This is a genomic window from Exiguobacterium sp. 9-2 (assembly GCF_036287235.1).
Lineage (GTDB): Bacteria > Bacillota > Bacilli > Exiguobacteriales > Exiguobacteriaceae > Exiguobacterium_A.
On record NZ_CP142850.1, the window covers coordinates 839,407 to 954,749 of the forward strand.

Below are 115,343 nucleotides of genomic sequence, written 5' to 3' on the forward strand. Positions count from 1 at the left end.
GAGACGAATCAAACACCTTCTTTCGAGCGAATCATGATGTGGGTGACGACTGTCAGTTTTATTCTCGTCTTACTGACGATCGGACTCGGAACGCTTGTCCGGGAAGACCGTGTCCGGTCCCAGCTGGAAAATCGTACACTTGCCCAGTCCGTTGAGCCCACCGTCGAGGGAATCGCGACAGGCAAGGATATGCTCAAAATGGAGACCTATTTCACGGATCAATTACTGTTGCGAGGAACGTTCGTTGAGATACAGGCGCTTTTATCAAAAGATGTCTTTCGACAGCCGTTTCGTAATGGCATTTATACGGCAAAAAACGATTATATGATTGAACCGAGTGCATCAGGAAACGTAAAAATTCCGCAAGCATTCAAACAATTCGTTGGAGAAGTCGATCGTCCGGTCTATATGGCGTTAGCACCGTCTAAAACCGTCATCGCAGAACGGGACAAACTAATTCCGTCTTATGTCGCTTCCAATGCAAACGAGCGCTATGAAAAAATGGTACGAGACTTTCAAGCGGCGGGGATGACCAATCTTTCTTTGCAAGGATTGAAGTTAAGTGACTACTTCAAGACAGATCATCACTGGAACATTGACGGTGCAACAGAAGCTTACCAAGTCATCACGAAAAGAATGGGACTGTCAACGACGTTACCTGAGACGAAGTGGCGGAAGGAAGATCAACACGCCTACTATGGATCATTAGCACGAAAAACGACGCTCTCCTATGCGGCGTCCGGTGACCGTCTAGATTATTATGCTCCTGCGTTCTTCAACGGTATCGATGTTTGTTATGAAGGGAAATGTGGACGTCCTGTCATTGATGAATCATTCGTCAAACAAGAAGGTGATTATGTCGATCGATATGAAGTATTTCTTCGCGGAAACCACGACATCATGTCAATGAAGTCAGCGGCGAATCGAAATCGCCCGACGATTTTGGTTTTAAAGGATTCGTTTGCAAATCCTGTGTTACCATTGCTTGCGAAAAGTGCCAACTTAGAAGTCGTGGATATTCGATACGTTCCAAAATCATTTGATGTTTCCCGATTTGCCAAACAAAAGCAGATCGATTCGGTGCTGTTTCTGCACAACTCGAACATTGCCGGTTTGATGAAGACGTACGAGGACAAATTGTGAAGGAGAACAGAGCATGAAATCACCCATCGATAAACGAAGACCTCCGATCCTCTGGCGCGTCATCAGTGCGCTTCTGCTCGTGATCGTCTTGATTGCTAGCGCTTCGACGGGACTGGCATTTTTAAAAATCCAACAGACGGCGCATTCCTTTTTACAGCCGTTGGGTGGGGAAAAAGCAAAGCCACTCGCATCGATGAAGCCAGTCAATGTCCTCTTGATTGGCGTCGACGAGCGAAAGAATGATAAGGGACGGGCAGATGCCATCATGTTGCTATCGTTTAATCCGAAAACGAAGCAAGCGACTTCGTTGTCCATTCCACGCGACATGCAAGTTACGATACCGACAGGTGAGAAGACGAAAATCAATCATACGTATGCCTATGGTGGTGTGAAGGAGACGGTCGAGACGGTGGAACAAACGTTTGATGTCGATATCCCATATTACGCTAAGATCAATATGGATGGGTTGATTGAATTGATTGATGCTGTTGGCGGTGTCACAGTGGATAATCCATCCGCCTTCAGCTGGAACGACCGTCGTTTACAAAAGGAGTATAAAAAAGGAAAGATTCATTTAACTGGTCTAGAAGCAAGTGGTTACGCACGTATGCGAAAACAAGATCCACTCGGCGATATGGGCAGACAGATTCGGCAACGTCAAGTTTTAGAAGCCGTCGGTGCTAAACTGGCTGGACCTCGTTTACTGACCAAGATGGAAGAAATCACGAATGTCATGAAGCATAATTTCGCGACGAACATCGGTTTTGACGTGGCGGCACAACTTGCTCAAGAAAATCAGCCGGGATTCAAACAGCTGAAACCATTAAAGCTAGATGGAGAAGGCTATATCGCAAACGATGGGGTATGGTACTTCTTTGCATCGGATGAATCCATGAGACAAACGAAAGCTAAGATTCATGCCATCCTCGCGTCTTCTTAAACCCGGTAAAAAGGACTGTCTACCACACGGACGGTTCTTTTTTTGTCGTTTTCCATCCAACCGAATCACTTTGGTTCAAAAGTCTTATTTTCTGTTCGAATCATCAAATAGGCTTTGACAGGACTTGTAAACGGATGCAAAATGAAAACGATTACATAACAAAGGAGATGGCTATCGTATGAAACGCATAAGATCCGTTTGTATCGTTGCGCTAACGTTTGCACTAATATTTAGTGGACTGTCTTTATCTGGTCAAGCACTGGAAAAAGGAAAGTCTACATTGGTCATCATTCACTACAAGGAAGACCCGAATGCCACGAAGGATTGGAACCTGTGGTTATGGACAAATGGTCCGGATTATTTTCCGAATAAAGCACATGCCTTTAATGGTGAAGATGCTTACGGAAAAATCGCAGCCTATGAATTTCCAGTCGATCAGCCGGAAAAAGTCGGCTTCATCGTGCGAGATGATAACTGGAACAAGGATGGGGGATCTGAGAACGATCGTTTCATCACGAAAGATATGATTAAAAACGGAGTTGCTGAAATCTGGATCGAGTCGGGAAGCAAGGATATCTCGACGGTCAATCCGACTAATGGAGCAGACGTCGAAAAAATCGACACGAATATCCACTATTATCGGTATGACAATGATTATGATAAATACGGCGTCTGGTCTTGGCCGGAAGCGCAAGATGGCAAACGATTCGAATTCGATCAGCAGGATGAGTTCGGTGCCATTGCCAAAGTAACGCTTGATAACCCAACGAAAGCACGTCTTGCAGGCGTCATTCCTCATCTTGAGGGCTGGTCGGAAAAAGACGGAGCCGATCGTTTCTTTTATGCAGGTGCGAAGGACATCTGGTTGATCGAAGGGGACCAGACAGTGTACTACAGCAAACCGGAAATTGATCGGACGCCAAAAATCACGAGCTTTTTGGCTGATGACTTCCGGACGATGACGCTTAAAACGAATACACCGATGACGGCAGAAGACTTAAAGGCATTTACGTTCGAAGGTGTGACGAATCCAGTCGTATCAGCGATCGATGCCAAGACGGCGAAAGTCGAAGTCGCTTCTGATATCGATTTAGCAAAAGTCGTCCGCGTGACGCATCCTGTTTTTGGAGAAGCAGTTCTTGAAGCAGGGAAGGTACTGCGTTCGAAAGCATTCGATCAAAAGTATGCCTATGGTGGTAAGCTCGGCGTCGACTATCAGAAATCGAAGACGACATTCAAGGTCTGGGCGCCGACAGCGCAAGCCGTTGAACTCGAGTTATATCGTTTACCGAAACAACAAGCAGCTACGACAAAAGATATCACGCGTGAAATCCAGATGAAACGGACGGATCGTGGTGTCTATCAAGTGACGGTCAAGGGTGATCTTGACGGTGTCGGTTACACATATGAAGTCAAACACGCAAAAGAATCGACGCGTGCCGTTGATCCGTATGCGACAGCGGTCGCTGTTAACGGAGACCAAGGTGTCGTCGTTGATTTACGCGAGACGGATCCAAAACGCTGGACGAATGGGAAAATGCCACTTCGTCACGCAACAGACGCGATCATTTATGAATCACATGTCCGTGATCTATCGATGTTTGATGTGACGAATTCAGGTTACGATTCAGGTATCAAACAAAAAGGAAAATATCTTGGTGTCATCGAGCCAGGTACACGTTTAACGAAGGATGGAAAAAAAACGAAGACAAAGACGGGACTCGATCACTTAAAGGAACTTGGTATCACGCATGTCCAGTTCATTCCTGTTTATGATTTCAATACAGCGTCCGTCGATGAGACGAATCCGCTTAAATCATACAACTGGGGTTATGATCCGAAGAACTACAATGCACCAGAAGGATCGTATGCGACAAATCCATATGATCCAAAAGTCCGGATCACGGAAATGAAACAGATGATCCAAGGACTCCATGACAATGGTCTACGTGCCATCATGGACGTCGTCTATAACCACATGTTCGACGCCAAAGCATCAAATCTTGATAAGATCGTCCCTGGTTACTACTACCGCTATACAGAAGGCGGCGATTTAGCGAACGGTACAGGTGTCGGGAACGATACAGCGTCTGAACGTCAAATGATGCATAAACTAATCGTTGATTCTGTCTCGTACTGGGCAAAGGAATACCACTGGGATGGCTTCCGCTTCGACTTGATGGGCATTCACGACGTCAAGACGATGAACGCTGTCAAACAGGCGACGAAGCGAATTGATCCGTCGATTCTAGTGTTCGGAGAAGGGTGGAGCCTCGGAACTCCTCTTCCAGATTCAGAGAAAGCAAACCAAACGAACACAAAACAAATGCCGGGAATCGGACATTTCAATGACAACCTGCGTGATGCGCTCAAAGGTAGTGTCTTCGAAGACACGGATGCTGGATTCATCAACGGGAAAGCGGGTCTTGAGACACGTATCAAACGTGGTATCGTCGGCGAGATTGCTTATGATAAAGACATTCAAGGATTTACGCAAGAACCAGATCAAGCGATCACGTACGTTGAAGCACATGATAACCATACCCTCTGGGATAAGTTGAACCTGACGAATCCACAAGACAATGACGCAACGAAGACGAAGATGCACCGTCTAGCTTCAAGTATTTTGCTGACGTCACAAGGAACGACGTTCATCCATGCAGGTCAGGACTTCATGCGGACAAAAGGTGGCGATCATAACTCATATAAATCACCGGACTCTGTCAACCAGCTCGATTGGAAACGGAAGATGGATCGTCAACAAGACGTCGATTATATGACAGGATTAATCGAATTACGCAAGAAGAACCCTGCACTTCACTTAGCAACAGCGAAAGATATCCGTCGTTACTTGACGTTTGAAGCAGCACCGGCACAAGTCATTGCGTATCGACTAGATGACGACGCTCCACAACAGAAGAACGATTTATATGTCATTCACAATGCAAATCGAACAGTAGTTGACATGAAGCTACCGAAAGGGAAATGGAAGCTTCTCGTAGATGGTAAACAAGCAGGAACAAAAACGATCCGCACTGTTTCAGGTACGGTTCGTGTTGAGGGACTCAGCTCGTTCGTCTTAGCAAAATAATCAAACAAACGACAAAAGACGTTCCGCAGTTTGCGGAACGTCCTTTCTTGGAGTAAGAGACATACGATTACGCATAGCGTTCATCGGTTTCTTCGCCTTCTTTGAGGTTACCTTCTTCTGATTTCGAGACGATGACGGCACATGCTGCGTCACCCGTGATATTGACGGCTGTACGCATCATATCCAGAAGACGATCGACACCGATGATCAAAGCGATCCCTTCGACGGGTAAATTGACCGACTGAAGAACCATCGTTAGCATGACGAGACCGACACCCGGAACACCAGCTGTTCCGACCGATGCGAGAACAGCTGTCAGAACGACCGTCGCAAGTTGCCCAGGTGTTAAATCAACCGCATAGACTTGCGCAATGAAAACAGTCGCAACTCCTTGCATGATTGCCGTCCCATCCATGTTGATCGTCGCACCGAGTGGCTGAACGAAACTAGAGACGGAGCGTGGAACCTTCAGCTCTTTTTGAGCCGTTTGCATAGCGACAGGAAGTGTTGCGTTCGACGAAGACGTCGAGAAAGCAAACAACATGACAGGTGCGAATTTTCTAAAGAAGAAGAACGGATTCATTTTCCCAAGAAGTGAGACAGTCGAGCCATATGTCAATACAGAATGAACGATCAAAGATAAAATGACGACACCCATATAAAGTCCCATCGCTTTTAAGGAATCAAAGCCTTGTGAACCGACTGCCGATGCAATCAAGGCGAACGCTCCGAGCGGCGCCATCTTCATGACGAGTGTGATCAAATATGTCATTAAATCGTTACCCTGTTCAATGAAAGTCCGTAACGTCGAGACCTTTTTACCGAGAAATGTGATCCCGAAACCGATAAAGACACTGAAGACGATGATCTGTAACATGTTGCCTTCCGCCATCGACGTGATCGGGTTCGTCGGGAACATACCGACGATCGTATTGATCAAACTCGTATCTGGTAGATTGCCGTTATCATATTCAAGATCTTGCGTTTCGAAGTTACCGAATGTACCCGGTTTAATCAATAATGATAAACCGAGAGCGATGACGATCGCGACAGCTGTCGTCGTCATGAAGTAAGTAATCGCTTTTCCACCGACACGACCCAGTTCTTTTGGATTACCGAGTCCCATGACACCAAGGGCGATTGAGAAGAAGACAATCGGTACGACGAGCATCTTAATCAAGTTCAGGAAGATTGTTCCGATTGGTTGTAGAGCATATTTATTCAATCCTTCATAAATCGACTTATCCGGTAAGCTGGCCAGAATGATTCCGAGAACTACGCCGAGAATCAAACCCCAGATGATGCGTTTTGCTTCTTTCATACGTGATGTCACACTCCTTTGTTTGATAATTGCCTATATTTTGACACATCATCACCCTTTTTGACAAAACATTTTAAAAAATGATGATAACGCTTACAAAAAAGTTTCTGAATTTTGATGCAGGAATGATCAGATTTTGTTGTCAAACGGATGCAAGCATGAGAGGATAGAAAAGAACAAAAAGGAACAGCGTAGGGTACAGAAAAGTCGCTTGAATCAACTGTTGACCAAATTGTATATTCCTACTATAATGTTGTATGACGTGTCTGACACGTTTCCTTTAGTCGGTAATATCGGAGGGAGGGAAAACTAGTGGAAACTCGTGTACGTAAAAATGAATCACTTGAAGACGCACTTCGTCGCTTCAAACGTGGTGTTTCAAAAGATGGTACGCTTGCAGAAGTTCGTAAACGTAAACACTACGAAAAGCCAAGTGTAAAACGTAAGCTTAAATCGGAGGCTGCGCGTAAGCGTAAGAAGTTCTAACGTTAGAGAGGGTGTATCCTCATGAGTCTTCAGGAGCGTTTGACAGCGGATATGAAAGATGCCATGCGTCTTCGTGAAAAAGATCGTCTTACGACGATTCGCATGGTGAAATCATCGCTGCAAAATGAAACGATCAAACTCGGTAAGCAAGAATTGACAGACGAGGAAGAATTAACGATTCTTTCACGTGAAATGAAGCAGCGCAACGACTCCCTCCGAGAATTCGAAAGCGCTGGTCGTCACGATCTCGTCGAGAAAATTCAAGCAGAGATTGTCGTGCTCGAAGCTTATATGCCAAAACAGCTTTCCGAGGAAGAAGTACAGGAAATCGTCGACGCAGCTATTGCGCAGACGGGTGCCTCTGCTCCTTCGGATATGGGGAAAGTAATGGGTGTCGTCATGCCGCAGCTTAAGGGCAAGGCAGACGGTGCCTTAATTAATCGACTCGTCAAACAACGTCTCGCTTAATACATGGAAAGGTGTCCCGAGGGACACCTTTTTTTGTCGTTCCTGTCACGTTTTTAAAGTTTCTTGATGAATTCAGAATAGTCATGAAACCTTTTTGTTTTGAAAGCGTATATAATTGTAGTAACGAATCAAAGTGCAAAAGAAGTAGCTTCTGACACGAATGAAAAGGGGTGAACGTACGCATGACGTTTAGCTTAGGGATGATTTTGACGGTCTTCATGATCGGGGTACTCATGTTACTGGTTGAAATATTCGTCACAGGGTTTGGAATCTTTGGCGTCCTTGGGATCGGTGCTGTCCTTGCTAGCTTGATTATGGCAGGTGCGACCGTCGGACAAGTCGGTTTAGCCGTTGGGCTTGCAGTTTTTCTGTCACTTGCGGCCGGGTTCTGGGCGTATCGCAGAATAAAATCAAATCAGTCATTGCTTTGGAGAGGTTTGATTTTGACGGATTCTACATCGTCTGAAAAGGGCTACCTTTCTCATCAAGACAAAGTACAACTGTTAGGACAAGAAGGAGTCAGTCTGACACCATTACGTCCGTCAGGAACGATTGAAATCGATGGGAACCGAATCGATGCCGTTACAGAAGGAACCTTCATTCAAGCGGGGGAAACGATCGTTGTAAAAGAAGTGACGCACGGACGCGTCATTGTTAGAGTCCAACATACGAAGGAGGAGTCCCACACATGACACCTGAATTATTGACCGTATTACTCATATCTGGAGGAATCTTAATTTTCCTCGCTATTTTCTTCACGCTCGTCCCGATTCCACTCTGGATTAGCTCGCTCGCAGCAGGCGTACGCGTATCAATCTTTACATTAGTCGGGATGCGTCTTCGTCGAGTAACACCATCAAAAATCGTCAATCCGTTGATCAAGGCAGTTAAAGCGGGATTGAACTTGAATACGAACCAACTGGAAAGTCATTTCCTTGCAGGGGGTAACGTTGACCGTGTCGTCAATGCCTTGATTGCAGCACACCGGGCGAATATCGAGCTGAGCTTCGAACGCGCAGCGGCGATTGATCTTGCTGGTCGTAATGTTTTAGAAGCTGTTCAAATGTCGGTTAACCCAAAAGTCATCGAAACACCGTTCATCGCCGGTGTCGCGATGAATGGGATTGAAGTGAAAGCGAAAGCCCGGATCACGGTACGTGCGAATATTGATCGTCTCGTCGGTGGTGCTGGGGAAGAAACAGTCATCGCGCGTGTTGGTGAGGGCGTCATCTCAACCATCGGATCATGTAATGACCAAAAAGAAGTACTTGAGAATCCAGAAATGATCTCACGGACAGTACTTGCAAAAGGACTCGATTCAGGAACGGCGTTTGAAATTCTCTCGATCGATATCGCAGACATTGATATTGGTAAGAACATCGGTGCGGTCCTTCAAACGGATCAAGCGGAAGCAGATAAGAACATTGCGCAAGCGAAGGCGGAAGAGCGTCGCGCAATGGCGATCGCAAGCGAACAAGAGATGAAATCACGTGTTGAAGAGATGCGAGCGAAGGTTGTCGCTGCTGAAGCGGAAGTACCACTTGCTATCGCAGAAGCGATGCGTGACGGAAATTTTGGCGTCATGGATTATGCGAACTACTTGAACGTGACAGCCGATACGAAAATGCGTCAAGCAATCGGTGGACAATCATCACCACATGACTCACAGTAAAGGGTGAGACGGTATGGATATCATATGGGTCGGATTGATGATCGCATTCGGTGTCATCTCCGTCATCTCAAAAGCAGCAGATAAAAAACCGAAGCAGACGAACCGGACACCTTCAAAAGAGTTCGGGGAGTATGTGAAGCAAATGGTCGAACAGGTGGATACGGTTCGACAAGAGACGACACCTCCACCTGTCGTTCGTAAAAAAGCACCTGCGAAGAAACAACCTGGGGTAACCCAAACGAAAGCACGACCAGTTCATGAACGAACGGAATTGCAACAACGTTTGGACCAACGTCAGAAACAACATTCGAAAAAAGGGGTGCCTTCTTCGAGTATTGGTGAAATCAAAGACAGCGTCGCAGACGGTGCTATTGGAACATCGAGTCGTTCGGCATCAGCAACGACGCTTTCGCAAGACGAAATGCGACGTGCGATCGTCTGGAGTGAGGTTCTCGGAGCGCCTGTCTCTAAACGAAAACGATGATGGTTGGACAGGAAGTCGATCCTACGAAACGTGTAGGATCGACTCTTTTTGTTTTCCAAAAGGTGGAAACGGGTTTTTCTTTCCATCTTTTCGGTGGAAGTGCTAAAGTGGAAGAGATTAGATATGAAGCGATGACAACTTGTTATCCATGACTAGGAGGCCATTCACAACGTGATATTCAACGAAAGAATCCCATTTGCATTTTCGAATTCAGAACAGATTCAAGCATTCGTCGGTCCGAATGACGCAGTCTTACGTACGATGGAAGCGGAACTTGAAGTCCAGCTTACACATCGAGGAGATGAGCTGTTGGCACAATCCGAACAGGAACAGTCTGTGATCTTGGCAGGACAAGTCGTTGGTGTCCTGAAGCAACTCGTCAATCGTGGAGCTGTTTTGACGGAGCGTGACGCAACGAGCGCCATTCAACTCGCACGTCAAGATCGGGTGGATGAACTACTGGAACTTTACGATACGGTCATCCATACGAATCATAAAGGAAAACCACTTCGTGCGAAAACGCTCGGTCAAGCACGTTACGTCCGCGGAATTGATCGCTGTGATTTGACATTTGGTATTGGACCAGCGGGGACCGGAAAAACATATCTCGCAGTCGTGATGGCTGCAAAAGCACTGAAGGAAGGAAATGTCAAACGACTCGTCCTGACGCGTCCAGCAGTAGAAGCAGGAGAGAATCTTGGATTTCTTCCTGGTGATCTTAAAGAAAAAGTTGATCCATATCTACGTCCTCTATACGATGCGTTACACGACGTCCTTGGTGTCGAACATACGGCTCGACTACTTGAGCGTGGTGTCATCGAAATTGCGCCACTCGCTTATATGCGTGGGCGGACACTTGAACATGCCTTTGTCATTCTAGATGAAGCGCAAAACACGACACGTGAACAAATGAAGATGTTCCTGACACGTCTTGGTTTTCATTCGAAGATGATCGTCACAGGCGATTTGACACAAGTTGATCTTCCGCGCGGAAAAACGTCTGGTCTACAAGAAGCATTGCATCTGCTCGGAAATGTCAAAGGCATTCATTTCGAACACTTCGGCTCAGCTGATGTCGTGCGTCACCCACTTGTCCGGAAAATCGTTGATGCTTACAGTCAGGAATTGACATAAGCCGTTACGGGAATAATGGAAAAAGGGGGAGATGATATGCGCAAGGTTAGGGTCTGGGTTGGACTTTTGACAGTAGTGTTCTATCTCGTCGTATCGACGATGATGTATGTCAGTGTCCGACCAGAAGCCTTGTCCGCAGAACCATTCTCGATTGCAGAAGAAGACATCCGGTCGCCATTGACGATGGAGGATCGGGTCGCGACGAATCAAATCAAGGAAAATGCGATTGCTGCAATCGAGAGTCAGTATACGATTAAACAAGAGTATGCAGCACAGCAAATTGATAAAGTCGAACAACTTTTTGCTAGTTTATCCGGCATTAAAAAAGCAGACGAGATCAGTAAAATCAAACAGCGTTTGCGTGGGACAGAAGCGGCAACTCTTTTAAAGGACGACGAACTACGTTTACTTGTAGCTTCAACGACAGCGCTTCGAGACACGACACGGGATGTCGTCATTACAGCAATCGAAGAAGCGATGCGTCAGCGCATCTCGTCTGATGGCGGCGAAGTGGCTGAAGCACGTGAAAATGCCCGAACTGATATCGAACGTTCACCGCTTTCTTTCTCGCTAAAGGCGATTGCCAAAGCGTTGACCGATCAACTGATCGTGACGAACTACGTCTATGATCCGGAAAAGACGGAACAGCTTCGTAAACAAACAAGTGATAAAGTGGAACCGGTCATCATCTCGGAAGGGGAAGTGATCGTGAAGCGAGGCGAAGTGATTTCGCAAGATGCTTACCGCCAGCTACAACTCGTCGGCTTGATTTCTGACCGTCAGTCGTTGAAACCGTTACTTGGAGCGATGCTTGTCAGTGCATTGATGACTGCTTTCCTATTCGGCTTCATTCATCGCTCGAAACTACGGTATGCACAGATGGGGCGGATCCGGTTGTTTGGGCTTGTCTACCTCGTCGTCAGCTTACAATTGCTTGTCATGTATGGCATGGCGTTTTTAGCAAACGATATCAATCCTGCACTTTACTTACTCACACCGACCGCTTTTGTTGCGCTTGTTCTGCGCAATTTATTAAACGAACGGATTGCATTGTCAAGTTCACTCTTCACGGCACTTGCCGGAACATTCTTCTATAGTACGAATCAAAACTTCAGCTTCAATATCGCGATCTATTTGTTAGTCGGTGGTTTAGTCGCAACGTTTTTCCTACAGTCTAGTTTGTCACGTCGTCGTATTTTCATGAGCAGTATTTCGATTGCCGGAGCAAACATCGCGATTTTCTTTGCATTCGTTCTATTACGTAGTGGCACATTCGAATTACGTGAAACATTGACTTTAGTCGGTTTTGCGATTGCTAGTGGGATCTTGAGTGCCATTCTTGCGATTGGGTTATTGCCGTTCCTCGAAATGACATTTGGTATCTTAGCACCGACGCGTCTGCTCGAACTGTTGAACCCGACGCATCCCTTGTTGAAGAAACTCTTGGTCGAAGCGCCAGGAACGTATCATCATAGCATGATGGTCGCGAACCTAGCAGAAACAGCCTGTGAAGCAATCGGTGCAGATGGGTTGCTTGCGCGAGTCGGTGCCTACTATCATGATTTAGGAAAAACACGACGACCACTTTATTTCATTGAAAACCAGCATGGACGCAATCCGCATGATCGATTGACGCCGGAAGAGTCGGCACGTGTCATCTTGGCACATACAGAGGATGGTGTTGAATTGCTCGAAAAAGCAAAACTCCCGGCAGCGATCATCGATATTTGTCGCCAGCATCATGGAACATCGTTGCTCCGATATTTTTATGTCAAGGCAGCAGAACAAGGTGAAGTCGATGAGGATACGTTCCGTTATACAGGACCTAAACCACAAACGCGTGAAGCGGCGGTCATCATGATCGTCGACTCGATTGAAGCGGCTGTTCGTTCAATGAAAGCTCCTTCGGAAGAAGGAATTCGGGACCTAGTCGAGAAAATCATTCGTGAAAAGATGATGGACGACCAATTTGCGGAATGTGACATCACGACACGCGAGATTTATCGCGTTGGTGAAAGTGCATGTCATACCTTATCCGGTTTGTTCCATGAACGAATCGAGTATCCAGAATTAAAGAAAGAGGCAACGAAATGAACATTTATATGACAGACGAAAATAATCGTCTAACGGAAGAGCAACGACAGCTTGTCGAATCGATTTTGATTTACACGGCGGAACAAGAAGAAGTCGATCCGAACAGTGAGTTGTCCGTGACTTTCGTCTCAAACGATGAAATTCAAGAGATTAATCGTGAATGGCGTGGGAAAGATCAGGCGACAGACGTCATTTCCTTCGCGATGGAAGAACTCGGAGAAGATGAAATTGATTTTGGATTATTGGAAGATGAACCAGTCGTCCTCGGTGATTTGATCATTTCCGTGGAACGATGTCGCGAACAGGCGGCTGAATATGGCAATCATTTCGAGCGTGAACTCGGTTTTCTCGCCGTCCATGGTTTCCTCCACTTACTCGGATATGATCACATTGAAAAGGCAGATGAGGAAATCATGACGAAGCGACAGGAGGAAATCCTGCATCACTTCGAGTTATTCCGGGGCACATTGTGAAAAGCTGGTGGCAACCATTTCGACATGCGATGCATGGGTTGCGCCAATCGATTCGAGAAGAACGGCATATGAAAGTTCATGTCATCATTGGCGGCATCGTATTACTTGTCGCCTTTTTATTACCGTTGACATCTGTCGAGCGAGCGATTCTTTTTCTGACGGTCGGGATCGTCATAAGTGCCGAGATGTTCAATACAGCGTTTGAGCGCGTCGTGGATCTCGTGACGCAGGAGTGGCATCCACTGGCAAAAGCAGTCAAAGATATCGCGAGTGGTGCTGTTTTAGTGTTGGCGCTTACATCTGTTGCGATTGCGCTATGCATCTTCATCCCATATTTGGTACAATAAGAATCCGGCCTTTTTGGCCAATACCGTTCCTAAAAAGGGGATACTCACATGAAAACAGAACAATTACTCGAACAAGCTAAATGTGCACGCGAAAAAGCGTATGTTCCATATTCAAAATTCCAAGTCGGTGCTGCTCTCTTAACGAAAGACGGACAAGTCTTCCATGGCTGCAATATTGAAAACGCAGCGTATGGTCTTTGTAACTGTGCAGAACGGACAGCTATCTTCTCTGCGTGGGCACAAGATGCGCGCGAGTATGCAGCGATGGCTGTCGTTGCGGACACAGAAGGACCGGTCGCACCATGCGGACAATGCCGCCAAGTGTTATCAGAGATGTGTGATGCGGATATGCCAATCTATTTGACGAACCTTAAAGGGGATGTCACAGAAACAACAGTGGGCGCCCTCTTACCGGGAGCATTCACGAAAGGAGATTTACATGTTTAAAGAAGGATTCAAATCGGGCTTTGTCTCGATCATCGGACGCCCGAACGTCGGAAAATCGACATTCCTCAACCGTGTCATCGGACAAAAAATTGCCATCATGTCTGATAAACCACAAACGACGCGTAATAAGATTCAAGGTGTCTACACGACAGAAGATGTTCAGACGATCTTCATCGATACACCTGGGATCCATAAACCAAAACATAAACTCGGCGATTTCATGATGAAGGTCGCGACGAACGCATTGCGTGAAGTCGATGCGATCTTGTTCATGGTCAACGTGACGGAACCAAAAGGAAAAGGTGACGACTTCATTATTGAAAAATTGAAGGAACTCGATACACCAATCATTCTCGTCATGAATAAAGTCGATTTGATTCATCCGAATGATATTCCACCGATCATCGAGTCGTACAAAAATGAACTCGAGTTCGCGGCAGTCGTTCCGATTTCGGCGCTACAAGGGAATAACGTCGGACCGTTACTTGAAGAAATCGCAAAAATTCTACCAGAAGGACCGATGTATTACCCAGCGGATCAAGTCACTGACCACCCAGAGCGCTTCATCATCTCAGAGATGATTCGTGAAAAAGTCTTGCAAAAGACACGCGATGAAGTACCACACTCGATTGCCGTCGCGATTGATCAAATCAAGACGCGTGAGAATGGAAATATGGTGGATGTCCATGCGACGATCTTGATCGAGCGCGATTCCCAAAAAGGAATCATCATCGGTAAACGCGGAGCACTTCTAAAAGAAATCGGCTCTGAAGCACGAACGGACATCGAGATGTTACTCGGGACGAAAGTTTACTTGAACTTGTGGGTCAAAGTCCAAAAGGATTGGCGCAACAAGGCCGGTCAATTGCGTGAACTCGGCTTCCGCGATGATGAGTATTAAGCGATGATCGATAAGGCGGAAGGGCTTGTATTACGAACGGTCGTATATGGTGAATCGAATAAGATCGTTACGCTACTGACACGTGAATACGGCAAGCTCGCCGTCATGGCGCGAGGAGCGAAGAAGCCGGGTAGCCGTTTTAACGCGGCTAGTCAGCCTTTCGTCCGAGCTGTCTATATCTATCCACGTTCACGGGGTCTCGGTCAGTTAAAATCAGCAGACGTCATTACAAGTCATGCGCATATTCGGCAAGATGTCGTGTTGATGGCCTATGCGATGTATCTATTGGAGCTTGCGGATAAAGCGCTTGATGAACGGGTGCCGCAACCGGCGCTGTACGATTTATTCGTCGAAGGACTAGAGGCGATGGATGAAGGACTAGATCCTGACGTCGTCTCTTTCATCATCGAATTGCGTCTGTTGCGTCATCTAGGCATTGCTCCACATTTGAATGGTTGTACGATTTGCGGAAGTGCTGAAGCGCCATTCGCTTTTTCGTTACACCACGGCGGTCTACTCTGTCGCCGGCATCGCCATGAGGATGAACATGCTGTCTATATGTCAGAGGCAGTTGCGAAGATGCTCTATGTGTTTTCCGTCTATGATTTCTCACGGATTGGTACCGTGACGGTAAAGCCAGAAACGAAGCGTCTATTGCGTCAAATCATGGATGCTTATATGGAACGCTACAGCGGGTTACGTCTGCGTTCAAAACGTGTCCTCGACCAGTTGATTGATTTCGGCAACGATTGACAGCAACAAGCGGGTTCGGTAGAATGAATGCGGAAGAAGTAACTAAATGAACACGATGACGAAAAGGAGTACCGTCTTTTTTCTCAATCAAGCGATTCCAGGGTGGTGCGAGCTGGGAGTGAGAGGGGCGCGAACGGCGTTTCGGAGTGTTTTTTGTCAAAAAGAGTGGCATGCGATGCATGCAAGTAGGGTGGAACCGCGGGCTCGTCTCGTCCCTATGTGCAACGATTGTTGTACATAGGGGCGTTTTTTGCGTTCCTTAATCATTTCGGAGGTGAAAGTCGTGAAGATGACAGTACAAGACATGATCTTGACATTACAAAAATTTTGGGCAGAACAAGGCTGCTTGACGATGCAAGCATACGACGTAGAAAAAGGAGCCGGTACGATGAATCCGATGACGTTTTTACGGAGTCTCGGACCGGAACCGTGGAACGTTTGTTATACAGAACCATCACGCCGTCCGGCTGATGGTCGTTATGGAGAAAACCCGAACCGTCTGTATCAACACCATCAATTCCAAGTCATCATGAAACCATCACCTGACAACATTCAGGAATTGTACTTACAAAGTCTCGAGTTGCTCGGGATCAATCCACTCGAACATGACATCCGTTTCGTAGAGGATAACTGGGAGAACCCAACGTTCGGTGCTGCTGGTCTCGGCTGGGAGGTATGGCTAAATGGAATGGAAATTACACAATTCACGTACTTCCAACAAGTCGGTGGAATCGAGTGTAATCCAATCGCAGTAGAGATCACTTACGGAATCGAGCGTCTCGCTTCTTACATCCAAGATGTCGAGAGCGTCTTTGATCTCGTTTGGACAGATGGGTTCAAATACGGTGATATTTTCTATCAACCGGAATTCGAACATTCGAAGTATACATTTGAAACATCAGATGTCGCTTTACTCTTTACATTATTCGATCAATATGAAAAAGAAGCGAATCGTGCCTTGGATGAGAATCTCGTTTTCCCAGCATATGATTACATCTTGAAATGTTCGCATACCTTTAACCTTCTCGACGCGAAGGGGGCGATTTCCGTCACGGAACGCACAGGATTCATCCATCGTGTACGGAACATGTCGCGCCGTTGTGCGCAAAGTTTCATCGAAGAACGGGAACGTCTTGGCTTCCCATTGATCAAGTCGAAAGCAGGTGAGTCACATGCATGAATTATTACTTGAAATCGGTTTAGAAGAAATGCCGGCTCGATTCGTCCTTCAATCCGAAACACAACTCAAGGAACGCGTGACGCGTTTCCTTGAAGAAGCACGGATTGAGTTCACAAGCGTCGAATCCTTCTCGACACCACGCCGTCTTGCAGTATATGTCAAGGGTCTCGCAGCACGTCAAAGCGACCTCGAAGAGACATTGAAAGGACCCGCAAAACGGATCGCGATGGACGAAGCAGGGAACTGGACGAAAGCTGCAGAAGGATTCGCGCGTGGTAAAGGACTCACGACGGACGATCTCTTCCTTGGGGAAGAAAAGGGAGTCGAATACCTCTATGCGACGCGTAAGGAAACTGGACAAGCGACAGCCGATCTACTTCCCGGATTAAAACAAGTCGTTGAAGCGATGACGTTCCCGAAAAACATGCGTTGGAGCACACAATCGTTACGCTACATGCGTCCGATTCGCTGGTTAATTGCTCTTCTTGACGATCAAGTCATCCCGTTTGAAGTCGCATCCGTCGAAACAGGTCGGACGTCTCGTGGGCATCGCTTCCTTGGGCAAGACATCACGATTCTTCGTCCGAATGCCTATGTCGAAGCGCTCGCAGGAGAGCACGTCATCGTCAGTTATGAAGCTCGTCGTCAATTAATCGAAGAACAAATCGCGGCGCTTGCGGCGCGTGAACAATTCGAAGTACCGATCGATGCGTCTTTACTTGAAGAAGTCACGAATCTCGTCGAATATCCGACAGCCTTGTTCGGTGCATTCGATGAAGCGTATCTTGAGTTGCCGGAAGAAGTCTTGATCACGACGATGAAAGAACATCAACGGTACTTCCCAGTCAAACGTGACGGTGCGTTGCTCCACTATTTCGTGACAGTACGAAACGGGAACGCAACCCATCTTGAAAACGTTGCTCGCGGAAACGAAAAAGTCATTCGTGCCCGTTTAGCAGATGCTCAGTTCTTCTATGAAGAAGATAAAAAAGCAGACATTGATGAACAGGCGAAACGTCTTGATAAAATCGTCTTCCATGAAAAATTAGGAACGACAGGTGAAAAAGTCCGTCGTGTACGTCAAATGGCACTCGCACTTGCTGACCGTGTCGGCGCAGACAAAACACGTGTCGAACGCGCGGGTCAGATTTATAAATTCGACCTCGTCAGTCAGATGGTCTATGAATTCACGGAATTACAAGGTCTGATGGGTGAACGTTATGCGAACATGAAAAACGAGGATCCGGAAGTCGCTGCTGCGATTCGCGAACATTACATGCCACGCTTCGCGGGTGATGCAAGTCCGGAGACACCGACAGGGACACTCTACGCGATCCTTGATAAGATGGACAGCGTCGCTGGATTCTTCGGTGTCGGCATGATTCCAAGTGGATCAGCGGATCCGTATGCATTGCGTCGTCAAGCACAAGGAATTGTGCAAATCTTATCGGATCGTAAGTTGAACTTGACATTGACTGAACTGATTGCCTTCGTCGTGTCTGAACAGGTAGCAGCAGGTCTTTATACGAAGGATGCCGAAGAAGTACAAGCCGCATTACAAGATTTCTTTGCGCAACGTTTGAAGTACCGTCTATCGGAAATGGACTTCCGTCATGATGTCGTCGAAGCCGCTCTTGACCATATGTTGACAGTCGAAGCGAATGAACAGCGTGCTGCCATGCTCGAAGAGGCGACGAAAAAAGAATCGTTCAAGAAAACGGTCGAACAATTAAGCCGTGTCTTGAACATCTCGAAAAAAGCAGAAAGTGTCACAACTGTTAATCCAGCGCTCTTTGAAAATGATGCGGAACGCGAATTGCATGAGGCGATTGAGAAAGCCTTACCAGAGGTCGATCAAGCTATCGCGTCACTTGACTATGCACGTGCACTTGAGGCACTTGAGGCAACCGTTCCATCGATCACAGCCTACTTTGACGGTACGATGATCATGACGGATGACGAAACGGTCCGTACGAACCGTCTTAGCGAAATGAAACGATTTGCAGAAGCAATCGAATCAGTCGCTCGGTTCAATGCACTCACTTTAGCGTAAAGAAAAAGGACGGATGAGCCGATGAAGTTAAATGAACGGCAAAAAAAGATACTCCAAATCGTCAAAGAGAATGGTCCGATCACGGGAGAGCAGATTGCTGCAGCGCTCTCCCTGACACGAGCGACGTTACGACCTGATTTGTCGATTTTAACGATGACCGGCATGTTAGAAGCGCGCCCACGTGTCGGCTATATGTATGTCGGAAAGAAAAATGCTTCCATGCTTCATGAGAAACTGGACACCTTGACCGTCGGCGAATTCATGTCATCAGCAAAGGTCATTCATGAAGGGATGACTGTGTATGATGCAATCGTCCACTTATTCCTAGAAGATGTCGGTTCGCTGTTTGTCGTCAGCAAGGACCATGCGTTGGTCGGTGTGCTATCACGTAAGGATTTTCTACGTGCGGCAATCGGTAATCAAGAATTAGACTCGTTACCGGTCAATATCATCATGACACGAATGCCAAATTTGACAGTCTGTGAAAAATCGGAAACGTTAATTGGTGCCGGCATGAAACTGATCGAAAAACAGATTGATTCGATGCCAGTCGTCGAAGAAGAGAACGGGGTCTTGAAAGTCGTCGGTCGAATGACGAAAACGAACATGACGAAAGTGTTGGTCGCTTTAGCACGTGATGAAGAAATTTAAGGGGGGCTCCTGATGCGTCAACGGATTTATGTCGTGAGTGATTCTGTCGGAGAGACGTGTGAACTCGTCGTCCGCGCAGCTGCTATTCAGTTCCCGGAACAAGCCATCGAAACGGTCCGCATTCCGTTCGTCGATGATGATCAAGTCATTTATGACTTGGTTCTTCATGCAAAAGAAGAACAAGCAACGATCGCTTTTACGATCGTTCATGCGACGCATCGTCGTTTGCTTGCAGACACAGCGCGTGCCCACGGTGTAAAGGCGATTGATCTACTTGGTCCATTGCTTGACACGATGGAAGACCGTTTGCAGATGCAACCGAAGGAAGAACCTGGATTAATCTATCGCTTAGATGAGGAATATTTCCGGAAAATCGAAGCGGTCGAATTCGCTGTTAAGTATGACGATGGACGTGATCCAAAAGGAATTAAACGCGCCGATATCGTTTTGATCGGTGTGTCGCGTACATCTAAAACGCCGCTCTCGCAGTATTTAGCCTTAAAGCGATATAAAGTAGCAAATGTACCACTCGTACCCGAATCGATTCCACCGGCAGAGCTATTCGATATTCCAAAAGAAAAATGTTTTGGACTACTCATCTCACCGGAAAAGTTGATCGATATCCGAATGGAACGATTGCGTTCATTAGGACTCAAACCTGAAGCAGCCTATGCGCAGATGGACCGAATCAACCGGGAACTTGAATACGCACGGAATTTATATGAACGAATCGGATGCCAAATTATTGATGTGACGAATAAAGCAGTCGAAGAGACGGCGAATTTGATTTTGACCGGAATTTCCGGGAAAGCGCATGACTAGTCAAGCAGTCAGGAACATAGTATACTTGTTTAGCTGATAAATGAGATAATGCCCTTTTTCTAATGAAACGGAACGAGTCATCGTTCCGTTTCATTGCGGGTATGGTCATGTAAGGATAAGTTCTCAAGGAAAGGGGAGAGGACGGAATGAAGCGAATTCCTGATGAAATCGTCGATCAGGTCCGCCAAGCAACGGACATCGTCGAATTGATTTCAGAACGTGTAGAATTAAAAAAACAAGGGAATCGATATTCAGGGCTTTGCCCGTTTCATTCTGAGAAATCACCTTCCTTTTCTGTTTCTCCTGATAAAGGGATGTACTACTGTTTTGGATGTGGTGCAGGAGGAAATGCAATCACTTTCGTCATGGAAACAGAAGGAATGAGTTTCAAGGAAGCCGTTTCGAAATTAGCCGATCGAAGCGACGTCACACTTCCAGAGCTAGAACCAGACCGATTCGAGCAGTCGGAATCGACGCCTGAACAGGAAAAGAAGTTCCGCATGCGCGAAGCGCATCGAATCGTCACCGAGCTCTATCACGAGGTGCTGATTCAAACGGAAGCAGGCGACGCCGGAAGAATCTATTTAGAAAATCGCAGTATACGCGAGGGGGCGATGCGTGAGTTTCGACTCGGGTATGCACCGGATCAAGATCGTTTTACAGTGGATTCCTTGGCACGACGTGGGTTTGATTTAGATGAGATGGTCGAAGCGGGATTGATTTCAATCGGACGTGATGGTGATTATCGAGATCGATTCAACGGTCGGGTCGTGTTCCCTATTTCCGATCGTGATGGCACGATCGTCGGATTTAGTGGTCGTTCGATTGACGGTCGTGACCCAAAGTATGTTAATACAGCGGAAACCCCTTTGTTCAATAAAAGTGAACTGTTATTTGGATTTGCTCAAGCACGAGGGGCGATGCGTAAAATTAAACAAGTCGTCCTTGTTGAGGGAAATCTTGATGTTGTGCGTGTTGCTCAAGCGGGTATACCTTATACGGTAGCTTCTTTAGGAACAGCGTTAACGCCTGTTCATGCCCAAAACCTGGCACGCATCGTCGATGAAGTCATTGTTTGTTATGACGGAGACAAAGCAGGACGCGCTGCGACGCTAAAAGCCTTACAGTTGCTTGAGGCCGTTGCCGTCGACTGTTCCGTCATCCGCTTACCGGATGGCGAAGACCCTGACTCTTTTATTGGGAACCAGGGAGAAGAGACGTTTTTACACTGGATCGAACAAAAACGGGTTTCAAGTCTTGAATTCAAATCTTTTTATTTTCGACAAGGAAAAAACTTGCGATTAGAAGGAGAACGCGTTCGATATATTGAAACTATGCTTGAAGAGATTGGTCGAACATCCAATCCGTTGTTACGGGACATCTATTTAGGAAAACTTTCTGAGGAATTTAAACTCTCGAAAGATTCCTTGATCGCACAAGTGCGTCCAACCGTTCAACAGCCGAAAAGAGAACAAATCGTTTCCGATCGCCCGACCGCTGTACCGACAGCACCTCCTGATCGAACGTTCGCGAACTGGAAAAAGGCAGAACGCTTCTTGCTTGCCTACATGATCCGTTCCGAAGAAGTATGTCTAGAAGTGCGTGAGCAGCTGGGTGTCCAATTCAATGATCCGGCACATCAATTGATTGCCGGCAAGTTATATGAATTTTACGGGACAGGTACGCAAGGAAGTTCCGATCGTTTTTTGACGATGCTCCATGATGCTTCCCTGCAACGAATCGTAGTGGATCTAGAGTTCATGCTGATGCCTGAATATGATCCTGACTTACTCAGTCATTACATTCGTGCCGTCCAGAACGAACAGCAACGTCGATTGCTCGAAGAAGAAAAATCACGATTGAATCAACAAACAGATATCCGTGCCCAAGCGGAACTGATGCAGGCGATCATTGAACGAAAGCGTCGTTTAAAAGATCGATGACCTGCTGCATGATGTGGAAGGAGTGTATGGTTCGATGGCAGAAAAAGCAAGATCAGAAGCTGAATTACTCCGTCTCGCGAAAGAGGAACTCATCGCGCTCGGACATAAGAATGGTGAATTGTCGCACCAGAAAATCGAAGACAAACTGAGTTCGTTCGAATCAATGGATGCTCAGCAATTCGAGGAATTCCTTCAGTTGCTCGAAACAGAAGGTATCAAGGTTAACAATGACGGTACAGGAGATGAAAAGGAAGAGGCGGATTTGAACGATTTGTCTGTTCCACCCGGCGTTAAGATCAATGACCCTGTCCGGATGTATCTAAAAGAAATCGGACGCGTGGATTTGTTGAATGCAGAAGACGAAGTTGAACTCGCGAAACGAATCGAACAAAACGATGAGGAAGCGAAAAAACGTCTAGCGGAAGCAAATTTACGTCTCGTCGTTTCGATCGCTAAACGGTATGTCGGACGCGGTATGTTGTTCCTTGATTTGATTCAAGAAGGTAACATGGGTCTGATCAAGGCGGTCGAGAAATTCGACTATACGAAGGGATATAAATTCTCGACGTATGCAACGTGGTGGATTCGTCAAGCGATCACACGTGCGATCGCCGACCAAGCACGGACGATCCGGATTCCGGTTCATATGGTTGAGACGATCAATAAATTGATTCGTGTCCAACGTCAACTTTTGCAAGATCTCGGACGCGAACCTTCACCGGAAGAGATTTCGAAAGAGATGGAAATCACGCCGGAAAAAGTTCGCGAAATCCTGAAAATTGCGCAAGAGCCGGTTTCTCTTGAGACACCGATCGGGGAAGAAGACGATTCACACCTCGGTGATTTCATCGAGGATCAAGATGCGACAGCACCACAGGATGCTGCTGCATATGAACTCTTAAAAGAGCAACTCGAAGATGTGTTAGATACACTCACGGATCGTGAAGAAAACGTCCTTCGTCTTCGCTTCGGACTTGATGATGGTCGGACTCGAACACTCGAAGAAGTCGGCAAGGTGTTTGGCGTCACGCGTGAGCGGATTCGTCAAATCGAAGCAAAAGCACTTCGGAAACTTCGTCATCCAAGTCGTTCAAAACGCTTGAAAGACTTCCTCGATTAATTCAAAGTGTGAAGAATATATGAAATTTTAGTGGGAAGGGAGAAAAAAGTTTCGTTTTTTTCTTCCTTCCCTGTTTTTTTTACAGTAGAATAGTAACGGGGAATACCATTCAGTCACCAACTTGGTTGGGTATAGAATATGGGGGGAATCCAAATGCGTAATCCATTAGTACCGTTTGCGGCGATCGCAGTCATCGCCATCATCGCAATGATTTCATTGTCTTACTTTGGGGTCGATCAGGTGAAGGAAGCTCGCAAAGGGCCGTCAACTGCAGAAATGAAGCCAGAAGACTTGTTTGCATCTAAAGGATGTACAGGATGTCACGGTGGAAACTTAGAAGGCGGCGTTGGTCCGAACTTAACAAAGATCGGCGCGAAGCTGAAAGAAGATGAAATCAAGGACATCGCAATGAACGGTAAAGGGCAAATGCCTGGCGGTCTTGCGAATGACGAAGAAGCAGCTGTTCTAGCTAAATGGTTAGCTGCTAAGAAATAAGAACAAGAGCATCTATCTCGTTACGAGATGGATGTTTTTTTATGGGCGGATGGTTTCTTTTTTACTGTAAATCCGCTATTTTAAAAGAGAGTTTTCGGAAAATAGGAAGGATGAAGAAGATGCAAATGAACGTCGTATTGGATCAACGACTCCAAAAAGTCGTGTCGTATATTCCACAAGGAGCCATCCTTGCAGATATTGGTTCGGATCATGCATTCGTACCGTGTTTTTGTATCCAACAAAATAAAATCGAACGCGCCATCGCGGGGGAAGTGAATGAAGGACCGATGGAAGCCGCAAAAGGACAAGTGGCACTTGTAGGACTCGAGTCCCAAATTGATGTCCGTCTTGGGAGTGGTCTATCGGTATTGAAACCGGGAGAAGCGACAGCGATCACGATCGCGGGAATGGGTGGAACATTGATTGCCTCAATCCTTGAAGAAGGGAAAGATCGATTGTCGGGAGAAGAACGTTTGATTCTACAACCGAATGTCGATGCAGTCGATGTCCGAAACTGGTTACTCGCACATTCGTATGCCTTATTGTCAGAAGCCATCGTCGAGGAGAATGGGAAGATTTATGAAATCCTTGTCGCGGAACGTGGCGAAGAAACCTTATATTCGGAAGATGAAACAACACGACAATGGGAACTCTTCTTTGGTCCTCAGTTGATGCGAGAGCGAGCGCCAGAATTCATTGCAAAGTGGCAAATGGAAAAACAAAAACGTCAGTATATTTTGGAGCAGATGAAGCAAGGACAAACTACGGAAATCTTATCTGAAAAAATCATAGCAATCGAACGATTGATTCAAAAGATGGAAGAGGTGACAAGCTGATGGCGAATGGGAATTATGTCATTGAGCAGTTTGAAGCATTCGCTCCGAAAAAATTCGCGCTCGAGGGTGATCCGATCGGTTTGCATATTGGAACGTTGAACAAGGACGTAAAACGTGTGCTCGTGACACTTGATGTCTTGGAGTCTGTCGTTGATGAAGCGATTGAAAAAAAGGTTGATCTCATCATCGCGCATCATCCACCGATTTTTAGCAAGTTAGCGAATGTGACGGATCGTTCCGCAACAGGACGCATCGTCACAAAATGTATCAAGCACGATATTGCGGTGTACGCTGCGCATACGAACCTTGATGTGACACCAGGAGGGGTCAATGATTGGATGGCAGAGGCAATCGGTCTTGAGTCATGTGAAGTTCTCACCCCCACATTTGAAAATACGCGCTACAAGTTGAGCGTTTTTGTACCGACAGAAGATGCAGAGCGTGTCTCGATAGCACTTGCGAAAGCAGGAGCCGGGCAAGAAGGGGATTATAGTGACTGCCAGTTTCATGTCAATGGAACTGGGCAATTCCGACCGTCGCCTGAGGCTACGCCATATATCGGTGAAGCGAATCAACTCGAGCGAGTTTCTGAAGTCCGAATTGAGACGATCGTGACGGAATTGAATCAGAAACAAGTCATTCGAGCGATGAAGCAGGCACATCCTTACGAAGAGGTAGCCTATGATCTCATAAAGCAGGAACGTCCGGCAGCGCCACTTGGTCTCGGGCGAATCGGTCGATTGCCAGAAGCGATGACATTACGGGCATTTGCAGAGCACGTTCGGACGGTGTTTGGTGTTCAAAACTTGCGTTTCGTTGGAGACGAATCACGGGAGATCAATAAAGTCGCTGTTCTCGGTGGCGATGGGAATAAATATGTCTCGACAGCAGCTTTTGCCGGAGCCGATGTTCTTGTCACGGGTGATCTCTATTTTCATGTCGCCCATGATGCGATGGCACTTGGACTAGCGGTCGTTGATCCCGGACATCATGTAGAGTCGGTCATGAAAGAAGGCGTCGTCAACGAATTGAAGCGCCGATTCGATCAGAAAAAAATCGACGTTGAACTACTAATTTCAACAGCGAATACGAATCCGTTTCAGTTTTTGTGAGGCAACGAATCGAGTACGCTAAGGGTATCTTTTGAGCAGTAAAAAACCGAGTCGCGAATGATAATCGCGACTCGGTTTTGCTGTATCGATTGTTAGGATTAAAGTACTTTGACTTTAGGCAAAATCCGTCTTAGTTCAAGGAATGGTGTCTTGTCATGCGTACTAATATCAGTAGGATCATATTGTTGTAAGAAGTCGATGACTTTTTTCGTGATCGGTGTTGGCGTCGATGCACCTGATGTGACGCCGACTTGCTGTACACCTTCAAGCCATGATAAATCAAGCTCCGTTAAATCGCCGATTCGATGTGCAGGAGTTCCTGCGATATCAAAGGATACCTGTGCCAAACGGTTCGAGTTGTTCGAACGTGGGTCACCGACGACGATGACGAGATCACAGTCTCCTGCTTGATCTGCTACCGCTTCTTGTCGGACTTGTGTTGCGTTACAGATTTCATTGTGTACTTCCACATGCGGATATTTTTTCCGAACGTGTTCCATCAAAGCTTGGACATCCCATTGACTCATCGTTGTCTGGTTCGTGACGATGATTTTTTTATGAGCAAGCTGAGGAGGAAGTTCATCGATATCTTCGACTTTTTCGATGAGGTGAACATGTTCCGGCGCTACGCCGACGGCACCTTCAGGCTCCGGATGCCCATGTTTCCCGACGTAGATGACTTCGTAATCATCTGCGACGACTTGACGAATCAAGTCGTGGGTACGCGTTACGTCAGGACACGTCGCATCGACGACGTGTAAGTTCTTCTCTGCAGCACGAGCATAAACAGCAGGTGAAATACCGTGTGCTGTAAAGATGACCGTTCCCTCTTGAATCGTCTCTAAGGCTTCGAGGCGATCAGGACCATCAACAGTGATGACGCCCATGTTTTCGAACTCACGTGTGACGTGAGCATTGTGGACGATCATCCCTAAAATATGGATCGGACGTGGCAAATCTTTATTCAATGCCGCTTGTTGTGCAAGTTTCATTGCGTCGACGACACCGTAACAATAGCCGCGGGGGCTGATTTTTTTTACTAGCATAGTTGTAGATTCTCCCTTTGTGAAAAAGAATGATTAGTTAGAGTGTACCATTGATTGAAGCTGAATGAAAATAGAGGAGTCTGTTTCAGCCACAGAACATGCTATACTAATGAAGTTGTCAATTATTCAAAAGGGAGGCGAAGGGATGGAGTCAAAGAAAATGATGCGGTCGTATTTTTTCCAAATCACCGCCGTCTTATTCATCCTGATTTGTCTTGTCATTTCAGCGCTTGCCTTCACTGCAGACCGGGTCACGATTTCCCGAGTCGAACAACAAACAGAGAAACAGAGTGAAAAAAGTGTTGAAGTCTCTGGGAATGCGATTCGCGACAATGTCGGGAATTTGCATGAAGAAATCATGAGCTTGCAGTTGAATGTCAAAAACCCTAAAAAGTTGAGTCGGAAAATTGAGGAGTCTAAATTGTTAGACATTGATACAGGGTTTAAAAGTCTCTTTTATTTTGACCGAAAGACGAAACAAATCACCTGGTTCTCAAGCGATGATCGTCGAGTGGAGAATAGTACCATCCTAAAAGACGATGATTTTGTGCAAACGTTGACGAGTACGGATTTTCATATGAGCAAGCTATATACGATGGAGTCAGATGCTGTCACGTACATGTTCGTCCCGATTCGAGACGGCAATGAGCGTGTCGGAGTCTTTGGTGGTGGATTAAGCGTCATGAATTCGATTGTTTTTCGAAATTCACTTGAATCGTTCGACGATCAGACCATTGCTTACCTCTTCAATAGTAAAAAACAATTGTTAGCCACATCCAGTAATCTCGTGACAGATGAAGAGCGCGTATTATCGAGAAGTGTGGTTGACCGTGCTTTTAAATCGCTAGAACCTTCCGAGATTTTTAGTACGAATCAAGATATGTATTACTTTGCGAAAGATTTGAAAGTGACGGATTGGAAAATACTCGTTCGAACGCCGCGAAATGTTTTTTATGAACCGGTCTATACGACACGACAACAATATTTGATCATCGCGGCTTTAACGCTTGTCCTCAGTCTAATTGTCGGCTATTTGATGTCGAAGCAGTTGACCGCGCCGATGCTTGAACTTGTAAATAAGATCGAGAAAAGCACCTCACCCAAACCGATCGTTCTTGAGCGAGCGGGATCTAATGAGGTCAAGACACTCGTTGCCGCCTATAACGAGTATGCACAACGGATGGAAAATGCGCGTCTTGAGCAATTGAGTCAGCAACAAACGATGTTACATCAAGAAAAATTAGCATCGCTCGGTCAATTAGCAGCAGGAATCGCACACGAAATCCGTAATCCATTGACGCCTGTTAAGATGACCTTACAGTTGTTAGCGACGGAAAAAGATCGTAATGCAGAAATGCTCGTTCTTGCTTTATCAGAACTCGATCGGGCGAATGGTATGATTCAAACGATGCTCGATCTGTCAAAAGGTGAGAACAATGCGCTTCAAAAAACAACGATTGATATGAATGATTTAATGAAGAAATTGACATATATCCTCGAAGCTGAAGCGCATCATTACGAGGCGGACTGCAAGATTTATACACCATCCTTTATGCCGAAGATTTATGCGTCAGAAGAGGGGATCTTACAAATTTTAGCAAACTGTGTCCGAAATGCCCTACAAGCTGTTGCGTTTAAAGGACCGGACGGCATATGTCATCTGCATGTCCATGTCTATCCAGAAGAGGTCGTATTCATTGTTCAGGATAACGGAATCGGTATGGACGGAGATCAAATCGAACATGTCGGTCAAGCATTCAAAACATCGAAAGTCGACGGAAATGGACTTGGGATCTTCATGTCGAAACAAATCGTCCGTGATCATAAAGGGAAAATGATCTTTGATAGTAAGCCGGGCGTCGGTACGACGATTCAAGTTCACTTGCCACGAAAGGAGCAAATGGAATGAAATTCAATAAGGCCTGGTTATTCGTCCTGATTGTCTGGATTTCATCCGTTCTGTTCATTTCCAACTTGTTCGTCAATCCAGATCCTAGTCCACGACGTCATCTCGTTGGATTTACGATCGTGAATGATAAGCATGAGTTCGCACAACGGCTCGTAGATGCGTTTAAAACGCAGGCAAAAATCAATAAATACGAAGCGGTCGTCACGACTTCCCATAACTCACGCATCAATGAACGGGAGCAGATTCAAGAGTTCATTCGGATGAAAGTCGATGCGATCTTCGTGACGACACTAGATGACGTCTATATCGCTAATACATTAGAAGAAGCGGCTCGTGCCGGGATTCCGGTTTTTGCCATCGATCGATTGATTCGTTCCGATGCAGTCGTCAGTTCAATCACTTCAAATAATCAATTGATTGGGGAACAACTTGCATCATTCATTAAACACGAACGTATCAAGCAGACGGGACGAGCTACCGCCAATATCATTGAAGTCGCAGGGACAGCAAACGTCAATACAACGAATGAACGACACCGAGGATTTTTGACTGGTCTTGAGCGTGAGCCGGAACTTCAGATTGTCGAATCCGTGAATGGGGATTACGACCCCATCACTTCAGAAAAGGTTATGGCGCAGGTGATTGAGTCAGGAATTCCGTTTGATGCCGTCTATTGTCATAATGACGATATCGCGCTTGGTGTCCTCGAAGCATTGAAAAAAGCAGGTATCAAAGGAAAAATAATTGTCGGCATAGACGGGAATCGTGCTATATTAGAAGCTGTTGACATGAAATCGATGGATGCGACGGTCGTCCAGAGTGCTGATGAGATGATGAAAGTCGCCTTCAGTGCATTGAAGCTTCATACGAAAAACAAAAAGATTCCAAATCGTTTTTATACGTACTCCTATCTGTATGACGGTAGTAGACCCATAACCATGTTGAACTAATCGAGAGGCAGATGCCTCAGCAAATAAGGAAAGGACGGTGTCAATTCATGAATGGATTCAGCCATTATCAATTACACCCGTTCGTCATCGAAGCACTCGATGACGCCCGCATCACAAAACCGACCGACATTCAGTCGCGGATCATCCCAGCTGCAGTAAAGGGGCGCGATATCATCGGTCAATCACAAACAGGAACAGGAAAAACGTTATCGTTCCTTCTTCCAATCGTTCAAAACGTCGATCCGAAGCTTCAAGAATTACAGGCGATCATCGTTGCTCCGACGCGTGAACTTGCTTGGCAAATCCATGAAGAACTAAAATCGTTACTCGTGAAAGAACCTGACTTCATCAAAACGAGTCTCATTACAGGTGGGATGGATCGCGAACGTCAAATTGGTCGTGTTAAAGTCTCGCCACAAATCGTCATCGGAACACCGGGACGTATTTTAGATTTATTCAAGGAACAAGCATTGAAGCCGCATTTCGTGAAGCACTACGTCATCGATGAAGCGGATCAAATGCTCGATATGGGGTTCTTGCCAGAAGTTGACCGGATTGCTCAAGCTCTTCCAGAACAGCTTCAGATGATGGTCTTCTCAGCAACGATTCCTGAGAAATTGCAACCGTTTTTGAAAAAATACATGAACAACCCGCGTTACGCCCATGTGGATCCGAAACAGCAGACAGCGAAGAAAATCGTTCACCATACGATTCCAGTCAAGCACCGTGAGCGCTCAGAGTTGACGCTAAAAGTCGCGAAAGCGTTGAACCCTTATATCTGTCTGATCTTTACGAACACAAAAGCAGAAGCAATCGAAGTCGAAGCTTTGTTCCTAGAAGCAGGACTTAATGTTGGTTCTCTTCACGGTGATCTCCCGGCTCGTCGCCGGAAACAAGCGATCAAGGAAATCAACGATGCGAAGTACCAGTATGTCATCGTGACGGATCTTGCTGCACGTGGAATCGATATTTCAGGTGTCTCACACGTCATCAACCACGGTATTCCGAAAGACTTGGACTTCTACGTTCACCGTGTTGGTCGGACAGGTCGTGTCGATCAAGATGGATTGGCGTACACGCTGTTTGAAGATCACGAGAACGGTATGATCAATCGCTTAGAGGATCGTGGCATTCAATTTACGAACGTCGATGTCAAAGGCAGTCAAATCGTCGAAGTCAAAGAACGCCGCCGTGCGAAGCCGCACATGAAGACTGCCGTCTCGAAGACAGCGCATAGTCGCCTTTCGGGTGAAGCAGCAAAAGCGAAAAAACGTGTTAAACCAGGTTATAAGAAGAAACATCAATATAAGCTGAAAGAAACAGCAAAACGTGAACGCATCAAAGAACAACGTGGTGTCGGTCGCGCGCAACGTAAAGAAAACGCCCGCAAATCAAAATAACTCCATTGATGACACCCGTGAAATGAAAAAACATTTTTCGGGTGTCTTGTCGTTTTCAAGATTTGGTACACTGTAAAAAGAGAAAGGTGGAAAACAACATGAAAATAGGTTCACACGTCTCCGTTTCGGGGAAAAAAATGCTGTTAGGTGCCAGTGAGGAAGCAGCGTCTTATGGTGCAACGACGATGATGGTCTATACAGGAGCACCTCAAAATACACGCCGTAAGCCGATGGAAGAGTTACGAATTCCGGAAGCGTTGCAACATATGAGTGCGAATGGAATTGAAGAAATCGTCGTACACGCACCGTATATCATCAACCTGGGGAATACGACAAAACCCGAGACATTCGAACTCGCGGTTTCGTTTTTAGGAGCTGAGATCAAACGAGCAGAAGCTCTAGAGAAAGCACGACACATCGTATTGCATCCAGGTGCGCATGTAGGTGCTGGGGAAGAGGTTGGAATCAAACGGATCGTTGAAGGACTCAATGAAGTATTGACAGGCGAAGAACAGGTGAAGATCGCGCTTGAGACGATGGCTGGAAAAGGATCGGAAATCGGAAAAACCTTCGAGGAACTTGCTCAGATCATTGAAGGCGTCACACATCATGATCGTCTGTCCGTCTGTCTTGATACATGCCACGTGCATGATGCGGGATACGATATCGTGCACGACCTAGATGGTGTTCTCGAACAATTCGACCGAATCGTCGGACTGGATCGTCTTGGTGTCATCCATGTGAATGACTCGAAAAATGTCCGCGGTGCGCGGAAAGACCGTCACGAAAATATTGGTTTTGGTGAGATTGGATTTGATGCCTTACACCGTGTCGTGCATCATCCTGCCCTGGCTCATTTACCTAAAATTCTAGAGACACCTTACATTGGTCTCGATCCAAAGAAAAAAGTAGCACCGTATAAACAAGAAATCGATATGTTACGTTCGGGTGCATTTGATGCAGACTGGCGTCTACCGATTCTAGGAGCACCGGTCGAATAACTCATAAAGGGGTGTCAGTGATGTGTCATATACTCGTCGTCGATGAGACTAATTTTGCGATACGACAAGCTGTTGTCCACTATTATGAAACAAAGGAACCGTTTTATTTGCCGGCAGATCTGGCAGAGGGAGAAGAAGTATTTCTTGCGACGTCTGATGGAATCATTGCGTATGCAGAAGTCTTGTTCACGGAGTATACGACACGTCCAGAGGATCCGTTTTGGTTGACCGTTGCTGACGATTCGGAAGGATCTTATGTATGTCTTGATCTCATCAGTGTGGATTTACGACATCCGTTACTTGGACGACCACTCGATCAACTTAGTCTTAAAACCGGACCAGTCGAAAGCGCGTTTCGCACACGTCTGCTTGATTCATGGCAGTATGGGTATTTCGAAACCGATGTGCTGACACTCGAACAATCTAAACAACGTCGAATCGAGCGCTTCAAGGAGCGAAATCATCTAGAACAAATTGCGCGTCAATGTGTTCATTGTGAGGAGTCTAGGCAGTCGTTACTCGAATGGCATTTGACATCAGAAGGATACCAGACGGTGTGTCCGACATGTCACCGGTGGTTACATCAACGGATGTTGCATGCTATGGATACGGCGGCGGCGACGGAAGAGAGTGAGTAAAAGCTTTTTCTATTCAAGCAGAGCTCGTATGACTGATCATCCAATCATTAAAACCTTAAAAGAATCAAAAAAACAGTTCTCTATCTGCGCTGGCAGTAAAGAGAACTGTTTTCATTTAGATTAGAAAAAGCGTTCTACTAAAAACAGATAGATTTTCATCCCAAGGAAGACACCAAAGATCCCGACGACGGCTGGGAAAACGGGTGGAGCAGGGATTGGTAATTTCAATGCGGTGAACACGACTCCGCAGATGACGCCTGCGAGAAGGGATAACAAGATTTGCTGAAGCATACATTTCGTCCTTTCTGCTGTAATCAGCATTTGAAGTAAAGTATATCTTAAATGTCAGGTGGCATTTTGATCAAGAATGACTTTGTCATCCTTCTTTTCGATTGTGATCCACTTTTGTTTCAATGGAGCTGTAAAACTTGGTTTTTGTTTTAATTTGCCGCTCGTATAATCTAGAATCAGCAACTGTGATTCGCAGCTCTGTTTTCCGTCTTTAACGTAATAATAGGATCCAGCGGCTGTCTGCTCACGCGCTTTGACATTATCAGCAAGGGCGAGGGCGAGACAATCCTTTAGATATTGTTTATGTTCTTCGTCCATAATCGGGAACAAGATTTCAATCCGTTTTCGCATGTTGCGTGTCATCCAGTCAGCACTTGATCCATACATCAAATCCTGCCCGTTATGATGGAAGTAGAAGATGCGTGAATGTTCCAAATAACGATCAACGATCGAGATGACGCGAATGTTCTCCGAAACACCTGGAATGCCAGGACGCAGACAACAGACGCCACGAACGATAAGTTCGACTTGTACACCGGCGCGCGATGCCTTATAGAGACGTAAGATGATGTCTTTCTCCGTTAAACTATTCATCTTGGCGACGATTCGACCGTTTCCGTGTTTTTGATGATGATGGATTTCTTCATCAATCAATGACAGGAACTTCTCAAGCATCGCGTTCGGTGAAGTTTGGATGACGTTCCATTCGGGTTGTTCCCCGTATCCGGACAACCAGTTAAAGAAGTTTGTCGCATCTTCGGCGATTTCTTCTCGAGCCGTCAATAATCCGACATCCGTGTATAGTTTCGCCGTCGAATCATTATAGTTGCCGGTACCAAGATGGACGAAACGCTGAATCTTTCCTTCGTGGAGTCGGACGACGAGCGTGATCTTCGAGTGCGTCTTTAAATCACTATATCCGTAGATGACATGAGCGCCGGCTTTTTCTAACTGCTTTGCCCACTCGATGTTCTTCGCCTCATCGAATCGAGCTTTGAGTTCGACGAGGACAGTGACCTGTTTCCCGTTCTCGGCTGCTGTTTTTAAGGCTTTAATGATCGGTGAGTCACCAGATACGCGGTAAAGGGTTTGTTTGATGGCAAGGACGTTCGGATCATTAGCCGCTTGGACGATGAACCGGACGATAGGATCAAACGTATGATACGGATGATGCAAGAGATAGTCGCGTTCCAGTAATTGATTGAACAGATTTTTTGAACTATCGAGTGCGGGTGGGTCGACCGGCATGATCGTCTGATAGATCAAATGATCATATTCAACACCGATTTGACTGTAGAAGGCGAAGGAGAACGTCAAATCAATCGGACCATCTACAGCAAAGATATCGCGTTCCTGCAAATCAAGTACATCACGTAGCATGTTGAGTAGCTCAGTATTGATGGCAGCTTTTTGGACTTCAAGTCGAATTGCTACCCCCCAACGCCGTTTTTTTAATTCCTTTTCGATTAACTTCAATAAATCGTGTGTCCCTTCTTCGTGAAACGGAAGGTCGGCATTCCGGGTGATCCGAAATGGCATGGCAGACAACACGCGATAGCCTTTAAATAAACTGTCAATGAAGGCGATGATGACGTCTTCGAGTAAAATGACAGCCGTCGTCTCGTCATCTTCTACCGGTAAATCGACGAATCGCGGTAAAACAGCAGGTACTTGTACGAGTGCCAAATTTCGTTTCGTCCCGTCTTCTGCTTCAAGAACCGTTGCGATGTTAAGTGATTTTGAAGACAACATCGGGAACGGACGATAGGCATCGACAGCAACAGGCGTGAGTACCGGAAAGACTTGTTCACGGAAAAAGGATTTTACATAGGTTGTTTGTTCTGAAGTCAGGGCGTCGTATTTTAAGAATGTAATGCCTTCATCTGATAACGTCTGATTGATTGCTTGAAATGCTTCGTATTGCCGATCGACTAACTCTTTTGTTTTCAACGCGATCGCACGTAACTGTTGTTTAGGTGTCATCTGTTGTTTATTTTCCGGTTTATTGAACCCAGCGAGCACTTCATCCTTTAAGCCACCGACCCTTACCATATAGAACTCGTCTAAATTGGAACTAAAGATACCGAGAAACTTAAAACGTTCCATTAATGGATTGCGTGTGTCAAAAGCTTCACCCAGTACACGTTCGTTGAACTGGAGCCAGCTGAGCTCACGATTATTGAAATGTTCCGGTATGTCGAGCTTCATGAAGGAAGATCTCCTTTCGTTTCGAAGGTAATCGTACAATCAATGATTCGTTCCAGGTGTTTCTTTTGTTTTTCGGCTTTTTCGACTTCAAATCCATAATCGTGATCGCCTGTATCGAGGACGAATTGGAGTTGGTCCTTTTTAAGGAACAGTTCCAAATGATCGACAGCTTTTCGTTCCGTCACGTCGAGGGCATGGCTTAACTTGAGTAAAGAACCGAGTAAGTCGAAGCGGTCCAGTGATTCTTCCGTGAACCATTCTTTGAACGGCTTTGCTAATTGTTGCATCCGTTTCGCTGAAGAATAGGAGCTGACAAGGGAGAGCGCAACGCGATCCTTGTGCGTCATGCCATTCATTTCGGTGTTCGTCAACAAATAAAACGTTTGGTCTGATCGCGTATCCGGATTAATGTATTGACCGCAATAAAACAAACGACTTGCGGAATCGAGGAGGCGTAAATCGGACGCTCGTTCTGATACCAGGTCTAACGTGACGAGTTGACGGTACATCGATTTAGCAAGTGTTCCGATATACGACGCACGATCACGATTGACCTTATAATCACTTTCAAGCTGATAGAGGCTCTGCTCACGTACGTTTTCAATCCGGCGGTATGCTTCGTCCTGCACGTCGAACTCGTAAACAAGACCTTCACGAAGACCGAGATTGCTCATGATGAATTCTTCCGCTTCGATGTGTTGAGCTAACCCTTGGATCGCAATCAATGCCGGCAGGAAAATATCGATTCGATCCTTTGATAGCCCTTCGATTTTCGATAGCTGTTTCGCTGATTTCCCTTCCAGATCATCGACCATTTTCGCGAGTTCCTTCGCCTTGATTTGATATTGATGAACGCTCCGAAGCGGATAATCCTGATTGGATTGATGGATACGAACGAAGTTTCGGGCAGAACCACCGACACCGATTAAAGGAAGCTTTTTATCACTTAGCCATGGTATCGATTCGAATTGTTCCCGTAAGAATTTCACCAACTTCTTCTTATCACTTGCACTAAGTGTCTCGTCGGAAACGAATTGCCGTGTCAATGTGACGGCGCCAAATGGAAAGCTATGATACGCTACCATCTCGCGATTTTCGATCAAGGTGACTTCCATGGAACCACCGCCGATGTCGACAGAAAACCCATCTGTCAGGAAGGTCGAATTGATGATAGCAAAATAACCATAGTATGCTTCTTGTTCGTCTGTTAGAACCTGAATGGAAAAAGGTGTGTTTTCAGTAACGGATTTAACAATTGCTTCTCGATTCGTCGCATTACGAATAGCAGCGGTCGCGACACAAATCGTCTCCTCGACCTCATGGGTGACACCGACTTCGTAAAATCGATGTAACGTTTCTTCGAGTAACGAGATGCCTGCGTCGTCAAGTGCTCCGTCTTTATTGATATGAGCAGATAAACGCGCGACGACTTTAATGTTAATCTTCTCGATGTAACGACCAGAAGCGATCGGATGGAAGATGACATAACGAATTGAGTTGGAACCGATATCGATAACTGCAAGTTCTTGTTTCAAGTGACCTCGACTCCTCTCTGCGATGCGTGCATTAAAAGATTTCCCTTCCTGAACAAGCCGGAAACAGCTAGTTTCTGTCTTTATTGTACCTTGATTATTTTCAAAGGAGGATAGGAAGTTGCTAGAGTTGCACCAATAATTAGCGAACGCTATAATAAGACAGTTGATTAAGACGTAATTATTCCGTTTTACGAAAACGGAAGGAGTGAAAATAAATGGAAACACCAATCATCGAGATTGATCAAGTCAGCTATGATTATCCAGATCGCCGGGTATTGAATCAAGTTTCGTTTCAGGTTCAACAAGGACAATTCTTAGCAATCGTCGGGGAAAATGGATCTGGGAAATCGACGCTGATCAAATGTATCTTAGGTTTATTGCAACCGAAAGGAACGATTCGCTTATTCGGACAACCCCAATCGCAATTCAATGAATGGTGGCGAATCAGCTATGTCTCGCAAAAAGCAGCTTCGTTTAACTCGGGTTTCCCGGTAACTGTCGCAGAAGTCGTCGAGATGGGGTTGTATGCTAAAAAAGGACTTTTTCGTCGTTTGTCACGCGATGATCGAGACAAAGTACGGACTGCCCTTGAAACAGTCGGAATGTGGGAACGCCGTGATTCAAAAGTCGGCGACTTGTCCGGCGGTCAACAACAACGCGTCTTCATCGCGCGTGCGCTCGTCAACGATCCGGACTTAATGATCTTAGATGAACCAACTGTTGGTGTCGATCAGCGATACGTGAAAGAATTTTATGAAATTCTTGAAGAACTGCGTCGAGATAAACGGCGAACGTTCGTCCTTGTGACACATGATATCCATTTCGTCAGCAAACTCGTCACGGATGTCATTCATTTGGTCGATGGACGTTTAGGTTGTAACTGTGGCATTAAAGAGTATTGGGAACTAGATGAACAGACGATCCGCTCCCTCTATCCAGTTCCGGGACGTGTCCTCGTTCACGAAGGGAAGAGTGTCCAATGATCGAAGCATTCATGACGTTAAAATTTTTACAGTATGCTTTAGTGGCTGCCATTTTAATTGGATTCACGGCCCCATTGATTGGCTCGTTCGTCGTCGTCCGGCGGATGAGCCTGATCGCAGATGCACTTTCGCACGTCACGTTAGCTGGGATTGCACTCAGTCTCTTGATTTCTGGTATGGTCGCGCAATTAGCGGACTTAAATCCACTGTACTTAGGAATCGTGACGTCGGTCATCGCGGCACTGACGATTGATTGGTTGCGCGCTAAATATAAGCATTTTCAAGAACTCGCGATTCCGATCATCATGGCAACAGGGATGGGGCTCGGTGCGACATTCATTAGTCTTGCGAACGGCTTTTCAATGGATCTCGTCTCCTTCTTATTTGGAACGGTTTCGGCTGTTGCCTTAACGGATGTGTACACGATTCTTATCGTGACGGTCGTGGTCGTCATCTTCGTCTTTGCCTTTTATAAGGAATTGTTGTTCCTCTCATTTGACGAGGAACAGGCACGTGTCTCGGGAATCCGACTTCGTTTAGTTCACATTCTCTTTATGATCGTCGTTGCGCTTGTGATCGCGATTAGTATGCGAATCGTCGGGATTTTACTTGTCTCGAGCTTAATCACGTTGCCGGTTGCGGCAGCACTTCGAATTGCAAAAAGTTTTAAGACGACGATCTTTTTAGCTATCATCTTCGGTGAGATTGCAACAGTACTTGGACTCATCCTGGCTTATCAGTTTGATTTAGCACCCGGCGGAATGATTGTCCTACTTGCCGTGCTCGAACTGATCATCGTCATGCTATTAGAACGTTTTTGGATAGGAGGTAAAACACATGAAGACGAACATCGAACAAGCGCGTGAACGAATGAAGGCTTCTGGGTTTAAAATGACACCGAAACGTCTGGATTTGCTATCGTATCTGTTTGAAGTGAATCGGTATGTCAGTGCGCGGGAAGTGGCAGAAGCTCTCCGGACGTCTCATCCTTCGTTAAGTTATGATACGATTTATCGAAACTTGAATGATTTTTCGGAAATCGACTTATTAGAAGTGACGGAATTAGACGGTGAGATGAAATATCGGGCTGCCTGTGCTTCCGGTCATCACCATCATCATTTGATATGCCGAATCTGTGGCAAGACGGAGACGTTGAATGTCTGCCCGATGGAGTGGATTTCACCCGCTCAAGAGACTGGTTTTGAAGTCGAAGATCATAAATTCGAAATCTATGGACGTTGTGCGAATTGTCAACGCTTGACGTCTTAAATAGAAGGGAACGTCCATTCGGGACGTTCTCTTTTTTGTTTTTATACGACTAGTCCTGATTAAAACGGGAATAGTCGAACAGAGGTGATGAGATGATGATTTATGATACACAGGAAGCACGACAAATTGATGAGTGGGCACGGACATCTGGGCTACCGCTCGAGGTGTTAATGGAGCGAGCCGGAAGTCAGATCGCAACACAGATTAAAACGCGCCATTCGAAGAGGGAACGAATACTAATTTTGTGTGGAACCGGCAATAATGGTGGGGATGGTTATGTCATTGGTCGCGAACTGATACGTGACGGATTCGATGTCACGCTATTCACTCCGTTTGGAAAGAGTCGTTCGGATATTGCAACGATTCATACTCATTATGCAGAAGCGTTCGGACTTGTAGCCGAAAAACCATGTGGTCGATATGATGTCATTTTGGATGCCTTATACGGTACTGGATTTGATCCAGGTCGGATTAATCCGGAATTCGAGGCGCAGTGTACATTCGTATCGGAACAAAAGCAGCAAGGAGCACGCATCTATGCAATAGATGTACCGAGCGGTGTGCCAACGGACCATACTATAGGATTCAAAGAGATAGCGATTCGAGCAGATGCGACATTTCAATTGCATGCGATGAAACGATCTACCTTTTTGATACGGACGGCACCGTTTTATGGAGAATCAGAAACGCTAGATATCGGATTACCGGCTTTTGGTGAATGGCGCGTCTCACCGAAGGATCTGGCTTCCTTGTTTAAGCGGGAACCATACGGTCACAAGGGGACATACGGAACGGCATTATTGATTGGAGGAAGTGACACGATGCCGGGATCCATTCAACTTGCGACACGGGCAGCCCTAAGAACGGGAGTCGGTAAACTACAAGTCGCGACGACGTCACTTGCGAAACAGGGGATCGTCGTCCAAGCACCGGAAGCGATGGTCGTGGACCAGACGTTACCGGCGATTCAGAACGTGCTATCTTCCATATCAGCAGTTGGAATCGGTCCTGGTTTATCGCAAGAAGTAGCCGAAACATGGGTGGATCATCTACTTGAGAGTGATTTACCGGTAGTATTAGATGCCGGAGCACTAATAAAAGAAAGTTACCCAGAACGAACCGCGCCGATCATCGTCACACCGCATATTGGCGAATTCGCTCGGATGACGAATCAGACTGTTGCAAGTATTCAAGATGATCTATTCGGTCAAGCAACTGAGTATGCCGTCTTGCATCAAGTAACTGTCGTTTTGAAATCCCATGTCATTTTAATCGCTAAACCAAATGGAGGTGGGTTTGTCATCTCTGGTGCATCGAGTGGTCTCGCAAAGGGAGGAAGCGGGGATACCTTGTTTGGAATTTTAACGAGTCTCCTTGCGCAACATCCATCAGGAGATGTCGAAAAAACGCTAGCGCTAGGAGCGGAGTGGTATGCGTGTGCTTCAAAACAAGTTGAACGACGATTACATCCAAGTAGTTTGTTAGCAACGGATGTCATCGAAGAGTTAGGACGATTTGGGTTATAGGACAATAAATGTTAGAGAAAAGTCTTCCACGACATGTATGAGGGAAGACTTTTCTTTTTAGGAAAGAATTGACACATTCGATACGATAGGAGTATCATCAAGCGATGTCGAAACCTATATACGAAAAAACTAATGGAAAGGAGGGAAATACATGGAGGACATTGTTCGGAAACAACAATGGTGGATCGGAAATTTTGCCCTTTTCATGATGCTTGTTGGCGCTTTAATCATTTATACGACGACGGAAGAGACGATAAAGAATGCATATTTAAGTCGTTCTGTCATTATTTCATTTTTAGTCCTCATGGGGATTTTTATTTTTTATATCAGTCGTCGTAAGATGGACGTGGTGTTGCAAACCCACTTATTGTCCTTGATGTTGCTCGTTGTTCCAATCACTTCGATTAGTTTTTTACCTTATGTGGCGGTCACCGTTTGGGCTAGCAGTTTTTTGTTTTTAATGATCGCTTTGATTTCGTATCAACGAATCATGATGTGGTACGCCATCATCATTGCCATCGCAACTAGTTTTTACGTCATGTGGAATGCCGATACCGTGACGGTGAAAATTGATCCGACTGATCATTATGGACGAATTGGCATGATTATAATTGGTGTTTCCATCGCCCTTGTCATCAATCACTTGCATATCCGTAATTTAAATCGTTTGAATGATTTGGCGATACAACTACACGATACGGCACGCTGTGACGAAGAAACAGGTGTTTTGAATCGTCAAGGATTGAACGAAGTCGATTTCCCAAGACCTGAAAAACAGCTCATTTTCGTCGGGATTCATTTAGAAAATTATTATGAGTTGGCACGGTATTTTGGAGAAGACATTCAGTCACAAGTGTTACGAGCATGTATTGAACGGCTCAAGCGAAAACTACCTCCTTATCAAGCGTTTGCTCGAATCGAAGCAGGAACGTTATTGATCGTCATGAAAAAGCCGGACAAGGTGGCATGTAAGGAAGCGATGGAAAAATTGAGTCAAGAAATTTCCATACCTTACGAAATCGAAGGGCATCATGTCTACGTCAACATATCCATCGTCATCGATAATGGAGAAGGGGCGACGGACAATCGGAAGCGTCGAGTACAGCAGTTATTGACTGCGCTACAGGAAGCCGCTCAACAAAATGAACGTGTGATGTGCATTGACCAAGCCTGGCGAAAGGATCAAGAATTGCGAGTCAAAGCAGCACAATCATTAGCACAGGCTAATATTGAAACGGACTTTTACCTCGTCTATCAATTGCAGTACGATGTTCGATCAGAACAATTCATTGGTCTTGAAGCATTGGTTCGCTGGAAGACCTCGTTGCAAGGAGCTGATCGACCATCCGTCTTCATCCCGATTGCTGAAAAAAGTGACTTGATGATTCGTCTAGGAGAATGGATTTTTGAGGAAGGGTGTAAGACGCGTAAAGCATTGATCGGTCTCGTTCCGGATGAATTTACCTTATCGGTTAACGTATCGCCACGACAATTGACGAGTGAGTCATTCATGCCATTCATTGAACGAACGCTACTCAAGTATGCACTAAAGCCGCAACAGATTAAGATCGAGATCACGGAAAGTCAGTCGCTTGATTTTGAGAGTCAATCGATTCATCGAGCGCTCAAGCGCATCAAAACACTCGATTTTCCAGTTTCTCTTGATGATTTCGGGACTGGTCATGCCTCGTATCACGTCCTCGAACGTTTATTACCGTTACGTCAATTAAAGATTCCAAAGCAATTCATTGAACAAATCGGAGCATCAGAGAAACGACAATCGATCCTTGAGTCGATTTTTCAATTGAGTCAGTCGATGCATGTCGAATGTATCGTCGAGGGGGTAGAGACGGGAGAAGAAGTACGCATTGCCAAAGAAATCGGGATTCATTTGTTCCAAGGCTACTTCTTCGCTAAACCGGTACCACTCGAAGAAATCATCTGTCTACTACAAAAAACGAATGAAGGAACGATTCATTAATCCCTAAAAAGCCACTTCAGTCCGAACCTTTCGGAGAGAAGTGGCTTTTTCATACAGTTGGTACAGTCGATATTGATTTCGACCTTGTGTTTTTGCTTCATACAAAGCAATATCTGCTTGCTTGAAGACCGTTTCAGCGGGTTGATGATGAGCGTAAGCAATTCCAGCAGATACCGTGATCGATACAGCGTGATCCTGCATGACAAATGGCGTTTGTTGAACGGCTGCCACGATTGTTTCTGCTAAATGAATAGGTTCGTAAAGGTCACAATCTGGAATGATGACGATGAACTCTTCACCGCCATATCGACCAACCGTGATAGGTGCGGGACAATGTTCATTCAATACAATCGAAAAATGGCGCAAGACGGCGTCGCCGCCGGCGTGACCATGTGTGTCATTCACACTCTTGAAGTGATCTAAGTCAAACAAGATGACGCCCCAAGAAGCTCTGTTTTTTTCAAGCGTCGTGACCTTTTCCAAAATGACATGTCGATTCGCAAGCCTTGTTAATTGATCGGTCGAAGCGAGATAGGATTGATAAGAGTAAAGAACAAAATGTTGTTGCAGGAGTAGTGACAAACGATAAAACAAAAAGGCTCCGCCAATCGTTAAGACGAAATAAGGAATATAAATCGTCCTCCAGGCATCTACAGGGGAATTACTCGTAATCAGTCGCCAAAGAACAAGTAGAGAGCCGACTGTCACGATGGCGGTAAAAAAATATCCTTGCCGTGTAATGAACCGACGACAAATAAATGACAGCATCAAAAAACCGAGTAGCGTCATGACAGAACTAAGTAGGGCATTTATAGAATCGCCATTATCGATTAAAAAACGATAAATCAAAAGCATTAATCCCGTCACTGTGATACTGATGTTACCACCGAATAAAGCGGATAAAGCGAGAGGTAACAAACGCAAATCAATCAGTGCGCCGTTTAAATCGATCGCATGATGCATAAGAAGAATACCGGTGATCCCATTAGCAAAACCAAAATACAGCCGAGTAGATATCATCGAGTCGGGTTGAATCGGTAAACGATCACGAAGCAGATAAAAGGCGAACGTAGAAACGAGAAAAATAATACAAATATTAACAAAAAAGATATTCACTGTAGCAAGCATCATGAAGCACTTCCTATTTTAAAATTTAAAACGAAAATCATTGTAAGATATCTCAGAGTTCAATAACATGAAAAACGGAAAAAACAGCCTAATCGGCTGTTTTAACGAATCGGTGCAAATTTTTGAATCTCTTGAACAGCCTCATTCCATGAAGCGACACGAATAACATTATTCGGTACGGCTTTACGGTTATAAGGTGCGTCGAACAAAATCACAGGGATGAATGTATCTTCTGCAATCTGCACAGCATTCTCTAATCGATCTTCCATAAACAAATCGAGTGATAAATCACGGACGACTTGTACTTTGTCGTGTGATCCCGTCATGATTAAGGAATCAAGAGGAAGTTCATGTTGTTTGATCCACTCTTCAGTTACAGGACGAACGAGTTCCGATCGTGCTGTCACGTAATGGAGATCATATTGCTTCCGCAAATTCCATAAGTGGTGGCGAACATGTTCTTGAGGGATGGACTCACGATAAATTCCTGACTCGTGACCGGAGTTCACCATGTAGTCCCAAAATTCGATTTGATTCATATCCGTATACGTATGCAATTCATATTCAGACGCCTGATTGAAGTCAATCGACGTTCCGAGATGTTTATTCATGTAAGTGAAGCAAGAGGATGGATGTGTGATCGTTCCATCGATGTCGATTCCAATTTTCATTTACAGTCACCCACGTTCTAAGAATTTTTCTTCACTTAGTATAACATAGTCGAAATCGAGATACGAAAAAAGACTCCTCGCGAGGGAGGAGTCTTCAACTTATGCGTGGTTCGCTTTTTCGGCTTCTTTTTCAGCCTGTTTTTCGAGAACGATCGCATCGATCTCTTTCTTCAATTCTTCGACCATCGTTGCTTCCGGTACTTTGCGGATGATTTCTCCGTGACGGAATAGCAATCCTTCGTTTCGTGCACCAGCGATACCGATATCAGCTTCACGCGCTTCACCAGGACCGTTGACCGCACATCCGAGAACCGCAACTTTGATGTTCGCTTGGATGTTTTCGATATAGTCTTCGATTTCTGCAGCAATCGACATTAAATCGATTTCGATCCGACCACATGTTGGACATGAGATCAATGTCGCTGCGTTCGCCGCGAGACCAAATGATTTCAAGACTTCTTTTGCAACTTTTACTTCTTCGACAGGGTCCGCTGAAAGAGATACACGAACCGTGTTTCCGATTCCGCGTGACAAGATCGCGCCAAGTCCCGCTGCTGATTTTAATGAACCAGAGCGAAGTGGACCAGATTCCGTAATCCCGACATGAAGTGGATAGTCGAATGATTCAGAAGCGAGCTGATACGCTTCAAGCGCCAACTGTACGTCTGATGCCTTAAGTGAGACGATGATATCATGGAAGTCGAGATCTTCGAGAATCTTAATGTGGTGCAAAGCACTCTCGACCATACCACGAGCAGTTGGGTAGCCATATTTTTCAAGAATATGCTTTTCAAGTGAACCGGCATTTACCCCAATCCGGATTGGGATATTTTTTGCTTTTGCTGCTGTAACGACGGCTTCGACCTTTTCGCGGCGACCGATATTACCTGGGTTGATTCGGATTTTATCGACGCCAGCTTCGATTGCCATAAGCGCAAGTTTATAGTTGAAGTGGATGTCTACGACAAGCGGAATGTTGATTCGGCTTTTGATTTCTGCAAGTGCGAGCGCATCACGTTCTTCTGGACAAGCGACGCGGACGATTTGGCAACCAGCTTCTTCAAGGCGTAGAATTTCAGCGACTGTCGCTTCGACGTCGTGTGTTTTAGTTGTCGTCATACTTTGGATGATGACTTCATTATTTCCACCAATGACAAGGTCCCCTACACGAACGGGACGAGTCTTAGAGCGATGGACCATTTTCGGCATATCGAAAATCTCCTTTTGTGGCATACCGCCATATTGTTTATGTTTACCTTTTCTATCATATCGAACTATTCCCTAAAAATCGAGAAACAAGAACGAAAATTGAACATTTACAATTGTTTAATGAAAGTAAGGCGTCCGTCAATCCGTCGGACGCCTGATTTTGATACTCATCGAGATTTACGTGACGCGCGAGGTTTCGGGGAACGGGCAATCCATAATGGCACCAACGTGTAAATGAAGTGCCCGAGGATGAGTAAAGCAACTCCTATTTGATGATGCCCCAATTGGTAAAGAAGCATGCCAAGGGGGAAGGTCCATAGATTCGTTGCAACCGTATAAGGGAACGTCTGACGATATGCCCATGGACGGGGGAGTAACAGACGAACGAATCCTTTCGTCAGATATGCCATCAAGAGCAAATACAGTAAGACCGCAATAGCGATGAAGATGAAGTGGAGAACGAACCAAATCACGATTGGAATATTTTTTTGTAAAAAGAAGGAATCGATGATCGTCGTCCATAGTGAAATCCAAGCCAATCCACAGAAATACAAAGAAACATCTGATAGACGAAGTCGTAAAAACGAGCGGTTTGGAATTAATGAAGTTTGTAAGTAATTAATGAGTTGACGTAAAAAAGACAAGAATATCACTCTTTCTATTGTTTTATAACAGATTTTTTTGGTTTGTCTATTTGTTCATAAATAAAGGAATTATTGTAGTGGTACAGATTAATAAAACCTTAACAATTGGATGTTGGGAAAACTGTTTACAAGTTCATTAGACCTTTACATAATAGGGGGGTCGAAAAAATAAACTTTACAAACACATCAATCCACATCAAATAAAGGAGCTGGCAAGATGAACTATGATTTGCAGGAAATGATTTTTACCTTCATCGGTGGACTTGGGATTTTCCTTTTCGGTATTAAGTATATGGGAGATGGTCTCCAAAAAACAGCGGGAGACCGATTACGTTATATCCTCGATAAGTATACGACGAATCCACTATTAGGTATCTTAGCAGGTATCGTCGTCACGATATTGATTCAATCGTCATCCGGTACGACTGTCATCGTCGTCGGACTCGTGAGTGCAGGTCTGATGAATTTACGACAAGCAATTGGTGTCGTCATGGGAGCGAACATCGGTACGACGATCACGGCCTTTATCATCGGGTTCAATGTTAAAGAAGCGGCACTTCCGGCAATCGCCATTGGTGCTTTCTTGATCTTCTTCTTCAATAAAGAACGTGTTCAGTATATCGGACAGATTTTCTTTGGTTTCGGTGCATTGTTTTACGGTCTCACATTGATGGGGGACGGGATGGCTCCGCTCGAATCAAGTGCCTGGTTCCGAGAGTTGACTGTCTCGATGTCGGATAACCCATTGCTTGGTGTATTCGTCGGAACTATTTTTACAGTTCTTGTTCAGTCGTCATCTGCGACGATTGGTATCTTACAGGAGTTGTATGCTGGTGACATGATCGATATCAAAGCGGCACTACCGGTCTTGTTCGGTGATAACATTGGAACAACGATTACGGCAGTACTTGCAGCACTTGGTGCGTCGATCGCAGCCAAACGGACAGCCGCCGCACACGTCATCTTCAATATCATCGGAACAATTTTGTTCTTGATCGCATTACCAGTGTTCTCAAGCTTCATCGCATGGATTACAGACGCGCTTGGTTTAGAACCGAAAATGCAAATTGCTTTTGCACACGGAACGTTCAATGTCGTCAACACATTGATTCAATGTTGGTTCATCGCACAAATCGCATGGCTCGTTCAAAAAATCGTACCAGGTACGGATACGACGATCGATTCAAAACCGCGTCATCTCGATCAAAACATCTTAAATCAATCTTCTGCGCTTGCCTTAAACCAAGCGAAACTTGAAGTTTTGCGTATGGGTGAATTCTCAAAAGACGCACTTGCAAAAGCACACCGTTACACGCAATCGCATGATAAAAAAGATGTTTCAGAATCCGAGCAGATTGAATATGCGATCAACTACCTGAATACAGAAGTGACGAGTTATCTCGTTAAAATAGCAGCACATGATTTATCAGAACGTGAATCAAACGATCATTCGTTATTGATGCACGCCGTCAATGACTTTGAGCGGATTGGTGATCATGTTGAGAATATCGTTGAATTAATCGACTTCCAGATCGTCAACCGGATTCAGTTCACCACATCTGCGAAGCGAGAGCTTGATGAGATGTATGTCCTGACACAAGAAATCGTCGCTTGTGCGATTCGCGCCGTCGAAGAAGACGATGTCACGCGGGCACGAAAAGTTCTTGAACTTGAAGGGAAACTTGATGCATTCGAACGTTCATTCCGTAAACAGCATGTACTTCGCGTGAATGCTGGTGAATGTACAGGACAAGCGGGAATGATCTTCGTCGACTTACTTTCAAACCTTGAACGAATCGGCGATCACGCTGTGAACATCACGGATCTCGTCCTTGAACAGCGGACAGCATTAATGAACTAAGCGTAGACTTATTTTAAAACAGCTGATTTCGAAAAAAATGAAATCAGCTGTTTATTTTTTTGAAATAGCATATTGACAAGTTTCGTCACATCTCGTAATCTAATAAGAGTAAGAAACATACATCATGGCGGTGTAGCTCAGCTGGCTAGAGCGTACGGTTCATACCCGTGAGGTCGTGGGTTCGACTCCCTCCGCCGCTACTATTACTTAAGGACCCTTAGCTCAGCTGGTTAGAGCTGACGGCTCATAACCGTCCGGTCGCAGGTTCGAGTCCTGCAGGGTCCATTTGGTTGAACGCTTCTCGTTGCAAACGGGAAGCGTTTATTTTTGTTCGCTCGGGGAATAGTAAAGGTATTGTAATAATATTCATACTATAGTAACTAAGGGAGAGCGAAGAGAGATGGAACGTAACCATACGATGATGCAGTTTTTCGAGTGGCATGTAGAGAATGATGGAAAGCACTGGCAACGTTTGAAAGAACGAGCGCCTGAATTGCGTGCTGCTGGCATCACGTCCGTGTGGATTCCACCAGCATCGAAAGGTCAGTCGGATGAAGATACAGGATACGGCATCTATGATGTCTATGACTTAGGCGAGTTCGATCAAAAAGGAACGGTCCGGACGAAATATGGCACAAAGGATGAACTGGTCGAAGCAATCGAAGTTGCCCATGAGAACGATATCGCTGTTTATGCGGATGTTGTCATGAACCATAAAGCTGCAGCAGACGAACTCGAAACGATTAAAGTAGTGGAAGTCAATCCAGAAGACCGATCGAAAGAAATTTCAGAAGAGTTTGAAATCGATGCATGGACGAAGTTTACTTTCCCAGGTCGTAATGGAAAGTATTCGGATTTCGTCTGGACACACGAATTCTTCAATGGAACGGATTTTGACGCGCGCGAAGAAAAAACAGGGATCTTTAAGATTTCCGGAAATAATAAAGATTGGAACAACCAAGTAGATGATGAGTTCGGCAATTATGATTACCTCATGTTTGCAAACATCGACTACAATCATCCGACGGTACGGGAAGAAATGATCCGTTGGGGACACTGGTTCAAGGACACGATCGATTGCCAAGGCTTCCGTCTTGATGCAATCAAGCATATCAACTATGAATTTGTCCGTGAATTCGCGAAATCGATGATGGAAAGCAGCGAAGGCGATTTTTACATGGTCGGCGAGTTTTGGAAGTCAGATCTCGACGATTGCCGTCATTTCCTAGACAGTGTCGACTACACGATTGATTTGTTTGATGTTCCGCTTCATTATAAATTCCATGAAGCTTCCAAGCAGGGAGAAAAATTTGATTTAACGACATTGTTTGCGGATACGCTCGTCGAGTCGCATCCGACGAATGCCGTGACGTTCGTCGACAATCACGATTCACAGCCTGGCGAGTCGCTAGAATCATGGGTGGATGACTGGTTCAAGCAACATGCCTATGCAGCGATCTTGTTACGTAAGGACGGATATCCATGTGTCTTTTACGGGGATTACTATGGCGTCCAAGGACCGACCCCTGTCGAAGGAAAAAAAGAGATGATCAATGCCCTGCTCTATACGCGCTATCATAAAGCATACGGAGAACAACAGGATTATCTTGATGACCCGCACTGTGTAGGCTGGGTTCGTCTTGGTGTCGATGAAATCGAGAACTCAGGTTGTGCCGTGTTGCTTTCGAACGCCGACATGTGCGAGAAACGCATGTTCGTCGGTGAAGAGCGTGCGGGTCAAGAATGGTTCGACTATACAAACCATCAAGATCATCCAGTCGTGATTGACGAAGAAGGATTTGGTGTCTTCCCGGTTCCGGGCGGAGGCGTCTCTGTTTTTGCTCCGCGAGAAGTCGAGTAAATCCGAGGGTCTTGACTTGCGTCAACACAGGTACTTTTGCTAGTCTTAAAGGGTATTGAAGTTTTCGAAAATAGCACAAAGGGGGACATGAACATGTCAAAATTTGAATTACCAGAACTCGGCTACGCTTATGATGCGCTTGAGCCACATATCGATGCTCGTACGATGGAGATTCACCACACGAAACACCACAACACGTATGTCACGAACGTGAATACGGCGCTTGAGGGTACAGAACATGAAGGAAAGTCACTTGAAGAACTTCTTCAAAACTTGGATGCTCTCCCAGCAAACATTCAAACTGCAGTCCGTAACAACGGTGGCGGTCACTGGAACCACTCATTCTTCTGGAAATTGTTGAAGAAGAACGATGGCGCTGCTCCAACAGGGGAACTTGCAACAGCAATCGACGAAGCATTCGGATCATTTGATGCATTCAAAGATGCGTTCGCAAAAGCAGCAACAACTCGTTTCGGTTCTGGTTGGGCTTGGTTGATCGTTGACGGTGGGAAATTGGCAGTCGTTTCGACTCCAAACCAAGATACACCAGTCATGGAAGGCAAAACGCCAATCCTTGGTCTTGATGTTTGGGAACATGCATACTATCTCAACTATCAAAACCGTCGTCCGGATTACATCAATGCATTCTTCAACGTCGTTGATTGGGACCACGTAGCGAAGCTTTACGCTGACGCGAAGTAATGGAAAGAAGCGTATCGTTCAATTGTGAACGATACGCTTTTTTTAATGCGGAAAATCATGGGATAGGTTGTTATGGAAAGTTTCCTTCTATATAATGAAACAAGATGACTTTTGAACGATAGGGGAGTACGCCATGGCTAAACGAATCACCGTACGAGGAAGACGGCGTAATCATCTGCCGCTTCGTCTGAATTTAATGTTCTTCGTCGTTTTTTTATTGTTTGCGATTTTGATTTTCCGTCTAGGAGTCGTTCAAATCGTCAATGGTGAAAAAATTTCGCGGGAAGTCCAAAAAACGGAGATGACTGCATCAAAGTATGAAGTACCACGTGGTAAGATTTATGACCGGGATGGTCGTCTACTTGTCGATACAATTTCTAAATACTCCATTGTATATCGTCGCGCACAATCGACGAAAGTAGATGAACGTATTGAAATCGCGCAGCGTCTCGCAGCAATCATTAATCTGCCTAAAAAAGACTGGAAAGTCACGGAACGTGACATCAAGGATTTTTGGGTCGCGACGAACACGGAAGAGTCGGATCGTCGTTACCAAGCAGCAGTGAAAAAGAAGTATCCTTCAACGGAAGCACAAAGTAAGCTTTCGATTGCGGAACAAGATCAAATCCGCCTGGATGCGATCACGAAAAAAGATATTGATTACGATGATAAGACGATGGAAGTCATTGCGATCAAACATAACATGGAAGTCGGTTATGCGCTTGATCCACAACTCGTCAAGCTCGGTGCGTCTGCAAAAGAGATGGCAATCATCGATGAAAATTTAGAAGATTTGAAAGGTGTATCGGTTGAACCGTTTTACGAACGCTCTTATCCGTATGAAGGAACACTTCGAAACATCTTCGGAAAGTACTCGAAGATTCCGGCAGAACAACAAGCGGAGTTCAAAGCAAAAGGATATAGTTTGAATGATCGTGTCGGGACTTCGTTCCTTGAGCAACAGTACGAAGATCTTCTGCGCGGGAAACCGGCATACGATGTGTACGAAACGTTTAATGGAGAACCGGTCGGTGATCCAAAACGTGAAGAAGGCGAGTCCGGGAAGGACCTCGTTCTAACCGTTGATGCGGAATACAATAAAAAAGTAGATCAAATCATGCAACAAGCGATCAAAATGGGTCGTGGCATGGGTAGTCGTTATTTAAAAGAAGGATATGCCGTCGTCATGAATCCACAAACTGGTGAGATTTTAGCGATGTCAGGTCAAAAGCTTGATCCTTCGACTGGGAAGTTCACGGATGTAGCGATTAATAATGTCTTGACGTCTCTTCAAATCGGTTCAACGATCAAGGGTGCGACAGTTGCGATGGGACTACAGGAAGGTGTCATTCGTCAAAACGAAGTCATCAACGATGCGCCGATCACAATCGGAGGTACAAAAAAAGGATCATATGTTAACATGGGACCGATTACGGATTTAACGGCGCTTGAGCGCTCGTCGAACGTCTATATGTTTAACATTGCGATGCGGATGGCGAAATATCCGAGCAATGGGATTGCTGGTGCGAGCGTGGATGGAGCAGCTGCCATCATGCAGAATTACTATAGTCAGTTCGGTCTTGGGGTGACGACAGGTGTTGATTTGCCTTACGAAGCAAAAGGTGTTCAAGGGACGCCAGACCGTGTCACGTTGTTGATGGACCGAGTCATTGGTCAGTACGATGCCTTTACGCCGCTTCAAGTCGCGCAGTACATTTCAACACTTGCGAACGGTGGTTATCGAGTTCAGCCTCACTTCTTAAAAGAAGTATTGGCGTCGAACTCGATTGAAAAGGGTACGAAAAAAGTCGATTACAGCTTTAAAACGAATTATCTGAACCGGATTGAAGTCAGTCAAGATAATATTGATCATGTCCGGGAAGGGTTGCACCGTGTTGTAAAAGGTGAGCGTGGTACAGCCAAAGTCATCGCACAAACTGGAATCGATGCTGCAGCAAAAACAGGTACTGCACAGGTCAGCGTCTATGGGGATGACGGAATCGCCTTACGTGACGGAAGCGGGCAACCGGTTCGTTCATTGAACTCGAATCTTGTCGGTTGGGCACCGTATGACAATCCAGAGATGGCGTGGGCCGTGTTCCTTCCTTATATGGAACAAGAGACTGTCAACTCGAAAATCGGTCATGATCTTGTCAAAGCGTACTTCAACGTAAAGGACGTACCGTGGCAGACTAAGCCAAATTAACTAGAAACTAAGCGAGGGTGAGCAATCACTCTCGTTTTTTTTGTTTGTATTGACCTTTTTTTGTAATGGATTTCGAATTGTAAACACTAAAAAACACGCCTTTACAATTCTTTTACGTTGGATTCATTTCGTTTTAATAGTTCATCCGTAGTATAAGTCTTGTAAGGAAAACGGATAAAAAGTCGTAGCATCGTCAGCGACATACTTTCGAGGAGGAAAATTAATCATGTCTTGGATGAAAAAAACAGCACTCATTACAACGGTAGCATCAATCGCAGTAGTGGGGGCAGCATGTGGTAACGATAAAGGCGGTTCTGCTAGTTCATCTGATTTAAAAGGGAAAATCGCAATCGACGGTTCTTCTACAGTCTTCCCGATCATGGAAGCTGTCGGTGAAGAATATTCAACGGAACAACCTGACGTAAATGTCACAGTCGGTGTCTCTGGTACGGGTGGCGGATTCAAACGCTTCGTCGTCGGTGAAACGGATCTTTCGAACGCATCGCGTGAAATTAAAGAAGAAGAAGAAGCTGAAGCGAAAAAGAACAACATCGAATATACAAAACTTTCACTTGCATATGATGGTCTAACTGTTGCAGTCAGCAAAGATAATACATGGGTAAAAGAACTCTCGCTTGATCAACTCGAAAAGATTTGGCTCGATCCAAACGTTAAGACTTGGAAAGATGTTGATTCTTCTTATCCGGCTGAACCACTGAAGTTCTTCAGCCCAGGGAAAGATTCAGGAACATTCGACTTCTTCTCTGAAAAAGTACTTGAGAAGAAAGACATGCGTAAAGACGTTCAACTGTCTGAGGACGATAACGTACTCGTCAAAGGGGTTGAAGGAACGAAAGGTGCGATCGGTTACTTCGGTTATGCCTACTACGCTGAAAATAAAGATAAGTTAAAAGAAGTACCACTTTCAGCTGAAGGAAAAGATGCTGTCGATCCAACACCAGAAACAATCAAGGATTTATCTTACCCGCTGTCACGTGAAATCTACACGTACGTCAACAACAAATCATTGAACGATAAAAAACAGGTGGCAGACTTCGTGAAATTCACGAACGAAAACGCTGGAGATTTAGCTGAAGAGGTCGGTTATATCAAAATGCCACAAGATCGTTACGATGAAAACACAAAAGCAATCGAAGATGCAATGAAATAATCATCGAGTCATGAGGATGGCCCAACCGGGGAAGTCTGTACCGGTTGGGTCCCGTTCTCATGTCAAGAAGGAGTAGGGAGCGAAGAAGGATGAATTCAACACCCAATAAATCGGTTCGCGAGCTGATTCAACAGAACCGACAGCAAAAATTCAGTGTGAAAAACGTCATGGAACGCATCATGCCGATCGTTTTATTTCTGTGTGCGTTCGTCTCGGTCGTTACGACCATCGGCATCATTCTCACGTTAGTCATTGAAACCGAGCATTTCTTTGAAGTCGTTCCGTTCAAGGAATTTTTCGGCAGTACGAGCTGGTATCCACTGAACTCTCAACCAGAGTATGGGATTTGGCCGCTTGTCGTCGGTACACTTGAGATTACCGTGATTGCGATGCTAGTTGCCGTGCCGATCGGCCTCACGTCTGCGATTTATTTAAGTGAGTATGCGTCAGACCGTGCACGCCGTATCTTAAAACCGATTTTAGAAGTCTTAGCTGGTGTTCCGACGATCGTTTTCGGATTCTTCGCGTTGACGTTCGTCACACCACTACTCGTTAAATTAATTCCAGGCATTCAAATCTACAATGCGCTCAGTCCGGGGATCGTCGTCGGTATCATGATCATTCCAATGATCGCCTCGATTTCTGAGGATGCGATGAGCTCTGTTCCTAAAAAAATTCGTGACGGTGCGCTTGCTCTTGGTTCGACACGTCTTGAAGTCGCATTAAAAGTCGTTGTTCCCGCTGCCTTGTCCGGAATCATTGCTTCAATCGTACTCGGAATGTCTCGAGCAATTGGTGAGACGATGATCGTGACGATCGCTGGTGGTTCGAATCCGACAGCTGCTGTTAATCCACTCGAGCCGGTCCAGACGATGACTGCGTATATCGTTCAGGTCGCTTTAGGCGATGCTGGATTTGGAACAGTTGAATATTACAGTATCTATGCGGTTGGTACGCTCTTGTTCGTCTTTACGTTATTGATGAACTTACTCGCGAACTGGATCACACGCCGCTTCAGAGAGGAGTATTAAGATGGCCTTACCAGAAAAGCAACCTGTCACAAAAAAATTCATCGACCCGGTCGCAGTTAAGAAATCCATTAGCCAACGCCTCGTCGTCAACAATGTAACGAAAGTCATTTTCCTCGTCGGTCTGTTTTTCGGTCTCGTCGTCTTAGGTATTCTCCTATTCGGCGTCATCCGTGACGGTGCTTCGTGGTTATCACTTGAATTTCTACAAAACGCACCATCTCGTCGTGCGGAACGTGCCGGAATCTATCCAGCGTTAATGGGATCGATCTTCTTGATGCTCCTGATCATCCCGATGATTTTCATCATTGGTGTTGGAGCAGCAATTTATTTAGAAGAATATGCAAAAAAGAGTCGGATGACATCGTTCATCGAGGTCAATATCTCGAACCTCGCAGGTGTTCCGTCGATCGTCTTTGGATTACTCGGATTAACGTTCTTCGTCCGTAATATGGGCTTCGGTTCGACGTTGATTGCTGGAGCTTTGACACTCGCATTGATGAGTCTTCCGGTCGTCATCGTTTCTTCTCAAGAAGCAATTCGCGCCGTGCCACAAGCGATGCGCCATGCATCACTCGCACTCGGTGCATCGAAATGGCAAACGACGTTCAAAGTCGTTCTTCCGGCATCACTTCCGGGAGTCATTACAGGAATCATCTTAGCTGTATCCCGAGCGATCGGTGAGACAGCACCGTTGATCATGGTCGGAGCTGCCATTTTCATCGCCCGTGCGCCAGAAGGGATCTTTTCAGAGTTCACGGCATTACCGATTCAAATCTATAACTGGACAAGTCGTCCACAAGCGGACTTCCAAGGTCTTGCAGCAGCAGGAATCATCATCTTGATGGTCATTCTCTTGACGATGAACTCGCTTGCGATCTGGATCCGGAACCGATTTTCTAAACGCTATTAATCGAACGAGATAGAAGGGATTTCTTTTAAGGAGGAAGACAGATGATGGATACGAAGCTGAATACGAAATCAGTCGTCACAGAAGGGGCAGAGCGTATGAACCAACCAGTAGTAGCACGCGAGAGCGTCTATAACGTTAAAAACTTAAATTTATGGTACGGTGACGATCACGCGCTTAAAGATGTCAATCTTGATATCAAAAAAAATGAAGTTACGGCAATTATTGGACCGTCAGGATGCGGTAAATCGACATTCATCAAAACATTGAACCGGATGGTCGAACTCGTTCCGATCGTGCGGACGAATGGTGTCATTGAGTATCACGGACGTAATATCTTTGAAAAAGAGTATGGTGTTGAAGAATTACGGACGTCTGTCGGAATGGTCTTTCAGCAACCGAATCCATTCCCAAAATCAATTTACGATAACATCGCATATGGTCCACGTGTCCATGGCGTTAAAAACAAAAAAATCCTTGATGAGATCGTGGAACGTAGTTTACGCCGAGCAGCGATTTGGGATGAAGTCAAAGATCGCTTAAATGAAAATGCCTATGGTCTTTCGGGTGGTCAACAACAACGTCTCTGTATCGCGCGTTGCCTCGCGATCGAGCCGGATGTCATTTTGATGGATGAGCCGACATCGGCACTGGACCCGATTTCTACATTAAAAGTAGAAGAACTCGTCCAAGAGTTGAAATCGGACTACTCAATTATCATCGTCACGCACAACATGCAGCAAGCTGCACGTGTATCTGACAAAACAGCATTCTTCTTGAATGGTGAAGTCGTCGAGTTCGATCAAACAGACCGGATCTTTGGAAATCCGACCGACAAACGGACGGAAGATTACATTTCAGGACGATTCGGATAAGAAGGGGAGACGAGACGAATGGCAGCGAACCGTACAATTTTTGGAGAAAACCTTGCAATACTCGATCAAAAAGTCTTTTTACTAGCACGAAAAACGATGCAACAAATCGCAACGACAGCAGAGGCGCTCGAAAAATATGATCAAGATATCGCACGTGGTGTCATTGCGAACGACAATGAACTCGATGATCTTGAACTCGAAATCAACGATGATGCGATCCTCTTAATCGCGAAGCAACAACCAGTTGCGACGGATTTACGACGGATCATCACGGCGATGAAGATTTCATCGGATCTCGAGCGGATTGCGGATTATGCAGGAAATATTTCAAAAGCAGTCCTTCGTGTCGAAACATTTCCATACGTCATCGATATCTCCTTGTTGAAGGAAGCGTTTGAGACATTACTCGATATGACGGAAACCGCAATCGTTGCATATCGTGATGGAGATGTCGAAAAAGCAAAAGCACTGTCTGATCTCGACAATGTCATCGATGAGACGACATACAAGGCGCTCCGTCAGTATATGCGTCATATGTCCTTGCAACCGATCGTTGTCGATGAAGTCATGCAATTCACGAACATTTGCCGATATATCGAGCGAATGGGTGACCACTTGACGAACGTCGGGGAACATCTGATCTATCTCGAAAAAGGAAAACATTATGATTTAAATGGGTGAACTAAGTAGGCCGGAGGAATTTCCTCTGCCTACTTTTTTTGTAAAGGGATTCGAAACACGTTTGTAGAATAGGAAAGAAGTGAATAATGACAGAGAGGTGATTGGGAATGCTTGAGCAAATCATTAAAATGAAAGAACAAGGGCTGACAACAAAACAAATCGCAGCTCAATTGGATACGACTGAAGGAAAAATTAAATATGCTTGGACCAAATATCGTAAATCATTGACAGATCAACCAACTGTAGAAGCACCGAAAGTAAAATCAAAAACTGTCAAACAGACCAAAAAGTCGACTGCACCGGTATTAGATGTCGTACCGTCTGTGCAAGTGATGCCATCACTCGAACGTGATGCGTTTGGAATGGCGACGCATTATGAAGATGATATTCTCCATGCGATCGTTCAGTCACCGACTGCGTTATATGTCTACTGGGAATTGTCTGAACTGTCGAAACAGTTGTTAGAAACGCATTATCACACGACATTTGATTCGTTCCGTAAAGAGTTACGCATCATTGACGTCACACTCGTCGATTACGAACAAGGACAAGCGAATCGTACGTATCAGTTCGAACTGCCTGAGATGACGAATGCTTGGTTCGTTCGACCAGTTGCCCCGAATACTACATACATCATTGAATGGGGCATTCAAACGATTGATGGAGATTTCGTTCCAGTACTACGTTCGAAACCAGTCGAGACACCACGTGACGAACCAGTCACAGACGGACGCTTCGCCGAAGTCGTGCATCATTGGCAATACGGTGAGGTCGAACAGCCGGAATGGGTCGAGGTATTACGCCCGTATTCTTATTTCGATCGCGTCCGATAATGGAATTAGAGAGAGGAAAGGAAGAGAAGCTATGCGAAAAGGATATTTTTCACTCGTCTTACATGCACACTTACCATATATCCGTCATGAAGAGGCGCATCGTCTCGAGGAACGGTGGATGTATGAAGCGATTTCAGAAACCTACATTCCATTATTGTGGGAAGTCGACCGCTTATCACGTCCGCTCGGTTGGACAGTCAGTATTTCACCGCCGGTCATCGAGATGCTTGCCGATCCACTGATTCAAGACCGCTACATCGAGCATATCGAGGACACATTACGTTTGATTCGTCAGGAACTGGAGCGAGAGCTTGACCAAAAGGAACGAGATGCTCTTTTATTCTATCAAGACCGCTATCAAGATTTATTGAATACGTTCCTTCACTGGGAAAAAGATTTGAACCGGGCATTCCGCCATTACAAAGAGCAAGGCTATCTTGATTTGATCACCTGTACGGCGACACACGGGTTCAGTCCTCACATGTTGTCTGAACAAGCGGCGCGCTCTGAAATTCAGACAGGCTTGAACTGTTTTGAACGCCATTACGGATTCCGTCCATCAGGTCTTTGGATGCCGGAATGTGCCTATACGCCAGGACTTGATCGAATTTTATATGAGGAAGGCATTCGCTATACGTTCGTCGATGAACATTCGATTTTAAACGCCGATCCAGCACCAAAACACGGAATTGGAGCACCCGTCTATTCTCCACACGGTGTAGCACTCTTCCCGCGTGATCAAATCATTTCCGGAAAAATCTGGAGTTCTGTCATCGGATATCCGGGACATCCTGATTATCGTGAGTTTTATCGGGATCTCGCGTATGATCGGGAATGGGATCAAATTGCTGAGTTCATGCATCCGGAAGGCTTACGTTATGATACCGGTTTGAAATTGCATCGTGTAACAGGTGAGACGGATCAAAAAGACTATTACGTACGTGACTGGGCATGGCAACGAACAAGTGAGCATGCAGCAGATTTTGCTCAAGCACTTGGTGAACATTTAGATGCATATCAAGGACAAGACTTCCCGCCATTTCTCGTCACAGCACCATTTGATGCTGAATTGTTTGGTCACTGGTGGTTCGAAGGACCTGATTTCCTTGGTAAAGCGATGGAACGTCTAGAGGATCAGGCGATTGAGTCGATTTCACCAGCTATGTTCCTCGAACGTCACTTCCAAGACATCGATACGGCACATGTCGCGATGGGAACGTGGGGACGAAAAGGCTATGCGGAAGTCTGGATCAACGAGCGCAACGACTGGATGATTCGCCATCTCCACCAGCTCGAAAAGAGACTAGCAGGAATCGTTGCGCGAAATCGTCATCAAGATGCATTGACTGTCAAGGCGAAACGCCAGCTCATTCGAGAATATCTACTTGCTGTCTCAAGTGACTGGCCGTTCATTTTAGACGGACAGACGACAGCACAGTACGCTGCGAACCGGTTCCGTGAGCATATCTTACGTTTTGAAGAAACCGAACGTCGTCTCGATGCACAAGAATTAACGATGGACTGGTTGGAAGGGCGTTATCAACAATATCCGTTCTTGCAAGATGAAGACATTGAACCAGATGTTTTCTTAACGGCTCATGACTATTATGTTGCGGTCAAACGCGATGCTACTTTGAACAAGGATGGTATTCTAATGTTCACTCGGGATTACGAACAATCTCACCGTCCAGTTCGTGATGTAGCTAGACGACTAGCGGCAGCGGGAGAGAACGTCTACGTCGTAACGGAACATCCTGAAGCGTATCGATTCGAGGAGGGTGTGCATGTATACGGGGTACAAGTGACAGGTCTACCGATCGTTCAAACATACAATCAACTGGCTGCGTTAAATCTAGCCTTCTTGCGTCAGGCGCAAGCCTTGGCGAAGATCGTTGACTTCCAAGTCGTCCATAACTTCAATATGGAAACAGCATCAGCTGCCCAGGCAATCGCCAAGATGAAAGAGTTGCCACTAGTCAGTAATGTTTATGATGTCGAGAGTGAGCGTTCTCCGGATCGTTCAGGTGGTCTGGTCGTTGCGTTAAAACGACTTGAAGGAGACGCATTGCGTCAATCGGCTGTCGTTTATCTAGAACGGGAAGAGTCACGCAACGGGGTGGAACAGGAGTATCACGTTGAAAAGAAACCCCTTCGTTTTGAAGAGAACCTTGAAAAACCATATCAACACGTGACGAATCCGAAAAAGAACGGATGAACAGTTGCAATTCCTTTCCTTTCTTGGTACGATACTTGAGTATGCTTAACCTTATGTAAAGCAAAATCACTTGATACATCGAGAGCTAGATAGGAGGGAATTCCATGCGCGTTAAAATCACATTAGCTTGCACTGAAACTGGTGACCGTACTTATATCACTAAAAAGAACAAGCGTAACAACCCAGAGCGTCTTGAGTTGAAGAAATACAACCCACGTCTCCGTAAACACACACTTCACCGTGAAGTGAAATAATTGAGATGGAAGCCGTCACTTCGTGTGATGGCTTTTTTTGTGGAAAGGAAGACAGTTATGAACAAACAAGAAGTACGCCGTCTGATCAAAGAAAGATTAGATGTGATGGAGAACCGTGCTGAAAAGGAACGGTTAATACACGAACATGTTTTGTTATTGCCTGAATGGCAACAAGCGACTTGTGTCGCAATCACGTTAGCATTTCGAAATGAATGTGATACAAGCATATTGATTAAACAAGCGTGGCAAGAGGACAAGACGGTCTTGATACCGAAAGTAGTCGGAGAAGAGATGGTCTTTTATGAATACAGACCAGAAGATCAATTGCAGCATAATCAGATGGGAATCGCAGAACCAATGGATTCAGCTCGTCGCACTACACTTGATCAAGCGGGATTTTGTCTCGTTCCGGGACGCGCCTATCGACGAGATGGCTATCGCTTAGGGTGGGGAGGCGGTTATTATGATCGTGCACTCGTAACATACACAGGTTGTAAAGTATCCATCGCCTTTTCAGAACAGCTCTTTCCAGATTTTGAAGTGGAGGACTTCGATATCCCAGTTGATCTCATCGTCACGGACCAAGAGGTTATCCGATGTTAAGTGTTACGATTTTATTTTGTCTCATTCTCGCCTGGACTGGACGATATTTTCGCTTGTTGACGACAAGCGGGGCTGTCTTGACAATGCTCGTCGGCAGTGGTGTCTCATTTGGATTCGGCTTGAAAGGTTTAGTGGTGCTCTTACTCTTCTTTGGCAGCTCGAGTCTTTTATCGAAAATTGGGCGTTCTAGAAAAAAATCCGTGGACGCGATCGTCGAAAAAGAGGGTGCACGTGACGGATGGCAAGTACTTGCGAATGGAGGAGTAGCGTTCGTCGCTGCTATAGCCTACGCCATGACGATGAATTTTGCATATCTCTTGTTATTCCTATTCGTCATCGCGGCATCGAATGCCGATACATGGGCTTCGGAAATCGGTCCACTCTCAAGACGTGATCCATGGTCTTTGAAAACATTACGACGGGTACCAGCAGGAACGAGCGGAGCGATGTCGTTAATCGGAACGTTAGGAACAATTGCTGGAGCTGCGTTCATCGCTTTAGCAGCGCAGTGGATCTTCTCTCTTTCTTTGACAGAGGCCTTACTTGTGACAGGTATCGGTGTCCTTGGAAGTCTTCTCGATACACTATTTGGAGCAATGTGGCAACGCGTGTATGAATGTTCAGTTTGCGAGGAACGTACGGAAAAACGAGAGCATCATGGACAACCGACAGCTTACGTATCGGGTATTTGGTTTCTTGGAAATGATGCGGTAAACGTCATGACGAGTGGTCTAGCGAGTGGAATCGGGTTTATCATCGTCCGATTCTGGTAAGTGCAAAGTATGACAGGGTAATTCCTTATGTTAGGATATCGATGACACAAAATGGACAAATGTGATTAATTTCACATATTACAAAGAATGTGAAAGATGTTACAATTTATTTGTGAGATAGTTAACAAACTCTTAGAACGAATGAAAGGGTGGACATAACGAGATGGAATTACATGCGAAAGTAACACGGGTGGCGTTAATCGGAGCAGGTGCGGTCGGTTCAAGCTTTGCTTATCAGATGTCAACAGCCGGACTTTGTGAGGAACTTGTCATCATTGACGTCAATAAAGCAAAAGCAGAAGGTGAAGCGATGGACTTGAACCACGGAACCCCGTTTAGTTCTTCACCGATGCGGATCTGGGCTGGAGATTATATGGACTGCCGAGAGGCTGAGGTCGTCGTCATCACGGCGGGAGCTCCTCAAAAACCAGGAGAGACGAGACTCGATCTCGTCGCAAAGAATGCATTGATCATGAAAGAAATGATTCGTCAGATTATGGATTCTGGTTTTGATGGTCTCATCGTCGTGGCTTCCAATCCGGTTGATATCATGGCACATCTGGCTTGGAAATATTCCGGTCTTCCAAAATCACGCGTATTTGGATCAGGAACGGTGCTCGATACAGCACGTCTGCGTCAAATGCTTGGAGAATACTTTCACATCGATTCTCGCAATGCCCATGCCTACATTCTTGGAGAACATGGAGATACGGAATTCGCTGCCTGGAGTAATAGCCGTATTTATGGAAAAACAATTGATGAACTACTTGCTGAGGACGATCGTTACTCTCAAGCAGACCTTGATCAAATCTATATCAACGTTCGGGATGCTGCCTATCATATTATCGAACGTAAAGGAGCAACTTATTATGCGATTGGACTTGGACTTGTTCGAATCGTGCGTGCCATCCTTGGGAACGAGAACTGTTTGTTGACGGTCGGGGCGTATGTAGATGGGCAGTACGGGATTTCCGGCATTCACATCGGAGTACCGGCGATCATCAATCGTCAAGGTGTGCGGGAAATCATTGAAGTCGCGTTGACAGAAGAAGAAATGAAGAAGTTTCATCATTCTGCTGATGTATTGCGTCAGACACTCGAACCTGTCTTGCAAGATTAACGGCGCAAAGCATGACGAAAACCTCATAAATAGAGAGCTTAAAAACTCAAATGGTGATCCTGTATCTTAGTGTCCACCTTTGAGTTTTTGTTATGAGAAAAAAAGAGGCAAACATCACTACTGTATTTAAGTGAAATTAAAAGAGAAAAAAATCTAGGTTTTATTTTACTAGAAAAGGGTTAAGTAAGAGATAGAAGCGTTTTTCCGTTATTATTTGTACGTCATGAAACCCAAAAAAGGAGAGAATCGACAGTCATGTATACTTTTCGAAAATTAACTAAAGAGGATGCAGAACAATACTGGAATCTACGCCTTGAGGGATTAAAGAATCATCCAGATGCGTTCGGTCATTCGTTTGACGATGAACAGCAAACCCCGCTCCGCGAAGTACGAGAAGGTCTAGAAGGAGAACCCGACTCCGATGAGATTTGGCTCGGTATGTTCGACGGCGATGTATTGTTTGGGTTTGGTCAGGTCAAGCCATATGAACTGTCACGTGAATCGCACAAAGCGATGATTTCCGGAGTATATGTTTCGCCTGCATATCGTGGAGGGACCGGTCGTGCTCTAATGGAGGCCTTGATCGACGAGGCGAAGAAGTTACCAGACGTTGAGCAAGTCATTCTTGCCGTATTATCAGGAAATGAAGCAGCGCAAAGTCTTTACGAATCGCTCGGCTTTGAAGTATATGCCGAAGATCCAGACTCCGTAAAATTAGAAGATGGCACATACCGCGATGATATTTGGATGAAAAAATACGTCTAAGTTCATTATATGGTGTGGACAAAAAGCTGTAGCAAAAAAGTGCTACAGCTTTTTCGCGTAGTGGATGTAGGATATCAGTACCGACAAAGAATGAATATTTGTTATCATGAAAACAAAGCGGATAGCACGTTGTAGTCCGATTGAAAGGGAGCGAATGAACATGAAAGAAGTCATACGTACGATTGAAGAGCTGGTCTCGATTCCAAGTCCGACAGGTTCGACGAAAGAAGCGATTACATACGTAGAAAAGCGATTGATGGCAGAAGGCATCACGTATCGAAAACTCGAGAAAGGAGCCATCTTAGCGACTTTGCCTGGTGCTTCAACTCGCACGCGGTTACTGACGGCACACGTCGATACATTAGGGGCAATGGTAAAAGAGATTTTACCAACGGGACGACTCAGTTTATCACAATTAGGGGGCTATGCTTGGACAGCGATCGAAGGAGAGAACTGTCTCGTGCATAAGATGGACGGTCAAACAATTTCCGGTACGATTGTTTTCCATCATTCGAGTGTCCATACGTCACGCGAGACGAACAAAACGGAACGGTCCGCTGATAATATTGAAGTCCGACTTGATATTCGTTCGACGACAGCCGAAGAGACGCGCGTCGCGGGAATTGAAGTAGGAGACGTCGTGACGTTTGATCCGCGTTTCCTCTATACGGAAACTGGGTTTGTGAAATCGCGCCATCTCGATGATAAAGCATCGGTTGCTTTGTTGCTTGAATTGATTAAAGAATGGAAAACCATCGACCTGCCACACACGGTCCAGATCCTGATTTCAAATTACGAAGAGGTTGGGTTCGGTGGAAATGCTGGATTCACGGAAGAAGTCGCAGAATATATCGCGGTCGACATGGGTGCGTTAGGAGATGGTCAGCACTCTGACGAATTCACGGTCTCAATTTGTGCAAAAGATGGTTCCGGTCCGTATGACTTAGCGTTACGTCATCAGCTAACACGTCTAGCACAACGCAATAGTATCCCATATAAAGTTGATATTTATCCGTTCTATAGCTCGGACGCTTCGGCAGCAGTGCGTGCGGGACATGATGTTCGACACGGACTATTTGGTCCGGGGATTGAATCGAGCCATTCTTACGAACGAACACATGAGACGTCATTACAAGCGACCTATGATTTGCTACATGCGTATGTAAAGGAGCCGATGGTCGATGAAGACACTGTATGATGTACAACAGTTACTTAAGACGTATGGAACATTCATCTATCTAGGAGATCGAGCATCAGATATTGCGATGATGATGCTCGAACTTGATGAATTGCAAGAAGCAGGCGTTTTGGAGCAACGTCAGTATGATTCAGCAAAACTCATCTTACGACATGAATTAAAACGTTCACAATCCGATAATGTTTAAGGTTGCGCAACCCTTTGCGCAATACGAGTGTGTCCGTTAAAATGAACAAGTAGACATTATATGAGCATAGGGGAGACAGAGCAATGAAATGGTTACTCGGCATTGATATCGGTGGAACGACAGTGAAGATGGCAATTTTGGATTTGCAAGGCATCATCGTAGAAAAATGGGAAATTGAGACGGTGATCCTGAATGATGGTGCACAAATTCCAGGAGATATTGCAAAATCATTTTTTGAGAAGTGTCAAGAAAGCAACAAACGACCAGAGGATTTTGTCGGAGCAGGTATTGGTGCGCCAGGATTCATCGACTTTAATACGGGTGTCGTTGAAAAGGCAGTCAACATCGGGTGGCATAATTTTGAACTCGTTGGTGAATTCGAACGGTTGACAGGTTTACCGGCAGTACTTGAAAATGATGCGAACGCAGCAGCGATCGGTGAGATGTGGAAAGGTGCCGGTAGTGGCGCAACAGAATTACTCGCGGTCACACTTGGTACGGGTGTCGGTGGTGGTCTGATCACGAACGGACAAATCGTTCACGGTACGGTCGGAATGGCAGGAGAAATCGGTCATATCACGATGTTGCCTGAAGGTGGCGTCATGTGTGGATGTGGACGTAAAGGATGCCTTGAGACGATTGCTTCAGCAACGGGTATCGCCCGTCTTGGTCTTGAGAAACGTAAAGGACAAGAATCGCTACTGAATGACATTAAAGCAGTGACGGCGAAAGATGTATTTGAAGCGTATGAGAAAGGCGATCGTATCGCAACGGATGTTGTAGAGGAAGTGACGTTCCACCTCGGACTTGCGATTTCAAATCTAGCAAATAGTATCAATCCGGAAATCATCGTCATCGGTGGTGGTGTCTCGAAAGCAGGTGAAACACTGCTTGCACCACTACGTCAGCAATTTGAACGGTTTGCGTTACCCCGTGTCTTTGGATCAACGACGTTCAAGATTGCTGAACTCGGAAACGATGCTGGAGTCATCGGGTGTGCATGGCTTGCTAAGCAAATGTTCTTGAAAAAATGATAATATTCAATTTCAATGAAAGGTTCGCTCCGGCGAATCTTTTTTTTGTTTACAAACGTATAGTAATTGTGTGATTGTTAAGTATCTTCCGGATTCCGGTTGCATTTTTGTAAAACTAAGCGTAAAATTTTCACGTGATATGGGTATATGTACATTATGATGTAAGTTGTGTGAACTGAAAGCAGAAAGCACATGTAAATTAGGAGGCAGGTTTTTATGCAGCAAGACGCAAACATCTGGTCGCGAATGCGCCTAAAGATGGGTCAAGGCGTTCGCAGTACTTATAAAGAGCATAAGCTTTTTTGGATTGCGACCTTATTGATTTGGTTAAAAACGTATTTAGCGTATACACTTTTCTTCAACGTTCCCGTAACGAATTCCGCGCAAGCATTCATTCTACTAATTAATCCAATTAGTTCAGCGCTCTTCATGTTTGGATTTAGCTTCTTCTTCCGAGGAAATGTCCAAAAATGGTTCATCTACGGTACACTGTTCGTCGCAACCATCATTTTATATGCGGACATCATTTTTTTCCGCTTCTTTAATGATTACTTGACGTTGCCAGTATTGTTCCAAACTTCGAATGCAGAGACGGTTTCCGCTTCACTCGCATCGCTTTTAAGTTGGGCTGATTTACTGATCGTCGGCGATTTGATCATCTTACCATTTTTCTTACGGAAAATGGATATGTCCAAAAACGTCGCGTCACGTGGGCGCGCAATTCTTGCATTCGTCGCAGCAGTCGTCGTCTTCCTTGGAAACTTGACGCTTGCTGAGACAGAACGTCCAGAATTATTGACACGTGCCTTTGACCGGGAATTACTCGTTAAGAACATCGGAACATTTAACTTCCATATGTATGACGCACTCATCCAGTCGAAGACATCTGCGCAAAAAGCACTTGCGGATAGCTCTGAGTTATCAGAAGTCCAAAACTTCATCGATTCGAAGCATGCTGCAGCCAATCCGGCGATGTTCGGCAAGTATAAAGGTAAGAACGTCATCGTCATCTCGTTTGAGTCAGCTCAATCATTTGCCGTTGGTTTAAAAGCACCAAACGGTCAAGAAATTACACCGAACTTGAATAAATTGATCAAGGAATCCCATTCATGGGATAACTTCTATCACAACACAGGACAAGGGAAAACGTCAGATGCTGAGTTCATTCTTGAGAATTCGATCTATCCACTTGGTCGTGGATCTGCATTCTTTACGAACGGAGAGAACGAATTCCGTGCAACACCTGAGATGTTGAAAGAAGATGGCTATTACTCAGCTGTTTTCCATGCGAATAACAAGTCATTCTGGAACCGGGACATCGTCTACAACAGTTTCGGCGTAGATCGTTTCTTCTCGGAGACGGATTATGATTTAGGGGATCCAGCAGATTTGACGGAGTGGGGCTTACTCGATGACAAGTTCTTTGAACAGTCACTTCCGATGTTAAAAGATTTACCACGTCCGTTTTATTCGAAATTCATTACGTTAACGAACCACTATCCATTTGAGATGCCAAAACCAGAAGATGAACTCGTACCACCGCTTGAAACGAGTTCTACGACACTGAACCACTACGTTCAGGCGCTAGCGTATCAAGATATGGCACTCGGTAAGTTCATCGAAGGTCTAAAAAAAGATGGTACGTGGGATGATACGATCTTCATGGTATACGGTGACCATTACGGTATTTCAACAAACCATAATGCTGCAATGGCAGAACTCATGAACAAAGATGAGTTGACTCCGTATGATGTTGCGCAACTGCAACGTGTACCGTTCGTCATTCATTTACCGGGTCAAACGAAAGGTGTCAAACACGAAAATGTTGCGAGTCAAATCGATATTAAACCAACATTGCTTCACCTGTTAGGTCATGATTTCAAGAATGAGATCTTGTTCGGTACCGATCTCTTCTCAAAACAACATAAAGACTATGCGTTGTTCCGTGACGGTTCTGTCGTAACAGATAAGACGGTCTACACGCAAGAAACATGTTATGACCGTAAGACAGGAGAAGAAGTGAAGGACGGGGAACAAGCGGAAATGTGTAAACAATCTACGAAACAATCTGAGAAAGAATTAGGACTCTCAGATAAAGTCATCTATGGCGACTTGCTACGTTTCCTTCAAACTTCAAAATAAGTAAGATAATACTGAGAGTAGGTCTACGTTCTAGTAGGTCTACTCTTTTTATAAAATAACAAAAAAGAGAGATGCTCGAGGCACCTCTCTTTTTAGCGTACTCTGATTACGATGGAATACCGCCGTAAATCAATGTCGCAATCCCAAACCAGCCGAATAAGACGACAGTTAGGGCTGCGAATACGAGTGGAAACATTTGGCGTTTCTTAAGTGAACGAACGACGGCCCAAACACCGACGAGTGCGACGAAGAAGAAAAGCCAACCGATTGGTTGATCCAAATGCATGACGTACTCCCCCTTAAACAATCACGTTATGAATTTCACGAAGATTTCACTTAAATCTCACTTTTTAGTTTATCCGACTCTCGGGATAAAGTCGAGAGGGCGTTGCAGGAACTTTCGACAATTTCGTGTATAGTAGGGGAAGAGTCTATTGAAAAGGGGTTTTATAGAATGGAAATCGTCATGATCACTTCCGGTATGGCATCTGAGAATGGCTACTTGTTATTTAAGGACAAGGAGTGTCTCGTCATTGATCCAGGAACAGAAGATATGCGTTTTTTCGATGAAATTGAAAGTCGAGGAGCAACCTTAAAAGGAATCCTTTTGACCCATGCTCACTTTGACCACATTGGTGGTGTAGATATGTTACGACGCTTCACGAAAGCTCCTGTCTACGTTCATGCGGAAGAGGCAGGCTGGCTTGGTAATCCAGAATGGAATGGTTCGGCAAAATTCGGCATGCCGCCGATGCGCATGAAGCCAGCCGATCATCTGTTACAACCAGGACAATTGGCAATCGGTAACTTTTCAATGCATGTACTTGAGACGCCAGGGCACTCACCAGGAAGTGTGACGTTCTATTTCAAGGGAGAACGAATCGCATTCGGTGGGGATCTCCTATTCCAACAAGGCGTCGGGCGAACGGATCTTTATGGTGGGAATCAAGACGTATTGATGCGTTCGCTCGATCGACTCATTGCGGAACTACCAGCAGACACGACAGTCTATCCGGGTCACGGTCCAAATACGACGATCCGACAAGAGATGAAAACCAATCCGTTTCTATAAGCAAAAAAACTCGCCATCCAAGAGGATGACGAGTTTTTTTCATTACATCTGGAAGTTCGACCAGTACGTAAAGACGATGAAAAATACAGTTAAGTAAGCTCCAAAGATATAGACATACGTTTTTTCAGTTAAACGCAAGTAACCAAGCGCTGCAAAAAAGACAGTTTGTGCCAAGAAGACGAAGCCCATGACTAAAAATGAATCCGTATGCTCACTTGAGCTTGCATCGCCACCCAATGCGCCGATAAATGCCATGACTGCGATGATACCAGTCCAGAAACCGAGTACGCGGTACATTCTCCCCATTCCTATAACCCCCTAAATCCGACAGATAGTCAATATACGTACTTATTTTACCAAGCAAACAATCATTCGTCTATCCTGTTCTAGTGATTGTTAAGGAATAACTGTGAACAAAAGATGAAGTTTCAAAAAAAGTTGTACAATAGTTGTACAAAAGGTGTACAAAGTCAAAATGTCGTGCTATAGTAACTGTAATGAAACCCACACTTTGAGAGGAGGAGCAAAAATGGCGAATGAGTTAGTCTTTTTCACATATCCAAGTTGTACATCATGTCGTAAAACGAAATCATGGTTAAAAGAGGAACATGTTGATGTAGAGGAACGTCATCTGTTCAGAAATGCTCCAACAGTTGATGAACTCATGGAACTGTTAAAATTATCGACAGACGGGATTGAAAGTTTGCTCGCAACACGCAGTCAAGCCTTCAAAGATCTCGGCATTGATATTGAAGACATGAAACTCAGTGAGTTATTACGCCTCATGAGTGACAACCCGAAGTTGTTACGCCGTCCAATCATTACTGATGGAAAACAACTCGTTATCGGGTATGATAAACCGGGTCTTGAGACATTAGCGAAGCGTAAACATCGGACAATTGCACACGTATCATAAAGAAGCCGGTTTGGTCGGCTTCTTTTTTTTGTGTATTGTTTGCTGTAGGGAGGTGAGTAGAAATGAAGGAATGGACGACACAACTCATGGAACGATTCGAAGCACTCGGTGCAACAGATGTTCATTTCGTTCCGAACGAGACTCGCGTCCGAATCGTTTGTCGAACGAGCGATGGGCTGTGTGAACAAGATGACGTAGAACTGACACGTTACCGGACGCTTGTCAGCCATATTCGCTATGAGGCGAACTTAAAGGAACAAAATGAACGAATTCCGCAAAGTGGCTTGTATCCACATGGGAAAAAGGGAATGCGTGTCTCGTTGTTACCGAGTCGACAAGGGGATGCGATGTCGTGGCGTTTTTATCGTTCGACAGTCTCTCGAGAAACGGCTTTACAAACGTTACATGATCAATTGGACTTCGCATGGTTAGCTGAACAACGACATGGGTGTATCGTCATTTCCGGATCGACAGGTGCAGGAAAGACGACGATGTTATATTCCTTGATGAGTGCAATGGAAGAAAAACGAATCATCTCGATTGAAGATCCGGTGGAATGTACGGTACCAAACGTCTTACAACTGGAACTAAATGAAAAAGCAGGCTTCACTGCTACGCGATGTTTTGAGGAAATACTGCGAGCGGATCCAGATTGGATTGCTTTTGGTGAGGTGCGGACAAGGGAGGCAGCACGTTTGACGATGAATGCTGCCCTTAGTGGTCACGTCGTGTTGTTTACGCTACACGCTGGAAGTATTGATGAAGCGCGATTACGATTGCGCAGTTTAGGTATCGAAGAGTCAGAGCTAGCTGTCTGTCAACGCATCATTCATCTCGAGCGAAAAGGAGAGGATGTCCGCTGTACCGTCAGAAACTTACAAGCCGCGATCAAAGTCGGTTCTTAAAACGATATCATCGCTTGTTATCAAAAGGAATTTCCGCGAAAGAGACGCTACTCATTTTAAAACGATTCGAGCGTCATCCGTTCTCGGAAGTGGTCGGAGAAATGGAGCAACGTCTTGAAAAAGGAGACTCCTTTGCAGCATCCCTTGAACCGCTTGCGTTAACGAATACCTTAAAACGACTTCTTTTTGTTGGAGAAAGGACAGAGCGACCATTGCTTGTTCTTCGCCAAATCGTGAAACTGCTCGACCTCGAAACAGAAATGCGATCGAAGTTTTGGAAGATGATCCGATATCCGCTTGTTCTAGCGACCAGTCTATTCCTGCTGTTCTTCTTTTACGCCCTCTACGTATTTCCATCTCTCCTCGAGATGTCGGACCCGAAAACTCTCCCCTCATTTCTTCATCTTCTTCTTCACCCCTCTGCGAAATATATGCTCGCAAGTATTCCCGTTATTTTGTTAACCTCCGGTTACCTCTTCTTTCGCTTCTTTCCATTAAACCGTATTTTACGACTGAAACCGTTACAGCGTTTGATTCGTCTCTACTACAGCTATTTATTCACGATCGAAGTAGGATCGTTTATCGATGCTGGCTTTTCGCTCGAAGAGACCTTTCGTCATCTAGAGCAAGGACAAGCGAATAAAAAAGGTCATTTGTACGCTCGTTTGCATGCTAAACAACAGGCGGGGGAACCACTTGCAGAAGCGCTTGGCGAAGATGAGATCATCGAAGCCGAGACGATTGGAATAGTCCATTTAGCGCGAGAAAGTGGAGATCTTGGTCCGTTGTTGCTTGAACAAGCGACGCTCTTGCATGAGTCGATGGAAGAGGAGTTAGAGAAAAAGTTGTTATGGATCGAGCCGATTTTGTACGGGGGATTGACGATCATGACAGGAACGTTGTTTCTCATCTTATATTATCCGATTCAGCTAGCGATACAGCAGCTTCCATTTTAAACAGAGGAGACGATACGATGAAACAATTCTTAAAACGACAGGACGGATTCACTTTACTGGAGATGGCAGCCGTCTTATTGATCATTTCGTTGTTACTGCTCGTTTTGATTCCAACGATGACAAGTGGAAAGGATCAGGCGAAAGGTGTAAGTTGTGAGGCGAACATTCGAGTCATTCGTTCGGAGGTCAATTTGTATTACGCCAAAGAGAAAAAGTACCCAGAATCGCTCCAGACGATCAATCGGGGAACCGCCGATAAACCGAATGCCCTCGTCTGTGATCAGGAGACGTATACGTATGATCCGAAGACTGGCGAACTTACGAAGTGAACAAGGATTTACCTTATTTGAGATGACGGCGGTACTGACAATCATTGCTTGTTTACTTGTTTTGTTGTTGCCGGCACTATTTGAAAAACGACCGGACTGGATTCCGCTTGAACAAGAGGTTCGTCTAATGGAACAAGATATTCAGACGCTTCGGCTCATGCAGTACTCGAAACAAGATCAAGCATTGATGCAGTTTCGATTTCGAGGAGACGGGACAGGATACCTTGTACTTGCGGATGACCGGCTGTTATGGCAACGAACGTTCCAGAATGGGCATACATGTGCCGTTCCCCCGTCAAACCGCATCATCTACTTTAAGAGCTATCACTCGATTTATGCAGCGACGTGGTCTTGCCGTTCGGCAACAGCCGAGTATGAAATTAAATTCTTACTTGGGAACTATCAAATGGCAATCCGTAAAGTGAGGTGAGAAGTATGCAGGACAAACGACAAGCGGGTTTCTCTTTGCTCGAAGTGATTCTCTCTATCGTTGCGATGGGTGTCTTCATGATGCTAGCGATCGATCCTTATCTCGATTTACGAACGAAACAAATCAAATGGGAACAAGAGACGAAACAGCTTGAGCAGATGGCGACGGATCAAGTTGAAAACCGAACAGTGTCCTATGTTCTGAAGCAAGGAGCGTGGTGCAATGAAACGACATGTCTTGCGAGCAGAATCCGGAATGACCCTCCTCGAACTATCGTTCGTCCTGTGGATCAGTCCGTTGCTCCTGTTGGCGATTTTGACGCTGACACCACTCGTTCGCCCACCGGAAGTCAATCGAATGAATGAGGAACTGTTCTTTCATACCGTAGAACGGCTTATGTGGCGGAGTACGATGTGTGAACGCGTTGGAGATGAGATTCGCGGAATGGACGTTAATCCGGGAGAGATGGCTGAGAAATGGCGTCTCGTCCGTGTGCAGGATCAACTACGCCTCAAGAAAGAACAAGGAGGTGAACTGACATACGCTCGCGATGTCAAACAATACACTGTGACAAGCACTGCCGAGATCCTCTCAATTCAGTTGAACGACAGCAAACGTTCCTTCCGATGCGTCAAGACGGATTCATCTTGATTCAGACCTTACTGTTGCTTTTAGGCATGGGAGTCGTGCTCTTAATCGTTTGTCAGCAAATTGACGAAGAAATGCGCCATCATCAGTTGGAACAAGAAGCACTACAACTCGAATCTCTCATCCGCGCGGCAAAAGCAGATTGTACGAAGGATGAGACCCTCCGCTATCCAATCGGGCAAGTCAGCTGTACAGTGACCGATAAAGGCTTTAAAATGGAAGCGAGATTAGATAATGGTCAAAGAATCGAGGCGGTCGTTACACATGAGTAAGGTTTATTTGATTGGCTTTATGGGAACTGGTAAATCAGCCGTCGGACATCGATTACGTGGACGATACACGGTCGACGAATTGGATGAACACTTCGAACAGAAACATGGACAAACGATTCCTTCTTTTTTTGCTGAGCATGGCGAAGCAGGGTTTCGTACACACGAGAGCGAATTGTTAAGGAACAGCAACGCGGAAGTAGTCGTCACGGGTGGTGGAATCGTCGAACGAGAAGAGAACCGACTGTTCATGAAAAAGGCAGGGACAGTCATTTGGATTGATACGCCTTTTGATGTCATCTGGAAACGGATTGCTTCTGACTCGAATCGTCCACTCGTGACAGAACGGGAACAGGTGAAGCATTTATTCGATCGTCGCTATTCTTTGTATGCTGGAGTTGCCACTGTTCGCATTGAAGGAACGACATCAATCGAAGGGTTGGTTCATGCGATTGAAACTGTATTGGAGGAAAAGTCATGATTTGGATTACGTTAGGTATTATTTTATTGTCCATCGTAGGACTTGTGTTGTTCGGATTCATTCTTTACAAAAAGAAGCTATCTCAGGATATTCAACAATTAAAGCAATTGATGGAGCGCTTTACGATTCGTCAGAAAACCTTGCAGACGAACATCGATCATACAACGCACCGAATCGATCAAATCAAAGGGAACATCAACCGGATCACTGAAGAAGGAAATCGTGTGAAGCAGGGAACAAGCCAATTGGTGACAGAAGGGCGACGACTTCAAGAAGAAATCAAGCGAACTGCCGGAATCAATCAATTTTGAAATGGCTTTCATGGGAAGAATATGAAACAATAGGAGAGAAGGGACAGGGTCCTTTCTCTCTTTTTCATGTGTTCCTTTTTCCGAATAATACTAGATAATTATGATTTAAATTGGTAAGATAAATTTGAAAATGGAACATTAATGAGAAGAGAGAGTGAAAACGTTCGTTAATAGGGGGATTTGTATGAGTCAGACGACATTGAAAAGAACACCATTATTCGAAACGGTTTCGAAAACCGGTAAGATGGTGGATTTTGCGGGATTTGAAATGCCAGTTTTGTTTTCCTCGATTAAAGAAGAACACGTTGCAGTAAGAGAGAATGTCGGTATGTTCGATGTCTCGCACATGGGTGAACTGTTCGTCAGCGGACCGGATGCTCTGACATTTTTACAAGCCACGTTATCAAATGATATTTCAAAGATTGCGGTGGGGCAAGCGCAATATAACGTCTTATGCCAAGAAGACGGTGGAACAGTGGATGATTTACTCGTCTATCGTTTATCAGAAACGGATTATCTTCTCGTTGTCAATGCTTCGAACATTGAAAAAGACGAACAACATTTACGTCACTATCTAACAGGGGACGTCACGCTTGAGAATCAATCGGAACAATATGGTCAAATTGCTGTCCAAGGACCACAGGCGGAAGCAGTTCTTTCCGGCATGACACCACTTGTCTTATCAGAGATTGGGTTTTTTAAGTTCCAAAGGGGAACGGTTGCGGGAGTTGAAATGATCGTTTCACGCAGTGGGTATACAGGGGAAGATGGATTCGAGCTTTACATGGCAGCTAGTGACGCATCTGCTGTCTGGCAAGCATTGCTTGAGCAAGGTGTCGTACCATGCGGTCTCGGGGCACGTGACACATTACGTTTTGAGGCATGTCTGCCACTTTACGGACATGAATTATCAGCAACGATTTCACCCATCGAAGCGGAAATGGGCTTTGCGGTCAAACCACAAGTCAAACCGTTCGTCGGTTCGGAAGTCTTGTTACAACAGAAAGAACAAGGAGCACCGCGGCGCTTGATCGGTCTTGAACTACTTGATAAAGGGATTGCGCGTCAAGATGCACCGGTTTGGCATGACGGGGAAGTCGTTGGTGTGGTGACGACAGGTACGTTACCGCCGACAGTCGGAAAAGCGATTGCTTGGGCACTCGTTCCTGCAGAAGTAGCGGAACAAGAACAATTTGAAGTAGAAGTACGCGGAAAACGTTTAGCAGCGAAACGAACAGCGACACCGTTTTATCGTCGCACGAAATAAGGGGGATATTTCTATGGATTTTCGTTATTTACCAATGACAGCAGAAGATGAGCAGGCGATGTTACAGACGATCGGTGCAGCATCGATCGAAGATTTACTTGCTGATATCCCGGCATCCGTCCGTGATAACGGTACATTGGAAGAAGTCGGTGTGCCACTTCCGGAAACGGACTTGATTCGGACGCTATCGAAGCTTGCCGACCAAAACATGAATACGAAACAATATCCATCGTTCCTTGGCGCAGGCATCTATGATCATTATGCACCTGCTGTCGTCAACCATATGTTACTGCGCTCAGAGTTTTACACTGCCTATACACCATATCAGCCAGAGATTTCGCAAGGTGAGCTGCAAGCGATTTTTGAATTCCAATCGATGATTTGTGAATTGACAGGGATGGACGTCGCGAACTCGTCGATGTATGACGGTATTACGGCGTTAGCGGAAGCGGCTATGCTTGCGTGTGCCCATACGAAGAAAAAGACGATCGTTCTTTCAGACGGCGTTCACCCGGAAGCGCACGATGTCGTTCGGACGTATGCGAACGGTCCAGGACTAAACGTCGAGACGTTGGCGCTTGAGCAAGGTGTCACACGGATCGATCAACTCGATGCAATCGAAGACGTTGCCTGTGTCATCGTACAGTATCCGAACTTCTACGGTCGTGTCGAAGAACTACAAGCATTGGCCGATGCGACTCATGCTCGTGGTGCGCTGTTCATCGTCTCTGCGAATCCACTGGCACTCGGTATCTTAGAAGCACCAGGTAAACTTGGCGCTGACATAACGATCGGAGACTGCCAACCGTTCGGAATTCCACAAAGTTTTGGTGGACCGACGTGTGGTTATTTCACGACGACAAAAGCGTTGATGCGTAAGATTCCGGGACGTCTCGTTGGGCAGACCGTCGATGAGAATGGGAAACGCGGTTTCGTTCTGACGTTACAAGCACGTGAACAACACATTCGCCGTGACAAGGCGACATCTAACATCTGTTCGAACCAAGCGTTGAATGCACTCGCTGCTTCGATTGCGATGAGTGCACTCGGAAAACGGGGAATCCGAGAACTCGCGACACGCAACTTGCAAACGGCACATGCCTTAAAACAAAAGCTGAAACAGGCTGGCTTTACGATCGTTGACGATGGACCGAGCTTCAATGAATTCGTCGTTACGCTACCGATCGATGCAACACGTGCGAGTCAACAATTGCTCGATCACGGGATCATCGGCGGTTTGCCGTTAGGCGCTTATGACGCGGCACGTCAGAATGAAATGCTTGTTTGTGCAACGGAATTACGGACGAATGAAGAGTTGGATCAATTCGTGACAGCGTTAGGGGGACTCACACATGAATGAGCAAACATTGATCTTTGAAATTTCTAAACCGGGTCGTATCGCCTATAGCTTACCGTTACCGACTGTCGATGAGGTGGCAGTAGAAGAATTGTTACCGACCTCGATGTTACGGAAGGAAGACGTGGCACTACCGGAAGTATCTGAACTGGATCTCGTCCGTCACTACACGGCACTTTCGAACCGTAACCATGGTGTGGATTCTGGATTCTATCCACTTGGTTCATGTACGATGAAATACAATCCGAAAATCAATGAAGATATGGCGCGCCTCCCTGGGTTTGCACACATTCACCCGCTTCAACCAGTCGAAAGTGTTCAAGGGGCACTCGGTTTGATGTATGATCTGCAAGAAAAACTCGCGGTCATCACAGGAATGGATGAAGTGACGCTCCAGCCGGCGGCGGGAGCACACGGTGAGTGGACAGGCTTGATGTTGATTAAGGCCTACCACCATGCACGTGGTGACTTTAAACGGACGAAAGTCCTCGTACCGGACTCGGCACACGGAACGAACCCGGCATCGGCATCAGTCGCTGGATTTGATACCGTGACGGTCTTATCGGATGAACGTGGTCTCGTTGATCTAGCAGACTTAAAGAAAAAAGTCGGTGACGATACAGCGGCACTCATGTTGACGAATCCCAACACGCTCGGTTTGTTTGAGTCGGATATCGTCGAAATCGCACAAGCGGTTCACGAGGCGGGTGGAAAACTGTACTATGATGGTGCGAACTCGAATGCGATCATGGGCATTGCTCGTCCAGGGGACATGGGCTTTGATGTCGTCCACTTGAACTTGCATAAGACGTTCACAGGACCGCACGGTGGCGGCGGACCAGGATCGGGTCCAGTAGGGGTCAAACAAGATTTGATTCCGTATTTACCGAAACCAATCGTCCGCAAAGAAGAAGAGCGTTATGTCCTCGACTACGATCGCCCGGAAGCGATCGGTCGCGTCAAACCATTCTACGGTAACTTCGGCATCAACGTTCGTGCCTATAGCTATATTCGGACGATGGGTGGGGCAGGTCTCGCTCGCGTCTCGAAAGAAGCGGTCTTGAATGCGAACTATATGTTGGCTCGTCTCAAAGGTGCGTATGACGCGCCATACGACGTCTATTGCAAGCACGAATTCGTCTTGTCGGGTAAACGTCAAAAAGCATTAGGTGTCCGGACGCTTGATATCGCTAAACGTCTGCTTGACTTTGGATACCATCCACCAACGATCTACTTCCCGTTGAACGTCGAGGAGTGTATCATGATCGAACCGACGGAAACGGAATCGAAAGAAACACTCGACGCCTTCTGTGATGCGATGCTCCAGATTGCAAAAGAGGTCGAAGAGACACCGGATGTCGTTTTGAACGCCCCACACACGACGGTCGTCAAACGGATGGACGAGACACTTGCTGCTCGCAAGCCCGTCTTACGCTATGAACCAAAACAAGAAGTACATGTATAAGCAAGAACCATAAAAAAAGGATCTCTCCTTCCGGAGGGATCCTTTTTTTGCGATGAACGAAGCATCAGCTCCGTTTGATTTTTCCTGACCACTGCTTGAATCCGCCTTTTAATTGATACAGATTCGTATAGCCTGCTTTTTTCAAAACTTTTGCAGCTTGTGAAGAACGCATGCTACCTTGACAGTACAAGTAAATCGGCATATCTTTCCGTAATTCCTTCGAGCGCATCTTCATTTGGCTGACCGGGATATTACGAGCACCAACGATGTGTCCACCTTTGAATTCCTGTGTCTCGCGGACATCGACGATTTGTGCTTTGCGATAGTTCGCACGGAATTCTTCCTGTGACAATTTCGTGATACCTTTGACCGGCATGAAACGCCAAGCGATGTAGGCGATCAGCGCGACCCATAGTACGATCGTAACGATAGTTCCAGTTTCCATATTCGACTTCCAACCCCTTCGTTCGTTTAACCTCTGTTTCATTATAGTCAACGAAATCGATTTCGGCAATCGACTCGTGATTGCGCGACCGAGAAAGGGTTTGATACACTAATACGGAAACGTTTTGGGGGTGCTGAAGTGAACAGAGAGTGGCAAGTATTGACGACGCCGGCAATGGAGCCGGCAATGAACATGGCAATCGATGAAGCATTAATTCAGTTCGTCGGGCGGGGGGAGATCGCACCGACGCTTCGTTTTTACTCATGGGAACCACGTGGATTAAGTATTGGTCATTTCCAACGAGCAACCCGTGATATCGATCGAAAGCGGATCGCGGAGCTCGGCATTCCGATCGTGCGTCGGATGACAGGAGGGCGAGCTGTCTTGCATGCAGACGAGTTGACATACAGTATCGTCATCCCTGAAGATACGGAAGGGTTACCACGCACGGTCATCGAAAGTTACCGAATGTTGACGGAAGGGATTCGCAAGGGATACCATCACCTCGGCATTCCAGTCGAATTTTCAGTTCCATTGACGGAAGAGGAAAAAGAAGAATTACGGAAGCCAAAATCGGCTGTCTGTTTTGATGCAGCATCGTATTATGAACTCGCTGTCGGTAAACGAAAAGTCGCCGGAAGTGCACAAGTCCGTCATCAAGGCGTCGTCTTACAGCATGGTTCTGTTCCACTCTCTGTTGATGAAGGCGAACTGTTTGATTGCTTCTTGTACGATGATGAGTCGACGCGCGAGCGGATGAAGGCTCGTTTTTCAGGAAAGGCTGTCGCTCTGAACGAGTTAGCAGGTCGCGCTGTAGCATTTGACGAAGTAAGAGGAGCGTTCACGAAAGGGTTTGAAGAAGCACTTGATTTGTCGTTCGTTCCGTTGACATTCACTAGTGAGCAGTGGCAGGAGATTGAGCGTCTTGCCGAGAAATACCGTAGTGATGAGTGGAACTGGAAACGCTAATGAATGAAATGGGAAGGTGATGTCGTGCCAACTCCGAGTATGGAAGATTATTTGGAACAAATTTATAAGTTGATTGAAGATAAGGGATATGCCCGTGTATCGGATATTGCGGAGTCATTAGGTGTACATCCTTCGTCTGTGACGAAGATGGTACAAAAGCTCGACCGCGAGACCTATCTCGTTTATGAAAAATATCGGGGGCTCATGTTGACGCCTAAAGGACGTAAGATTGGGAAGCGTCTTGTAGAACGACATGCATTGCTTGAAGATTTTCTTCGTCTTGTTGGTGTGGATGAGGAATTGATTTACAAGGATGTCGAAGGAATCGAACACCATATTAGCATCGAAGCATTGGATAAAATCAATGGGATGATTCAGTTCTTTGCGGAACGTCCTGGTCTGAAAGAAGAGTTACATCGTTATCAACAAGCCCATCCAGAGGATTGAGGCTTGTTTTTTTATATAATTTCTTATTAGATACACTTAAACACGAACAATCCATTATAATTTCATGGTAAAGTACGCATTATGAGGTAGATATGCTATACTGATCCTGAAAATGGACGAAGGGGGTGACGGGTGTTCGCACCTTGTCATGGAAATCACGATTAAAGAAAAGTTAGTGTCGGAATCACAACTGAAAGAAAAAGTTCGTGAGTTAGCACAGCAGATCGAAGCAGATGCGGCAGGACGTCAAATCGTTCTCGTCGTCGTATTGAAAGGATCGATGGTTTTTGCTGCGGATTTGATGCGCGAAATCAAAGGAAGCGTCCAAATTGATACGGTCGCGTGCTCTTCTTATGGTACAAAGACCGTTTCTTCAGGTCGTGTTCAATTGAAGAAGGACCTCGATCTCGATGTTCAAGGAAAATATGTCGTCGTCATCGAAGATATCATTGATACAGGACGGACGCTTCATTTCCTATGTGATCATATGAAATTGCATCAGCCAGGCGTCCTGAAGGTGTGTACGTTACTTGATAAACCGGCACGTCGTGAAGTAGAACTCGATGCGGACTATGTCGGGTTCGAGATTCCGGATTACTTTGTTGTCGGGTACGGGATTGATTGTGCTGAAGAATACCGCAATCTTCCTTACATCGGTTGGGTCGAAACGGAGTGAAAAATAAGGAGGTTCGTCATAGGCGACGAACCTCCTTAATTAATATGCTTTCAACATTAAAAAGCACGTTTTTTCTTTTTGCCTTTTTTTCCTTCAATGACCGTCAGATGAGGCGCTTTCGAACGATCACGTAACGGTCTGACTTTATTCGATGCAGGTGCTTTCGAAGACTTGACTGGTTTTTTCTTGAAGTCTGTCCGGCGAACAGAATTCGAAGGACCATGCATTTTTTTGGATTGAGCGACCGATTTACGGTACTGTGCGTTCGTACCGTTTCCGACGCTTCGACTACGAGTCAGGAACTTAAAGAGTAAGAAGATGATCCCGGCAGTAATGCCGAAGAACAGCAATTGTGAAAACAGACTACTTGGATTATTGACGAGTTTATATCCAAAGCCGACAAAAGCGAACAGTAACACGACGAGTGCGAATGTAGAACCAATGCGTTGTCTGATCATAATATCACCCCTGTTATCGATTAACCCAGTGCATTCTCATGTAGGTTATGTTCCTGTTTTTCTAAGGCTTCAAACGCATAAATCGCAACCTCAATTTGAGCATCATCCGGTTCTTTCGTCGTCAAGTACTGTAACCATAGACCAGGCAAGGCGATAACACGAAGTCCTTTGATATGTTGTGCTTTATTCGTTAGCTGTAAGACTTCAAATGAGAGACCGATGACGACCGGTAATAAAGCAATCCGGCAGACGAGACGCAACCAAAGCGGATCTGTTGGGACGATCAAGTAGACGAAAAAACCGACGATGACGGTGAAAATCAAGAAACTCGAGCCACACCGGTAATGGAGTCGACTGCTAACACGAACGTTTTCGACGGTGAGTGGACGTCCGGACTCGACACAGTTAATGACTTTATGCTCAGCGCCATGGTACTGAAAGAGTCGTTTTACGAGTGGAGTCAAAGAAATCACGTAGAGATAACTAAATAGTAACGTTAATTTAATCACTGCTTCGATGATGTTTTGAACGACATGTCCCGATAAGAGCGGAAACACATCAAACAAAGACGCAAGGAAAGCAGGTAATAGCGTAAAGAGTAATTTCCCAAAGAAAAAGGAAAGAATTCCGACGACAGCCACTCCGAGCCATTTCGTCAATGGACTAGCCGTTGACTCTTCTGGTTCTTCTTCACCGGGTTTGACGCCGTAGCGATCACTTGCGAAATTCATGTGACTTGCGCCATTCGCTGAAGATTCCATTAATGCAAAGAGACCGCGCAGGAGTGGAATTCGTTTTCCTTTGGCGATTCGTGGTCGAATCGGTTTTTGTTGTGCAAACGTCTCAATCGACGAATCATTTCGACGAATCGCAGAGACCGCATGGGTCGCATTTTGGAACATGACGCCCTCGACGATGGCTTGACCACCGACCGGCGGATTAGTCGTTTTCATAATAGAACGCATCCTGTCTTCATTAAAATTAGGTGTATCGTCAGTGTACTTGATTTACGACAAAAAAACTATGTTCGACTCGTCAAAACGAGGTAATCTTTAGGAGTCGGAAATCGGGTTATGATACAATGAAAAAGAATTCGAGGAGGTGTTTTTTTGCGTGTCTTGATTTTAAACGGACCAAACTTGAATTTACTCGGAACACGCGAACCGGATACATACGGAACGGCAACGTTAGCTGATTTAGAACACGAGCTTCGCGCTTATTTTCCGAACATTCAGTTTCGGTTCGAGCAATCGAACCATGAAGGACGACTGATTGATGTTCTTCACGAGGAACGAGGGGCGGACGGCATCGTCTTCAATGCGGCTGCCTACACGCATACGAGTATCGCGTTACGTGACGCGATTGCTGCAATCGAAGCACCCGTCATAGAGGTCCATCTATCGAATGTCCATTCACGTGAATCCTTCCGGCATCATTCGATGATCGCACCAGTCTGCAAGGGGGTCATCGCTGGACTTGGCATGACGGGATATCGTCTGGCAACAGAAGCACTCCAAGCTTTACAACAATCGGAATAAGGGGGAAATCAATCATGAAACAACGGATCGAGGCGTTACAAGCAGCTTTAAAGGAACGGGACCTTCCAGGATTACTCGTCACGAAAGCAGAGAACATTCGTTATATTTCCGGCTTCACAGGTTCAAGCGGTGCATGTCTCGTAACAGAAGAGCAAGCGTACTTCGTGACGGATTTCCGTTACACGGAGCAAGCGGCAGACCAAGTCAAAGGAATGGAAATCGTCCAAATTGAACGTTCGATTCCAGAGACAATGGGTGAATTGATGGCAGGGGCACGGGTTCGCGCGGTCGGCGTCGAAAAAGATGCGATGACACTCGGTGCTTTTGAAGCGTATGATCAAGCTTCTTCGATCGAACTCGTTCCGACGACGGGAATCATCGAAAACCTACGCTTGATTAAGGATTCATCAGAGATTAAGATGATTAAGGAAGCGGTGGAGCTCGCAGATGCGACCTTCCAGCATATCTTGACGTACATTCAACCAGGACGGACGGAACTTGAAGTATCAAATGAACTAGAATTCTTCATGCGTAAGCATGGAGCGACGTCTTCTTCTTTCGATACGATCGTTGCATCGGGCTATCGTTCTGCCTTGCCGCACGGTGTTGCCAGTTCGAAGGTCATTGCGACAGGCGAACTTGTCACGCTTGATTTTGGGGCGCTTCTGAACGGTTATGTTTCAGATATCACACGGACTGTAGCAGTCGGTCCGATCAATGCTGAATTGCAGAAAATCTACGATACAGTCTTACAAGCGCAACTAGCGGGTGTTGATGGTTTAAAACCAGGTATTACAGGGATCGAAGCGGACGCATTGACGCGTGATATCATCAAAGAAGCAGGATACGGCGAGTACTTCGGTCACTCGACGGGACACGGCATTGGTCTAGAAGTACATGAAGGACCTGGTCTATCTTTCCGCTCTGAGACGAAACTTGAACCGGGCATGATCGTCACGGTCGAACCAGGTATCTACGTGCCGCAAGTCGGCGGATGCCGAATTGAAGATGACGTCTTGATCACGGAAACAGGTCGAGAAATTCTTTCGTCTTCACCAAAAGAACTGATCACTCTCTAATTCAGAGTGACGGGACATTTTAGGAGGAACCATTCATGGTATCAGTAAACGATTTAAAAACAGGATTAACGATCAAAACTTCAGACGGTATGATTTGGCAAGTACTTGAATTCCAACATGTTAAACCAGGTAAAGGGGCAGCGTTCGTTCGGACGAAAATGCGTAATATCCGTAACGGGAACATCCAAGAGATGACATTCCGCGGCGGTGAGCGTGTCGAGCGTGCGCACATCGAGCGTAACAAGATGCAATACCTCTACCCAATGGGTGAGACATATGTCTTCATGGATACAGAATCTTACGAGCAGTTGGAATTGACGACGGCACAAGTCGAAGCAGCTCTTCCATACTTGCTTGAAAACATGGAAGTTCAAATCGCTGTTTATAACGGCGAAATCCTCGGTCTTGAATTACCTAACACGGTCGTCATGACGATCGTTGAAGCGGAGCCGGGCGTTAAAGGCGATACAGCTTCGAACGTCAAGAAAAACGCGACAGTAGAGACGGGACACATCATTCAAGTGCCACTCTTCATCGAAGCGGGCGAAAAAGTAACGGTTGATACACGTACAGGTGATTTCACAGGTCGTTACAACGGATAAGAACGAAACGACAAGACGTCTTTCACCTTTTGTTAGGTCGAGAGGCGTCTTTTTTCATCCAGCGTGACTTGCATCCGATGGTATGACCAGTTAATATAAGTATTTGAGTAGGCATTAGCACCTGGTATAATAATTGTGAATACAGCATAGATGGGGGAAGAATGACAGATGAAAATCGATCAGTTGAAACAAGTACTCGAAATGCTCGATCAGTCGAGTGTAAACGAACTCACACTTGAGACGGATACGTATAAATTGGAGTTAAAGAAACAAGGAGAGACGGTAACGGTCTCACACCAAGCACCCGCTGCACCGGTAGCAACACCTGCTCCTGTGAAACAAACAGCAGCACCTGTTGAAGAAGAAGCAGTCGCTGACGATACGATCACAATCAATGCGTTAATGGTCGGGACGTTCTATTCTCGTCCAAATCCGGATAAACCGGCATACGTCAAAGTCGGGGATCAGATCGAAGTCGGTCAAGTCGTTTGTGTCCTTGAAGCAATGAAACTCTTCAATAACTTAAACTCGGAAGTATCTGGAACGGTCGTCGAGATTCTTGTCGCCGATGGAGATCTCGTTGAATTTGGTCAACCACTCTTCCGGATCCGTCCGTAAGCGGGGGTGAACAGCATGGAAAAATTATTGATTGCCAACCGTGGAGAAATTGCCGTCCGCATCATTCGAGCGGCAAAGGAACTTGGAATACAAACCGTTGCTGTCTACTCGACGGCGGATAAGGAAGCGTTACACGTTCGCTTAGCAGATGAGGCATATTGCATCGGTGAAGCAAGTTCTGCTTCATCCTACTTAAACGTTACGAACATCCTTGCGATCGCAACAAATCGTCAAGTCACGATGATCCACCCGGGTTATGGTTTCTTAGCTGAGAACGTCGATTTTGCCGAGATGTGTGAAGCGTGTGGGATTAAGTTCGTTGGTCCGACGTCGGATGCGATTCGTCAGATGGGGATCAAGGATGTCGCGAAAAAGACGATGATCGAATGCGGAGTACCCGTCGTGCCTGGTTCAGATGGAACGGTCACAGACGAAGAAGCGGTCGCACTGGCGCAAGAAATCGGTTATCCGGTCATCATCAAAGCGACAGCAGGTGGCGGTGGTAAAGGGATTCGGGTCGCTCGTTCGGAAGAAGAGTTGATCAATGGTCTAAGTGAGACGCGCCGTGAAGCGAAACAAGCCTTCGGAAACGGAGACGTATACTTAGAGCGCTTCATCGAAGAATTCCGCCATGTCGAGGTACAGGTGCTTGCTGACCGTCATGGCAATGTCATTCACCTCGGGGAACGAGATTGTACCGTTCAACGCCGGATGCAGAAACTGATTGAGGAAGCACCATCTCCTGCGGTCAGTGAAGCAACACGGTTGAAGATGGGCGAGGCTGCTGTAAAAGCAGCAAAAGCGATTCAGTATACGGGAGCTGGAACGATCGAATTCATCTTCGTCGAAGAGACGGAAGAATTCTTCTTCATGGAGATGAACACGCGCATTCAAGTGGAACATCCAGTAACGGAGATGATCACAGGGTTCGATCTCGTTCAAGCACAACTCCAAGTCGCGCTCGATCATCCACTTGCCGTTAAACAAAAGGATATCAAGTTCCATGGTCATTCGATTGAGTGCCGGATCAATGCCGAAGATCCAGACCATGATTTCCGTCCGTCTGCTGGACGTGTCACACAATATGTGACACCGGGCGGAATGGGCGTGCGCATCGATAGCGCGGTCTATCCAGGGTATATGATTCCACCATACTATGACTCGATGGTTGCAAAGTTGATCGTTCATGCAGAAACACGGGAAGAAGCATGCGCGAAAATGGAACGTGCGCTAGCTGAATTTTGGATCGAAGGTGTTAAAACGACGATCCCGTTCCACGAACGGGTTCTCAGTCACCCGGTATTCCGTCGTGGTACATTTACGACGAAATTCGCAGAGCGTGAGTTAAAAGGTACGATCGTAAACTGAATCAGGACGGGAGTTTGTGCGACGAACTCCCGTCTTTTTTTGGCGTTCTCTATGTTTTTTAAAAGAGGAATGTGCTAAACTAACTGATTGAGAACGACAAAAAAAGGAGCACGCAAAATCATGATGAAACGACACATGGCACGCGAACTCGCAGTCCAATCTTTGTTCCAAATGGAACTTTCGGATCTGACTGCACAAGAGGCCATTGAATTCGCGGTAGAAGGTAAGGAATACGATACATTCGTCGAGCAATTGGTGAACGGTGTCGAAACGAACAAAGAAACAATTGATCAGCATATTCGAGAAGCACTCGTCAACTGGTCGTTCGAGCGACTTGGAAACATCGAGCGGACGATTCTTCGCTTAGCCGTCTATGAATTGTTGTTCGAAACGAACATTCCGGTTCGAGTAACGATTAACGAAGCCATCGAATTGACGAAGGCGTTCGCAGATGAAGAAGCAACGAAAATTGTGAACGGTGTTCTTGGTAAAGTGGCACAAGGCGTCGTCAAAGAAAATTCATAAACCGATTTAAAACCGAATAGAGACAAACAGACAGAAGAGTGAATCGAACTTTTTGGGGGAGTGGACAAATCATGGCAGTAGTAATCGATGGAAAACAGGTAGCCCATTCATATCGTATGAAGCTGAAAGAAGAAGTCGCACGTCTGAAAGAACAGCGGATTCAACCGCAATTGACTGTCATCTTGATTGGTGAAGATCCAGCTAGTCAATCTTATGTACGCGGAAAAGAGAAGGCAGCGAAGGAAATCGGAATGGATTCAGAGTTGATCCGACTTCCGGCAGAAACAACGGAATCAGAACTCCTTCATTTGATTGAACGCCTGAACGTAGATGCGAGTGTCCACGGGATTCTCGTTCAATTGCCGTTGCCAGACCATATTGATGAGAGCAAGGTCATTTTTGCGATTTCTCCTGAAAAGGACGTCGATGGCTTCCATCCTGTCTCTGTCGGGAAGATGATGATTGGTGAACCGACATTTTTACCATGTACACCAAATGGTATTCTCCATCTCGTAAAAGAGATGAATGTACCGATCGCGGGTCAGCACGTCGTTGTCGTCGGACGGAGTCAAATCGTCGGAAAACCCGTCGGTATGTTGTTCTTGAATGAATCGGCTACCGTTTCATACTGTCATTCAAAAACTGCAGACCTCGGTGCGATGACACGCCAAGCGGATATCTTGATCGTCGCAGTCGGTGTACCGAAGCTGATTACTGCAGATATGGTGAAACCGGATGCTGTCGTCATTGACGTCGGTGTCAACCGTGTCGATGGTAAACTCGTCGGTGATGTTGATTTTGATACGGTACAAGACGTTGCATCGATGATTACACCTGTTCCGGGTGGCGTTGGTCCAATGACGATCACGATGTTACTGCATAACACGATCGAGGCCGCGCAATGAGTGAACCTCTTCACGTTTCCGATTTAGTCCACTATGTCAAACGTGAACTAGAAGGTGACGCCCTTCTACAACAAGTCCAGGTGGTGGGAGAAGTGTCGAACTTTAAACGACACTCTTCCGGTCACCTTTATTTTACGTTGAAGGACGAACAGTCACGGATGAAAGCCGTCATGTTTGCTCGGGATGCGAGTCGGGTCAAGACAGACATACGCGACGGCATGCGTGTCGTCGTCACGGCACGCTTATCTGTCTACGTCTCTTCTGGAGAAATGCAACTCTATGTCGAACGGATGACGGAAGATGGTGTGGGCGCGTTATACGAGGCGTTTTCTCGCCTGAAAATAGATCTTGAAGAACGTGGTTGGTTTGATCCTGCGATCAAACAACCGTTGCCTGCTTTTCCGGATCGGATCGGGATCATCACATCGCCAAAAGGAGCGGCGCTTCATGACATTGCAACGACACTCCGGCGTCGTTATCCGCAAGCAGCCATCGTCTTCGCGCCGGTTCTTGTACAAGGAGCAGACGCGGCACCCCAAATCAGTCGTGCTATTCAACTGATGAACGAGCATGCTGCCTGTGATGTGTTGATCATTGGTCGTGGTGGCGGTTCGATCGAAGAGTTGTGGGCATTCAATGAAATGTCTGTCGTGACAGCCGTGTTTGAATCACGTATCCCAATCGTCTCTGCTGTCGGACATGAGACTGATTTTACGATCAGTGATTTCGTCGCCGACGTTCGTGCTGCTACACCAACAGCGGCGGCAGAACTTGTCACTCCGGAAGCAGAGGCACTCGTCCGTCGTGTCCAGGATGTAGAGCGACGTTTGGAACGAACGTATACACAACTCCTTAAGAGTAAACAGGAGCAAGTGACACGTCTAGCCGCGAGTTACGGTCTTAAATCGCCACGTGTTTTACTCGGACTAAAGCAGGAACAACTGGACCGGACGGAAATGTTGCTCCAAAAAGAGATGCAGTATATCGTGACTCAAAACCGACAGCAGGTGGAGCGTCTTCACGCACGTTTAATGCGAATACCAGTACGTGATCGATTCGTACAACAACGAGCAACGATTGAACAGTCGCGTCGTCGACTCGAAATCGTGCGTCGGCTTTTGCAATCGAAACAACAACAAGTGCGTCATGTGCTCGCGCGACTCGACTCCGTCAGTCCGACGCATGTCCTGATGCGCGGCTATACGTATGTCGAACAGGATGGACAAATTGTTCGTTCCGCGAAGGCATTAACAGCGTCTTCGTTCGATATCCGATTCCATGATGGAACGATTCGTGCCAAACGAGAGGATGGGGAGTAAGGATGGAGACGGAACAATCTTTTGAAGAAGCACTAGAACGACTAGAAGAGATCGTCACGTTACTCGAAGAGGGCGAAGCTCCGCTAGAACAAGCGATGGCTCTTTATGAAGAGGGCGTCAAATTGACAGCTCTTTGCCAAGGAAAGTTATCCGTTGCTGAGAAAAAACTCGATCAGATCCTGGAGCAAGATGGTACGCTGCGGGAAAAAGGAGGAGCACAATGATTGCCTTGCATGAATGGAAGACACAAGTCGAAAACAAAATGGCAGAGTTCATGGAGCGACTCGATGCACCCGACCGTTTACGTGACTCAATGCGGTATTCACTTGATGCTGGTGGGAAACGGATTCGTCCGGCCTTGATTTATGCAGTACTCGATGCCTTTTCAATCGACCGCTCAAAAGGAGATGCTACTGCTGCGGCACTTGAGATGATTCATACATATTCGCTGATTCATGATGACCTTCCAGCAATGGACGATGATGATCTCCGTAGAGGTCGTCCGACGAATCATATTGCTTTTGATGAAGCGACAGCGATTTTAGCAGGGGACGCATTGCTCACGAACGCATTCAGCTGCCTCCTTGAGACACCAGCTTCGCCAGAAGTGAAGCTTGCGCTCGTCGAACGATTAGCGGCGGCGGCAGGAGCTTCTGGTATGGTCGGCGGACAACTCGATGATATGCTCGGTGAGCGTGGTGGCATAAATGATGTAGCGAAGCTAGAATCGATTCATCGTCGAAAAACAGGAGCACTTCTCGTCTTTGCGGTCGAAGCAGGCGGGTTGCTCGCCGCAGTTAGTCCGACAGATCTTGAGCACCTGCATCAATATGGTCGCCATCTCGGCATTGCTTTTCAAATTCAAGATGACATCTTAGACGTGACAGGAGATGCTGAAAAAATCGGCAAGCCGGTTGGTAGCGATGAAGAAAATGAAAAAGCGACGTATCCGAAACTCCTCGGTCTTGAAGGTGCGAAACGTGCACTGACAGCTCAGGTAGAAGCAGCAGAACAGGCGATTGAAGCACTATCGGTCGAAGCGACGACACTTAAGGAACTGCTAGACTTCGTGGTCAAGCGTGACCATTAAGCAGGACGACGCATCGTGCGTCGTCTTTTTCTATGCTGACAATGGCGCTCGATAGATTGTTCTAGTACAATGTAGGGTACAAACCCTATAAGATTGTAAGGAAAAGAGGCGGTAAGGTATGAAATTGACAGAAATACAGGATCCGTCATTTTTAAAGCGTATGTCGGTCTCCGAACTCGAAGTTTTCGCAGGCGATATTCGACGCTTTTTGATTGAAGAATTAGCGACGACAGGTGGGCACTTGGCACCGAATCTTGGAGTCGTCGAGTTAACGCTTGCACTGCATCGTGAATTTGACAGTCCAAATGACAAGTTCGTCTGGGACGTCGGACACCAAGCCTATGTGCACAAGATTCTCACAGGACGCGCGAGCCAGTTTGATACGCTCCGTCAGCATAAAGGACTTTGTGGATTTCCGAAACGCAATGAAAGCGTGCATGACGTCTGGGAGACAGGGCATAGCTCGACGTCCTTGTCAGCAGCAATGGGGATTGCTGTTTCAAACGAATTGAGCGGTAAGGATGACCGCGCAGTCGCGATCATCGGTGACGGGGCGTTAACAGGCGGTATGGCCCTCGAAGCATTGAATCACATCGGAGCAGAGCAACAAAACGTCATCGTCATCTTAAATGATAACGAGATGTCGATTGCACCAAACGTCGGTGCGATGCATCAAATGCTAGGACGGATTCGTTCATCGCGAAAAGTACGTTTTGCGCAAGACGAGCTTGAAGCATTGATCAAAAAGATTCCGGTCATTGGCGGACGTTTGGAAAAAGGAAGCGAGAAATTGAAAGAAGCCGTCAAGGGAGCGCTCGTTCCTGGGATGTTCTTTGAAGAACTTGGTTTCAACTATTACGGTCCGGTCGATGGACACGATCTTAATGATTTGATCGAACAGCTCAATTACGTGAAAAAAGAAGAAGGACCTGTCCTGCTTCATGTCATCACAAAAAAAGGGAAAGGTTATCGTCCGGCAGAGTTTGACGGGGTCGGTACATGGCACGGTCTTGGACCATACAAGATGGAGTCCGGCGAAGTCATCAAAGGAAAATCAAAAGCACCAAGTTATTCCTTTACGGTAGCGGATACCTTGACGAAGATGGCACGCGACGATGAAAAGCTGACGTTGATCACACCAGCGATGAGTGTTGGCTCAAAACTCGATTGTTTTGAAAAAGAATTCCCAGAGCGGATGTTTGACGTTGGGATCGCGGAACAACATGCTGTCACGTTCGCAGCTGGTCAAGCGACGCAAGGCATGAAACCCGTTGTATCAATCTACTCGACGTTCTTCCAGCGCGCATACGATCAACTCGTGCATGACGTGGCCCGTCAAAATCTGGACGTAACGTTTACGATTGACCGATCAGGTCTTGTTGGAGCAGATGGAGAGACACACCAAGGGGTCTTCGATATTGCTTTCATGCGCCACGTGCCGAATATTCGAATCGTCATGGCAAAGGATGAGAATGAACTACAGCACTTGCTCTATTCAGCTGTTAAATACGAAGGACCAATCGCCGTTCGTTTCCCGCGTGGCGAAGGACTTGGTGTACCAATGGATGAGACATTGCATGAAATTTCGCTCGATACGTGGGAAGTTGAACGTGAAGGAACAGATGTCGCCATCCTTGCATTCGGACCACAAGTGCAAGACGCGCTCAAAATCGCAGATCTCTTAGCAGGCGAATTATCAGTTCGTGTCATCAATGCCCGGACGATCAAACCGCTTGATGAGAAGATGCTGAACGCTCTTTACGCAGAGGGAATTCCACTTGTGACACTGGAAGAAGCCGTCCTAAAAGGTGGATTCGGATCAGCTGTCCTTGAGCATGCGAACGAGCAGGAAGCATTCCCACGCGTCAAACGCTTCGGTATTCCGGATTGGTATATCGAGCACGGCGGTGTGAATGAGTTGCTGGAAGAAATTGGACTATTACCTGGACAAATCGCAGAAGAAGTACGCGCTTTCGTCAATCAAGGAAAGAAACAGAGTGTGTGACGATTCATGGAAAATGTAAAGAAAATCCGCCTCGACGTTCTTCTCGTCGAGCGCGGTTTGTTTGAAACGCGTGAAAAAGCGAAACGGTCGATCATGGCTGGACTCGTCTTTAGTGGCACGGAACGATTGGAGAAGGCCGGTGAAAAGGTCAAGTCCGATATCGATTTGCACGTTAAAGGTCAGTTGATGCCTTATGTGGGGCGTGGTGGCTTTAAGATGGAAAAGGCACTTCAAGTATTCGATTTTGATGTCACGGGTAAAACAGGTCTCGATATCGGATCGTCGACAGGTGGTTTTACCGACTGCTCCTTACAAAATGGGGCAGCACATATGTATGCACTTGATGTCGGTTCCAATCAGCTGGACTGGAAGCTGCGCTCGGATGACCGCGTGACGGTGATGGAAAAAACGAACTTCCGGCATGCGACACCAGACATGTTCCCTGTCGCGCCGCAGTTTGCGACGATCGATGTCTCGTTCATTTCATTACGTTTGATGCTTCCGCCATTGAAGATGATCCTCGTTGAAGGAGGAGACGTCATGGCGCTCGTCAAACCGCAATTCGAAGCAGGTCGTGAGGATATCGGTAAAAAAGGCATCGTGCGTGACGAGCGGATTCATGTCCGAGTTCTCGATGAGATGATCGAATTCTTCATTCAACAAGGGTTCTATGTCAAGCAGCTCGACTATTCTCCGATTACCGGTGGAGAGGGCAACATTGAGTTCTTGTTGCATGCACGCCTTGGTCAACCAGGGCTTGATCCGTCCGTTCATGCGGCGGAGACGGTCAAGCTAGCGCATGCTAGTCTTTAAACGAACAGATGATAACGAAGACGGATCCGGTTCATGGGTCCGTCTTCCTTGTTGTGTGGCACGATGAAAACCGGATAATAAAATGGCAAACGTGGACTTTTGATGATTTATTGGATTACAATAGTAACATCGAAGAATACTGTGAGGTGCAGGAATGACAAAGGGGCAACGGTTGATTAAGATTCGGGAGATCATCACCCAATCAGAAGTAGAAACCCAGGATGAATTGGTAGAGGAATTACGGAATGCAGGATATAAGGTGACACAGGCAACGGTATCACGAGATATCAAGGAACTCCATCTCGTGAAGGTCCCGTTGAATGATGGACGTTATAAATATAGCTTACCCGCCGACCAACGCTTCAACCCACTCGGGAAATTGCGGCGTCTGCTCGGAGATAGCTTCATCTCGATTGATTCTGCTCAAAATCTGATTGTCATGCATGTCCTGCCGGGAAATGCGAATGCAGTCGCTGTCTTACTAGACCATTTGAGCTGGAGCGAACTGCTTGGAACGGTGTGTGGGGACGATACGATCCTATTGATTGCACGAAGTGAGGGACAAGCGAAAGAAGTGACGGAACGAATTTTAGAAATGCTGTAAGGAGTTGACAGGATGCTAGCTGAATTATCGATCAAACAATTTGCGATCATTGACGAGCTACAGATCGACTTTAAAAAAGGAATGACCGTCTTGACTGGGGAAACAGGTGCCGGTAAATCGATCGTTCTCGATGCGATCGGATTATTAATTGGTGGACGTGGATCCGCGGAATTCGTTCGATACGGGGAAGATCGGGCGGAACTAGAAGGATTGTTTCTGATTGAAGACGACCATCTCGTCTATGATCTTGCAGAAGAGTATGGCATCGATATCGAAGACGGATTGATCATCTTGCGACGTGATCTGTTCGCGACAGGAAAAAGTGTCTGTCGCGTCAACAATAAGCTGGTCACACTAACGATTTTACGTGAGTTCGGACGTGTCCTCGTCGATATGCACGGGCAACATGAACATCAGCATTTAATGGACAGTACGTACCATCAAGCGATTCTCGATGACTTCGCGCAAGAGGCGATCGCGCCACTCCTTCAAGCCTATCAGTCCGGTTATCAAACGTATGAAGAAAAACGGACGGCGCTACAATCGCTCGCACAAAGCGAGCAAGAACTCGCCCAACGGATCGACTTGTTATCGTTTCAGACCGAAGAGATCGAGGGCGCAAAACTTCGAGCACATGAGGAAGATGAGTTACTCGTCGAGCGGAATCGTCTTGCGAACTTCGAGAAGTTATATGCGTCGTTGAAGACAGCCTATGACGCCTTACACGATGAGATGCGCGGCATCGATTCCGTTGGAGACGCGATGCGTGAACTACAACAAGCATCAAGCATCGACGAACAGTTTTCTCAGCAAAGTGACGCGATCGCAAGCGCCTTTTATGGACTAGAAGAAGTCGGTTATGCCATTCGAGATCAACTCGAAACACTTGAGTTCGATTCCAATCGACTCGATGAGATCGAACAACGTTTGTCCGTCTTCCAACAGCTGAAACGAAAATACGGGGCGACGATTGAGGAAGTCATTGCTTACGGTGAGAAAATTCGGATTGAACTCGATACGATGACAAATCGAGATGAACGAATTGAACGCTTAAAAATCGAAGTCGAACAGCTCGAAAGCGAATTGTTTGAAATTGGAGGTCGACTCTCACAACAGCGTCGCAAAGCGGCAGTTCAATTAAGTGAAGCGATTCATTTGGAGTTGCGTGAGCTTTACATGGAGAAGGCGCGGTTTGAAATTCGTTTTCTTCAAGACGGAAAGACACCGATGCTACGCAAGAACGGGATCGACCATGTGGAATTCTTCATCATGACGAATGCGGGAGAGCCATTCAAGTCGCTCGGAAAAGTTGCATCGGGCGGGGAATTATCTCGTATCATGCTTGGACTGAAGTCGATCTTCTCGCGCTCGGTCGGAGTCGCCTCAATCATATTCGATGAAGTCGATACGGGTGTCTCGGGTCGTGTTGCACAAGCGATGGCAGAAAAAATCTATCGTTTGTCGGTAGACGGACAAGTGCTTTGTATTACGCACTTACCACAAGTCGCTTCGATGGCGGATCAACATCTCTATATTCGAAAGATTGAGGAGACGGATCGTACGACGACCCAAGTCAACGTCTTGTCTCAAGCAGATCGAGGGAACGAACTTGGACGGATGATTTCCGGTGCCCATATGACGGATTTGACATTACGGCATGCCGAGGAATTGATGGATCAGGCGAAGACGATGAAAGAATCGCTTAAAAATGGGGTGTAAGGATTGATTAAAGTCGGGATAGCAGATGATAATCGCGAAATGGTCGAACTGATTCGCCAGCATATCTCTGCGCAAGAAGACATGGAAGTCGTTTGCGTCGCCTACAATGGCGAGAGTTGTCTCGAACGCATGAAAGAACATGAGGTGGATGTATTGCTCCTCGACATCATCATGCCTCATTTAGATGGGCTTGGTGTGCTCGAAGAATTGATGAAGAAAAAGAAGAATCCTGCTGTCATCATGTTGAGTGCTTTCGGTAAGGACGAGGTCTCACAACAGGCGGTCACCCTTGGAGCATCATACTTCTTACTTAAACCGTTCAGCATGGATCAGCTCGTTCAAAAAATTCGTCTCGTGACGAATCAAGGACAAGCTCCGGCGATCGAAACGATTGATCTAAAAGTCGGCTCGACGCTTCGAGAAGTGGGGATCGCTCCGCATATCAAAGGGTTTACGTATTTAAAAGACGCTGTCTTAATGGTGCTTGAACGGGAAGATCTACTCGGATTGATCACAAAGGAACTCTATCCGACGATTGCGAAAAAACATCAAACAACAGCTTCTCGCGTCGAACGAGCGATGCGTCATGCCATCAAGTCCGCCTGGAACGAAGGAATGCAGCAACACGAGTTGTTTAACGGTCGGATCGAACAAGAGAAGAGTCCAAAGAACTCTGAATTCATCTCGTATGTATCGAGTCATATGAATCAAGAACAATCCGGTTGAAGCCATATACCATCTAATTCATAAAAGGCGCCAGACTGAAGATAAAGTGCAGTTTTTCTCTTGACGAGAAAGATTGCACTTTTTTTGTCCATCTCGAATCGCTACGCTTCTTTCCTCTTTCTTTCTGGTAAAAGGCAGAATCTAAACGATAACGGTTTATATTTGATTCTTATTTCGTTCATAGCGAATGATTGACACTCCGTTATCAAACGTGTGTTGTTCCATGACGTTCCAAGTGAGGGGAACCATTCTTTGATCGGGAAAGAGACGCTTACCGGAACCGATGATGACAGGATAATGGATCAAGCGAAGCTCATCGATCAAATCCGCTTGATAAAGTGTATGAACGAGTTCACTACTGCCCCAGATATGAAACGGTGGGCCATCCTGTTGTTTCAAAAGCTTTAGTTCAGAAGTCGGATGCTTCAAACAAGTTGTCGGCTGCCAAAGGACAGGTAGTGCATGACGCGTAGCGACATACTTCATGGCATGATCGGCAATCGGCCAGACATCTGAGTGGAGTGGCCAATAACTTGCCCATTGTTCGTAAGTCGCTCGACCGAGCAACAGAGAGCAGTCCTCATGCATCCATCCGCGAATGACTTGACCGATCTCAGGATGTTGAAAAGGAACGGTCCAGCCACCATGTTCGAAATCGTTGTTTACATCCTCCTCCTTTCCACTCGGTGCTTGAACGACACCATCTAAAGATAGATGTTCGAATACGATGACTTTTCGCATACAAGATCTCCTTTCGAATGCACTCTTTCTACAGCATACGGTAGAGGTCAAAAAAAATAAAAGCGTTTGCAAATAAATATTGCATAAACTGAAATGTTTGTTATAATAAAGGTACCAAATGATTTGGCAAGACGTCAGATGAACGTCGAGTCGGCGAGGACTCCGGAAATCCCGTTGATGAATATCATCTCAGAACGCCAACTGTAAATGGCTCAAGAATGCCGGACGACATTCTCTTGGTAGAAGTCGTACCAAGGTATCTTGTTCATTCTAGATGGGAAATCTCGAATGAATGGGAGCTTCCATGATTTCGAAGCTAGGGAAAAGTGGAAGGTAACGGATCGTCTAAAATGAAAAGTACAGTTCGTGAAAAGGAGTGTTGTCTAGCAGTGATTGTTAGCAACCGAATGTTTGACTGCTTCAAGCGGATGACATTACGCTCCACCTAGGTCCCGAGTACAGTCAGATGATGGAACTGAAATACCATTCTATCGTTAGCTCGATAGCCAGATCTGATTTCTTTCCACCTCTTCATTAAGAGGAACACCTAAGGTTTTGGAGTACACGAATAGTTCTAACTATGAGAGGAGTTCATCCGTAAGTGAAACCAATTTTATACGAGTAAAAGGTCCCGCGCTTGAAATGAGTTCAAGAGATGGGGACCTTTTTCTGTGTTTATTTTTTTTGATAGCGGTCGGAGACTTTTCCACGTTTTCGATCGCGATAAAAGACATATCCTGCGACAAATCCAATACCACCCATCGCAAGAATCAACCCAACGAGACCTTGCAATACATATACGTAAGCCGCATCGCCTAAGTATTTAAACGGCACTTGCGCAATTAGAAAGACACTGTCGCGCATGAGCTTAATACCAATCGCGCCGATGATGCCGGGGATTAATAATGAGAGCAAACCAATGATACGCATAGGACGCCACTCCTTTCCAAGCGTATTGTATCAAAAAATCGATCGTTCTGCGAATCGGGTTTGCTTCCCTTTTTTATTCCGAGTAGGATAGAAATGTAAGCAGTTTCAAAGGGGGAATTTATATGCATCATCTACTCGTCGTCGGAGCAGGTCAAGGGGGAACAGAGGTCTTGCACGCATTTCAACGTTCACCACTATTAACGGTCATCGGTCTTGTTGATCCAAACATGGAGGCGCCTGGGGTAGCGCTTGCACGGCGCGCGGACATTCGGATCGAAACGAACTGGTCAGCATTCGAAGGAGCAGACGTCGATTTCATCATTGACGCTACGGGAGAAAGTGGCGTACTCGAACAATTAATCCATGATTTTCCGGGAGCGGCGGTCTTACCGGGTGAATTCGTCAGAGTGTTACTTGAACGTCTGACTGAAAAAGAGAAAATGCTCGAAGCAATCATTCATTGTACGAGCGAAGCGATTTCCGTCGCCGATCAAGACGGACAGACGATGCTGATTAATCCGGCGTATACGCGAATGACCGGTTTCACAGAACGAGATGTCGTCGGAAAACCGGCTAGCGCCGATATCGGGATGCAAGAATCCGTTCATTTGAAAGTCTTGAATACAGGCGAGAACGTGCGAGATGTTCGTATGAAGATCGGACAAGATCAACGCGATATCATCGTCAACGCAGCACCTGTCATCGTCGATGGACAAGTCCGCGGTTCCGTTGGGGTCATTCGAGATATTTCGGAAATGAAGGCTCTAGCAAAAGAATTAAAGGCAGCGCGACAAAAAATCCGGACACTCGAAGCTAAATATACATTCGATGATATCATCGCCGAGAGTGAAGCAATGCGCTTCGTCGTCGATCAAGCGAAGCTTGCGGCAACGATGCCAGTCAACGTCTTGATTCGCGGTGAATCCGGAACCGGTAAAGAACTGTTCGCACATGCGATCCATGCAGCGAGCGAACGCAAATATGAACAATTCGTCCGCGTCAACTGTGCGGCGATTGCACCGACGTTACTCGAAAGTGAACTATTCGGGTACGAGGAAGGCGCGTTCTCAGGAGCGCGGCGCGGCGGGAAACGGGGATATTTCGAAGAAGCACACGGAGGTTCGCTATTCTTAGATGAGATCGGCGAATTGCCACTCGACGTCCAAGCCAAACTGTTACGGGTGTTACAGGAAAATGAAGTCGTCCGTGTCGGTGGCACGAAGGCGATTCCGGTTGATGTCCGCATCATCGCGGCGACGAATGCCAATCTCGAACAAAAAATCATCATGAATGAGTTCCGAGAAGATCTTTATTACCGGATTAATCGTTTACCGATTCACATACCGGCACTACGTGAGCGTCCGGATGATATCGCACCGTTAACCTTACACCTACTCCGCAAATTGAATCAAAGTTATGGACGATCGGTCGGACGGATCTCGGATGATGTACTCGAAGCAATGAAGAAGCAACCGTGGAAAGGAAACGTCCGCGAGCTTGAAAATGTCATCGGTCGCGCATTGATTTTTACGGATAAAACAGAAACGGTCTTACGAAAAGGACATCTTCAACTTGTCGTGCCACAAACAACAAAAGTCACGACGAGACAGAAAAAGGAAATCAAACATTTATCCGACGAGATGTCTCACGTCGAAGAACGATTGATCCGGGAAGCGCTTACTGCTTTTAATGGCAACAAAACAGAAGCCGCAAAACAACTTGGGATTTCTCTCCGGGCACTTTATTACAAAGTGGAACGATTTAACATTTATTCATGAAGCGCAAATTTTTGCGTGCAATATATTGCAAAAAATGCAAAAGCGTGCAAAATTAAAGACGTTCTTGCTTATCCTACCGTCTCTTTTGAATTGGCACGAAAATTGCTATTACTATTTATGTATGACAGGTAAAGGGGGGAATACAGTGAGATTCAGTGAAATGGTCGAGCAGGCAGCTCGACTCGAAGATTCCGTCGTTGCGATTGCAGCTGCGGATGACGAAGAAGTGATGGATGCTGTCGCATTAGCAATTGAAAACGATTTAGCGCGTTTTCATTTGTTCGGGGATGCGACACGGATTCAGCAGATGATTCAAAAACGGACATTACGAGAGTCGCAGTTCGTGATCACCCACACCTCTACATCGCAAGAAGCGGCAGAGCGTGCCGCTCATGCCGTTCGCAAAGGGGATGCGAGTGTCTTGATGAAAGGTCTTGTTCCGACAGCGATGTTCATGAAAGCTGTCTTGAACAAAGAAACGGGTCTGCGTTCTGGAAATGTCCTGTCGCATGTCGCGTTGTTCGAAGTGCCAGGGCGTGAATCAGCGATCGGATTGACCGATGCAGCGATTCATATCCAACCGACACTCGAAGATAAGGTAAAAATTATCGAAAACGGTGTCTCCGCCTTACGAGCGCTTGGATACGGATTACCGAAAGTCGCAGTCTTAGCAGCCGTCGAAGTCGTCAATCCGACGATGCAGGCAACGATAGACGCTGCCCTACTGACGCAAATGAACCGACGTGGTCAAATCAAGGATTGCCTTGTAGACGGACCACTTGCGCTCGACAATGCCGTGAATCTCGTCGCTGCCCAGCAAAAAGGCTTGGCGGGAGACGTAGCAGGGCAGGCGGATTTACTCGTCGTTCCGCAAATCGAAGTTGGGAACGTTATCTACAAATCGCTCATGTATTTCGCACATGCCTCAGTGGCGGCGATTCTCGTCGGAGCGCGGGCTCCAGTTGTATTGACAAGCCGCGCCGATACAGCAGAAGCAAAAATGTACTCACTAGCCTTTGCGCTATTAAATGCTCAACAGACGAAAAAAGTAAAACAAACAATCTGAGGAGGAACTTAAAATGGTCGAAACAAATGTAGAATCACGCTTCAGTATCTTTGAAACAATGGAGATGGAAGATTACGAACAAGTTGTTTTTTGCCACGATAAAGTATCTGGATTAAAAGCAATCATCGCGATTCATGACACGACACTCGGACCGGCACTCGGTGGACTTCGTATGTGGAATTATGCATCTGATGAAGAGGCATTGATTGATGCGCTCCGTTTATCAAAAGGGATGACGTATAAGAATGCAGCCGCTGGTTTGAACCTTGGTGGTGGCAAAGCAGTCATCATCGGCGATGCGAAGACACAAAAATCAGAAGCACTCTTCCGGGCATTCGGACGTTACGTCCAGTCACTGAACGGTCGTTATATTACAGCAGAAGATGTCAATACGACGGTTGCAGACATGGATTACATCCATATGGAGACGGACTTCGTCACTGGTGTCAGCCCAGCATTCGGATCAAGTGGTAACCCATCACCAGTTACGGCATACGGTGTCTACCGTGGTATGAAAGCAGCGGCAAAAGAAGTGTACGGAACAGATTCACTTGGTGGAAAAACGATTGCGATCCAAGGTGTCGGTAACGTTGCCTTCAATCTATGCCGTCATTTGCATGAAGAAGGGGCGAAACTGATCGTCACGGACATCAACCAAGAAGCACTTCAACGTGCTGAAGAAGCATTCGGTGCCTTGATCGTCGCACCAGAAGACATTTATAGCGTCGAAGCGGACATCTTTGCGCCATGTGCCCTCGGTGCGACATTAAACGACGAGACGATTCCACAATTGAAAGTCAAAATCATCGCTGGTGCGGCAAATAACCAACTTAAAGAAGACCGTCACGGTGACATGCTCGAAGAACGCGATATCTTATACGTACCAGACTTCGTCATCAATGCGGGTGGTGTCATCAACGTTGCCGATGAACTCGACGGATACAACCGTGATCGTGCTATGAAAAAAGTTGAACTCGTCTACGACGCGGTCACAAAAGTATTCGAGATCGCAAAACGCGATCATTTACCGACATATCGTGCTGCGGAGAAAATGGCAGAAGAGCGTATCGCAACGATGCGTAGTGCCCGCAGCCAATTCTTACGTCGTGATAAAAACATTCTAGGATCACGCGGCTGATCAGAGGAGGATATCCATGAGCGAACGTATTTTGACGATCAATCCCGGTTCGACTTCGACGAAGATCGGTATCTTCGAAGGACCAAACCCGGTGTTCATGAAGACGTTACGCCATCCAGCGGAAGCGGTCAGAGGACCGCTTCCAGCGCAGCTGGAGATGCGTCGTCATGTAGTACTCGAAGTGTTAGCTGAAGAACAGATTGATTTGAAAGCGCTTACTGCAGTCGTTGGTCGTGGTGGGTTACTCCGACCGCTTGTCAGCGGTACGTATGCGGTCAACAGAGAAATGCGAGAAGACTTACTCAGCGGTATTTTTGGCGTTCATGCATCGAACCTCGGTGGACTCCTTGCGGATGAGATTGCTCGGACACTCGACATCCCATCATTCATCGTTGATCCGGTCGTCGTTGACGAACTAGAACCGATTGCGCGTATTACAGGCTTACCTGAACTTGAACGAAAAAGTATTTTCCATGCCTTGAATCAGAAAGCTGTTGCGAAACGGTACGCGAAGGAAATCGGACGTCCATACGAGGAACTGCGCCTGATCATTGCACACATGGGTGGCGGCATTACAGTCGGCGTACACCATGAAGGGCGTGTTATCGATGTCAACAATGGACTCGATGGAGAAGGACCGTTTTCGCCAGAACGAAGCGGATCGCTACCTGTTGGTCAACTAGTAGAACTATGTTATAGTACCAAGTATAAACTTGAAGAGATGAAGCGTCTGGTCGTTGGGTCAGGCGGACTTGTTGCGCACTTAGGTACGTTTGACGCGGTTGAGATCGAGCGCCGGATTGAAGAAGGCGATGAAAAAGCGGCATTGTTATATGAAGCGATGGCGTACCGGATCGCGAAAGAAATCGCTGGTCAAAGTGCTGTCTTGTTCGGTCAGATCGACGCGATCATTCTAACAGGCGGACTTGCTTATAGTGATCGGTTGACGCGTATGATCGAAGAACGCGTCGCCCACCTTGGTCAAGTCGTGCGTAGTCCTGGTGAAGATGAGTTGCAGGCGCTCGCAGAAGGAGTGTTGCGTGTCTTACGTGGGGAAGAGGAAGTTAAGGAATATGGAGGCGAACCAACATGGCTAGAGAATTCGACGTCGTTGTCCTAGGTGGAGGACCCGGTGGATATGTCGCCGCGATCCGTGCAGCACAAGCCGGGAAGTCGGTAGCAATCGTAGAACAAGGAAAATTAGGCGGGACATGCTTACATCGTGGCTGCATCCCCTCTAAAGCCTTTTTGAAATCAGCAGCAGTCTATCAGACGGTCAAACACGCTACTACATATGGCGTGGACGTACCGGAATCGTTTTTACGATTCGAACAGGTCAAACAACGCAAACAAGAGATCGTAGATGGATTAGAGGCAGGCATTCAGCACCTGATGAAAAAAGGAAAGATTGAAGTCTTTCATGGTCGGGGTTCGATTCTTGGACCAAGTATCTTTTCACCGATGCCCGGAACAATCAGTGTCGAGCCGGAAGAAGGCGAAGGCGAGTTGATTCTTCCACGCCAATTGATCGTTGCGACAGGATCACGTCCACGTCCACTGAACGGTCTTGCTTTTGATTCAGAGTATGTCCTCAGTTCGGATGATGCGCTCGATATGGCAGATTTGCCAAAATCAATCGTCATCATCGGCGGCGGCGTCATCGGTGTCGAATGGGCATCGATGTTGACGGATTTTGACGTCGCAGTAACGGTCGTTGAATTCAGCGACCGGATTTTACCGACAGAAGATGCGGCAGTCAGTCGTGAAGTCGCCCGCCAACTAAAAAAGCGGGGCGTCAAGATTCATACGGGCGCAGCTGCACAAAGTGATACGTTCCGTATGTCTGAAGACGGCGTATCGATCGCGATCGACCGTAACGGAGAACAGACGACGCTTGAAGCGGATAAGTTGCTCGTCGCCATCGGTCGGATGGCGAATGTCGAAGGTATCGGAATCGAAAACACAAATATCGTCGTCGAAAATGGCTTCATCCAAGTGGATGACTATTTCCGGACGAAGGATCAACATATCTATGCAATCGGCGATGTCATCGGTCGCTTGCAACTCGCGCACGTCGCGTCAGCAGAAGGCGTCAAAGCAGTCGAGGCGATCGTAAACGGAACGACGACACCACTTGAATATGCGTTCGTACCACGTTGTATCTACAGCGTACCGGAAGCGGCATCGGTCGGTTTAACGGAAGACGAAGCGAAACGTGCCGGAATGGACGTTAAGGTCGGGAGCTTCTCGTTCAATGGGTTAGGAAAAGCGCGGATTGAAGGAGAAGCAGCAGGCTTCATCAAGCTCGTCTCGGATGCGAAGACAGATGATCTCGTCGGCGTTCACATCGTCGGACCAAAAGCAACGGAACTGATTAGTGAAGGTGGGTTAGCGCTCGTACTCAATGCAACGGCATGGGAAGTTGGACAGCTCGTGCATCCGCACCCGGCCTTATCAGAAGCATTTGGAGAAGCAGCACTTGCAGTCGACGGACTTGCGGTTCACGCCTAAGGAGGAATTACGGATGGAAAAGATAGAATTCAAAGAATTGGTAGAACTCGGATTAACGGAACAAGACGCGATTCACATGTTCGAAACGATGGTCCGTGCGCGGAAAATCGATGAACGGATGTGGAAGTTGAACCGAGCAGGTAAAATTCCCTTCCTCGTCTCGTGTCAAGGACAAGAAGCGGCTCAAGTCGGTGCAGCGTTCGCACTCGAAAAAGGAACAGATTACATTTTGCCGTATTACCGTGATTTAGGTGTCGTCTTGCACTTCGGTCAAACGTCACGCGATATCATGCTATCGGCATTCGCCAAAGCAGAAGATCCGAACTCAGGTGGTCGCCAAATGCCAGGACACTACGGTTCACGTGCCTTGAACATCGTGACAGGTTCAAGTCCGGTTACGACGCAAGTACCACATGCTGTTGGAATTGCACTGGCTGCGAAGATGCGTAAGGAGCCACTCGTTGCTTACGTCTCGTTCGGTGAAGGTTCTTCAAACCAAGGTGATTTCCATGAAGGAGCAAACTTTGCCGGAATTCATAAGCTTCCTGTCATCTTGTTCTGTGAAAATAATAAATACGCGATTTCGACACCACTTTCGAAACAGCTGTCAGCTAAACACGTTGCTGACCGGGCGATTGGCTATGGTATGCCAGGATATACAGTGGACGGTATTGATCCACTTGCTGTCTTCAAAGTCGTCAAAGAAGCACGCGAACGTGGATTACGGGGAGAAGGTCCAACCTTAATCGAAGTTGAAGTCGAACGTCTCGTGCCACACTCATCCGATGATGACGATAAATCATACCGTTCTGCTGAAGAACTCGATGCCTTAAAAGCACGTGACGGAATCAAACTCTTCCGTGCGCGTCTGATTGAAATGGGTGTCTTGACTGAAGAAACAGCGACTGAAATCGAACAAGCGATGGAGAAAGAAGTCGATGAAGCAACGGCGTATGCTGAAGCAGCGGCTTACGATGCGCCAGAAAATGCATTACGTTACGTGTACGACGAGGAGGAAACGAAATGACGACGTTAAGTTTAATCGAAGCGATCAATAGTGCAATCAAAGAAGAGATGGAGCGCGACGAGTCCGTCTTCATCCTCGGCGAAGATGTCGGTGTCCGTGGTGGTGTTTTCCGGGCGACACAAGGGTTGCTTGAACAATTCGGAGAAGAACGTGTCATCGATGCACCGCTCGCTGAGAGTGCGATTGCTGGTGTCGGAATCGGAGCTGCGATGTACGGTATGCGTCCAATTGCTGAAATGCAATTCGCTGATTTCATCATGCCAGCGGTCAACCAAATCGTCAGTGAAGCAGCAAAGATTCGATACCGTTCGAACAATGACTGGACGTGTCCGATCGTTATCCGCGCACCGTTCGGTGGTGGTATTCACGGGGCGCTCTATCATTCTCAATCGGTCGAGGCGATGTTCAACTCGACGCCAGGTCTGAAGATCGTCATCCCGTCTAATCCATACGATGCGAAAGGATTGCTAAAGGCAGCCATTCGTTCGAATGACCCGGTCTTGTTCTTCGAGCATAAACGGGGCTATCGTCTATTGAAGGGAGATGTCCCTGAAGGCGATTATACGGTTGAAATCGGTAAAGCAGACGTCAAGCGTGAGGGCGAAGACGTGACGATTATTACCTACGGACTGTGTGTCCATATGGCACTCGAGGCGGCAACACGTCTTGAAAAAGACGGAATCGATGTTCACATCCTTGACTTGCGGACTGTTTATCCAATCGACCGCGAAGCAGTCGTCGAAGCAGCGAAAAAGACGGGGAAAGTCTTGCTCGTCACGGAAGACAATAAAGAAGGTAGCGTCATGAGTGAAGTATCGGCGATCATTGCAGAAGAAGCCTTGTTCGATCTTGATGCACCAATCGAACGACTCTGTGGTCCAGACGTACCAGCGATGCCATACGCTCCGACGATGGAGAAGTTCTTCAACATCTCAAGTGAGAAAATTGAAGATAAAATCCGGACGTTACACGCATACTAAGGGGGAACTGACCGATGAAGACTGAAACACTTACGATGCCACAACTCGGGGAAAGCGTTACTGAAGGAACGATTTCGATGTGGCTGGTCAAACCAGGTGACACTGTCAAAAAATATGATCCGATTGCAGAAGTCATTACTGATAAAGTAACGGCAGAAGTCCCATCTTCGTTTGATGGTGTGATCGAAAAACTTCTTGCAGAAGAAGGCGATACGTTGCAAGTCGGTGACGCAATCGTCACGATGCAAGTCAACGGGGGATCAACGGAAGTTGCTGCGACTGAACAAGAAGTACCGGCTGTCGAAGAGACAACGACGGCTGATACTTCGATGAAAAAGCGCTATTCACCAGCAGTCTTGAAACTATCGGGTGAGCATGGCATCGATCTCGAACAAGTGACGGGTACAGGAGCCGGCGGGCGGATTACTCGGAAAGATTTGTTGAAACTGATTGAGTCCGGTGCTATTCCTACACCACAAACAACTGAACCAAAACCGGAAGCGAAAACGGCTCCGGTAGCGCCTCCAACAGAAGCACCATCCGCACCAAAACGTCCGGTCAGTGCACCACAAGCGACGGAAACGGGCGACATCGAGATTCCGACTGCCGGTGTGCGTCAAGCAATCGCTTCGAACATGGTACGTGCGAAACACGAAGCGCCACATGCCTGGTTGATGATCGAAGTCGATGTCACGAACTTGGTCGAAGCACGTAATCGTCATAAAGATGCGTTCTTCAAACAAGAAGGGGTCAAATTGACGTTCTTACCATTCTTCATGAAGGCGACGGTCGAAGGATTGAAGAAACATCCGATCATGAACTCGACATGGGCGGGAGATAAGATCATTCAAAAGAAAGCGATCAATCTATCACTTGCTGTTGCAACGCAGGACGCTCTGTTCGTACCAGTCGTCAAGAATGCGGATGAACTAAGCATCAAGGGGATCGCACGCGCGATTGATGACTTCGGGAAACGGGCACAAGCCGGCACGTTGTCGTCTGCAGAGATGCAGGGCGGGACGTTTACGGTCAACAATACGGGCTCATTCGGTTCAATCCAATCAGCACCGATCCTTAACTTCCCGCAGGCGGCGATTCTATCCGTTGAATCAATCGTCAAACGTCCAGTTTGGGTGAACGGCATGTTCGCAGCACGCGACATGGTCAACCTCTGTATGTCGATCGATCACCGGGTGCTCGACGGACTCGTCGCCGGACAGTTCCTACAAACTGTCAAACAAGCGCTCGAATCCATCGATCCAAACCAACTTTCCTTATACTGAGATTTTCCAGTTGACAGGGAAGTAGAAGCATCGTAGTATAAGAAACAATTCAACACACGATAGCAAAGACGAAGAGAAGTAACTTGTGAAACGATTTAAGAGAGCTGATGGGTGGTGTGAATCAGTATCGGGTAACAAGCGAATGGCCTTCCGAGCTTCAGACCGAATCCTTTAAGTGGGTAGTAGGCTCTGACGGGTTCCTCCCGTTATTGGGGTCGACGAATCAGGACAATGGTCCGGTTCGTTTCAAAGGGGACGATGTCAGCATCGTCAACGAAGGTGGTACCGCGGGTCTTCCCGTCCTTCATGTTCTACATGAATGGGCGAGAAGACCCTTTTCGTATACAATTGAATCGAATAAATCGTAGAGTGAGTTAAGTAGCGAGGCAACATCGGCGTTTCAGAGAGCGGAAGAATGGTGCGACTTCCGTACGGCGAGGTTTCGTGAATGGTCTCATGAGAGCGTGGCTGAACGAAGAAGTAGGTCACGACGGATGCCCCCGTTATCGTAGGCTATGATGTCTCTTATTTAGACGCATCAGACAGAGTGGGAACGGTCGAACCGTTCCAATCGAGAGGTGGCACCGCGAGATAATCGTCCTCCATGCAGCATATGCTGTGTGGAGGACTTTTTTTATTCCAGGAGGCGAACAGAGATGGTTCAGACAGACACACTTATCATTGAACAACTTGAACTAAACGGCGACGAGATGACGCCGATCATGATTTTCCAACAACTGAGTGGAACACAGAAATGTTTACTTGAAAGCTCCGCCCATACGGATCATGGACGGTATTCGATCATCGGTGTCGATCCGGTGGAAATGATCCGCGCAGAAGGACGAACCGTGACACGGGAACAGTTGAAGACAGGTCGATTGACACAAGAAACAGGTGATCCAGTACGACTGATGCAACATTTGATCCTCCGGGAGGGCGTAGAAGAAGATCTTCCGTTTTTAGCAGGCGGGATCGGATATGTCGGTTACGATATGATGCGGGCGTATGAGACACTCGGAGCGATTCCGGAACGAACGCGCCAACTACCGGACGCGCTACTCGCCGTCTACGACCAAATCATCCTGTTTGATCATCTCGAACATCGTGTTCATTTAATTCAAACGTCACTTGGTGGCATCACCGATCGTGATGAATTACGTCAACGTCTAGTAGATCGGAAAGCGCAACTCGAACAATCGCGAGAGCGAACAGACATCGAGCGTCCACTCCGGGATGTCGTTTATGAACCGTTGATGGATCAAGAGACGTTTGAAGGACTCGTCGAACAAGCGAAGAGACATATTCGGCAAGGCGACGTCTTCCAACTGGTTCTTTCGCAACGACTCGATGCGACGTTTACGGGTGACCCGTTCCAATTTTACCGAAAACTCCGTAAGGATAATCCGAGTCCCTATCTCTTTTATATCGACTTAGGCGAAGCAATCGTACTTGGGGCCTCCCCGGAAAGTTTGGTCCAAGTCAAAGGGAATCGAGTGACGACGAATCCGATTGCCGGCACACGTCGCCGGGGGAAGACGACAGAGGAAGATGAACGGCTAGCAGAAGAGTTGCTTCACGATGAGAAGGAACGGGCCGAGCACCGGATGCTCGTCGATCTTGGACGCAACGACTTAGGACGGATTTGTCAGATTGGTACCGTCGAAGTGACACGCTTCATGCAAATCGAACGATTCAAGAACGTCATGCACCTCGTCTCCGTCGTTGAAGGGACGTTAGCAGACGGGAAGACTGGAGCAGACGCACTTGTCTCTTGTCTACCGGCTGGGACGGTCACAGGAGCTCCGAAAATTCGAGCGATGCAGTTGATTGACCAGTACGAACAGGTCAAACGAGAAGTATACGCTGGAGCTGTTGGCTATTTCGACATTCGGGGGAATATGGATTTTGCTCTCGCTATCCGGACGATGGTCATCAAGGATGGTGTCGCTTCTGTTCAAGCAGGGGCTGGTATCGTCTACGACTCGATTCCACGCCTTGAGTACCAGGAGACGTTACACAAAGCGAAATCACTACTGGAGGTTTGGAAATGATTGTCCTGATTGATAACTATGATTCCTTTACCTATAACCTATATCAATACGCATCGGTTTATACGGCCGTCCACGTCATTCGAAACGATGCGGTTAGCATCGAAGAGCTCCGCGAGATGAAACCGGACGGTATCATCCTCTCACCCGGTCCCGGTCGCCCGGCTGACGCTGGCATCTGCATCGATCTGATTAGTCAATTATCGGGGCAAGTACCGATTCTCGGTGTCTGCCTCGGACATCAGGCAATCGGCGAAGCATTCGGAGGACGCATCGTTGAAGCGCCGGTCATCATGCACGGGAAGACATCAATGATTCGACAATCGGGACAACTCTTCGACGAAATGACAGAAATGTTAGAGGTCATGCGCTATCATTCGCTGATCGTCGCTCGAAACGACTTACCGACGGAACTCGTCATCACGGCAGAAACGGAGGACCGGACGATCATGGCGCTCGAGCACAAGACACATCCGACATTCGGCATCCAGTTTCATCCGGAATCCGTCGGAACGCCTCAAGGGCAGCAGATGATTAAACGATTCATTGAATTGACGAAGGAGTGACGAACGATGAAAGAGACATTATTGAAATTAGCAGAAGCCAAACATTTACGATATGAAGAGATGCAACAGGCAGCACGCGAACTGTTTGCCGAAGATGTTACTGATAGCGAAATTGCCGCTTTTCTCGTCGCATTGAAAGCAAAAGGGGAGACTGCAGAAGAATTAGCCGGTCTCGCTTCGATCATGCGCGAAGTCGCGCTCGACATTCCAGTCACCGGTGATTTCATGGATAATTGCGGTACAGGAGGCGACGGCTCGCAATCGTTCAACATCAGTACGACAGCCGCTTTCGTTCTAGCCGGTGCCGGCATGAAAGTCGCGAAGCACGGGAACCGGAGTGTCTCAAGTAAGACGGGGAGCGCTGATGTACTTGAAGCACTCGGAGTGTCACTCGATGCAACACCGGAACACTTAGTAGAGCAACTCGAGACGAACGGAATCGCCTTCTTGTTTGCACAACGGATGCATCCGCGCGTCAAGCAAATCATGAAGGTCCGACGTGATTTACGGATTCCGACGATCTTTAACTTGATTGGTCCGTTGACGAATCCGGTCCCGCTCAAGACACAACTATTAGGAATTTACCGGGAGGATATGCTCGAGACGATGGCGTTGACACTGCACCGTCTCGGACGAAAGCGGGCGATCGTCTTGCACGGTGCGAACGGAATGGATGAAGCGTCCCTTGCCGGAACGAACCAACTCGTCTTACTCGACGAAGGCGAACTGATCCGCTTCAGTCTTCATCCGGAAGAAGTCGGACTAAAGACCGCACCGCTTGAAGCGATCCGCGGTGGAAGTGCACAAGAGAATGCGGCGATTTTACTGCAAGTCCTGAGTGGAGAGAATGGTGCTTATCGCGACACCGTTCTACTCAACGCTGGGATCGCTCTCTTTGCAGCAAATCGGGTGAAGACGATCGAAGAAGGAATCGCCTTAGCAACAGATAGCATCGACTCAGGACGAGCGATGGAACGATTGAACCAATTACGACAAATGACACGGGAGGAAGCAATCGGATGAATATCTTAGATCGCATCATCGAAACAAAACGGACGGAAGTCCTGCAATTAAAATTAACTGGCGTCGAACAGATCAGTCATGAAGCATTGAAGCCGTCGATCAAGCAACGACTATCGGGAACAGATTTATCCGTCATCGCGGAAATCAAACGAGCATCTCCATCAAAAGGTGCAATCGCACTCGATGTCGACGTCGTCGCTCAGGCAAAACAATATGAAGCGAGTGGGGCGACTGTCATCTCTGTCTTGACGGATGAGACATATTTTAAAGGATCGATGACCGATTTAGCGGCAGTCGCTGCAGCAGTCAACATTCCTGTCCTCTGTAAGGATTTCATGATTGACCGGATTCAGATTGACCGGGCAAAATCACATGGCGCACAGTTGATTCTCTTGATCGTTGCGGCCCTCGAGCAGGAGACGCTTGCTGACTTGTATACGTATGCTTACGCAGAAGGACTTGAGGTCTTAGTCGAAGTCCATGACGAAGAGGAATTACGCCGGGCAGAGGCGATCGGTGCACAAATCATCGGCATCAATAACCGGAACTTGAAGAAGTTCGAAGTCGATTTACAAACATCGATCGGATTACTAGAACAGCAACAACCGGACGTTCGTTACATTAGTGAGAGTGGCATCAAGACGGTCGAGGAAGCACAGCGATTACATGCTGCCGGTGCAGACGGGATCCTCGTCGGTGAGACATTGATGCGAGCAGACGATCCACAAATCTTCATCCGAGAAGTGAGTGGCGTTCGCGTATGACACGGATTAAGTTCTGTGGTCTCCGAGAAAGCGAACATGTCGAAGCGGCAGTTCGCTTAGCGGACTACATCGGCTTCGTCTTTGCTAAAAGTAAACGACAAGTCACGCTAGAAGAAGCAGCACGTCTTAGACGCGACATTCCGAGTACGGTCCAGGTCGTCGGGGTCTTCGTCTCCCCGACCTATCAACAGGTGATTGATGCGGTCGAACAGGTCGAACTGGATCTCGTTCAAATTCACGGGATCATCCCGGATGGCAAGCTAAAGGTTCCCGTCATTCAAGCGATTCCCGTGACGGACATCACGGAAGTAGAGCAACAGACGGAGTATGTGCTCGTCGACGCACCGGTTGCTGGAAGTGGCGAGACATTCGACTGGTCACGAGACATTCAAGCTGAACGTCCACTGTTCATTGCCGGTGGCTTGACAGCTGAAAATGTAGGAGAAGCAATCAAACGATATCACCCGTTCGCTGTCGATGTCTCAAGTGGCATCGAAACGGATGGACAGAAAGATCCCATAAAAATGCAGGCATTCGCAGATGCCGTAAAGGAGAGAGAAGCATGAGTTACGCACAACCGGATACACTCGGACAATACGGTAAATACGGAGGACGCTACATCCCGGAAACATTGATGCAGGCGGTGATTGAACTCGAAGAAGCTTATGCAATAGTAAAAGAGGATCCAACATTTCAAGCGCGGATGGATGAATTGCTAAAAGAATACGTCGGACGTGATACACCACTTTACTTTGCCGAACATTTGACGCAAACGATTGGTGGCGCAAAGATCTATTTGAAACGAGAAGACTTGAACCATACCGGTGCCCATAAAATCAACAATACGATCGGTCAAGCGTTACTGGCTGAACGGATGGGGAAACGAAAAATCGTTGCTGAGACAGGTGCAGGACAACACGGTGTCGCGACAGCGACGGTCTGTGCCTTGCTCGATCTCGAATGTGTCATCTTCATGGGCGAAGAGGACGTCCGTCGTCAAGAGTTGAACGTCTTCCGGATGGAGTTACTTGGAGCAACTGTCATCCCGGTCACACAAGGGAGTCGAACACTCAAAGATGCCGTCAATGAAGCACTCCGTTACTGGGTCAAACATGTCGAAGACACGCACTACTTGATGGGTTCTGTTCTCGGACCACACCCATTCCCGCAACTCGTTCGTGATTTCCAAGCGGTCATCGGAAAAGAGACGCGACGCCAAATCATCGAAAAAGAAGGACGTCTGCCGGAGGCGATCGTCGCTTGTGTTGGCGGTGGTAGTAATGCGATCGGCATGTTCCATCCGTTCATCGATGATACAGATGTAAAATTATACGGAATCGAAGCGGCGGGCAGCGGAATCGACACAGAGAAACACGCAGCGACGATGACAAAAGGAGAGGTTGGTGTCTTGCACGGATCGATGATGTATCTCTTACAGGATGCACACGGTCAAGTACAAGAAGCGCACTCGATCTCAGCAGGACTTGACTATCCGGGCGTCGGACCCGAGCATAGTTTGCTCAAAGATATCGGTCGTGTTCAGTATGAAGCGGTGACCGACGAACAAGCACTCGAAGCACTACAGCTGTTGAGCCGCAAGGAGGGAATCATCCCGGCACTCGAGTCGGCACACGCGATTGCCTATGCGACTCAACTCGCTGCAGAGATGGACAAGGAAGAGATTCTCGTTATCTGCTTATCAGGACGTGGCGACAAAGATGTCGTTACTGTCAGAAACGCACTAAAGGGGGAAGAATGATGCGATTAGAAACAGCGATTCGTAACGTTACAAGTAAGGGCGAAAAAGCCTTCATCCCGTACGTCATGGGGGGAGATGGAGGGATTGATCGCCTTCCGGAAATCTTAGCGTTTCTCGCTGAATCCGGAGCGACAGCGATTGAAGTCGGCGTTCCGTTTTCGGATCCCGTTGCTGACGGTCCAGTCATTCAAGAAGCGGGACTCCGGGCGCTAGAAGCGAACGTCGGACTGAAGGATGTTCTTGAGGTGGTTCGCGTTGCCCGTCAGACCGTCGATGTTCCAATCGTCTTGATGACGTACTTAAACCCGATTTTCCGTTATGGATTAACAGCGTTTTTAGCGACATGTCGCGAAGTCGGGGTTGACGGATTGATCATTCCTGATTTACCACTTGAACAGAGTGAACAGTTCTTCGAACGAGAGGACAAGTCGGATATCGCGCTCGTTCAACTCGTCTCCTTGACGAGTCCAATGGAACGGATTCAAAAGATTGCCGATAAAAGCGAAGGGTTCCTTTATGCCGTTACGGTCAATGGGACGACTGGCGGACAGACGACGTTTGATACGGCGCTTGAAGAACATTTAGCAAATGTCGCAGCCCATAGCCCGGTACCGGTACTTGCCGGGTTCGGAATCAGTACACC

General features: G+C 46.5%; 117 protein-coding genes, 2 tRNA genes and 2 other annotated features (2 of these 121 only partly in view). Of the genes, 103 read left to right on the top strand and 16 right to left on the bottom strand.

Going from position 1 to position 115,343, the window contains the following annotated elements:
• The 3 genes from VJ374_RS04325 to pulA form a co-directional block, all read left to right on the top strand.
• Positions 1-1,143, top strand: the 3' portion of a protein-coding gene (locus VJ374_RS04325) for a DHHW family protein (protein WP_035409231.1). It extends 30 nt beyond the left edge of the window; 1,143 of the gene's 1,173 nt are visible here — the last part of the coding sequence; its start codon lies beyond the left edge, outside the window; its stop codon occupies positions 1,141-1,143.
• 13 nt (positions 1,144-1,156) lie between these two features.
• Positions 1,157-2,083 (top strand): LCP family protein, encoded by a 927-nt coding sequence (locus tag VJ374_RS04330; RefSeq protein ID WP_329470285.1) that lies wholly within the window; start codon positions 1,157-1,159, stop codon positions 2,081-2,083.
• A 178-nt stretch (positions 2,084-2,261) separates the two neighbouring features.
• The gene (gene pulA / locus VJ374_RS04335) at positions 2,262-5,174 is read left to right on the top strand and encodes a type I pullulanase (protein WP_329470287.1); all 2,913 of its coding nucleotides are present in this window, start codon (positions 2,262-2,264) and stop codon (positions 5,172-5,174) included.
• A 67-nt stretch (positions 5,175-5,241) separates the two neighbouring features.
• Here pulA and VJ374_RS04340 read toward each other — a convergent pair whose 3' ends face one another.
• Positions 5,242-6,495, bottom strand: coding sequence for a dicarboxylate/amino acid:cation symporter (locus VJ374_RS04340; protein ID WP_329470289.1), 1,254 nt, complete (start codon positions 6,493-6,495; stop codon positions 5,242-5,244).
• A gap of 312 nt (positions 6,496-6,807) precedes the next feature.
• Here VJ374_RS04340 and rpsU point away from each other — a divergent pair, with 312 nt between their 5' ends.
• From rpsU to VJ374_RS04445, 21 genes are all read left to right on the top strand, one after another.
• A complete protein-coding gene (gene rpsU / locus VJ374_RS04345) occupies positions 6,808-6,981 on the top strand; it encodes a 30S ribosomal protein S21 (protein ID WP_012369719.1) in 174 nt (57 codons plus the stop codon).
• A 21-nt stretch (positions 6,982-7,002) separates the two neighbouring features.
• On the top strand, positions 7,003-7,449 hold the full coding sequence (locus tag VJ374_RS04350) for a GatB/YqeY domain-containing protein (RefSeq protein WP_035409225.1): 447 nt from the start codon (positions 7,003-7,005) through the stop codon (positions 7,447-7,449).
• A 182-nt stretch (positions 7,450-7,631) separates the two neighbouring features.
• The gene (locus VJ374_RS04355) at positions 7,632-8,141 is read left to right on the top strand and encodes an NfeD family protein (protein WP_035409223.1); all 510 of its coding nucleotides are present in this window, start codon (positions 7,632-7,634) and stop codon (positions 8,139-8,141) included.
• Positions 8,138-9,121 (top strand): flotillin-like protein FloA, encoded by a 984-nt coding sequence (floA, locus tag VJ374_RS04360; protein WP_035409222.1) that lies wholly within the window; start codon positions 8,138-8,140, stop codon positions 9,119-9,121. Before VJ374_RS04355 ends, floA begins: the two co-directional genes overlap by 4 nt.
• A gap of 13 nt (positions 9,122-9,134) precedes the next feature.
• Complete coding sequence (locus VJ374_RS04365) at positions 9,135-9,605, top strand: hypothetical protein (protein WP_035409220.1); 471 nt, start codon at positions 9,135-9,137, stop codon at positions 9,603-9,605.
• A 171-nt stretch (positions 9,606-9,776) separates the two neighbouring features.
• Positions 9,777-10,739, top strand: coding sequence for a PhoH family protein (locus VJ374_RS04370; protein ID WP_329470296.1), 963 nt, complete (start codon positions 9,777-9,779; stop codon positions 10,737-10,739).
• A gap of 36 nt (positions 10,740-10,775) precedes the next feature.
• Positions 10,776-12,833, top strand: a complete 2,058-nt coding sequence (locus VJ374_RS04375; RefSeq protein WP_329470298.1) for an HD family phosphohydrolase — start codon at positions 10,776-10,778, stop codon at positions 12,831-12,833.
• Positions 12,830-13,306 carry an rRNA maturation RNase YbeY gene (gene ybeY / locus VJ374_RS04380; protein WP_056060122.1) on the top strand — a complete coding sequence of 159 codons (477 nt, stop codon included), beginning with the start codon at positions 12,830-12,832 and terminating at the stop codon, positions 13,304-13,306. The genes VJ374_RS04375 and ybeY overlap by 4 nt, the downstream gene beginning before the upstream one ends.
• Positions 13,303-13,653: a diacylglycerol kinase family protein gene (locus tag VJ374_RS04385; protein ID WP_035409213.1), complete on the top strand. Its 351-nt coding sequence runs from the start codon at positions 13,303-13,305 to the stop codon at positions 13,651-13,653. The genes ybeY and VJ374_RS04385 overlap by 4 nt, the downstream gene beginning before the upstream one ends.
• 48 nt (positions 13,654-13,701) lie before the next feature.
• A complete protein-coding gene (locus VJ374_RS04390; protein WP_329470300.1) occupies positions 13,702-14,100 on the top strand; it encodes a cytidine deaminase in 399 nt (132 codons plus the stop codon).
• Positions 14,093-15,001, top strand: a complete 909-nt coding sequence (gene era / locus VJ374_RS04395) for a GTPase Era (RefSeq protein ID WP_023467500.1) — start codon at positions 14,093-14,095, stop codon at positions 14,999-15,001. The genes VJ374_RS04390 and era overlap by 8 nt, the downstream gene beginning before the upstream one ends.
• A gap of 3 nt (positions 15,002-15,004) precedes the next feature.
• A complete protein-coding gene (recO, locus tag VJ374_RS04400) occupies positions 15,005-15,754 on the top strand; it encodes a DNA repair protein RecO (RefSeq protein WP_214854844.1) in 750 nt (249 codons plus the stop codon).
• 289 nt (positions 15,755-16,043) lie between these two features.
• Positions 16,044-16,934: a glycine--tRNA ligase subunit alpha gene (glyQ, locus tag VJ374_RS04405; protein WP_029341034.1), complete on the top strand. Its 891-nt coding sequence runs from the start codon at positions 16,044-16,046 to the stop codon at positions 16,932-16,934.
• Entirely contained in the window at positions 16,927-18,987 is a 2,061-nt protein-coding gene (glyS, locus tag VJ374_RS04410; RefSeq protein ID WP_056060127.1) for a glycine--tRNA ligase subunit beta, read from the top strand. Before glyQ ends, glyS begins: the two co-directional genes overlap by 8 nt.
• Before the next feature lie 21 nt (positions 18,988-19,008).
• Positions 19,009-19,638: a transcriptional regulator CcpN gene (locus tag VJ374_RS04415; RefSeq protein WP_029341036.1), complete on the top strand. Its 630-nt coding sequence runs from the start codon at positions 19,009-19,011 to the stop codon at positions 19,636-19,638.
• 12 nt (positions 19,639-19,650) lie between these two features.
• Positions 19,651-20,460 (top strand): pyruvate, water dikinase regulatory protein, encoded by an 810-nt coding sequence (locus tag VJ374_RS04420; protein ID WP_035409206.1) that lies wholly within the window; start codon positions 19,651-19,653, stop codon positions 20,458-20,460.
• A 146-nt stretch (positions 20,461-20,606) separates the two neighbouring features.
• Entirely contained in the window at positions 20,607-22,403 is a 1,797-nt protein-coding gene (gene dnaG, locus VJ374_RS04425) for a DNA primase (RefSeq protein ID WP_329470305.1), read from the top strand.
• Positions 22,404-22,437: 34 nt separating this feature from the next.
• Positions 22,438-23,523: an RNA polymerase sigma factor RpoD gene (gene rpoD / locus VJ374_RS04430; RefSeq protein WP_023467512.1), complete on the top strand. Its 1,086-nt coding sequence runs from the start codon at positions 22,438-22,440 to the stop codon at positions 23,521-23,523.
• A 153-nt stretch (positions 23,524-23,676) separates the two neighbouring features.
• Positions 23,677-24,018, top strand: a complete 342-nt coding sequence (gene cccA, locus VJ374_RS04435) for a cytochrome c550 (RefSeq protein WP_056060134.1) — start codon at positions 23,677-23,679, stop codon at positions 24,016-24,018.
• Positions 24,019-24,128: 110 nt separating this feature from the next.
• On the top strand, positions 24,129-24,854 hold the full coding sequence (locus tag VJ374_RS04440) for a tRNA (adenine(22)-N(1))-methyltransferase (RefSeq protein WP_308101165.1): 726 nt from the start codon (positions 24,129-24,131) through the stop codon (positions 24,852-24,854).
• Positions 24,854-25,966: a Nif3-like dinuclear metal center hexameric protein gene (locus VJ374_RS04445; protein WP_329470306.1), complete on the top strand. Its 1,113-nt coding sequence runs from the start codon at positions 24,854-24,856 to the stop codon at positions 25,964-25,966. The genes VJ374_RS04440 and VJ374_RS04445 overlap by 1 nt, the downstream gene beginning before the upstream one ends.
• Before the next feature lie 98 nt (positions 25,967-26,064).
• Here the strand turns inward: VJ374_RS04445 and VJ374_RS04450 are convergent, their stop codons facing one another.
• Positions 26,065-27,012 carry a 4-hydroxy-3-methylbut-2-enyl diphosphate reductase gene (locus VJ374_RS04450; RefSeq protein ID WP_035409199.1) on the bottom strand — a complete coding sequence of 316 codons (948 nt, stop codon included), beginning with the start codon at positions 27,010-27,012 and terminating at the stop codon, positions 26,065-26,067.
• A 145-nt stretch (positions 27,013-27,157) separates the two neighbouring features.
• Here VJ374_RS04450 and VJ374_RS04455 point away from each other — a divergent pair, with 145 nt between their 5' ends.
• The 5 genes from VJ374_RS04455 to VJ374_RS04475 all read left to right on the top strand — a co-directional run bounded on the left by VJ374_RS04455 (position 27,158) and on the right by VJ374_RS04475 (position 32,910).
• On the top strand, positions 27,158-28,921 hold the full coding sequence (locus VJ374_RS04455) for a two-component system sensor histidine kinase NtrB (RefSeq protein WP_035409197.1): 1,764 nt from the start codon (positions 27,158-27,160) through the stop codon (positions 28,919-28,921).
• Positions 28,918-29,871 carry a sugar ABC transporter substrate-binding protein gene (locus VJ374_RS04460; protein ID WP_329470309.1) on the top strand — a complete coding sequence of 318 codons (954 nt, stop codon included), beginning with the start codon at positions 28,918-28,920 and terminating at the stop codon, positions 29,869-29,871. The genes VJ374_RS04455 and VJ374_RS04460 overlap by 4 nt, the downstream gene beginning before the upstream one ends.
• A 47-nt stretch (positions 29,872-29,918) precedes the next feature.
• Positions 29,919-31,271 carry a DEAD/DEAH box helicase gene (locus tag VJ374_RS04465; RefSeq protein ID WP_035409194.1) on the top strand — a complete coding sequence of 451 codons (1,353 nt, stop codon included), beginning with the start codon at positions 29,919-29,921 and terminating at the stop codon, positions 31,269-31,271.
• A gap of 98 nt (positions 31,272-31,369) precedes the next feature.
• Entirely contained in the window at positions 31,370-32,272 is a 903-nt protein-coding gene (locus tag VJ374_RS04470) for a deoxyribonuclease IV (protein ID WP_035409192.1), read from the top strand.
• 20 nt (positions 32,273-32,292) lie between these two features.
• Positions 32,293-32,910 carry a hypothetical protein gene (locus VJ374_RS04475; RefSeq protein ID WP_056060149.1) on the top strand — a complete coding sequence of 206 codons (618 nt, stop codon included), beginning with the start codon at positions 32,293-32,295 and terminating at the stop codon, positions 32,908-32,910.
• 120 nt (positions 32,911-33,030) lie between these two features.
• Here the strand turns inward: VJ374_RS04475 and VJ374_RS04480 are convergent, their stop codons facing one another.
• The 3 genes from VJ374_RS04480 to VJ374_RS04490 are packed head-to-tail and all read right to left on the bottom strand — an operon-like array spanning position 33,031 to position 36,944.
• A complete protein-coding gene (locus VJ374_RS04480; protein ID WP_023467523.1) occupies positions 33,031-33,201 on the bottom strand; it encodes a XapX domain-containing protein in 171 nt (56 codons plus the stop codon).
• A gap of 54 nt (positions 33,202-33,255) precedes the next feature.
• The gene (locus VJ374_RS04485; protein ID WP_035409188.1) at positions 33,256-35,409 is read right to left on the bottom strand and encodes an RNA degradosome polyphosphate kinase; all 2,154 of its coding nucleotides are present in this window, start codon (positions 35,407-35,409) and stop codon (positions 33,256-33,258) included.
• On the bottom strand, positions 35,406-36,944 hold the full coding sequence (locus VJ374_RS04490; RefSeq protein ID WP_056060152.1) for a Ppx/GppA family phosphatase: 1,539 nt from the start codon (positions 36,942-36,944) through the stop codon (positions 35,406-35,408). The genes VJ374_RS04485 and VJ374_RS04490 overlap by 4 nt, the downstream gene beginning before the upstream one ends.
• 215 nt (positions 36,945-37,159) lie before the next feature.
• Between VJ374_RS04490 and VJ374_RS04495 the strand changes: the two genes are divergently transcribed.
• From VJ374_RS04495 to VJ374_RS04515, 5 genes are all read left to right on the top strand, one after another.
• The gene (locus tag VJ374_RS04495; protein ID WP_035409184.1) at positions 37,160-37,927 is read left to right on the top strand and encodes a metal ABC transporter ATP-binding protein; all 768 of its coding nucleotides are present in this window, start codon (positions 37,160-37,162) and stop codon (positions 37,925-37,927) included.
• Positions 37,924-38,793, top strand: a complete 870-nt coding sequence (locus tag VJ374_RS04500; protein WP_035409182.1) for a metal ABC transporter permease — start codon at positions 37,924-37,926, stop codon at positions 38,791-38,793. The genes VJ374_RS04495 and VJ374_RS04500 overlap by 4 nt, the downstream gene beginning before the upstream one ends.
• Positions 38,765-39,196, top strand: a complete 432-nt coding sequence (locus VJ374_RS04505) for a Fur family transcriptional regulator (RefSeq protein ID WP_035409180.1) — start codon at positions 38,765-38,767, stop codon at positions 39,194-39,196. The genes VJ374_RS04500 and VJ374_RS04505 overlap by 29 nt, the downstream gene beginning before the upstream one ends.
• Positions 39,197-39,291: 95 nt before the next feature.
• Positions 39,292-40,722, top strand: coding sequence for a bifunctional ADP-dependent NAD(P)H-hydrate dehydratase/NAD(P)H-hydrate epimerase (locus VJ374_RS04510; RefSeq protein ID WP_035409177.1), 1,431 nt, complete (start codon positions 39,292-39,294; stop codon positions 40,720-40,722).
• A 151-nt stretch (positions 40,723-40,873) separates the two neighbouring features.
• Positions 40,874-42,703, top strand: a complete 1,830-nt coding sequence (locus tag VJ374_RS04515) for a bifunctional diguanylate cyclase/phosphodiesterase (protein ID WP_329470314.1) — start codon at positions 40,874-40,876, stop codon at positions 42,701-42,703.
• Positions 42,704-42,706: 3 nt separating this feature from the next.
• Here the strand turns inward: VJ374_RS04515 and VJ374_RS04520 are convergent, their stop codons facing one another.
• The 4 genes from VJ374_RS04520 to VJ374_RS04535 form a co-directional block, all read right to left on the bottom strand.
• Positions 42,707-43,834, bottom strand: coding sequence for a GGDEF domain-containing protein (locus VJ374_RS04520; protein WP_329470316.1), 1,128 nt, complete (start codon positions 43,832-43,834; stop codon positions 42,707-42,709).
• A 98-nt stretch (positions 43,835-43,932) separates the two neighbouring features.
• Positions 43,933-44,502: a 5' nucleotidase, NT5C type gene (locus VJ374_RS04525; RefSeq protein WP_231496878.1), complete on the bottom strand. Its 570-nt coding sequence runs from the start codon at positions 44,500-44,502 to the stop codon at positions 43,933-43,935.
• 99 nt (positions 44,503-44,601) lie between these two features.
• Complete coding sequence (ispG, locus tag VJ374_RS04530) at positions 44,602-45,711, bottom strand: flavodoxin-dependent (E)-4-hydroxy-3-methylbut-2-enyl-diphosphate synthase (RefSeq protein ID WP_023467533.1); 1,110 nt, start codon at positions 45,709-45,711, stop codon at positions 44,602-44,604.
• Positions 45,712-45,878: 167 nt separating this feature from the next.
• Positions 45,879-46,364: a hypothetical protein gene (locus VJ374_RS04535; protein WP_056060164.1), complete on the bottom strand. Its 486-nt coding sequence runs from the start codon at positions 46,362-46,364 to the stop codon at positions 45,879-45,881.
• 208 nt (positions 46,365-46,572) lie between these two features.
• Between VJ374_RS04535 and VJ374_RS04540 the strand changes: the two genes are divergently transcribed.
• The 22 genes from VJ374_RS04540 to VJ374_RS04645 all read left to right on the top strand — a co-directional run bounded on the left by VJ374_RS04540 (position 46,573) and on the right by VJ374_RS04645 (position 68,774).
• On the top strand, positions 46,573-48,216 hold the full coding sequence (locus tag VJ374_RS04540; protein WP_035409170.1) for a Na/Pi cotransporter family protein: 1,644 nt from the start codon (positions 46,573-46,575) through the stop codon (positions 48,214-48,216).
• A 126-nt stretch (positions 48,217-48,342) separates the two neighbouring features.
• Positions 48,343-48,416 (top strand) — tRNA-Met (locus VJ374_RS04545).
• Between the two features lie 11 nt (positions 48,417-48,427).
• Positions 48,428-48,501: transfer RNA gene (locus VJ374_RS04550), tRNA-Ile, on the top strand.
• 115 nt (positions 48,502-48,616) lie between these two features.
• Complete coding sequence (locus tag VJ374_RS04555; protein ID WP_290754776.1) at positions 48,617-50,077, top strand: alpha-amylase; 1,461 nt, start codon at positions 48,617-48,619, stop codon at positions 50,075-50,077.
• Between the two features lie 93 nt (positions 50,078-50,170).
• On the top strand, positions 50,171-50,779 hold the full coding sequence (locus VJ374_RS04560) for a superoxide dismutase (protein ID WP_035409166.1): 609 nt from the start codon (positions 50,171-50,173) through the stop codon (positions 50,777-50,779).
• Positions 50,780-50,912: 133 nt separating this feature from the next.
• A complete protein-coding gene (locus VJ374_RS04565; protein WP_308101173.1) occupies positions 50,913-52,985 on the top strand; it encodes a peptidoglycan D,D-transpeptidase FtsI family protein in 2,073 nt (690 codons plus the stop codon).
• A gap of 226 nt (positions 52,986-53,211) precedes the next feature.
• A complete protein-coding gene (locus tag VJ374_RS04570) occupies positions 53,212-54,156 on the top strand; it encodes a PstS family phosphate ABC transporter substrate-binding protein (protein WP_329470319.1) in 945 nt (314 codons plus the stop codon).
• A gap of 89 nt (positions 54,157-54,245) precedes the next feature.
• Complete coding sequence (gene pstC, locus VJ374_RS04575) at positions 54,246-55,187, top strand: phosphate ABC transporter permease subunit PstC (RefSeq protein ID WP_035409160.1); 942 nt, start codon at positions 54,246-54,248, stop codon at positions 55,185-55,187.
• 1 nt (position 55,188) lies between these two features.
• Positions 55,189-56,097, top strand: coding sequence for a phosphate ABC transporter permease PstA (pstA, locus tag VJ374_RS04580; RefSeq protein WP_035409158.1), 909 nt, complete (start codon positions 55,189-55,191; stop codon positions 56,095-56,097).
• 95 nt (positions 56,098-56,192) lie between these two features.
• Positions 56,193-56,969, top strand: coding sequence for a phosphate ABC transporter ATP-binding protein PstB (gene pstB, locus VJ374_RS04585; protein ID WP_052019099.1), 777 nt, complete (start codon positions 56,193-56,195; stop codon positions 56,967-56,969).
• Between the two features lie 18 nt (positions 56,970-56,987).
• A complete protein-coding gene (gene phoU / locus VJ374_RS04590; RefSeq protein WP_035409154.1) occupies positions 56,988-57,650 on the top strand; it encodes a phosphate signaling complex protein PhoU in 663 nt (220 codons plus the stop codon).
• A gap of 107 nt (positions 57,651-57,757) precedes the next feature.
• Entirely contained in the window at positions 57,758-58,483 is a 726-nt protein-coding gene (locus VJ374_RS04595) for a DUF4912 domain-containing protein (protein WP_290748879.1), read from the top strand.
• 31 nt (positions 58,484-58,514) lie between these two features.
• Positions 58,515-60,698: a 1,4-alpha-glucan branching protein domain-containing protein gene (locus tag VJ374_RS04600; protein WP_329470321.1), complete on the top strand. Its 2,184-nt coding sequence runs from the start codon at positions 58,515-58,517 to the stop codon at positions 60,696-60,698.
• A gap of 104 nt (positions 60,699-60,802) precedes the next feature.
• A complete protein-coding gene (rpmG, locus tag VJ374_RS04605; protein WP_012369771.1) occupies positions 60,803-60,952 on the top strand; it encodes a 50S ribosomal protein L33 in 150 nt (49 codons plus the stop codon).
• A gap of 57 nt (positions 60,953-61,009) precedes the next feature.
• Positions 61,010-61,555 (top strand): 5-formyltetrahydrofolate cyclo-ligase, encoded by a 546-nt coding sequence (locus tag VJ374_RS04610; protein ID WP_035409149.1) that lies wholly within the window; start codon positions 61,010-61,012, stop codon positions 61,553-61,555.
• Positions 61,549-62,328: a DUF92 domain-containing protein gene (locus tag VJ374_RS04615; RefSeq protein WP_329470325.1), complete on the top strand. Its 780-nt coding sequence runs from the start codon at positions 61,549-61,551 to the stop codon at positions 62,326-62,328. Before VJ374_RS04610 ends, VJ374_RS04615 begins: the two co-directional genes overlap by 7 nt.
• A gap of 163 nt (positions 62,329-62,491) precedes the next feature.
• Positions 62,492-63,448 carry an L-lactate dehydrogenase gene (locus VJ374_RS04620; RefSeq protein ID WP_035409145.1) on the top strand — a complete coding sequence of 319 codons (957 nt, stop codon included), beginning with the start codon at positions 62,492-62,494 and terminating at the stop codon, positions 63,446-63,448.
• A gap of 255 nt (positions 63,449-63,703) precedes the next feature.
• The gene (locus VJ374_RS04625) at positions 63,704-64,213 is read left to right on the top strand and encodes a GNAT family N-acetyltransferase (RefSeq protein ID WP_035409143.1); all 510 of its coding nucleotides are present in this window, start codon (positions 63,704-63,706) and stop codon (positions 64,211-64,213) included.
• A 160-nt stretch (positions 64,214-64,373) separates the two neighbouring features.
• Positions 64,374-65,411: a M42 family metallopeptidase gene (locus tag VJ374_RS04630; RefSeq protein ID WP_308101176.1), complete on the top strand. Its 1,038-nt coding sequence runs from the start codon at positions 64,374-64,376 to the stop codon at positions 65,409-65,411.
• Positions 65,395-65,598, top strand: a complete 204-nt coding sequence (locus VJ374_RS04635) for a YqgQ family protein (RefSeq protein WP_035409139.1) — start codon at positions 65,395-65,397, stop codon at positions 65,596-65,598. The genes VJ374_RS04630 and VJ374_RS04635 overlap by 17 nt, the downstream gene beginning before the upstream one ends.
• Positions 65,599-65,681: 83 nt before the next feature.
• A complete protein-coding gene (locus tag VJ374_RS04640; RefSeq protein WP_035409137.1) occupies positions 65,682-66,632 on the top strand; it encodes an ROK family glucokinase in 951 nt (316 codons plus the stop codon).
• Positions 66,633-66,848: 216 nt separating this feature from the next.
• Entirely contained in the window at positions 66,849-68,774 is a 1,926-nt protein-coding gene (locus VJ374_RS04645) for an LTA synthase family protein (RefSeq protein WP_035409136.1), read from the top strand.
• A 106-nt stretch (positions 68,775-68,880) separates the two neighbouring features.
• On the opposite strand, the gene VJ374_RS04650 is transcribed toward VJ374_RS04645, so the two are convergent.
• Entirely contained in the window at positions 68,881-69,060 is a 180-nt protein-coding gene (locus tag VJ374_RS04650) for a DUF2759 domain-containing protein (RefSeq protein WP_035409134.1), read from the bottom strand.
• 168 nt (positions 69,061-69,228) lie between these two features.
• Here VJ374_RS04650 and VJ374_RS04655 point away from each other — a divergent pair, with 168 nt between their 5' ends.
• Positions 69,229-69,846: an MBL fold metallo-hydrolase gene (locus VJ374_RS04655; RefSeq protein WP_329470328.1), complete on the top strand. Its 618-nt coding sequence runs from the start codon at positions 69,229-69,231 to the stop codon at positions 69,844-69,846.
• 42 nt (positions 69,847-69,888) lie between these two features.
• Here the strand turns inward: VJ374_RS04655 and VJ374_RS04660 are convergent, their stop codons facing one another.
• Positions 69,889-70,152, bottom strand: coding sequence for a DUF2626 family protein (locus VJ374_RS04660; RefSeq protein WP_023467555.1), 264 nt, complete (start codon positions 70,150-70,152; stop codon positions 69,889-69,891).
• A gap of 223 nt (positions 70,153-70,375) precedes the next feature.
• Here VJ374_RS04660 and VJ374_RS04665 point away from each other — a divergent pair, with 223 nt between their 5' ends.
• The 13 genes from VJ374_RS04665 (at position 70,376) to gcvPB (ending at position 79,180) form a co-directional block, all read left to right on the top strand.
• Positions 70,376-70,762: a Spx/MgsR family RNA polymerase-binding regulatory protein gene (locus tag VJ374_RS04665; protein WP_035409130.1), complete on the top strand. Its 387-nt coding sequence runs from the start codon at positions 70,376-70,378 to the stop codon at positions 70,760-70,762.
• 62 nt (positions 70,763-70,824) lie between these two features.
• Positions 70,825-71,667: an ATPase, T2SS/T4P/T4SS family gene (locus VJ374_RS04670; RefSeq protein WP_056060197.1), complete on the top strand. Its 843-nt coding sequence runs from the start codon at positions 70,825-70,827 to the stop codon at positions 71,665-71,667.
• Positions 71,668-71,681: 14 nt separating this feature from the next.
• Positions 71,682-72,623 (top strand): type II secretion system F family protein, encoded by a 942-nt coding sequence (locus tag VJ374_RS04675; RefSeq protein WP_056060200.1) that lies wholly within the window; start codon positions 71,682-71,684, stop codon positions 72,621-72,623.
• Between the two features lie 17 nt (positions 72,624-72,640).
• Positions 72,641-72,952: a competence type IV pilus major pilin ComGC gene (locus VJ374_RS04680; protein ID WP_023467559.1), complete on the top strand. Its 312-nt coding sequence runs from the start codon at positions 72,641-72,643 to the stop codon at positions 72,950-72,952.
• The gene (locus tag VJ374_RS04685) at positions 72,921-73,382 is read left to right on the top strand and encodes a prepilin-type N-terminal cleavage/methylation domain-containing protein (RefSeq protein ID WP_035409128.1); all 462 of its coding nucleotides are present in this window, start codon (positions 72,921-72,923) and stop codon (positions 73,380-73,382) included. The genes VJ374_RS04680 and VJ374_RS04685 overlap by 32 nt, the downstream gene beginning before the upstream one ends.
• Before the next feature lie 5 nt (positions 73,383-73,387).
• On the top strand, positions 73,388-73,747 hold the full coding sequence (locus VJ374_RS04690) for a type II secretion system protein (protein WP_290748910.1): 360 nt from the start codon (positions 73,388-73,390) through the stop codon (positions 73,745-73,747).
• On the top strand, positions 73,638-74,033 hold the full coding sequence (locus tag VJ374_RS04695) for a hypothetical protein (protein ID WP_329470334.1): 396 nt from the start codon (positions 73,638-73,640) through the stop codon (positions 74,031-74,033). Before VJ374_RS04690 ends, VJ374_RS04695 begins: the two co-directional genes overlap by 110 nt.
• The gene (locus VJ374_RS04700; RefSeq protein ID WP_308101179.1) at positions 74,009-74,302 is read left to right on the top strand and encodes a hypothetical protein; all 294 of its coding nucleotides are present in this window, start codon (positions 74,009-74,011) and stop codon (positions 74,300-74,302) included. The genes VJ374_RS04695 and VJ374_RS04700 overlap by 25 nt, the downstream gene beginning before the upstream one ends.
• A complete protein-coding gene (locus VJ374_RS04705; RefSeq protein ID WP_056060203.1) occupies positions 74,295-74,780 on the top strand; it encodes a shikimate kinase in 486 nt (161 codons plus the stop codon). The genes VJ374_RS04700 and VJ374_RS04705 overlap by 8 nt, the downstream gene beginning before the upstream one ends.
• Positions 74,777-75,091, top strand: a complete 315-nt coding sequence (locus VJ374_RS04710; protein ID WP_056060206.1) for a hypothetical protein — start codon at positions 74,777-74,779, stop codon at positions 75,089-75,091. The genes VJ374_RS04705 and VJ374_RS04710 overlap by 4 nt, the downstream gene beginning before the upstream one ends.
• A 184-nt stretch (positions 75,092-75,275) precedes the next feature.
• Entirely contained in the window at positions 75,276-76,358 is a 1,083-nt protein-coding gene (gcvT, locus tag VJ374_RS04715) for a glycine cleavage system aminomethyltransferase GcvT (protein ID WP_329470337.1), read from the top strand.
• Between the two features lie 13 nt (positions 76,359-76,371).
• Positions 76,372-77,718: an aminomethyl-transferring glycine dehydrogenase subunit GcvPA gene (gene gcvPA, locus VJ374_RS04720; protein ID WP_133207975.1), complete on the top strand. Its 1,347-nt coding sequence runs from the start codon at positions 76,372-76,374 to the stop codon at positions 77,716-77,718.
• Positions 77,711-79,180 carry an aminomethyl-transferring glycine dehydrogenase subunit GcvPB gene (gene gcvPB, locus VJ374_RS04725; RefSeq protein ID WP_035409117.1) on the top strand — a complete coding sequence of 490 codons (1,470 nt, stop codon included), beginning with the start codon at positions 77,711-77,713 and terminating at the stop codon, positions 79,178-79,180. Before gcvPA ends, gcvPB begins: the two co-directional genes overlap by 8 nt.
• Positions 79,181-79,244: 64 nt before the next feature.
• Here the strand turns inward: gcvPB and VJ374_RS04730 are convergent, their stop codons facing one another.
• Positions 79,245-79,625 carry a rhodanese-like domain-containing protein gene (locus VJ374_RS04730; RefSeq protein WP_035409116.1) on the bottom strand — a complete coding sequence of 127 codons (381 nt, stop codon included), beginning with the start codon at positions 79,623-79,625 and terminating at the stop codon, positions 79,245-79,247.
• A gap of 138 nt (positions 79,626-79,763) precedes the next feature.
• On the opposite strand from VJ374_RS04730, the gene VJ374_RS04735 reads away from it, so the two are divergent.
• The 3 genes from VJ374_RS04735 (at position 79,764) to hpt (ending at position 81,717) form a co-directional block, all read left to right on the top strand.
• Complete coding sequence (locus VJ374_RS04735) at positions 79,764-80,594, top strand: lipoate--protein ligase family protein (protein ID WP_035409114.1); 831 nt, start codon at positions 79,764-79,766, stop codon at positions 80,592-80,594.
• Positions 80,595-80,618: 24 nt separating this feature from the next.
• On the top strand, positions 80,619-81,041 hold the full coding sequence (mntR, locus tag VJ374_RS04740; RefSeq protein ID WP_035398709.1) for a transcriptional regulator MntR: 423 nt from the start codon (positions 80,619-80,621) through the stop codon (positions 81,039-81,041).
• 148 nt (positions 81,042-81,189) lie between these two features.
• A complete protein-coding gene (gene hpt / locus VJ374_RS04745) occupies positions 81,190-81,717 on the top strand; it encodes a hypoxanthine phosphoribosyltransferase (protein ID WP_035409112.1) in 528 nt (175 codons plus the stop codon).
• A gap of 56 nt (positions 81,718-81,773) precedes the next feature.
• Here the strand turns inward: hpt and VJ374_RS04750 are convergent, their stop codons facing one another.
• A complete protein-coding gene (locus VJ374_RS04750) occupies positions 81,774-82,175 on the bottom strand; it encodes an SA1362 family protein (protein WP_329470339.1) in 402 nt (133 codons plus the stop codon).
• A gap of 20 nt (positions 82,176-82,195) precedes the next feature.
• The gene (locus VJ374_RS04755; RefSeq protein ID WP_290773365.1) at positions 82,196-83,128 is read right to left on the bottom strand and encodes a DUF1385 domain-containing protein; all 933 of its coding nucleotides are present in this window, start codon (positions 83,126-83,128) and stop codon (positions 82,196-82,198) included.
• Positions 83,129-83,284: 156 nt separating this feature from the next.
• On the opposite strand from VJ374_RS04755, the gene aroQ reads away from it, so the two are divergent.
• From aroQ to spo0A, 15 genes are all read left to right on the top strand, one after another.
• A complete protein-coding gene (gene aroQ / locus VJ374_RS04760) occupies positions 83,285-83,713 on the top strand; it encodes a type II 3-dehydroquinate dehydratase (RefSeq protein ID WP_035409105.1) in 429 nt (142 codons plus the stop codon).
• 14 nt (positions 83,714-83,727) lie between these two features.
• Complete coding sequence (locus VJ374_RS04765) at positions 83,728-84,792, top strand: M24 family metallopeptidase (RefSeq protein WP_035409103.1); 1,065 nt, start codon at positions 83,728-83,730, stop codon at positions 84,790-84,792.
• A 35-nt stretch (positions 84,793-84,827) separates the two neighbouring features.
• Positions 84,828-85,394: an elongation factor P gene (gene efp / locus VJ374_RS04770; RefSeq protein ID WP_023467577.1), complete on the top strand. Its 567-nt coding sequence runs from the start codon at positions 84,828-84,830 to the stop codon at positions 85,392-85,394.
• A 168-nt stretch (positions 85,395-85,562) separates the two neighbouring features.
• A complete protein-coding gene (gene accB, locus VJ374_RS04775; RefSeq protein WP_035409101.1) occupies positions 85,563-86,012 on the top strand; it encodes an acetyl-CoA carboxylase biotin carboxyl carrier protein in 450 nt (149 codons plus the stop codon).
• A 15-nt stretch (positions 86,013-86,027) separates the two neighbouring features.
• Entirely contained in the window at positions 86,028-87,380 is a 1,353-nt protein-coding gene (gene accC / locus VJ374_RS04780) for an acetyl-CoA carboxylase biotin carboxylase subunit (protein ID WP_035409099.1), read from the top strand.
• 123 nt (positions 87,381-87,503) lie between these two features.
• On the top strand, positions 87,504-87,905 hold the full coding sequence (gene nusB, locus VJ374_RS04785; protein WP_035409747.1) for a transcription antitermination factor NusB: 402 nt from the start codon (positions 87,504-87,506) through the stop codon (positions 87,903-87,905).
• Positions 87,906-87,976: 71 nt separating this feature from the next.
• A complete protein-coding gene (folD, locus tag VJ374_RS04790) occupies positions 87,977-88,810 on the top strand; it encodes a bifunctional methylenetetrahydrofolate dehydrogenase/methenyltetrahydrofolate cyclohydrolase FolD (RefSeq protein ID WP_081780391.1) in 834 nt (277 codons plus the stop codon).
• Positions 88,807-90,129: an exodeoxyribonuclease VII large subunit gene (gene xseA, locus VJ374_RS04795; RefSeq protein WP_329470344.1), complete on the top strand. Its 1,323-nt coding sequence runs from the start codon at positions 88,807-88,809 to the stop codon at positions 90,127-90,129. Before folD ends, xseA begins: the two co-directional genes overlap by 4 nt.
• Positions 90,130-90,131: 2 nt before the next feature.
• Positions 90,132-90,353 (top strand): exodeoxyribonuclease VII small subunit, encoded by a 222-nt coding sequence (xseB, locus tag VJ374_RS04800; protein WP_023467583.1) that lies wholly within the window; start codon positions 90,132-90,134, stop codon positions 90,351-90,353.
• On the top strand, positions 90,350-91,219 hold the full coding sequence (locus VJ374_RS04805) for a polyprenyl synthetase family protein (RefSeq protein ID WP_329470346.1): 870 nt from the start codon (positions 90,350-90,352) through the stop codon (positions 91,217-91,219). Before xseB ends, VJ374_RS04805 begins: the two co-directional genes overlap by 4 nt.
• Before the next feature lie 118 nt (positions 91,220-91,337).
• Positions 91,338-93,224 (top strand): 1-deoxy-D-xylulose-5-phosphate synthase, encoded by a 1,887-nt coding sequence (gene dxs, locus VJ374_RS04810; protein ID WP_056060225.1) that lies wholly within the window; start codon positions 91,338-91,340, stop codon positions 93,222-93,224.
• A 6-nt stretch (positions 93,225-93,230) separates the two neighbouring features.
• Positions 93,231-94,037, top strand: coding sequence for a TlyA family RNA methyltransferase (locus tag VJ374_RS04815; protein WP_214855083.1), 807 nt, complete (start codon positions 93,231-93,233; stop codon positions 94,035-94,037).
• Positions 94,038-94,191: 154 nt separating this feature from the next.
• A complete protein-coding gene (gene ahrC, locus VJ374_RS04820; RefSeq protein ID WP_035409088.1) occupies positions 94,192-94,641 on the top strand; it encodes a transcriptional regulator AhrC/ArgR in 450 nt (149 codons plus the stop codon).
• A gap of 12 nt (positions 94,642-94,653) precedes the next feature.
• Entirely contained in the window at positions 94,654-96,360 is a 1,707-nt protein-coding gene (gene recN / locus VJ374_RS04825) for a DNA repair protein RecN (protein WP_290748949.1), read from the top strand.
• A 3-nt stretch (positions 96,361-96,363) separates the two neighbouring features.
• Positions 96,364-97,086, top strand: coding sequence for a sporulation transcription factor Spo0A (spo0A, locus tag VJ374_RS04830; RefSeq protein ID WP_035409083.1), 723 nt, complete (start codon positions 96,364-96,366; stop codon positions 97,084-97,086).
• Positions 97,087-97,242: 156 nt separating this feature from the next.
• Here the strand turns inward: spo0A and VJ374_RS04835 are convergent, their stop codons facing one another.
• Both VJ374_RS04835 and VJ374_RS04840 read right to left on the bottom strand, forming a co-directional pair.
• Complete coding sequence (locus VJ374_RS04835) at positions 97,243-97,827, bottom strand: dihydrofolate reductase family protein (protein ID WP_329470349.1); 585 nt, start codon at positions 97,825-97,827, stop codon at positions 97,243-97,245.
• 675 nt (positions 97,828-98,502) lie between these two features.
• Complete coding sequence (locus tag VJ374_RS04840; RefSeq protein WP_023467590.1) at positions 98,503-98,757, bottom strand: DUF2627 family protein; 255 nt, start codon at positions 98,755-98,757, stop codon at positions 98,503-98,505.
• Between the two features lie 122 nt (positions 98,758-98,879).
• On the opposite strand from VJ374_RS04840, the gene VJ374_RS04845 reads away from it, so the two are divergent.
• From VJ374_RS04845 to trpA, 15 genes are all read left to right on the top strand, one after another.
• Complete coding sequence (locus VJ374_RS04845; RefSeq protein WP_035409079.1) at positions 98,880-100,535, top strand: sigma-54-dependent Fis family transcriptional regulator; 1,656 nt, start codon at positions 98,880-98,882, stop codon at positions 100,533-100,535.
• Positions 100,536-100,680: 145 nt separating this feature from the next.
• On the top strand, positions 100,681-101,601 hold the full coding sequence (gene yqiS, locus VJ374_RS04850) for a phosphate butyryltransferase (protein WP_329470350.1): 921 nt from the start codon (positions 100,681-100,683) through the stop codon (positions 101,599-101,601).
• 13 nt (positions 101,602-101,614) lie between these two features.
• Positions 101,615-102,739 carry a Leu/Phe/Val dehydrogenase gene (locus VJ374_RS04855; protein ID WP_023467593.1) on the top strand — a complete coding sequence of 375 codons (1,125 nt, stop codon included), beginning with the start codon at positions 101,615-101,617 and terminating at the stop codon, positions 102,737-102,739.
• Between the two features lie 16 nt (positions 102,740-102,755).
• Positions 102,756-103,859: a butyrate kinase gene (buk, locus tag VJ374_RS04860; RefSeq protein WP_308101187.1), complete on the top strand. Its 1,104-nt coding sequence runs from the start codon at positions 102,756-102,758 to the stop codon at positions 103,857-103,859.
• Entirely contained in the window at positions 103,829-105,250 is a 1,422-nt protein-coding gene (gene lpdA, locus VJ374_RS04865; protein WP_290773337.1) for a dihydrolipoyl dehydrogenase, read from the top strand. Before buk ends, lpdA begins: the two co-directional genes overlap by 31 nt.
• A 13-nt stretch (positions 105,251-105,263) precedes the next feature.
• A complete protein-coding gene (locus tag VJ374_RS04870) occupies positions 105,264-106,277 on the top strand; it encodes a thiamine pyrophosphate-dependent dehydrogenase E1 component subunit alpha (protein ID WP_056060235.1) in 1,014 nt (337 codons plus the stop codon).
• Positions 106,274-107,257, top strand: coding sequence for an alpha-ketoacid dehydrogenase subunit beta (locus tag VJ374_RS04875; protein ID WP_023467596.1), 984 nt, complete (start codon positions 106,274-106,276; stop codon positions 107,255-107,257). Before VJ374_RS04870 ends, VJ374_RS04875 begins: the two co-directional genes overlap by 4 nt.
• Positions 107,258-107,271: 14 nt before the next feature.
• On the top strand, positions 107,272-108,540 hold the full coding sequence (locus VJ374_RS04880) for a dihydrolipoamide acetyltransferase family protein (RefSeq protein ID WP_035409065.1): 1,269 nt from the start codon (positions 107,272-107,274) through the stop codon (positions 108,538-108,540).
• A gap of 56 nt (positions 108,541-108,596) precedes the next feature.
• Positions 108,597-108,848, top strand: a binding site (T-box leader).
• 48 nt (positions 108,849-108,896) lie between these two features.
• Positions 108,897-109,146, top strand: a binding site (T-box leader).
• 50 nt (positions 109,147-109,196) lie between these two features.
• Positions 109,197-110,591 carry an anthranilate synthase component I gene (gene trpE, locus VJ374_RS04885; RefSeq protein ID WP_329470353.1) on the top strand — a complete coding sequence of 465 codons (1,395 nt, stop codon included), beginning with the start codon at positions 109,197-109,199 and terminating at the stop codon, positions 110,589-110,591.
• On the top strand, positions 110,588-111,154 hold the full coding sequence (locus VJ374_RS04890; protein ID WP_329470354.1) for an anthranilate synthase component II: 567 nt from the start codon (positions 110,588-110,590) through the stop codon (positions 111,152-111,154). Before trpE ends, VJ374_RS04890 begins: the two co-directional genes overlap by 4 nt.
• Before the next feature lie 6 nt (positions 111,155-111,160).
• On the top strand, positions 111,161-112,177 hold the full coding sequence (gene trpD, locus VJ374_RS04895; RefSeq protein ID WP_329470355.1) for an anthranilate phosphoribosyltransferase: 1,017 nt from the start codon (positions 111,161-111,163) through the stop codon (positions 112,175-112,177).
• Positions 112,174-112,941 carry an indole-3-glycerol phosphate synthase TrpC gene (gene trpC, locus VJ374_RS04900; RefSeq protein ID WP_329470356.1) on the top strand — a complete coding sequence of 256 codons (768 nt, stop codon included), beginning with the start codon at positions 112,174-112,176 and terminating at the stop codon, positions 112,939-112,941. Before trpD ends, trpC begins: the two co-directional genes overlap by 4 nt.
• Positions 112,938-113,507, top strand: a complete 570-nt coding sequence (locus VJ374_RS04905) for a phosphoribosylanthranilate isomerase (protein ID WP_329470358.1) — start codon at positions 112,938-112,940, stop codon at positions 113,505-113,507. The genes trpC and VJ374_RS04905 overlap by 4 nt, the downstream gene beginning before the upstream one ends.
• Complete coding sequence (gene trpB / locus VJ374_RS04910; protein WP_329470360.1) at positions 113,504-114,700, top strand: tryptophan synthase subunit beta; 1,197 nt, start codon at positions 113,504-113,506, stop codon at positions 114,698-114,700. Before VJ374_RS04905 ends, trpB begins: the two co-directional genes overlap by 4 nt.
• A protein-coding gene (gene trpA / locus VJ374_RS04915) for a tryptophan synthase subunit alpha (RefSeq protein WP_329470362.1) crosses the window boundary here: on the top strand, positions 114,700-115,343 show its 5' portion. The gene runs 139 nt beyond the window's last position; the window shows 644 of its 783 coding nt (coding positions 1-644); the start codon lies at positions 114,700-114,702; its stop codon lies beyond the right edge, outside the window. The genes trpB and trpA overlap by 1 nt, the downstream gene beginning before the upstream one ends.

Coding starts and splice junctions, on each gene's coding strand:
- VJ374_RS04330 (WP_329470285.1), top strand. CDS start 1,157: ATGAAATCACCCATCGATAAACGAAGACCTCCGATCCTCTGGCGCGTC.
- VJ374_RS04465 (WP_035409194.1), top strand. CDS start 29,919: ATGAATGGATTCAGCCATTATCAATTACACCCGTTCGTCATCGAAGCA.
- VJ374_RS04665 (WP_035409130.1), top strand. CDS start 70,376: ATGGCGAATGAGTTAGTCTTTTTCACATATCCAAGTTGTACATCATGT.
- era (WP_023467500.1), top strand. CDS start 14,093: ATGTTTAAAGAAGGATTCAAATCGGGCTTTGTCTCGATCATCGGACGC.
- trpE (WP_329470353.1), top strand. CDS start 109,197: ATGGTTCAGACAGACACACTTATCATTGAACAACTTGAACTAAACGGC.
- gcvPB (WP_035409117.1), top strand. CDS start 77,711: ATGAATGAGCAAACATTGATCTTTGAAATTTCTAAACCGGGTCGTATC.
- VJ374_RS04690 (WP_290748910.1), top strand. CDS start 73,388: ATGCAGGACAAACGACAAGCGGGTTTCTCTTTGCTCGAAGTGATTCTC.
- ispG (WP_023467533.1), bottom strand. CDS start 45,711: ATGCCGAAAATGGTCCATCGCTCTAAGACTCGTCCCGTTCGTGTAGGG.
- VJ374_RS04525 (WP_231496878.1), bottom strand. CDS start 44,502: ATGAAAATTGGAATCGACATCGATGGAACGATCACACATCCATCCTCT.
- VJ374_RS04655 (WP_329470328.1), top strand. CDS start 69,229: ATGGAAATCGTCATGATCACTTCCGGTATGGCATCTGAGAATGGCTAC.
- VJ374_RS04635 (WP_035409139.1), top strand. CDS start 65,395: ATGAAGACACTGTATGATGTACAACAGTTACTTAAGACGTATGGAACA.
- trpC (WP_329470356.1), top strand. CDS start 112,174: ATGAATATCTTAGATCGCATCATCGAAACAAAACGGACGGAAGTCCTG.
- VJ374_RS04520 (WP_329470316.1), bottom strand. CDS start 43,834: ATGATGCTTGCTACAGTGAATATCTTTTTTGTTAATATTTGTATTATT.
- VJ374_RS04415 (WP_029341036.1), top strand. CDS start 19,009: ATGAAGTTAAATGAACGGCAAAAAAAGATACTCCAAATCGTCAAAGAG.
- VJ374_RS04565 (WP_308101173.1), top strand. CDS start 50,913: ATGGCTAAACGAATCACCGTACGAGGAAGACGGCGTAATCATCTGCCG.
- VJ374_RS04905 (WP_329470358.1), top strand. CDS start 112,938: ATGACACGGATTAAGTTCTGTGGTCTCCGAGAAAGCGAACATGTCGAA.
- trpD (WP_329470355.1), top strand. CDS start 111,161: ATGAAAGAGACATTATTGAAATTAGCAGAAGCCAAACATTTACGATAT.
- ahrC (WP_035409088.1), top strand. CDS start 94,192: ATGACAAAGGGGCAACGGTTGATTAAGATTCGGGAGATCATCACCCAA.
- VJ374_RS04845 (WP_035409079.1), top strand. CDS start 98,880: ATGCATCATCTACTCGTCGTCGGAGCAGGTCAAGGGGGAACAGAGGTC.
- VJ374_RS04570 (WP_329470319.1), top strand. CDS start 53,212: ATGTCTTGGATGAAAAAAACAGCACTCATTACAACGGTAGCATCAATC.
- VJ374_RS04695 (WP_329470334.1), top strand. CDS start 73,638: ATGACCCTCCTCGAACTATCGTTCGTCCTGTGGATCAGTCCGTTGCTC.
- VJ374_RS04670 (WP_056060197.1), top strand. CDS start 70,825: ATGAAGGAATGGACGACACAACTCATGGAACGATTCGAAGCACTCGGT.
- VJ374_RS04870 (WP_056060235.1), top strand. CDS start 105,264: ATGGAAAAGATAGAATTCAAAGAATTGGTAGAACTCGGATTAACGGAA.
- VJ374_RS04625 (WP_035409143.1), top strand. CDS start 63,704: ATGTATACTTTTCGAAAATTAACTAAAGAGGATGCAGAACAATACTGG.
- accB (WP_035409101.1), top strand. CDS start 85,563: ATGAAAATCGATCAGTTGAAACAAGTACTCGAAATGCTCGATCAGTCG.
- VJ374_RS04750 (WP_329470339.1), bottom strand. CDS start 82,175: ATGATCAGACAACGCATTGGTTCTACATTCGCACTCGTCGTGTTACTG.
- xseB (WP_023467583.1), top strand. CDS start 90,132: ATGGAGACGGAACAATCTTTTGAAGAAGCACTAGAACGACTAGAAGAG.
- rpoD (WP_023467512.1), top strand. CDS start 22,438: ATGGCAGAAAAAGCAAGATCAGAAGCTGAATTACTCCGTCTCGCGAAA.
- ybeY (WP_056060122.1), top strand. CDS start 12,830: ATGAACATTTATATGACAGACGAAAATAATCGTCTAACGGAAGAGCAA.
- floA (WP_035409222.1), top strand. CDS start 8,138: ATGACACCTGAATTATTGACCGTATTACTCATATCTGGAGGAATCTTA.
- VJ374_RS04505 (WP_035409180.1), top strand. CDS start 38,765: ATGAAGACGAACATCGAACAAGCGCGTGAACGAATGAAGGCTTCTGGG.
- gcvPA (WP_133207975.1), top strand. CDS start 76,372: ATGGATTTTCGTTATTTACCAATGACAGCAGAAGATGAGCAGGCGATG.
- VJ374_RS04560 (WP_035409166.1), top strand. CDS start 50,171: ATGTCAAAATTTGAATTACCAGAACTCGGCTACGCTTATGATGCGCTT.
- VJ374_RS04890 (WP_329470354.1), top strand. CDS start 110,588: ATGATTGTCCTGATTGATAACTATGATTCCTTTACCTATAACCTATAT.
- VJ374_RS04650 (WP_035409134.1), bottom strand. CDS start 69,060: ATGCATTTGGATCAACCAATCGGTTGGCTTTTCTTCTTCGTCGCACTC.
- recN (WP_290748949.1), top strand. CDS start 94,654: ATGCTAGCTGAATTATCGATCAAACAATTTGCGATCATTGACGAGCTA.
- VJ374_RS04420 (WP_035409206.1), top strand. CDS start 19,651: ATGCGTCAACGGATTTATGTCGTGAGTGATTCTGTCGGAGAGACGTGT.
- VJ374_RS04620 (WP_035409145.1), top strand. CDS start 62,492: ATGGAATTACATGCGAAAGTAACACGGGTGGCGTTAATCGGAGCAGGT.
- VJ374_RS04540 (WP_035409170.1), top strand. CDS start 46,573: ATGAACTATGATTTGCAGGAAATGATTTTTACCTTCATCGGTGGACTT.
- VJ374_RS04470 (WP_035409192.1), top strand. CDS start 31,370: ATGAAAATAGGTTCACACGTCTCCGTTTCGGGGAAAAAAATGCTGTTA.
- VJ374_RS04440 (WP_308101165.1), top strand. CDS start 24,129: ATGAAGAAGATGCAAATGAACGTCGTATTGGATCAACGACTCCAAAAA.
- VJ374_RS04445 (WP_329470306.1), top strand. CDS start 24,854: ATGGCGAATGGGAATTATGTCATTGAGCAGTTTGAAGCATTCGCTCCG.
- folD (WP_081780391.1), top strand. CDS start 87,977: ATGGCAGTAGTAATCGATGGAAAACAGGTAGCCCATTCATATCGTATG.
- VJ374_RS04640 (WP_035409137.1), top strand. CDS start 65,682: ATGAAATGGTTACTCGGCATTGATATCGGTGGAACGACAGTGAAGATG.
- pstC (WP_035409160.1), top strand. CDS start 54,246: ATGAATTCAACACCCAATAAATCGGTTCGCGAGCTGATTCAACAGAAC.
- buk (WP_308101187.1), top strand. CDS start 102,756: ATGAGCGAACGTATTTTGACGATCAATCCCGGTTCGACTTCGACGAAG.
- dxs (WP_056060225.1), top strand. CDS start 91,338: ATGAAATTGACAGAAATACAGGATCCGTCATTTTTAAAGCGTATGTCG.
- nusB (WP_035409747.1), top strand. CDS start 87,504: ATGAAACGACACATGGCACGCGAACTCGCAGTCCAATCTTTGTTCCAA.
- VJ374_RS04755 (WP_290773365.1), bottom strand. CDS start 83,128: ATGAAAACGACTAATCCGCCGGTCGGTGGTCAAGCCATCGTCGAGGGC.
- glyQ (WP_029341034.1), top strand. CDS start 16,044: ATGACAGTACAAGACATGATCTTGACATTACAAAAATTTTGGGCAGAA.
- VJ374_RS04600 (WP_329470321.1), top strand. CDS start 58,515: ATGCGAAAAGGATATTTTTCACTCGTCTTACATGCACACTTACCATAT.
- pstB (WP_052019099.1), top strand. CDS start 56,193: ATGAACCAACCAGTAGTAGCACGCGAGAGCGTCTATAACGTTAAAAAC.
- lpdA (WP_290773337.1), top strand. CDS start 103,829: ATGGCTAGAGAATTCGACGTCGTTGTCCTAGGTGGAGGACCCGGTGGA.
- VJ374_RS04875 (WP_023467596.1), top strand. CDS start 106,274: ATGACGACGTTAAGTTTAATCGAAGCGATCAATAGTGCAATCAAAGAA.
- VJ374_RS04480 (WP_023467523.1), bottom strand. CDS start 33,201: ATGCTTCAGCAAATCTTGTTATCCCTTCTCGCAGGCGTCATCTGCGGA.
- VJ374_RS04510 (WP_035409177.1), top strand. CDS start 39,292: ATGATTTATGATACACAGGAAGCACGACAAATTGATGAGTGGGCACGG.
- VJ374_RS04460 (WP_329470309.1), top strand. CDS start 28,918: ATGAAATTCAATAAGGCCTGGTTATTCGTCCTGATTGTCTGGATTTCA.
- VJ374_RS04710 (WP_056060206.1), top strand. CDS start 74,777: ATGATTTGGATTACGTTAGGTATTATTTTATTGTCCATCGTAGGACTT.
- trpB (WP_329470360.1), top strand. CDS start 113,504: ATGAGTTACGCACAACCGGATACACTCGGACAATACGGTAAATACGGA.
- VJ374_RS04660 (WP_023467555.1), bottom strand. CDS start 70,152: ATGGGGAGAATGTACCGCGTACTCGGTTTCTGGACTGGTATCATCGCA.
- dnaG (WP_329470305.1), top strand. CDS start 20,607: ATGAAGCGAATTCCTGATGAAATCGTCGATCAGGTCCGCCAAGCAACG.
- VJ374_RS04815 (WP_214855083.1), top strand. CDS start 93,231: ATGGAAAATGTAAAGAAAATCCGCCTCGACGTTCTTCTCGTCGAGCGC.
- pstA (WP_035409158.1), top strand. CDS start 55,189: ATGGCCTTACCAGAAAAGCAACCTGTCACAAAAAAATTCATCGACCCG.
- VJ374_RS04680 (WP_023467559.1), top strand. CDS start 72,641: ATGAAACAATTCTTAAAACGACAGGACGGATTCACTTTACTGGAGATG.
- VJ374_RS04390 (WP_329470300.1), top strand. CDS start 13,702: ATGAAAACAGAACAATTACTCGAACAAGCTAAATGTGCACGCGAAAAA.
- VJ374_RS04365 (WP_035409220.1), top strand. CDS start 9,135: ATGGATATCATATGGGTCGGATTGATGATCGCATTCGGTGTCATCTCC.
- VJ374_RS04685 (WP_035409128.1), top strand. CDS start 72,921: ATGATCCGAAGACTGGCGAACTTACGAAGTGAACAAGGATTTACCTTA.
- VJ374_RS04500 (WP_035409182.1), top strand. CDS start 37,924: ATGATCGAAGCATTCATGACGTTAAAATTTTTACAGTATGCTTTAGTG.
- VJ374_RS04765 (WP_035409103.1), top strand. CDS start 83,728: ATGAAACAACGGATCGAGGCGTTACAAGCAGCTTTAAAGGAACGGGAC.
- glyS (WP_056060127.1), top strand. CDS start 16,927: ATGCATGAATTATTACTTGAAATCGGTTTAGAAGAAATGCCGGCTCGA.
- efp (WP_023467577.1), top strand. CDS start 84,828: ATGGTATCAGTAAACGATTTAAAAACAGGATTAACGATCAAAACTTCA.
- gcvT (WP_329470337.1), top strand. CDS start 75,276: ATGAGTCAGACGACATTGAAAAGAACACCATTATTCGAAACGGTTTCG.
- VJ374_RS04645 (WP_035409136.1), top strand. CDS start 66,849: ATGCAGCAAGACGCAAACATCTGGTCGCGAATGCGCCTAAAGATGGGT.
- VJ374_RS04340 (WP_329470289.1), bottom strand. CDS start 6,495: ATGAAAGAAGCAAAACGCATCATCTGGGGTTTGATTCTCGGCGTAGTT.
- VJ374_RS04350 (WP_035409225.1), top strand. CDS start 7,003: ATGAGTCTTCAGGAGCGTTTGACAGCGGATATGAAAGATGCCATGCGT.
- VJ374_RS04475 (WP_056060149.1), top strand. CDS start 32,293: ATGTGTCATATACTCGTCGTCGATGAGACTAATTTTGCGATACGACAA.
- VJ374_RS04805 (WP_329470346.1), top strand. CDS start 90,350: ATGATTGCCTTGCATGAATGGAAGACACAAGTCGAAAACAAAATGGCA.
- rpmG (WP_012369771.1), top strand. CDS start 60,803: ATGCGCGTTAAAATCACATTAGCTTGCACTGAAACTGGTGACCGTACT.
- VJ374_RS04610 (WP_035409149.1), top strand. CDS start 61,010: ATGAACAAACAAGAAGTACGCCGTCTGATCAAAGAAAGATTAGATGTG.
- VJ374_RS04485 (WP_035409188.1), bottom strand. CDS start 35,409: ATGAAGCTCGACATACCGGAACATTTCAATAATCGTGAGCTCAGCTGG.
- VJ374_RS04495 (WP_035409184.1), top strand. CDS start 37,160: ATGGAAACACCAATCATCGAGATTGATCAAGTCAGCTATGATTATCCA.
- VJ374_RS04450 (WP_035409199.1), bottom strand. CDS start 27,012: ATGCTAGTAAAAAAAATCAGCCCCCGCGGCTATTGTTACGGTGTCGTC.
- accC (WP_035409099.1), top strand. CDS start 86,028: ATGGAAAAATTATTGATTGCCAACCGTGGAGAAATTGCCGTCCGCATC.
- VJ374_RS04700 (WP_308101179.1), top strand. CDS start 74,009: ATGCGTCAAGACGGATTCATCTTGATTCAGACCTTACTGTTGCTTTTA.
- pulA (WP_329470287.1), top strand. CDS start 2,262: ATGAAACGCATAAGATCCGTTTGTATCGTTGCGCTAACGTTTGCACTA.
- recO (WP_214854844.1), top strand. CDS start 15,005: ATGATCGATAAGGCGGAAGGGCTTGTATTACGAACGGTCGTATATGGT.
- VJ374_RS04705 (WP_056060203.1), top strand. CDS start 74,295: ATGAGTAAGGTTTATTTGATTGGCTTTATGGGAACTGGTAAATCAGCC.
- cccA (WP_056060134.1), top strand. CDS start 23,677: ATGCGTAATCCATTAGTACCGTTTGCGGCGATCGCAGTCATCGCCATC.
- VJ374_RS04630 (WP_308101176.1), top strand. CDS start 64,374: ATGAAAGAAGTCATACGTACGATTGAAGAGCTGGTCTCGATTCCAAGT.
- VJ374_RS04615 (WP_329470325.1), top strand. CDS start 61,549: ATGTTAAGTGTTACGATTTTATTTTGTCTCATTCTCGCCTGGACTGGA.
- VJ374_RS04730 (WP_035409116.1), bottom strand. CDS start 79,625: ATGGAAACTGGAACTATCGTTACGATCGTACTATGGGTCGCGCTGATC.
- VJ374_RS04840 (WP_023467590.1), bottom strand. CDS start 98,757: ATGCGTATCATTGGTTTGCTCTCATTATTAATCCCCGGCATCATCGGC.
- VJ374_RS04515 (WP_329470314.1), top strand. CDS start 40,874: ATGGAGGACATTGTTCGGAAACAACAATGGTGGATCGGAAATTTTGCC.
- VJ374_RS04855 (WP_023467593.1), top strand. CDS start 101,615: ATGGTCGAAACAAATGTAGAATCACGCTTCAGTATCTTTGAAACAATG.
- VJ374_RS04880 (WP_035409065.1), top strand. CDS start 107,272: ATGAAGACTGAAACACTTACGATGCCACAACTCGGGGAAAGCGTTACT.
- phoU (WP_035409154.1), top strand. CDS start 56,988: ATGGCAGCGAACCGTACAATTTTTGGAGAAAACCTTGCAATACTCGAT.
- VJ374_RS04555 (WP_290754776.1), top strand. CDS start 48,617: ATGGAACGTAACCATACGATGATGCAGTTTTTCGAGTGGCATGTAGAG.
- VJ374_RS04375 (WP_329470298.1), top strand. CDS start 10,776: ATGCGCAAGGTTAGGGTCTGGGTTGGACTTTTGACAGTAGTGTTCTAT.
- xseA (WP_329470344.1), top strand. CDS start 88,807: ATGAGTGAACCTCTTCACGTTTCCGATTTAGTCCACTATGTCAAACGT.
- VJ374_RS04595 (WP_290748879.1), top strand. CDS start 57,758: ATGCTTGAGCAAATCATTAAAATGAAAGAACAAGGGCTGACAACAAAA.
- VJ374_RS04455 (WP_035409197.1), top strand. CDS start 27,158: ATGGAGTCAAAGAAAATGATGCGGTCGTATTTTTTCCAAATCACCGCC.
- hpt (WP_035409112.1), top strand. CDS start 81,190: ATGGAAATCACGATTAAAGAAAAGTTAGTGTCGGAATCACAACTGAAA.
- VJ374_RS04355 (WP_035409223.1), top strand. CDS start 7,632: ATGACGTTTAGCTTAGGGATGATTTTGACGGTCTTCATGATCGGGGTA.
- VJ374_RS04835 (WP_329470349.1), bottom strand. CDS start 97,827: ATGCGAAAAGTCATCGTATTCGAACATCTATCTTTAGATGGTGTCGTT.